The 112,430-nt window shown below is 71.3% G+C and carries 105 protein-coding genes, 6 tRNA genes, 1 other RNA gene and 1 pseudogene (1 of these 113 running past the window's edge); 52 read left to right on the plus strand and 61 right to left on the minus strand.

Annotated elements, in window-relative coordinates; genetic code table 11:
• Positions 1-457: hypothetical protein (locus CWN80_RS15835; protein ID WP_238148163.1), on the plus strand; the 457-nt coding region annotated here is incomplete at its 5' end.
• Positions 458-470: 13 nt separating this feature from the next.
• Positions 471-833, plus strand: a complete 363-nt coding sequence (locus CWN80_RS09085; RefSeq protein ID WP_128277192.1) for a hypothetical protein — start codon at positions 471-473, stop codon at positions 831-833.
• A gap of 22 nt (positions 834-855) precedes the next feature.
• On the opposite strand, the gene CWN80_RS15380 is transcribed toward CWN80_RS09085, so the two are convergent.
• On the minus strand, positions 856-1,026 hold the full coding sequence (locus CWN80_RS15380; RefSeq protein ID WP_157986923.1) for a hypothetical protein: 171 nt from the start codon (positions 1,024-1,026) through the stop codon (positions 856-858).
• A 187-nt stretch (positions 1,027-1,213) separates the two neighbouring features.
• On the opposite strand from CWN80_RS15380, the pseudogene CWN80_RS09090 reads away from it, so the two are divergent.
• The 5 genes and pseudogenes from CWN80_RS09090 to CWN80_RS09110 form a co-directional block, all read left to right on the plus strand.
• Positions 1,214-1,696 (plus strand): annotated as a pseudogene (locus tag CWN80_RS09090) (AMP-binding protein); the annotation flags it as partial.
• Positions 1,697-1,796: 100 nt separating this feature from the next.
• Complete coding sequence (locus CWN80_RS09095; protein ID WP_007930045.1) at positions 1,797-2,222, plus strand: VOC family protein; 426 nt, start codon at positions 1,797-1,799, stop codon at positions 2,220-2,222.
• Between the two features lie 9 nt (positions 2,223-2,231).
• Complete coding sequence (locus CWN80_RS09100; RefSeq protein WP_007929501.1) at positions 2,232-2,867, plus strand: GntR family transcriptional regulator; 636 nt, start codon at positions 2,232-2,234, stop codon at positions 2,865-2,867.
• Positions 2,868-3,065: 198 nt separating this feature from the next.
• Entirely contained in the window at positions 3,066-3,245 is a 180-nt protein-coding gene (locus CWN80_RS16025) for a YchJ family metal-binding protein (protein WP_337590141.1), read from the plus strand.
• Positions 3,242-3,979 carry an enoyl-CoA hydratase-related protein gene (locus tag CWN80_RS09110; protein WP_007929504.1) on the plus strand — a complete coding sequence of 246 codons (738 nt, stop codon included), beginning with the start codon at positions 3,242-3,244 and terminating at the stop codon, positions 3,977-3,979. Before CWN80_RS16025 ends, CWN80_RS09110 begins: the two co-directional genes overlap by 4 nt.
• A gap of 170 nt (positions 3,980-4,149) precedes the next feature.
• Here the strand turns inward: CWN80_RS09110 and CWN80_RS09115 are convergent, their stop codons facing one another.
• The 11 genes from CWN80_RS09115 to CWN80_RS09165 all read right to left on the minus strand — a co-directional run bounded on the left by CWN80_RS09115 (position 4,150) and on the right by CWN80_RS09165 (position 14,546).
• The gene (locus CWN80_RS09115) at positions 4,150-5,358 is read right to left on the minus strand and encodes a pyrophosphate--fructose-6-phosphate 1-phosphotransferase (protein ID WP_007929505.1); all 1,209 of its coding nucleotides are present in this window, start codon (positions 5,356-5,358) and stop codon (positions 4,150-4,152) included.
• Positions 5,355-6,263, minus strand: coding sequence for a LytR C-terminal domain-containing protein (locus tag CWN80_RS09120; protein ID WP_007929506.1), 909 nt, complete (start codon positions 6,261-6,263; stop codon positions 5,355-5,357). The genes CWN80_RS09115 and CWN80_RS09120 overlap by 4 nt, the downstream gene beginning before the upstream one ends.
• A gap of 203 nt (positions 6,264-6,466) precedes the next feature.
• Entirely contained in the window at positions 6,467-7,546 is a 1,080-nt protein-coding gene (locus CWN80_RS09125) for an aspartate-semialdehyde dehydrogenase (RefSeq protein ID WP_007929515.1), read from the minus strand.
• The gene (locus CWN80_RS09130; protein WP_007929517.1) at positions 7,543-8,817 is read right to left on the minus strand and encodes an aspartate kinase; all 1,275 of its coding nucleotides are present in this window, start codon (positions 8,815-8,817) and stop codon (positions 7,543-7,545) included. Before CWN80_RS09130 ends, CWN80_RS09125 begins: the two co-directional genes overlap by 4 nt.
• 115 nt (positions 8,818-8,932) lie before the next feature.
• A complete protein-coding gene (locus tag CWN80_RS09135; protein ID WP_007929520.1) occupies positions 8,933-9,487 on the minus strand; it encodes a DUF5063 domain-containing protein in 555 nt (184 codons plus the stop codon).
• The gene (gene recR / locus CWN80_RS09140) at positions 9,480-10,079 is read right to left on the minus strand and encodes a recombination mediator RecR (RefSeq protein ID WP_007929522.1); all 600 of its coding nucleotides are present in this window, start codon (positions 10,077-10,079) and stop codon (positions 9,480-9,482) included. Before recR ends, CWN80_RS09135 begins: the two co-directional genes overlap by 8 nt.
• Before the next feature lie 56 nt (positions 10,080-10,135).
• The gene (locus tag CWN80_RS09145; protein WP_128277194.1) at positions 10,136-12,334 is read right to left on the minus strand and encodes a DNA polymerase III subunit gamma and tau; all 2,199 of its coding nucleotides are present in this window, start codon (positions 12,332-12,334) and stop codon (positions 10,136-10,138) included.
• 114 nt (positions 12,335-12,448) lie between these two features.
• Positions 12,449-13,018 carry an NADPH-dependent FMN reductase gene (locus tag CWN80_RS09150; RefSeq protein WP_007927683.1) on the minus strand — a complete coding sequence of 190 codons (570 nt, stop codon included), beginning with the start codon at positions 13,016-13,018 and terminating at the stop codon, positions 12,449-12,451.
• 80 nt (positions 13,019-13,098) lie between these two features.
• Entirely contained in the window at positions 13,099-14,136 is a 1,038-nt protein-coding gene (locus tag CWN80_RS09155) for a hypothetical protein (protein WP_007927685.1), read from the minus strand.
• Between the two features lie 124 nt (positions 14,137-14,260).
• Positions 14,261-14,357, minus strand: an RNA gene (gene ffs / locus CWN80_RS09160) — signal recognition particle sRNA small type.
• 101 nt (positions 14,358-14,458) lie between these two features.
• A tRNA-Ser gene (locus CWN80_RS09165) sits at positions 14,459-14,546 on the minus strand.
• A gap of 83 nt (positions 14,547-14,629) precedes the next feature.
• Between CWN80_RS09165 and CWN80_RS09170 the strand changes: the two genes are divergently transcribed.
• On the plus strand, positions 14,630-15,088 hold the full coding sequence (locus CWN80_RS09170) for a DUF3817 domain-containing protein (protein ID WP_007927687.1): 459 nt from the start codon (positions 14,630-14,632) through the stop codon (positions 15,086-15,088).
• A gap of 6 nt (positions 15,089-15,094) precedes the next feature.
• Here CWN80_RS09170 and lhgO read toward each other — a convergent pair whose 3' ends face one another.
• The 4 genes from lhgO to CWN80_RS09190 form a co-directional block, all read right to left on the minus strand.
• Complete coding sequence (gene lhgO, locus CWN80_RS09175; protein ID WP_040881290.1) at positions 15,095-16,300, minus strand: L-2-hydroxyglutarate oxidase; 1,206 nt, start codon at positions 16,298-16,300, stop codon at positions 15,095-15,097.
• Position 16,301: 1 nt separating this feature from the next.
• Positions 16,302-18,140 carry a hypothetical protein gene (locus CWN80_RS09180; protein ID WP_007927690.1) on the minus strand — a complete coding sequence of 613 codons (1,839 nt, stop codon included), beginning with the start codon at positions 18,138-18,140 and terminating at the stop codon, positions 16,302-16,304.
• Between the two features lie 99 nt (positions 18,141-18,239).
• Positions 18,240-20,072: a hypothetical protein gene (locus CWN80_RS09185; RefSeq protein ID WP_128277195.1), complete on the minus strand. Its 1,833-nt coding sequence runs from the start codon at positions 20,070-20,072 to the stop codon at positions 18,240-18,242.
• A 108-nt stretch (positions 20,073-20,180) separates the two neighbouring features.
• Positions 20,181-21,731, minus strand: a complete 1,551-nt coding sequence (locus CWN80_RS09190) for a helicase HerA-like domain-containing protein (RefSeq protein ID WP_007927693.1) — start codon at positions 21,729-21,731, stop codon at positions 20,181-20,183.
• Between the two features lie 51 nt (positions 21,732-21,782).
• Between CWN80_RS09190 and CWN80_RS09195 the strand changes: the two genes are divergently transcribed.
• A complete protein-coding gene (locus CWN80_RS09195; RefSeq protein ID WP_128277196.1) occupies positions 21,783-22,082 on the plus strand; it encodes a type II toxin-antitoxin system VapB family antitoxin in 300 nt (99 codons plus the stop codon).
• A gap of 7 nt (positions 22,083-22,089) precedes the next feature.
• Positions 22,090-22,593, plus strand: a complete 504-nt coding sequence (locus CWN80_RS09200; protein WP_007927695.1) for a LytR C-terminal domain-containing protein — start codon at positions 22,090-22,092, stop codon at positions 22,591-22,593.
• Positions 22,594-22,625: 32 nt separating this feature from the next.
• Here the strand turns inward: CWN80_RS09200 and CWN80_RS09205 are convergent, their stop codons facing one another.
• The 3 genes from CWN80_RS09205 to CWN80_RS09215 form a co-directional block, all read right to left on the minus strand.
• On the minus strand, positions 22,626-22,976 hold the full coding sequence (locus tag CWN80_RS09205) for a hypothetical protein (protein ID WP_007927696.1): 351 nt from the start codon (positions 22,974-22,976) through the stop codon (positions 22,626-22,628).
• Between the two features lie 97 nt (positions 22,977-23,073).
• A tRNA-Ser gene (locus tag CWN80_RS09210) sits at positions 23,074-23,163 on the minus strand.
• A gap of 64 nt (positions 23,164-23,227) precedes the next feature.
• Complete coding sequence (locus tag CWN80_RS09215; RefSeq protein WP_007927697.1) at positions 23,228-23,674, minus strand: nucleoside deaminase; 447 nt, start codon at positions 23,672-23,674, stop codon at positions 23,228-23,230.
• A gap of 81 nt (positions 23,675-23,755) precedes the next feature.
• On the opposite strand from CWN80_RS09215, the gene upp reads away from it, so the two are divergent.
• The 3 genes from upp (at position 23,756) to CWN80_RS15560 (ending at position 25,399) form a co-directional block, all read left to right on the plus strand.
• Positions 23,756-24,394 (plus strand): uracil phosphoribosyltransferase, encoded by a 639-nt coding sequence (gene upp / locus CWN80_RS09220; RefSeq protein WP_007927698.1) that lies wholly within the window; start codon positions 23,756-23,758, stop codon positions 24,392-24,394.
• A gap of 91 nt (positions 24,395-24,485) precedes the next feature.
• The gene (locus CWN80_RS15555) at positions 24,486-24,659 is read left to right on the plus strand and encodes a hypothetical protein (RefSeq protein ID WP_007927699.1); all 174 of its coding nucleotides are present in this window, start codon (positions 24,486-24,488) and stop codon (positions 24,657-24,659) included.
• Between the two features lie 2 nt (positions 24,660-24,661).
• Positions 24,662-25,399, plus strand: a complete 738-nt coding sequence (locus tag CWN80_RS15560) for a PH domain-containing protein (RefSeq protein WP_007927700.1) — start codon at positions 24,662-24,664, stop codon at positions 25,397-25,399.
• Between the two features lie 128 nt (positions 25,400-25,527).
• Here the strand turns inward: CWN80_RS15560 and CWN80_RS09230 are convergent, their stop codons facing one another.
• The 5 genes from CWN80_RS09230 to CWN80_RS15390 form a co-directional block, all read right to left on the minus strand.
• Entirely contained in the window at positions 25,528-26,490 is a 963-nt protein-coding gene (locus tag CWN80_RS09230; protein WP_040881291.1) for a permease prefix domain 1-containing protein, read from the minus strand.
• On the minus strand, positions 26,487-26,822 hold the full coding sequence (locus CWN80_RS09235; protein WP_007927704.1) for a PadR family transcriptional regulator: 336 nt from the start codon (positions 26,820-26,822) through the stop codon (positions 26,487-26,489). The genes CWN80_RS09230 and CWN80_RS09235 overlap by 4 nt, the downstream gene beginning before the upstream one ends.
• 114 nt (positions 26,823-26,936) lie before the next feature.
• Entirely contained in the window at positions 26,937-28,385 is a 1,449-nt protein-coding gene (gene pntB, locus CWN80_RS09240) for a Re/Si-specific NAD(P)(+) transhydrogenase subunit beta (RefSeq protein ID WP_007927705.1), read from the minus strand.
• A gap of 3 nt (positions 28,386-28,388) precedes the next feature.
• Entirely contained in the window at positions 28,389-29,921 is a 1,533-nt protein-coding gene (locus CWN80_RS09245) for a Re/Si-specific NAD(P)(+) transhydrogenase subunit alpha (RefSeq protein WP_007927706.1), read from the minus strand.
• A gap of 140 nt (positions 29,922-30,061) precedes the next feature.
• A complete protein-coding gene (locus CWN80_RS15390; protein WP_156811770.1) occupies positions 30,062-30,199 on the minus strand; it encodes a hypothetical protein in 138 nt (45 codons plus the stop codon).
• 42 nt (positions 30,200-30,241) lie between these two features.
• Here CWN80_RS15390 and CWN80_RS09250 point away from each other — a divergent pair, with 42 nt between their 5' ends.
• Positions 30,242-31,894 carry an acetolactate synthase gene (locus tag CWN80_RS09250; RefSeq protein WP_007927707.1) on the plus strand — a complete coding sequence of 551 codons (1,653 nt, stop codon included), beginning with the start codon at positions 30,242-30,244 and terminating at the stop codon, positions 31,892-31,894.
• Between the two features lie 18 nt (positions 31,895-31,912).
• Here the strand turns inward: CWN80_RS09250 and CWN80_RS09255 are convergent, their stop codons facing one another.
• Entirely contained in the window at positions 31,913-33,343 is a 1,431-nt protein-coding gene (locus CWN80_RS09255) for a pyridoxal phosphate-dependent decarboxylase family protein (protein WP_007927708.1), read from the minus strand.
• Positions 33,340-34,680, minus strand: coding sequence for an MFS transporter (locus tag CWN80_RS09260; RefSeq protein ID WP_040881292.1), 1,341 nt, complete (start codon positions 34,678-34,680; stop codon positions 33,340-33,342). Before CWN80_RS09260 ends, CWN80_RS09255 begins: the two co-directional genes overlap by 4 nt.
• 73 nt (positions 34,681-34,753) lie before the next feature.
• On the opposite strand from CWN80_RS09260, the gene CWN80_RS09265 reads away from it, so the two are divergent.
• From CWN80_RS09265 to CWN80_RS09275, 3 genes are read left to right on the plus strand one after another with little or no spacing between them, the layout of a single operon-like run.
• Entirely contained in the window at positions 34,754-35,971 is a 1,218-nt protein-coding gene (locus tag CWN80_RS09265) for a pyridoxal phosphate-dependent aminotransferase (protein ID WP_007927710.1), read from the plus strand.
• Positions 35,968-36,414, plus strand: a complete 447-nt coding sequence (locus CWN80_RS09270; RefSeq protein WP_051987990.1) for a fluoride efflux transporter FluC — start codon at positions 35,968-35,970, stop codon at positions 36,412-36,414. The genes CWN80_RS09265 and CWN80_RS09270 overlap by 4 nt, the downstream gene beginning before the upstream one ends.
• On the plus strand, positions 36,411-36,767 hold the full coding sequence (locus CWN80_RS09275; protein WP_007927712.1) for a fluoride efflux transporter FluC: 357 nt from the start codon (positions 36,411-36,413) through the stop codon (positions 36,765-36,767). The genes CWN80_RS09270 and CWN80_RS09275 overlap by 4 nt, the downstream gene beginning before the upstream one ends.
• Before the next feature lie 141 nt (positions 36,768-36,908).
• Here CWN80_RS09275 and CWN80_RS09280 read toward each other — a convergent pair whose 3' ends face one another.
• Entirely contained in the window at positions 36,909-37,505 is a 597-nt protein-coding gene (locus tag CWN80_RS09280; protein WP_007927714.1) for a superoxide dismutase, read from the minus strand.
• 114 nt (positions 37,506-37,619) lie between these two features.
• Between CWN80_RS09280 and CWN80_RS09285 the strand changes: the two genes are divergently transcribed.
• The 5 genes from CWN80_RS09285 (at position 37,620) to CWN80_RS09305 (ending at position 43,062) form a co-directional block, all read left to right on the plus strand.
• Positions 37,620-38,117 carry a MarR family winged helix-turn-helix transcriptional regulator gene (locus CWN80_RS09285; protein ID WP_128277197.1) on the plus strand — a complete coding sequence of 166 codons (498 nt, stop codon included), beginning with the start codon at positions 37,620-37,622 and terminating at the stop codon, positions 38,115-38,117.
• Between the two features lie 159 nt (positions 38,118-38,276).
• Positions 38,277-41,528 (plus strand): fused isobutyryl-CoA mutase/GTPase IcmF, encoded by a 3,252-nt coding sequence (gene icmF, locus CWN80_RS09290; RefSeq protein WP_007927718.1) that lies wholly within the window; start codon positions 38,277-38,279, stop codon positions 41,526-41,528.
• Between the two features lie 93 nt (positions 41,529-41,621).
• Positions 41,622-41,990, plus strand: coding sequence for a YidH family protein (locus CWN80_RS09295; RefSeq protein ID WP_007927720.1), 369 nt, complete (start codon positions 41,622-41,624; stop codon positions 41,988-41,990).
• The gene (locus CWN80_RS09300) at positions 41,987-42,307 is read left to right on the plus strand and encodes a DUF202 domain-containing protein (protein ID WP_007927722.1); all 321 of its coding nucleotides are present in this window, start codon (positions 41,987-41,989) and stop codon (positions 42,305-42,307) included. The genes CWN80_RS09295 and CWN80_RS09300 overlap by 4 nt, the downstream gene beginning before the upstream one ends.
• Positions 42,307-43,062: a helical backbone metal receptor gene (locus CWN80_RS09305; protein WP_007927724.1), complete on the plus strand. Its 756-nt coding sequence runs from the start codon at positions 42,307-42,309 to the stop codon at positions 43,060-43,062. Before CWN80_RS09300 ends, CWN80_RS09305 begins: the two co-directional genes overlap by 1 nt.
• 90 nt (positions 43,063-43,152) lie before the next feature.
• On the opposite strand, the gene CWN80_RS09310 is transcribed toward CWN80_RS09305, so the two are convergent.
• From CWN80_RS09310 to CWN80_RS09325, 4 genes are all read right to left on the minus strand, one after another.
• Positions 43,153-44,913, minus strand: coding sequence for a S8 family serine peptidase (locus tag CWN80_RS09310; protein WP_007927726.1), 1,761 nt, complete (start codon positions 44,911-44,913; stop codon positions 43,153-43,155).
• A gap of 97 nt (positions 44,914-45,010) precedes the next feature.
• Positions 45,011-45,808: a ParA family protein gene (locus tag CWN80_RS09315; protein WP_128277198.1), complete on the minus strand. Its 798-nt coding sequence runs from the start codon at positions 45,806-45,808 to the stop codon at positions 45,011-45,013.
• A gap of 177 nt (positions 45,809-45,985) precedes the next feature.
• A complete protein-coding gene (locus CWN80_RS09320; protein ID WP_007927730.1) occupies positions 45,986-47,251 on the minus strand; it encodes an acyl-CoA dehydrogenase family protein in 1,266 nt (421 codons plus the stop codon).
• A gap of 46 nt (positions 47,252-47,297) precedes the next feature.
• Entirely contained in the window at positions 47,298-48,623 is a 1,326-nt protein-coding gene (locus tag CWN80_RS09325; RefSeq protein ID WP_083853718.1) for an acyl-CoA dehydrogenase family protein, read from the minus strand.
• Positions 48,624-48,915: 292 nt separating this feature from the next.
• On the opposite strand from CWN80_RS09325, the gene CWN80_RS09330 reads away from it, so the two are divergent.
• Both CWN80_RS09330 and CWN80_RS09335 read left to right on the plus strand, forming a co-directional pair.
• Positions 48,916-50,754 (plus strand): phosphoenolpyruvate carboxykinase (GTP), encoded by a 1,839-nt coding sequence (locus CWN80_RS09330; RefSeq protein WP_007927734.1) that lies wholly within the window; start codon positions 48,916-48,918, stop codon positions 50,752-50,754.
• 181 nt (positions 50,755-50,935) lie between these two features.
• Positions 50,936-53,959 carry a M36 family metallopeptidase gene (locus CWN80_RS09335; protein ID WP_007927736.1) on the plus strand — a complete coding sequence of 1,008 codons (3,024 nt, stop codon included), beginning with the start codon at positions 50,936-50,938 and terminating at the stop codon, positions 53,957-53,959.
• A gap of 103 nt (positions 53,960-54,062) precedes the next feature.
• Here the strand turns inward: CWN80_RS09335 and CWN80_RS09340 are convergent, their stop codons facing one another.
• From CWN80_RS09340 to CWN80_RS09350, 3 genes are all read right to left on the minus strand, one after another.
• A complete protein-coding gene (locus CWN80_RS09340; RefSeq protein WP_128277199.1) occupies positions 54,063-54,566 on the minus strand; it encodes a winged helix-turn-helix transcriptional regulator in 504 nt (167 codons plus the stop codon).
• Between the two features lie 132 nt (positions 54,567-54,698).
• Positions 54,699-54,771, minus strand: a tRNA-Arg gene (locus CWN80_RS09345).
• A 69-nt stretch (positions 54,772-54,840) separates the two neighbouring features.
• Positions 54,841-55,254: a hypothetical protein gene (locus CWN80_RS09350; protein ID WP_128277200.1), complete on the minus strand. Its 414-nt coding sequence runs from the start codon at positions 55,252-55,254 to the stop codon at positions 54,841-54,843.
• Positions 55,255-55,402: 148 nt separating this feature from the next.
• On the opposite strand from CWN80_RS09350, the gene CWN80_RS09355 reads away from it, so the two are divergent.
• The 5 genes from CWN80_RS09355 (at position 55,403) to CWN80_RS09375 (ending at position 61,844) form a co-directional block, all read left to right on the plus strand.
• Positions 55,403-56,134 carry a response regulator transcription factor gene (locus CWN80_RS09355; protein WP_007927739.1) on the plus strand — a complete coding sequence of 244 codons (732 nt, stop codon included), beginning with the start codon at positions 55,403-55,405 and terminating at the stop codon, positions 56,132-56,134.
• A complete protein-coding gene (locus CWN80_RS09360; protein ID WP_007927740.1) occupies positions 56,131-57,603 on the plus strand; it encodes a sensor histidine kinase in 1,473 nt (490 codons plus the stop codon). Before CWN80_RS09355 ends, CWN80_RS09360 begins: the two co-directional genes overlap by 4 nt.
• Positions 57,604-57,751: 148 nt before the next feature.
• Positions 57,752-59,833 carry an ArnT family glycosyltransferase gene (locus tag CWN80_RS09365; RefSeq protein WP_007927742.1) on the plus strand — a complete coding sequence of 694 codons (2,082 nt, stop codon included), beginning with the start codon at positions 57,752-57,754 and terminating at the stop codon, positions 59,831-59,833.
• Complete coding sequence (locus CWN80_RS09370; RefSeq protein ID WP_007927744.1) at positions 59,826-61,082, plus strand: bifunctional glycosyltransferase family 2/GtrA family protein; 1,257 nt, start codon at positions 59,826-59,828, stop codon at positions 61,080-61,082. The genes CWN80_RS09365 and CWN80_RS09370 overlap by 8 nt, the downstream gene beginning before the upstream one ends.
• 30 nt (positions 61,083-61,112) lie before the next feature.
• Complete coding sequence (locus tag CWN80_RS09375; protein ID WP_007927746.1) at positions 61,113-61,844, plus strand: hypothetical protein; 732 nt, start codon at positions 61,113-61,115, stop codon at positions 61,842-61,844.
• Between the two features lie 40 nt (positions 61,845-61,884).
• Here CWN80_RS09375 and CWN80_RS09380 read toward each other — a convergent pair.
• The 5 genes from CWN80_RS09380 to CWN80_RS09400 form a co-directional block, all read right to left on the minus strand.
• Positions 61,885-61,977: transfer RNA gene (locus tag CWN80_RS09380), tRNA-Ser, on the minus strand.
• A gap of 75 nt (positions 61,978-62,052) precedes the next feature.
• Positions 62,053-63,546 (minus strand): LCP family protein, encoded by a 1,494-nt coding sequence (locus CWN80_RS09385; RefSeq protein ID WP_007927748.1) that lies wholly within the window; start codon positions 63,544-63,546, stop codon positions 62,053-62,055.
• A 175-nt stretch (positions 63,547-63,721) separates the two neighbouring features.
• Positions 63,722-63,925, minus strand: coding sequence for a cold-shock protein (locus CWN80_RS09390; RefSeq protein ID WP_007927749.1), 204 nt, complete (start codon positions 63,923-63,925; stop codon positions 63,722-63,724).
• A 242-nt stretch (positions 63,926-64,167) separates the two neighbouring features.
• Positions 64,168-64,611 (minus strand): type II 3-dehydroquinate dehydratase, encoded by a 444-nt coding sequence (locus CWN80_RS09395; protein WP_040881306.1) that lies wholly within the window; start codon positions 64,609-64,611, stop codon positions 64,168-64,170.
• Position 64,612: 1 nt separating this feature from the next.
• Positions 64,613-64,699: transfer RNA gene (locus tag CWN80_RS09400), tRNA-Ser, on the minus strand.
• 91 nt (positions 64,700-64,790) lie between these two features.
• Here CWN80_RS09400 and CWN80_RS09405 point away from each other — a divergent pair.
• A complete protein-coding gene (locus CWN80_RS09405; RefSeq protein WP_128277201.1) occupies positions 64,791-65,132 on the plus strand; it encodes a protoporphyrinogen oxidase in 342 nt (113 codons plus the stop codon).
• 181 nt (positions 65,133-65,313) lie between these two features.
• Here the strand turns inward: CWN80_RS09405 and cysE are convergent, their stop codons facing one another.
• Together cysE and cysK are read right to left on the minus strand one after the other, a co-directional pair.
• Positions 65,314-65,913 carry a serine O-acetyltransferase gene (gene cysE, locus CWN80_RS09410; RefSeq protein WP_007927752.1) on the minus strand — a complete coding sequence of 200 codons (600 nt, stop codon included), beginning with the start codon at positions 65,911-65,913 and terminating at the stop codon, positions 65,314-65,316.
• A 2-nt stretch (positions 65,914-65,915) separates the two neighbouring features.
• Positions 65,916-66,842 (minus strand): cysteine synthase A, encoded by a 927-nt coding sequence (gene cysK / locus CWN80_RS09415; RefSeq protein ID WP_007927753.1) that lies wholly within the window; start codon positions 66,840-66,842, stop codon positions 65,916-65,918.
• A 251-nt stretch (positions 66,843-67,093) separates the two neighbouring features.
• Here cysK and CWN80_RS16030 point away from each other — a divergent pair, with 251 nt between their 5' ends.
• Positions 67,094-70,900, plus strand: a complete 3,807-nt coding sequence (locus CWN80_RS16030) for a heterodisulfide reductase-related iron-sulfur binding cluster (protein ID WP_128277203.1) — start codon at positions 67,094-67,096, stop codon at positions 70,898-70,900.
• Between the two features lie 139 nt (positions 70,901-71,039).
• On the opposite strand, the gene CWN80_RS09425 is transcribed toward CWN80_RS16030, so the two are convergent.
• From CWN80_RS09425 to CWN80_RS09445, 5 genes are read right to left on the minus strand one after another with little or no spacing between them, the layout of a single operon-like run.
• On the minus strand, positions 71,040-71,984 hold the full coding sequence (locus tag CWN80_RS09425) for an ABC transporter substrate-binding protein (protein ID WP_007927755.1): 945 nt from the start codon (positions 71,982-71,984) through the stop codon (positions 71,040-71,042).
• Positions 71,981-72,718, minus strand: coding sequence for an ABC transporter permease (locus CWN80_RS09430; protein ID WP_007927757.1), 738 nt, complete (start codon positions 72,716-72,718; stop codon positions 71,981-71,983). The genes CWN80_RS09425 and CWN80_RS09430 overlap by 4 nt, the downstream gene beginning before the upstream one ends.
• Positions 72,715-73,365: an ABC transporter permease gene (locus CWN80_RS09435; protein WP_040881293.1), complete on the minus strand. Its 651-nt coding sequence runs from the start codon at positions 73,363-73,365 to the stop codon at positions 72,715-72,717. Before CWN80_RS09435 ends, CWN80_RS09430 begins: the two co-directional genes overlap by 4 nt.
• A gap of 1 nt (position 73,366) precedes the next feature.
• Complete coding sequence (locus CWN80_RS09440) at positions 73,367-74,488, minus strand: ABC transporter ATP-binding protein (RefSeq protein WP_007927762.1); 1,122 nt, start codon at positions 74,486-74,488, stop codon at positions 73,367-73,369.
• Positions 74,489-74,534: 46 nt separating this feature from the next.
• The gene (locus tag CWN80_RS09445; RefSeq protein WP_007927763.1) at positions 74,535-75,566 is read right to left on the minus strand and encodes an enoyl-CoA hydratase/isomerase family protein; all 1,032 of its coding nucleotides are present in this window, start codon (positions 75,564-75,566) and stop codon (positions 74,535-74,537) included.
• A 70-nt stretch (positions 75,567-75,636) separates the two neighbouring features.
• Here CWN80_RS09445 and CWN80_RS09450 point away from each other — a divergent pair, with 70 nt between their 5' ends.
• A complete protein-coding gene (locus CWN80_RS09450; RefSeq protein WP_007927764.1) occupies positions 75,637-76,599 on the plus strand; it encodes an endonuclease/exonuclease/phosphatase family protein in 963 nt (320 codons plus the stop codon).
• On the opposite strand, the gene CWN80_RS09455 is transcribed toward CWN80_RS09450, so the two are convergent.
• The 5 genes from CWN80_RS09455 to CWN80_RS09475 form a co-directional block, all read right to left on the minus strand.
• Complete coding sequence (locus CWN80_RS09455) at positions 76,600-78,075, minus strand: amidase (protein WP_083853722.1); 1,476 nt, start codon at positions 78,073-78,075, stop codon at positions 76,600-76,602.
• A gap of 85 nt (positions 78,076-78,160) precedes the next feature.
• The gene (gene dcd / locus CWN80_RS09460; RefSeq protein WP_007927766.1) at positions 78,161-78,736 is read right to left on the minus strand and encodes a dCTP deaminase; all 576 of its coding nucleotides are present in this window, start codon (positions 78,734-78,736) and stop codon (positions 78,161-78,163) included.
• A gap of 27 nt (positions 78,737-78,763) precedes the next feature.
• A complete protein-coding gene (locus CWN80_RS09465; RefSeq protein ID WP_128277204.1) occupies positions 78,764-79,465 on the minus strand; it encodes a hypothetical protein in 702 nt (233 codons plus the stop codon).
• Positions 79,455-80,009: an RNA polymerase sigma factor gene (locus tag CWN80_RS09470; RefSeq protein ID WP_128277205.1), complete on the minus strand. Its 555-nt coding sequence runs from the start codon at positions 80,007-80,009 to the stop codon at positions 79,455-79,457. The genes CWN80_RS09465 and CWN80_RS09470 overlap by 11 nt, the downstream gene beginning before the upstream one ends.
• A 105-nt stretch (positions 80,010-80,114) precedes the next feature.
• Positions 80,115-80,185 (minus strand) — tRNA-Gly (locus CWN80_RS09475).
• A gap of 394 nt (positions 80,186-80,579) precedes the next feature.
• Here CWN80_RS09475 and CWN80_RS09480 point away from each other — a divergent pair.
• Positions 80,580-82,451: an acyl-CoA dehydrogenase gene (locus CWN80_RS09480; RefSeq protein WP_007924606.1), complete on the plus strand. Its 1,872-nt coding sequence runs from the start codon at positions 80,580-80,582 to the stop codon at positions 82,449-82,451.
• A gap of 64 nt (positions 82,452-82,515) precedes the next feature.
• Here CWN80_RS09480 and CWN80_RS09485 read toward each other — a convergent pair whose 3' ends face one another.
• Genes CWN80_RS09485 through CWN80_RS09495 form a run of 3 tightly spaced genes read right to left on the minus strand, consistent with a single transcriptional unit; the run spans position 82,516 to position 84,991 of the window.
• Entirely contained in the window at positions 82,516-82,719 is a 204-nt protein-coding gene (locus CWN80_RS09485) for a DUF6458 family protein (protein ID WP_007924605.1), read from the minus strand.
• A 22-nt stretch (positions 82,720-82,741) separates the two neighbouring features.
• Positions 82,742-82,942, minus strand: coding sequence for a hypothetical protein (locus CWN80_RS09490; RefSeq protein WP_007924604.1), 201 nt, complete (start codon positions 82,940-82,942; stop codon positions 82,742-82,744).
• Positions 82,943-82,993: 51 nt separating this feature from the next.
• The gene (locus CWN80_RS09495; protein ID WP_238148164.1) at positions 82,994-84,991 is read right to left on the minus strand and encodes a bifunctional copper resistance protein CopD/cytochrome c oxidase assembly protein; all 1,998 of its coding nucleotides are present in this window, start codon (positions 84,989-84,991) and stop codon (positions 82,994-82,996) included.
• Positions 84,992-85,056: 65 nt separating this feature from the next.
• Here CWN80_RS09495 and CWN80_RS09500 point away from each other — a divergent pair, with 65 nt between their 5' ends.
• Together CWN80_RS09500 and CWN80_RS09505 are read left to right on the plus strand one after the other, a co-directional pair.
• Complete coding sequence (locus tag CWN80_RS09500) at positions 85,057-85,500, plus strand: MarR family winged helix-turn-helix transcriptional regulator (RefSeq protein ID WP_007924597.1); 444 nt, start codon at positions 85,057-85,059, stop codon at positions 85,498-85,500.
• Between the two features lie 78 nt (positions 85,501-85,578).
• Positions 85,579-87,549: an FG-GAP-like repeat-containing protein gene (locus CWN80_RS09505; RefSeq protein ID WP_007924595.1), complete on the plus strand. Its 1,971-nt coding sequence runs from the start codon at positions 85,579-85,581 to the stop codon at positions 87,547-87,549.
• Between the two features lie 59 nt (positions 87,550-87,608).
• Here CWN80_RS09505 and CWN80_RS09510 read toward each other — a convergent pair whose 3' ends face one another.
• Genes CWN80_RS09510 through pdhA form a run of 3 tightly spaced genes read right to left on the minus strand, consistent with a single transcriptional unit; the run spans position 87,609 to position 91,220 of the window.
• Positions 87,609-88,979, minus strand: a complete 1,371-nt coding sequence (locus CWN80_RS09510) for a dihydrolipoamide acetyltransferase family protein (RefSeq protein WP_007924593.1) — start codon at positions 88,977-88,979, stop codon at positions 87,609-87,611.
• Positions 88,980-88,992: 13 nt separating this feature from the next.
• A complete protein-coding gene (locus CWN80_RS09515) occupies positions 88,993-89,982 on the minus strand; it encodes an alpha-ketoacid dehydrogenase subunit beta (protein WP_128277207.1) in 990 nt (329 codons plus the stop codon).
• A complete protein-coding gene (gene pdhA, locus CWN80_RS09520; protein WP_007924589.1) occupies positions 89,979-91,220 on the minus strand; it encodes a pyruvate dehydrogenase (acetyl-transferring) E1 component subunit alpha in 1,242 nt (413 codons plus the stop codon). The genes CWN80_RS09515 and pdhA overlap by 4 nt, the downstream gene beginning before the upstream one ends.
• Before the next feature lie 195 nt (positions 91,221-91,415).
• Between pdhA and hisC the strand changes: the two genes are divergently transcribed.
• Positions 91,416-92,489, plus strand: coding sequence for a histidinol-phosphate transaminase (gene hisC, locus CWN80_RS09525; RefSeq protein WP_007924588.1), 1,074 nt, complete (start codon positions 91,416-91,418; stop codon positions 92,487-92,489).
• Positions 92,490-92,664: 175 nt separating this feature from the next.
• On the opposite strand, the gene CWN80_RS09530 is transcribed toward hisC, so the two are convergent.
• Together CWN80_RS09530 and CWN80_RS09535 are read right to left on the minus strand one after the other, a co-directional pair.
• Positions 92,665-93,603, minus strand: a complete 939-nt coding sequence (locus CWN80_RS09530; RefSeq protein WP_007924586.1) for a type IV toxin-antitoxin system AbiEi family antitoxin domain-containing protein — start codon at positions 93,601-93,603, stop codon at positions 92,665-92,667.
• Positions 93,604-93,820: 217 nt separating this feature from the next.
• Positions 93,821-94,219, minus strand: coding sequence for a phage holin family protein (locus CWN80_RS09535; protein ID WP_040880562.1), 399 nt, complete (start codon positions 94,217-94,219; stop codon positions 93,821-93,823).
• A 129-nt stretch (positions 94,220-94,348) separates the two neighbouring features.
• On the opposite strand from CWN80_RS09535, the gene CWN80_RS09540 reads away from it, so the two are divergent.
• From CWN80_RS09540 to CWN80_RS09600, 14 genes are all read left to right on the plus strand, one after another.
• On the plus strand, positions 94,349-96,133 hold the full coding sequence (locus CWN80_RS09540) for a substrate-binding and VWA domain-containing protein (protein ID WP_128277208.1): 1,785 nt from the start codon (positions 94,349-94,351) through the stop codon (positions 96,131-96,133).
• A gap of 120 nt (positions 96,134-96,253) precedes the next feature.
• Complete coding sequence (locus CWN80_RS09545; protein ID WP_007924583.1) at positions 96,254-97,150, plus strand: ABC transporter substrate-binding protein; 897 nt, start codon at positions 96,254-96,256, stop codon at positions 97,148-97,150.
• Complete coding sequence (locus tag CWN80_RS09550; protein ID WP_128277209.1) at positions 97,150-98,166, plus strand: amino acid ABC transporter permease; 1,017 nt, start codon at positions 97,150-97,152, stop codon at positions 98,164-98,166. The genes CWN80_RS09545 and CWN80_RS09550 overlap by 1 nt, the downstream gene beginning before the upstream one ends.
• Positions 98,163-98,981, plus strand: coding sequence for an amino acid ABC transporter ATP-binding protein (locus CWN80_RS09555; RefSeq protein ID WP_007924580.1), 819 nt, complete (start codon positions 98,163-98,165; stop codon positions 98,979-98,981). The genes CWN80_RS09550 and CWN80_RS09555 overlap by 4 nt, the downstream gene beginning before the upstream one ends.
• 261 nt (positions 98,982-99,242) lie before the next feature.
• A complete protein-coding gene (locus tag CWN80_RS09560) occupies positions 99,243-99,653 on the plus strand; it encodes a hypothetical protein (protein WP_128277210.1) in 411 nt (136 codons plus the stop codon).
• Between the two features lie 21 nt (positions 99,654-99,674).
• Positions 99,675-100,946 carry an MFS transporter gene (locus CWN80_RS09565; protein WP_007924579.1) on the plus strand — a complete coding sequence of 424 codons (1,272 nt, stop codon included), beginning with the start codon at positions 99,675-99,677 and terminating at the stop codon, positions 100,944-100,946.
• Between the two features lie 100 nt (positions 100,947-101,046).
• The gene (locus CWN80_RS16035; RefSeq protein ID WP_337590142.1) at positions 101,047-101,841 is read left to right on the plus strand and encodes an alkaline phosphatase D family protein; all 795 of its coding nucleotides are present in this window, start codon (positions 101,047-101,049) and stop codon (positions 101,839-101,841) included.
• The gene (locus CWN80_RS16040; RefSeq protein WP_337590143.1) at positions 101,807-102,628 is read left to right on the plus strand and encodes an alkaline phosphatase D family protein; all 822 of its coding nucleotides are present in this window, start codon (positions 101,807-101,809) and stop codon (positions 102,626-102,628) included. Before CWN80_RS16035 ends, CWN80_RS16040 begins: the two co-directional genes overlap by 35 nt.
• Before the next feature lie 155 nt (positions 102,629-102,783).
• Positions 102,784-104,223 (plus strand): cytochrome ubiquinol oxidase subunit I, encoded by a 1,440-nt coding sequence (locus CWN80_RS09575; RefSeq protein ID WP_007924578.1) that lies wholly within the window; start codon positions 102,784-102,786, stop codon positions 104,221-104,223.
• A gap of 14 nt (positions 104,224-104,237) precedes the next feature.
• Positions 104,238-105,302, plus strand: coding sequence for a cytochrome d ubiquinol oxidase subunit II (gene cydB, locus CWN80_RS09580; protein WP_007924577.1), 1,065 nt, complete (start codon positions 104,238-104,240; stop codon positions 105,300-105,302).
• Between the two features lies 1 nt (position 105,303).
• The gene (gene cydD / locus CWN80_RS09585) at positions 105,304-106,914 is read left to right on the plus strand and encodes a thiol reductant ABC exporter subunit CydD (RefSeq protein ID WP_007924576.1); all 1,611 of its coding nucleotides are present in this window, start codon (positions 105,304-105,306) and stop codon (positions 106,912-106,914) included.
• The gene (cydC, locus tag CWN80_RS09590) at positions 106,911-108,581 is read left to right on the plus strand and encodes a thiol reductant ABC exporter subunit CydC (RefSeq protein WP_007924575.1); all 1,671 of its coding nucleotides are present in this window, start codon (positions 106,911-106,913) and stop codon (positions 108,579-108,581) included. The genes cydD and cydC overlap by 4 nt, the downstream gene beginning before the upstream one ends.
• A complete protein-coding gene (locus CWN80_RS09595; RefSeq protein ID WP_007924574.1) occupies positions 108,556-108,978 on the plus strand; it encodes a BlaI/MecI/CopY family transcriptional regulator in 423 nt (140 codons plus the stop codon). The genes cydC and CWN80_RS09595 overlap by 26 nt, the downstream gene beginning before the upstream one ends.
• Positions 108,975-109,823 carry a M56 family metallopeptidase gene (locus CWN80_RS09600; protein ID WP_007924573.1) on the plus strand — a complete coding sequence of 283 codons (849 nt, stop codon included), beginning with the start codon at positions 108,975-108,977 and terminating at the stop codon, positions 109,821-109,823. The genes CWN80_RS09595 and CWN80_RS09600 overlap by 4 nt, the downstream gene beginning before the upstream one ends.
• Before the next feature lie 7 nt (positions 109,824-109,830).
• Here CWN80_RS09600 and CWN80_RS09605 read toward each other — a convergent pair whose 3' ends face one another.
• Positions 109,831-110,373, minus strand: a complete 543-nt coding sequence (locus CWN80_RS09605; RefSeq protein WP_040880559.1) for a hypothetical protein — start codon at positions 110,371-110,373, stop codon at positions 109,831-109,833.
• Positions 110,374-110,587: 214 nt separating this feature from the next.
• On the opposite strand from CWN80_RS09605, the gene CWN80_RS09610 reads away from it, so the two are divergent.
• The gene (locus tag CWN80_RS09610; RefSeq protein ID WP_007924571.1) at positions 110,588-111,313 is read left to right on the plus strand and encodes an AIM24 family protein; all 726 of its coding nucleotides are present in this window, start codon (positions 110,588-110,590) and stop codon (positions 111,311-111,313) included.
• A complete protein-coding gene (locus CWN80_RS09615; RefSeq protein ID WP_007924570.1) occupies positions 111,306-111,698 on the plus strand; it encodes a hypothetical protein in 393 nt (130 codons plus the stop codon). Before CWN80_RS09610 ends, CWN80_RS09615 begins: the two co-directional genes overlap by 8 nt.
• 33 nt (positions 111,699-111,731) lie before the next feature.
• On the opposite strand, the gene CWN80_RS09620 is transcribed toward CWN80_RS09615, so the two are convergent.
• On the minus strand, positions 111,732-112,430 hold the 3' portion of the coding sequence (locus CWN80_RS09620) for a L,D-transpeptidase family protein (RefSeq protein WP_083853590.1). 108 nt of this gene lie beyond the right edge of the window; 699 of the gene's 807 nt are visible here — the last part of the coding sequence; its start codon lies off the right edge, out of view — the gene reads right to left on this strand; the stop codon is at positions 111,732-111,734.

The raw sequence follows: 112,430 nt of genomic DNA on the forward strand, positions 1-112,430 counted from the left end.
CAGAACCTGGGGCGCTTCACCTCCTCAACGTCCGCTAGGGGATGAGGGGCGCAACCGGCTTCCAGAGATTGAGGTTCAGTTCGATCTGACGGGCTCGGAAGTCGAGGACGTGCTGAAGCGCCTCAACGAGAACGGGGTCACGATAGAAACGACCGTCGAACGCCAGGCCGATGAGCGACGCAGCCAGCGTCGCGGGTACTTGGCGATGGTCGCCGCTGTGGTCGGCTCGACGACTGCTGGGGTGATGGGAACCTGGGCTGAGCGCGGTTCCCTAACCGAGCCAGTCGCTCTCCTCGACTGGGCGATCCCAGTTTCGGGGCTAGTGGCCTTTGCAGTGACCTGGCGCGCCGTTCAGCTCGATGAGCCGACTACGAACACGCCCTCTCGGTCGGCGAAAGCTGCGCGACAAGCGTGGGCAGCGACGGTCGCGTCGAAGCGGGGTGCCAATGATGGCTAAGGGGCCCGCCGACATGGGGTGGACCGAAGGCGCCGACCGGGAGGCTCTGGCCGCACTCACCCGACACGCAGATGCGTTGTATTCCGAGGCTGAGGCGATCGCTACCCGGGCACGCGCTGGCGCAGTCAGCCAGGAGTACGTGGCCCAGGCCGCGCTAACTCTCCACCTTGCAGCCCCCTCGACACAGGTGGCCGACGTCCTCTTCGGAGTGGGCAGCCTGCTGGCCGGTGGCGCGTTGGGTACAGCGCTCAGCCTCGGCGTGCAACCGCAGCCGGACGTGTCGGGATGGCTCATTTTCGCCCTGCCAGCCCTGGGCGTGCCCGGCATCCTGTTCTTCGCGGTCGGAGCCACTTTGAAGTTCACCGCCAGGCGGTAGGCGCAGGTCGGCGAAGCACACATCACCCAAGCCGACGGAGGCTGCGAAGGAGAGCGGCGTCCCGCGAGAGCGCCCGGTTGGGGTCGGACTCCACGGGTGCCAGGGCGCCGGCGTCGACGACTTCGAGGCGCAGCTCCTCCCCCTCGGCCGTGACGACGAGTGCGAGCCAACGCGAGCGAGGGCGGTCACGCACCCACCGCAGCAGCACACCACGTCGCTCTACATGGCCTCCGCCTTGGGCTTCCTAGTCATCGACACACGCCGGCAGTGGGCCGGCAAAGTCGAAGAGGGAGCCCTCCTGCCGACACCGTGGACGAGGTCATCATCCCGGCCGCCTTCCCGAGTCTCTTCAAGGGCCCTGCTTCAACCACCCGCACACACCGCGCCGGGCCGGCTCGATCGGCGTGCCGGTGCGCGATGTCGAGCTGCGCATCGCCGACGAGACCGGCGCCTCGCTGCCCGACGGCGAGGTCGACGAGATCCTCATCAAGGGGCCCAACGTCATGAAGGGCTACTGGGGGCTGCCCGAGGTGACCGCCACGACGATCGTCGACGGGTGGCTGCACACCGGCGACCTGGCCGTGCGCGACGAGGAAGGCGTCTACACGATCGTCGACCGCAAGAAGGACCTCATCATCCGCGGAGGCTTCAATGTCTACCCCCGCGAGATCGAGGAGGTCGTCTACGCCCACCCCGACGTCACCGAGGCCGCCGTCGTGGGGGTCCGCACGACGCCTCGGCGAGGAGGTGGCCGCGTCGGTGACGCTGCGCGCCGGGAGGAGTTGCCCAAGGGCCCGACCGGCAAGATCCTGCGCCGGGAGGTGCGAGCGGGCCACACCACACCCACCGTCGCGGCCGGCTGACCGCCGGCCCGACCCCCCAGCCGGATCCTCCTCGGGATTGCATACAAGCCCACCACTTGTATACATTGAGCGCACCGACGTCCCGAGGAGGACCCTTCCCATGACCGCACGCCCCTGCTTCCATCTGGCCATCCCCGTCGACGACATCACCAAGGCCCGCGAGTTCTACGGCGGCGTCCTCGGCCTCGAGGAGGGTCGCTCCGACACCCTCTGGGTGGACTGGAACTTCTACGGCCACCAGGTCGTCACCCACCAGACCGCCGCCGGCTCCCCCGGACCGGCCGGGCACAACCCCGTCGACGACCACCAGGTCCCCGTGCCCCACTTCGGAGCCGTGCTGTCGTACGATGACTTCCACGACCTGGCCGGCAAGATGAAGGCGGCAGGAGCCACCTTCGTCATCGAGCCCTACCTGCGCTTCGAGGGCCAGTCCGGCGAGCAGTGGACGATGTTCTTCCTCGACCCCGCCGGCAACGCCATGGAGTTCAAGGCCTTCGCGGACGAGTCGCAGATCTTCGCCAAGTAGGGTCCCCGCGTGACCACCACCCCGTCGACCGAGACCAAGGCCGGCCGACTGCTCGCCGCCCTGCGCGACGACATCCTGAGCGGTCGCCTCGCCCCCGGTGACCCCGTCGACGAGGTGGCCACGGCGCAGGGGCACGAGGTCTCCCGCACCCCGGTGCGGGAGGCCCTGCGCGCGCTGACGAGCGAGGGCCTGCTCGTCCCCGGGCCGCGCCGCCAGCTGCGGGTCGTCGACGTCTCGCCCGAGCACCGCCGCGAGGTGACCTCCCTGCGCGTCGCCCTGGAGTGCACCGCCGCCGAGTCGGCCTGCGAGCACCGCACCGACGACGACCTCGACCGGCTCCGCGGGCTCGTGAGCCGCCAACGCCGCGAGGCGAAGGGGGGCGACGTCGCCGCCTTCCTCGAGGCCGACGAGGCCTTCCACCGCGCGCTCGCCGAGGCCGCCGGCATGCCCACCCTGCTGCGCCTGCTCGACCAGCTCGGCGCCTTCGTCCGGCTCGCCCGGCTCGGGCAGCCCACCCCGCAGCGCCACATGGTCGCGCTGGCCCGCGAGCACGACCACCTCGTCGACCTGCTCGAGGCCGGTGACGGCCCGGCCCTCGAGGCGGCCCTCGCCGAGCACATCCGCAGCACCGCGCTGCGCGACTGACTAGCCTGCAGGCATGAGCGCCGACCCCTGCCCCTGCGGCACCGGCTCCCCCTTCGCCTCGTGCTGCGGCCCGCTGCTGGCGAGCGAAGGCCAGGCCGAGACCGCCGAGCAGCTCATGCGCAGCCGCTACACCGCCCACGTCTACGGCAACGCCGAGCACCTTGGCGCACCTGGGACGGCCGGACCCGGCCCCCCGAGGTGCACCTCGACGACACCCGCTGGCTGGGGCTGGAGGTCCGCGAGGTGGTCGCCGGCGGCCCCGACGACTCCACCGGCGTCGTCGACTTCGTCGCCCGGCACGAAGGGGGCCAGCTCGCCGAGCGGAGCGAGTTCACCCGACGTGGCGGCCGATGGTTCTACACGAAGGAGATCCCGTGACCGAGGTCCAGTACGCCGTCGCCGAGCACATCGCGACGATCACGCTCGACGCACCTGACCGGCGCAATGCCCTGTCCGTGGAGATGTCCCGCGAGCTCATCGACGCTGCGCGCACGGCCGAGGCCGACCCCGAGGTCGGCGCGGTCGTCGTCACCGGCGGCCGCCACTTCTGCGCAGGTGCCGTGCGCGAGGTCCTCGCCGACGTCGGCCGCGACCCCGTCGAGGACACCGCCTACCGCAACCTCGAGACCGTCTACGCGGCCTTCACGACGATCGGCACCATCGAGCTGCCGACGATCGCCGCCGTGCGCGGCGCCGCCGTGGGCGCAGGGCTCAACCTCGCCCTGGCCACCGACCTGCGCATCGTCTCGACGAGTGCCCGGCTCCTGCCGGGCTTCGTCCAGATCGGCCTCCACCCCGGCGGCGGCCACCTGTCCCTGCTGCACCGCACCGCCGGCCGCGAGACCGCCGCCGCGATGGGCCTCTTCGGCGAGGAGGTGCGCGGCGAGCGCGCCGTCGAGCTCGGACTCGCGTGGTCCGCCCACGAGGACGACGAGGTCGAGCAGGCCGCTCGCGACACCGCCTCTCGCGTCGCCGCCGACCCCGGGCTCGCCCGCCGCCTCGTCCGCAGCTTCCGCCGCGAGACCGCGCCGGGCGGCGTGCCGTGGGAGGTCGCCGTCGAGCTCGAGCGCTCGCCCCAGATGTGGTCGCTGCGGCGCAAGCACGAGGGCTAGGGGTCGCGTGCAGCGGGTTCCGCGGAGGCAGGGCTGGGGGTGGCCCTAAGGAAAAGTCCGGACTGGTCGGCCTGCGATGTCGCCTTGGCCTGCAGGTCCGGACTTTCCCATGAGTCGGGCCGACCCCCACCCTGCCTCCGCTCTACGGCGCGCCCCGCCGTGGCTCGACCTCAGTCGGCGTGGGGCTGGCCGATGTCGTGCAGCAGGTCGGCGAACCAGGGGGTGGCGGGGTCGAAGGCACCGCCACCGGCGATCCGCTCGAACTCGATGAGGCGCAGCTCGTCGGCGCGCTCCTCGTCCTGGCCGACGACGCCTGATCCACCGTCGAGGGCCGCCCGGACGGCGAGCTCGGCGCTGCGGGCGATGAGGTCACGGTCCTCGGCGTTGGGCGCGGCGGAGCGGGCGAAGTAGCCCGACTTCCACACCTTCGACTTGTCCGCGCCGACCCGGTCGGCCAGGGCGTCCGCGATCCGCTCCCCCGGATCGATCTCGTCGAGGCTGACGTGCCCGAAGGCATCGCGCGGCACGTCGGCGCCATCCGCCTCGAGGGAGGCCACGATCTCGTCGACGCCGGCACCCTCGGCGACGAAGACGTTGGCACAGTCGAGCTCGTCCATGACGGCCCGCAGTCGCCTCCCTTCGGCCTCGAGGTCGAGGTCGAGCTCGGGCACGTACACGGCGTGCACGTCCCACCGGCGGGGGTCGTTGCCGATGCCCGGGACGAACTCACGCGAGGCGAGGTCAGCCCGGTAGCGCCGCGCGGTCTCCGCGGTGAGCCAGCCGCTGTGGCGGCCCATGATCTCGTGGACGACGAGCATGCGCGGGCTGGAGGAGTGCTCTGCGATGACGTGGCGGGCGAAGAGTGCCCCCTGCTCGGCCGCAGTCCAGGCGCCGAGGCTCTGCCGGATCGGCACGATGTCGTTGTCGATCGTCTTGGGCAGACCGATGACCTGCAGCTCGTGGCCCTCGTCGGACACATGCGCCGCGAGGTCTGCGGCCGTCGTGCTCGTGTCGTCGCCACCGATGGTGTGCAGCACGTCGACTCCGTCGGCCACGAGCTGGTCCGCCGCCACCCGAAGGGGGTCGGCCCCCTCCGGCACGAGGCCGCGCCGGGCGGCGTCGGCGGCATTGGTCAGCTTGACCCGGGAGTTGCCGAGCGGGGACCCACCGAAGGCGTGCAGCCGGGTCGCGGCGGCCCGCACCTCGTCGGTGATCTCGACGTGCCGGCCGGTGAGCAGGCCTGCGTACCCGTCGAGGTAGCCGATGATGCGCACGTCGGGCGCGACCCGGGTGTACTCCTCGATGAGTGCCCCCACCGCCGAGGAGAGGCACGGCGCGAGCCCCCCGGAGGTGAGGAGCGCGACGGTCCGGACCGTCACGAGCCCTCGGGCGTGCAGGGCTTCTGGATCGTCTCGGCCGGGCGGACGTAGGGCTTGACCTCCGGGACCTGCGAGGCCGGCTTGAGGTCGTCCCACTTGTTGCCGAGGACGAGGTCGACCTTGTTGGTCGTGCGGTCGTCCTTCTGCAGCTGGACACCCTCGACCTGCTGGGCGAGGCGCTTGGCAGCGCGCTGCCCCTCCGGGCCGAAGCGGATGATCGCGACCTCGTCCTCGAGGAAGCTCATCTTCGGGTCGTTGCCGGTGGCCTTGACCTTGAAGCCGCGGTCCTTGAGATCACCCGCCACCTCGGAGGCCAGGCCCTCCTGCCACGTCGTGTTGTAGACGTTGAGGGTGATCTCGGAGGGCGCGGGCAGCGGCGGCTCCGGCTCGGAGACGAGCTTGTCGAAGCCGTAGCCCAGGACGAGCTGCACGCTGTCACCGGGGCGCGCGTCGTTCCAGACCTTGGAGCCCGGGATCTGCTTCTGGAGGAGCAGCGCGTTGTCGCGGCCCTCGGGGCCGTAGTAGATCGTGGCCGCGCCCTTGACGTAGACCGAGCTGTCCGCATTGCCGACCGAGGTGATCGAGAAGTCGCGCAGGGTCAGCTCTCGGGCGACGTCGGTGCCCAGCCCGTCGGTGTCGTTGCTGTTGAGCAGCTGGATGTCGAAGGAGTCGCGCTCGGGTGCCGGCTCGACGATCGGGGCGCACGTGGGGGTCTCGCTGCCGATGAGACCGGTGCCGTAGGCGGTCGCGACCGTGGCCGTGCCCAGGACGAGGCCGGGCAGGGTGACGAAGAGGAGGAGGCGACGGCGACGCTGGCGACGATAGTGCTCGGCGGCTGCACCCTCGAGCTCGTCGAAACCCACGACCCGGTAGGTGACCGGAGTGTCGTCCGAGTGCTGGTCCACGTGCTGACCCCTGTCCTTCCGTGCTGTCCCCGCCACAAGTGTACGTGGTGCTCACATTCACTCTGACCACACCAGTCACACAAGTCACACGGCGTGATCGTTCCCGGACCGAGACCGATCCGTCATCACCAGTGTTGACGCGCAGGGTGACGCGTCGGTTGCGTGCGGGTCACGACGCGGCGACGCCGCGGCCGCGCGGCGGGTCAGCCGGCGCGGACCTCGTCCGCCACGAGCTCGGCGACGAGCAGCATCGCGCTCGCCCCGCGACGGGTGGTGTCCGCGCTGACGAAGAGGTCGACGTGGTGGCCCGCCCCCTTCGGCTGGCGGATCCGCCCGACGAACCGCGGGTCGATGCCGACGCTGTCCACCGGCGTCGGGACCTCGCCGGTCTGCTCGTCGAGGTGCACGAGAGAGGGAGCCGCGACGCAGGCCTGACGCACCTTGTCGATCGCCACCGGCCGCGCGCAGCGGGCGTGCAGCGCCATGGAGTGCGCGAGGACGACCGGCACCTGGACGAGCGTGGCGACCACCGGGACGCTCTCGTGCAGCCCGAGGACCTTGCGCACCTCCGCACCGACGGACAGCTCGGCGGAGGTGAAGCCCCCTTCGTCGGGCTGGCCGACCCAGGGGATGACGTTGAGCGCCAACGGCGCGGGGAAGGGAGAGCCGACCGGCAGGTCGGAGACCGCCGCACGCACGTCGCCCGGGTGCTGGCCGATCATCGGCTCGGCGGCGACGGTGTGCAGCTCTTCGCGCAGGCGGGCCACGCCGGCGTCGGACTTCGACACCGCCGCGATGAGACCGGTGACGACGAGGTGCTGCAGCTCCCAGCCCTGGTGCAGCACGTGCGCGGCGTCGATGAGCCCCCAGGTCACCGGCCCCGGCAGGGCGATGATGCCCTTGGGCCGCTCGGCGACGAGGTGGGAGTTGATGCCCGGCACGACGAGCGGGACGTCCGGGTCGCCCCGGTGGGCCGCGCTGGCGTCGACGACGACGGCTCCGGCCGCGACGGCTCGGGCCGCCCACTCGGGCGTGATCTCGGGGGCGAGGTTGAAGAGGGCGACGTCGACGCCCTCGAAGGAGTCCTCGCGGAGCACCTCGATCTGCTGCTCCCGACCGCGCACGCCCAGGGTCCGGGTCGTGACGCCCGGTGCGAGCAGGCGGATGGCGCCCCAGCGGTCGTCACGCAGGGCGAGTGCGGAGACGATGGCCTCCGCGAAGCGCCCCGTCGCCCCCACCAGGGCCAGGGTCGGCCCGGTGGACGGCGACGGGGAGGCGGTCACCGACCCGTGCCCGCGTAGACGACGGCCTCGCCCTCGTCGGAGTCCAGGTCGAAGGCCGTGTGGAGCGCCCGCAGGGCGTCGTCGAGCTGGTCGGCGCGGGTCACCACGGAGATCCGGATCTCCGAGGTCGAGATCATCTCGATGTTGATGCCCGCGTCGGCGAGCGCCTTGAAAAAGGTCGCCGAGACGCCGGGGTTGGTGCGCATGCCGGCACCGACGAGGGAGAGCTTGCCGATCTGGTCGTCGTACTGGATCGACTCGAAGCCCACCTCCTCCTTGGTGCGCATGAGGGCCTCGACGGCGACCTGGCCGTCGCTCATCGGCAGGGTGAAGGAGATGTCGGTGCGGCCCGTGTCCGCCTCGGACACGTTTTGCACGATCATGTCGATGTTGACCTGCGCCTCGGCGATGGTCGTGAAGATCTGGCCGGCGCGCCCCGGCTGGTCGGGGACCCCGACGACGGTGATCTTGGCCTCGCTGCTGTCGTGGGCGACACCCGCGATGATCGGTTCTTCCATGTCCTCGGCTCCTTCAGCGTCGGGGGGCAGGACCCACGTGCCCTCCTTCGAGGAGAAGGACGAACGCACGTGGATGGGGATGTTGGAACGGCGCGCGTACTCGACGCACCGCAGATGGAGCACCTTGGCGCCGCTCGCGGCGAGCTCGAGCATCTCGTCGTGGGAGATGCGGTCGATCTTGTGCGCGGTGCTGACGATGCGCGGGTCGGCGGTGAAGATGCCGTCGACATCGGTGTAGATCTCGCAGACGTCCGCCTCGAGCGCTGCGGCGAGGGCCACGGCCGTCGTGTCGGAGCCACCACGACCGAGCGTGGTGATCTCCTTGGTCCCCTGGCTCACGCCCTGGAAGCCGGCGACGATGACGATGTGCTTCTTGCCGAGGGCCTCGGTGATGCGGCCCGGGGTGACGTCGATGATCTTGGCCTTGCCGTGGGCGGTGTCGGTGATGACACCCGCCTGGCTCCCCGTGAAGGAGCGCACGCTGTGCCCCAGGTCGGCGATGGCCATGGCGACGAGAGCCATCGACATCCGCTCACCCGCGGTGAGCAGCATGTCCATCTCGCGCGGCGGCGGGACGGGGCTCACCTGCTCCGCGAGGTCGAGCAGCTCGTCGGTGGTGTCTCCCATGGCCGAGACGACGACGCACACGTCGTGGCCCGCCTTCTTCGTCTCGACGATGCGGTGCGCCACGCGCTTGATGCTCTCGGCATCAGCGAGCGACGAACCGCCGTACTTCTGGACAACCAGGCTCAAGGGACATCTCCGTGATGGTCTCGCGGGTCCGGCCCGGGCACGGGCCGGCACGACCCCTCGAGGATAACGACCCGAGCCTCCCAGACCGACTCACGTCCACGGGACGCGACGAGGCTCACCCGTGGAGGGCGTCGAACTCCGCCTCGCCGACGACCTCCGGGTCGGCGTCGAGACGCAGGTGGGCGAGCAGGGTCTGCAGGACCCGGACGGCCATCGCCGCGCGGTCACCCCAGTCGGCGAGATAGCTGTACTGCCACCACCACAGGGCCTCGACGGTGCGACCGGCGTCGTGGTGCGCCAGACCGTGTGCGAGGGCGGCCGCGACGACTGCGAGGTCGTTGCTCAGCGACCCGCGGGTGGTCTCGACCGAGGTGACGGGGTCGACGACGTCGGCGTACTCGTCGACGCCGTCGAGGAGCCGGGACAGCCCCTCCCGCAGCGGGTCGAGCTCGGTGTCAGGGCCGGGGTCACGCTCGAAGCGCTCGTCGAGGACGACGTCGGCGATCGCCCCGAGCCGGGCCCCGACGAGCTGGATCTGGCTCGTCGTGAGCAGCAGGAGCGGGATGGCGCTCTCCGGCGCGGCACCCGAGGCGATCTCCGCCACGGCCGCCAGCCAGCTGCGGGCCTCGGCGGCGCACTCGTCCGCGAGCAGCGTGGTCTCGTCAGGCATTGAGCAGCTTCCTCCCTTCGAAGGCACGCCCGAGCGTGACCTCGTCGGCGTACTCGAGGTCGCCGCCGACCGGCAGGCCGGAGGCGAGTCGCGTGACCCGGATGTCGAAGGGGGACAGCAGTCGCGCCGTGTAGGAGGCGGTGGCCTCGCCCTCGAGGTTGGGATCGGTCGCGATGATCACCTCGGCGACGGTCCCATCGGACAGGCGCGCCATGAGCTCGGTGAAGCGCAGGTCGTCCGGGCCGACGCCGTCCATGGGGCTGATGGCCCCGCCGAGCACGTGGTAGCGCCCCCGGAACTCGCGGGTGCGCTCGATGGCGACGACGTCCTTGGGCTCCTCGACGACGCAGATGGCACTGGCATCGCGCCGCGGGTCGGCGCAGATCCGGCACTGGGGCCCCTCCGCGACGTTGCCGCAGGTCTCGCAGAAGGCGACCTTGTCCTTGACCTCGCTGAGCGTCTGGACGAGCCGCTGGACGTCCTGCGGGTCCGCCTGCAAGAGGTGGAAGGCGATCCGCTGGGCACTCTTGGGGCCGACCCCGGGCAGCCGCCCGAGCTCGTCGATCAGGTCTTGGACCACACCTTCGTACACGCCTCGACCCTACGCCCCGGCGGCCGCGGTCGGCAGCACCGGCATGCGGGTCGCCGTCACTCCTCGCGGATGACGGTGCCGCCGAGGATGCGCTCGATGACCGCGGGGCCGGCCGCACCCGCGTCGATGATGTCCTCGTCGTCGTCGCTCACCGAGGAGTCGTCGGGCTCCGCCGGCGGGCTCGGCGCCGGGGCGGGCTCGGGAGCGGGTGCCGTCGCCCAGGCCGGCGCCGAGGCTGCGCTCGCCGGCGCACTTCCCCAGTCGGCGCCCGCCGGCCCACCGGCCGGTGCGGGCACCCCCACGTCTGCCACCGGCGCCCCCGTCGGGGCTCCAGCCGAGGTGGCCTCCGGAGGGGGGCCCGCCGACGACGACTGGGGCGCAGCCGGTGCGGCGCTCGCCGGCTGCGAGGTGGCCTGTGCACCGCCTCCTGCCGGTGCCGTCCCCAGGTCGTGGGGCACCCCCTCGACGCGGGCGTCGACCCCGAGGGCGTCGACGAGGGCCTGCCGCACGACCTCGGCGTGGGACCCGTTGCGGAAGGCATTGGCCAGACCGACCGTGGCGATCCCGAGCACGAGTCGCTGCCCGTCGTAGCTGATGACCTGGGCGTGCTCGGACAGGAAGGTCCACGTGGCGCGACGCATCTGGTAGATCCGCCCGAGGACGTCGGGCCAGCTGCGGCGCAGCGCCTCGACGTCGATGCCCCCGGTCGCCGGGGTCGACGCAGCGGGCGCGCTCTCGGCCTCGGGCTGCCCCGCCGCCGGGTCGGGCGTAGTGGCAGCGGGCTCGGGCTCGGCTGCAGCGGGAGGCTCGGCCGGCGCCTGAGGAGCGGACTGCGGGCCAGCGCTCGAGCGGCCGGGAGCGGGCTGCGCCCGCTGGTGCTCGGCCGACAGGGGCGCCTCGTCGGCCTGCGGTCGCGGCTGCGGCTCGCGCTGCTCCCTCTGCTCGGGCTCGGGCGTCGCCGGCTCCGTGGGCGCTGCTGCCGGGGTCGGTGCGGGGGCGCCGGGCGCCGCGACGACGGGGGCCTGCGCGGGCACGGGCGCGACGGGTGCCGCCTGCGGGGGGCGGGGGGCTCCCCCTTCGCTCGTGGGGACGCCACCGACGTCGAGCCGACGCTCGAGCCGGTCGAGGCGCGCGGCGTACCCAGACTCGCCGGCTGCGGCCGGCAGCAGGACGCGCGCGGCGATGATCTCCAGCTGGACCCGCGGCGAGGTCGCACCGGTCATCTCGGTGAGGCCGGCGTTGATGATGTCGGCGGCACGGGAGAGCGACGCCGGCCCGAAGGTGGCCGACTGCTGGCGCATGCGGTCGATCTGGTCGCCCGGCAGCCCGCGCAGGATCGCGGCGGCGCCGTCCGGGGCCGCCGCCACGACGATGAGGTCGCGGAACCGCTCGAGCAGGTCCTCGACGAAGCGCCGGGGGTCGAGGCCGGTCTCGATGACCGAGTCGATGACGCGGAAGACGCCGGCGGCGTCGTCGGCGCCGAAGGCCGTCACCGCTGCGTCGAGCAGCTCGCCGTCGGTGAAACCCAGGAGGGCCGCGGCCCGCTCGTAGGTCAGGCCGGACTCGTCGCTCCCTGCCATGAGCTGGTCGAGGACGGACAGCGAGTCACGCACCGACCCGCCACCGGCCCGCACGACGAAGGAGAGGACACCCGGCTCGACGCGCACTCCCTCGGCGGCGCACAGCTGCTCCATGTACTCCTGCAGCCGCGCTGGCGGGACGAGACGGAAGGGGTAGTGGTGGGTCCGGGAGCGGATCGTGCCGATGACCTTTTCGGGCTCGGTGGTCGCGAAGATGAACTTCACGTGCTCGGGCGGCTCCTCGACGATCTTGAGCAGCGCGTTGAAGCCCTGCGGCGTCACCATGTGCGCCTCGTCGATGATGTAGATCTTGTAGCGGCTCTGCGCGGGGCCGAAGGAGGCCCGCTCGCGCAGGTCACGGGCGTCGTCGACACCGCCGTGGCTCGCGGCGTCGATCTCGATGACGTCGACGGTCCCGGCCCCGCCGCGGGAGAGGGCCGTGCACGAGTCGCACTGCCCGCACGGGGTGGGCGTCGGCCCCTGCTCGCAGTTGAGGCAGCGGGCCAGGATGCGCGCACTCGTCGTCTTGCCGCACCCACGCGGCCCGGAGAAGAGGTAGGCGTGGTTGACCCGGCCCGACCGCAGTGCCTGCATGAGCGGATCGGTCACGTGCTCCTGCCCGATGACGTCGGCGAAGGTCTCGGGGCGGTAGCGGCGGTACAGCGCGGTGCTCACGGGCACGACTCTACGTGCGCACGACGACAGCGAGCTCCCCCGCGACCGCCTGTGGACGACGGCGCCCGACGGCGCGTCTACGGCGGCAGCGGGAGAGGTCGCTGCGGGACTGCGTCAGGAGCGAAGGGAGGCGGTCGCGTCCGTCAGGCGCGTCAGCTGGCGCAGGACGTTGCCCAGCTCCTTGGTGCGTCGCTCGGCCGGCGCGAAGACGTCGCCGTCCTCGCGCTGCTCGACCTCGAGCATCGTCGAGAAGGAGACCTGGCCGCGGACGACGTGCATCTGCGCGTTTGCGAGGATCGTGCGCCAGTGCTCGACCGCACGCACGCCGCCGTCGGCGCCGTAGGAGACGAGAGCGGCACCCTTGTGCACCCACTCGGGGTAGAGGACGTCGAAGGCATTCTTCAGCGCGGCCGGCACACCGTGGTTGTACTCGGGCGTGACGAAGACGTAGCCGTCGAACTCGTCGATCTTCGCGCTCCAGCGCCGGGTGTTGGGGTTGTCGTACTGCCGCTTCGCGGCGCCGGGGACCGTCGGCTCGTCGAGGAGGACGAGGCCGTAGTCGGCGAGGTCGACGAGCTCGTACTCGGCGTCGTCACGACCGGCGGCCTGGGCCATGACCCAGTCGGCGACCTGGGCGCCGAAGCGGCCGGGTCGGGTGCTGCCGAGGATGATGGCGATCTTCACGGAGGGACTCCTTGGGGCGGTGCAGTCGTGGCGCGGGCGGGCCCGCCACCGAGGAGGTGGCGGGCCCGCCGTCGTGGGGCTCAGCTGCGGGGCCGACCGTCGCCGCGCAGGTCCTCGACCTTACCGCGCACCTTGTCGAGGAGGCCGGGCTCGGCGTGGTCCCCGCCCGCCCGCTCCTCGGGGGACAGGTGGTCGGGTCGCTGGCCGCCGGCCGTGGGCTCGACCGTCGGGTCGGCCACGGGTGCTGCCGGCTCGACATCGCGCGCCGGAGCCACGCCGGGGTCGGACCAACCCGACTCACCCGTCCGCGTCGTCTCGTCGGTGAACGCGTCGTCCCGCGGGGCCTCGGTGAAGGCGTCGTCCCGCGTGGCGGCAGCCGTCGTGTCCGCCGGGACCGTGTCGCGACGGGAGGGGTCCGACGACTCCCACCCGGGCGCAGCCTCCGGTGCTGGCTCGACCGGCGGAGCGGGCTCGACGGGGTCATGCCCCGCCTCGGTCCCGTGAGCAGCGGCGCCAGCGCCGACAGCGCCCGCTCCGACAGTGCCCGCGGCAGCGGTGCCGGCACCGGACGGGCGCAGGTCGCTGCGGCGCGTCGTGGACTCGTCGACGTCATCGGCGTACGAGTCCTCGGACTCGATCATCCCGTCACGGTCACCTCGCCTATCGACCTCGGCGTCGCGGCGCACGTCCGCGTCCTCGACGCGGCGTCCTTCGCGGTCCGTCGGCACGTCCGGGTCCTTGACGTCCGCCTCGCGGAGCTTGTCCTCGTAGGAGCGACGGTCCTCGTCGGCGACGGCGCTCTTGGCCCGGGCCTCCTCCTCGAGGCGCTCGGCGTCGATGCGACGCTGCTCGGCCTCGGCCGCCTTGCGCTCGGCCTCGGCGGCCTGACGGTCCGCCTCGGCGGCTGCTGCTCGGGCGTCGGCGTCGGTTGCCGCAGCAGTGGCCTCCGACTCGCGGGTGCGGCGCTCTCGCTCGGCGGCCTCGCGCCGCAGCTGCTCGGCCTCGGCGCGGTCACGCTCGACCCGCTTGGCCTTGGCGCCCTTCGACACTGCCATGACGATGCCGATGATGATGAGCACCAGCACGACAGCGATGATGATCCAGATCCAGGTGTCCATGCTCCCCTCCTCGGGGTTGCTGCGGTCGCCGTTGCGATCGCTTGTTGCCAACCTACGAGGATCACGCCCGGATTTCGATCGGACGGGTGCATCACATCGAGCGGGCCCGTTGGCACGCCGTGAGCAAGAGGACACCCCGCGTACCTGGAAGAGCTCACCTACCCTTGCTGCATTCCTGCCCTGGGGGAGTTCGGCGAGGTACCACCACGCGGGGTGCCGATCGCAGAGTCTACGTCTCCCCCTTCGTCGGCGAAAGTCGGCCCCCGCCGCGGTCGTCCTCCGACAATGACGAAGCCCCGGTCCGCGGACCGGGGCTCATCGCTGGCGGAGGATAGGGGATTCGAACCCCTGAGAGCTTTCACTCAACGCGCTTTCCAAGCGCGCGCACTAGGCCACTATGCGAATCCTCCGCGGGAGAGATTACCTGAGCACCGCGCCACCTCGAAATCGGGCAGATTTCACTCCGCCGACACCTGTCGGCGACGATGGCGGCATGGCTCTCCCGTCCCCTCGCCGGCTCTACACGATCGTCGCCACCGCCGAGGCGGTGACGTGGACGCTGCTGCTCGTCGGCATGTTCCTCAAGTACGTCACCGAGACGACCGAGCTCGGCGTGCGGATCGGCGGCATGCTGCACGGCATCGTCTTCATCGCCTACGTGCTCGTGACGGTCATCGTGTGGATCGACGCGCGATGGAGCACCAAGCACGGCGTCGTCGCCCTGGTCTCGGCCATCCCGCCCCTCGTCACGCTGTGGACCGAGCGGTGGCTCGAGCGCGAGGGGCAGCTCGCCGACACGTGGCGGCTGCGGACGAAGGGAGCCGCTGGCACCCCGCTCGAGCGGCTCGTCTCCGGCGCGCTGCGCCGCCCGGGGCTGGCGGCGCTCGCCCTCGTCGTCGCGGTCGCGGTCCTCACCGGCGTCGCCCTGCTCGTCGGCCCGCCCGTCGGCTGAGCGAGGTCACACCAGCCCGGCGACGACCTCCTCGGCGATCGCCAGGCTGGAGGTCGCAGCCGGCGACGGAGCATTGCGCGCCGCGGTCACCGGCCCCATCCGCTCGATGACGAAGTCGTCGACAAGCGACCCGTCCCGGCCGACCGCCTGGGCCCGCACCCCCGCGCCGCCGGGCACGAGGTCCGCGTCGGCGAGGCTCGGAACGTAGCGGCGGGCCGCATCGGCGAAGCGACGCACCGACAGCGAGCCGGCCACCTCCGCAACCCCCGAGCGCCAGTGGCGCGCCGCGACCCCTGCGGAGCCCGGCCAGGTCACGGTCTCCAGGAGGTCTCGGGCGTCGACGTCCCGCCAGCGGTAGCCCTCCCGGGACGCTGCCGGCACGGCATTGGGCCCGACGTCGACGGTGCCGTCGACCCTCCGGGTCAGGTGGATGCCGAGGAAGGGCAGCCGCGGGTCCGGGACCGGGTAGACGAGTCCGCGCACGAGATCGGACCGCTCGGGCGTCAGTAGGTGGTACTCCCCGCGGAAGGGCACGATCCGCGGGTCGGCGGAGCCGCCGGCCATGCGGGCGAGCCGGTCGACGTGGAGCCCCCCGCAGAGCACCAGCCGGTCGGCGGCGAGCCGGGTCCGCTCCCCCGCGTGGTCGACGAGCACCTCCACCCCCGAGCGAAGGGGGCGCATGCCCACCACCTCGTGACCGGTGAGGACCCTCCCTCCGGCCGAGACCACGTCGACCGCAAGGGCCCGCGCGACGGCAGGGAAGTCGGTGATCGCAGTGGACGGCGAGTGCAGGGCGGCGCGTCCGCGCACGTGCGGCTCCAGGTCGCGCAGCCCGTCCGGCCCGACCATGGCGGTGCCGGGCACGCCGTTGGCGAGCGAGCGCCGGTGCACCTCGGCCAGTCGGGCCTCGTCGGCCCGGTCGACGGCGACGACCACCTTGCCCACCTCGACGAAGGGGATGCCCCGCTCGCTCGTGTAGTCGCGCAGCAGCCCGACCCCGCGCCGGCACAGGCGGGCCTTGAGCGAGCCCGGTGGGTAGTAGACGCCGGCGTGGACGACCCCCGAGTTGTGGCTGCTCTGGTGGGCGGCGACCGTCGGCTCCTTGTCGAGGACGACGACCTCGGCGTCGGGCCGGGTCCGCTGCAGCTGGCACGCGGTGGCCAGCCCGAGGAGCCCGGCGCCGACGACGAGGGTGCGCGACGAAGGGGGCAGGTCAGTCCCCTCCCGTGCCGGTGCTCGTGACGGTGCCGCGGTGACCTCGGGTCGTCCCCGTCACCGCCTGGTAGTCCTGGGCCAGCTGGGTCTGGAACTCGACGGGGCCCTTGCTCGACATCGCCCGGAGGATGTCGTCGTCGGACTGGGCGGCGAGCAGGTCGGTGGACGCCCGGTCGACACCGTCGAGACTGCGGGCCTTGTCGCCGTCACCCTCGACGTACTGGAGGACGTCGTCGGCGCTCCACTTCTGGCTCGTGTCGATGTCGCTGCCCCGGTACCACTCGGGCGACTCGTTGATCTTGGTCGCCGCCTGCTCCGCGGCCTGGTAGCGCATGGCCTGGAGATCGGTCGAGGTGAGCGACATCGCGACATTCTGCCGCTGGGTGGGCTCGGCATCGGAGCCCTGGAAGAAGTTGTACTGCCGGGCCACCTCTGGGTCGACGTCGCGCTCGCGCAGGTAGTAGCTCGAGGCGTCCTGGTCCTTCACGCCGGCGGCGTCGTAGACGGTGGTGCCGCCGATCTGGGTGCGCCCAGAGTCGCCGGACCACTCGACGGTCTGCCGGCCGTCCGCGTGGTGCTTCGTCAGGCCGCCCGCCTCCCAGCTGCTGCCGTCGCTCCCGAAGGTCTTGTCCCCGAGCGTGAGGGAGGACCCCGTGGACCGCGACCCGGAAAATGCCTCGACGTCGGCGATGTCGGTCACGCCGGCGGCGTCGGCCGACGGCACCTTGCCGAGGATGAGGAATCGGGTGTAGGCGTCCTGCCCTTCGGGGGTCGACAGGTCGAAGGTGACGTCCTTGGCCGTCCCCTCGGTGAAGGATGAGTCGGCGGACAGGCCGACATTGGCCTTGTCGACGCCGAGACCCACCGAGCTCTTGGCCTTGTCGAAGTCGGCGTCGCCGACGCGGACGGTCACCTCGTCCCCTTCGCCACGGGAGACCTCGACGTAGCGGTCGATCCCGGACTCCTTGCCCATGCTCGCCATGAGGGCGGAGTACTCGCCGCCGAGCTCGTGCCCGGTGTACCAGGTGCTGCCGAGGCGGATCGAGGACCCCTCCGGCATGCCCAGGGGGTCGAGGGGGTGGATCGACGTGGGGTCGAGGCCGTCCGGGCCGGTGACCGACCAGCTCGTCTCGGTGCCGGCGAAGAGCTTGCCGTCGACACCCACCCGACCGACCTTGGCACTCGCCTCGGCGCTGAGCTCCGCGGTCCCGGCGACGGTGTGGGTCTGCAGGCCTCGCCCCTTGGCGTCGACGCCGGCGTCCGTGGTCGACGCGGTGACGGTGCCCGAGACCTTGACGTGCTTGCCCTTGGACTCCGACTGCGACACCGAGCCGGTGCCCTCCTCGCGACCGCCGGGCCGCCCGTCGATGATGTTGCGCGGCTCGGCGTCCGGTGGCGCGTCGTGCCCGCCACGGGGCTTGTCGAGGGCGGCGAGGAGCGGGTTGTCCATGCCGGACCCGCGACCGTCCCCACTGGTGAGCTTGCTGGTGACGTCCTTGATCTTGTCGATGGCGTCCTGCCGGTCGGGTCGGGTGCTGGTCCCGCCCGACCCGCCGCGGGCGCCGCCGCCGGACCCCTGGGTCTGCTCGTCGGCCTGGTCGCGCAGCTCGTCCGCCCAGGCGATGATCGTCGACCCGATCGACGCGATCGCCGGGCGGACCTGCGCCACGTCGGCGGCGAGGCTCTCGGCGTCCGGGCCGCTCCACGAGGCCTCGAGAGCCTGCGCGGCCGGGCCGAGCCTTTCACCGATCTTTTCGATCTGGGCACCGTTGCCGCGCAAGGCTTCTGCGATCCCGCGCAGTCGCTCGGCATCCGCGCCGTGCGTCACACCGCTCATGACTCCCCTTCGTCCGTGGTGCACCCAGCCTCACCCGCTGGCGGGTCTCCGGCAATGGGGAGTGGTCCCCGCGGCGGCGCTGTCCCGTGCGGGCGCAGGTCAGGCCGAGCGGGCGCTCGTGATGTCGCCGACCGGCCGGACGTAGTTGCCCGTGGCGGTGTGGTAGTCCCCCGCGAGGTCGCGCTGCACGACCAAGGGTCCGTCGCCGAGCATCAACACCCGCAGCATCTCCTGGTCGCTCTGGGCTCCCAGGATCGTCATGGTGGTGTCGCCCGTCGCGATGTCCCGGAGGTCGGTGCCCGCAGTATCCGGATGTTCCTCGAAGTACCGCAGCACGTCCTCGCTGGTCACGTGCCCGTCCGCCGCGGCCGGGAAGTTCGGGAAGTTCTCGGGGTTGGCGTTGACGATGGATGCGTGGGTGGCGGCAGCCTGGTACCTCATGGTGGCCAGGTCGTCATGGGTGAAGTTGATGACGACATTTTGATCGTGCGTCGGGGTGACGTCCTCGCCGAGGTAGTTGCGGTTGTACTCAGCCGCTGTGGTCGGGTCCACCCCCTCCATGCGGATGTAGTAGGTGTTGTCCTCGACCACCATGTTGCCGTCGGCGTCGAAGCTCGCCGTGCCGCCGACCTGCCTGCCCTGGGCCTCGCCGGTCCAGTCGAGGGTCGTCGTCCCGTCGGCGTGCGTGCGCTGCACTCCCCCGGCGCCCCACTCCGCGAGCGTGCCGCCGGCAGAGACGTCGCCCGCCGTCATGCTGAGGTCCACCGACTTCGAGGCGTTGAAGACGGTGAGGTCGGCGACGTCGACGACTCCGGGGGCGTCGGCCGCCGGGGGCTTGCCGATCATCACGTCGTCGAAGGTCGCGCGCCCTCCCGGGGTGGACATGTCGATCGTCACCTCCCGGGCCGTACCACTCGAGGTCTCGCTGGACGCGCCGGCCTTGACGTTGGCGTCCGGTGTCCCGAGGCCCAGCTCCGACGAGGACCGCAGGAACTCCGCGTCACCGACCTGGACGACGACCTGGTCACCGTCGCCCCTGCTGATCTCGACATAGCCCTCGGTGCCGAACTCGTACCCCGCGCCGGCCATGAGGCCGCGGAAGCGGGCCTCCGCGTCGAAGGCGGCGAAGTACTCCTCGCTGAAGCGGACGCTGACGCCGGGCGGCCAGGACATCGGGTCGTTGGGGTCGATGCTCAGCGGGTCCACCCCGACCGGAGCCGTCACCTCGTAGCTGGCCTCCTTGCCTCCACTGGCGCTGAAGCCCCCACCCGTCAGGTCGCCTCCGGCCTCGCCGGCGATGCCGGCCTCGGCCCGCACGCTCACCGTCGTCGTCTGGACGCTGCGCCCCTCGGAGTCGACGAACTCCCTCGACACCGCCACGGTCTCCGTGCCGGTGACCTGGCCCTTGATGACCTTGCCGCCCTCCACGTCATCGCTGTTCGACACGTATCCGGGCTGCTCCACCTCCCCCGGGTCGGTCTGGGGTCCGTCGCCGATCGCATTGGTCATCGCACCAGCCGGCAGGTCGAAGGGGGACCGCCCCTCCCCCGAGGTCATCCCCCCGACCAGGTCGCGGAAGCCCTGCGGCACACCCGTGATGTGCCGGCCACCACGGATGCCCTCGCCGTCACGCGCGCCGGGACGACCGGCGCCGCCCCCTTCGCCGGAGCCACGACGCTGCTCGTCCGCCTGATGACGCAGCTGGTCGGCGAAGGCCACGAGGGTCGACCCGGTGCGGGCCATCTCCGGACGCAGGTGGTCGGTCTGCGCGAGCAGGTACTCCATGTCGGGGCCGCTCCAGGACGCCCGCAGCACGGTCGAGGCGTGCCCCAGCGTCTCGCTCAGCTGGCCGATCTGCTCCGCGTGCCCCCGCATGAGCTCGCTGATCTCGTCGAGCCGATCCGGGTCCGCCCCGCTCGTCACACCGGCCATGCCCCTGCCCTCTCCCTCGCGTCACGTACTCGCGGGCATCCTGTCAGGACGGACCACGGCCCGGCGATGGGGAGTGCTCCCCTCCGCCGGGCCGTCCTGTCTGCTGCGTCAGCGGCGGCGGCGCGAGGTGCCGAAGATCGAGCGGGTGATCTCGCGCCCGATGACCGTGCCGGCCGAGCGCAGCGCCGACCTGAAGGCCGAGCTGCCGACGACCTTCTCGACGACGCCCGGCTCCTCCTTCGGCGGCGTGGGAGCCGTGGGCTGCGGTGGGGCGGCGGGCTCCCCCTTCGCCTCGTCCTGCGCCGGGGCGGCCTCGAGCTTGGCCGCGAGCTTTTCGTACGCGGACTCGCGGTCGAGGGCCTCCGTGTACTTCGGGGCGAGCGCGGAGCCGGCGGCCGTCTGCTCGAGCAGCTCTGGTGCCGACGGCGACATGAGGGACTGCGGCGCGCGCATCATCGTGTGGGCGACCGGGGTCGGTGTCCCCTTCTCGGAGAGCACGGTGACGACCGCCTCGCCGGTGCCCAGCTGGGTGAGCAGCTCCTCGAGGTCGTACTCGGTGTGCGGGTAGGTCTTCACCGCCGCCTTGATCGCCTTGGCGTCCTCCGGGGTGAAGGCCCGCAGCTGGTGCTGCACCCTGTTGCCGAGCTGCGCGAGGACGTCGGCGGGGACGTCCTTGGGGCTCTGCGTCACGAAGAAGACACCGACCCCCTTGGAGCGGATGAGGCGCACCGTCTGCTCGATCGCGTCCTGGAAGGCCTTGCTCGCCTCGTCGAAGAGCAGGTGCGCCTCGTCGAAGAAGAAGACGAGCTTCGGCTTGTCGACGTCGCCGACCTCCGGCAGGTCCTGGAAGAGGTCGGCGAGCAGCCACATGAGGAAGGTCGAGAAGAGCTGAGGCCGCTGCTGCACCGCAGGCAGCTCGAGGCAGGTGACGATGCCCCGGCCGTCGTCGGCGACCCGCAGCAGGTCAGCCGTGTCGAACTCCGGCTCGCCGAAGAAGACGTCGGCGCCCTGGTCCTCGAAGGCGATGAGCTCGCGCAGGATCACCCCGGCCGTCGCGCTCGACAGACCACCCAGCGCCTTGAGCTCCGCCTTGCCCTCGTCGGAGACCAGGTGCTGGACGACCGCTCGCAGGTCCTTGAGGTCGAGCAGCGCCAGACCCTGCTTGTCGGCGAAGTGGAAGACCAGCCCCAGGCTCGACTCCTGCGTCGCGTTGAGCCCGAGGACCTTGCTCAGCAGGGTCGGGCCGAAGCTCGTGATCGTCGTGCGGATCGGGACGCCTGTGCCCTGCCCGCCGAGGGTGAGGAACTCGGTGGGGAAGGCGGTGGCCTGCCAGTCCTGCCCGATGGAGGTCGTGCGCGCGGCGAGCTTGTCGCCCCCTTCGCCGGGGGTGGCGATGCCCGAGAGGTCACCCTTGATGTCCGCGAGGAAGACGGGCACACCTGCCGCGGAGAGCTGCTCGGCCATGAGCTGCAGGCTCTTGGTCTTGCCCGTGCCGGTGGCGCCGGCCACGAGACCGTGCTTCGTCAGGCTCGCCAGCGGCACACGCACCGGCGCATCCGGCTGGGGAGCGCCGTCGAGCACCGCCGCGCCGAGGTCGACGGCGGGCGCCTCGAAGGTGTAGCCCGCGCGGATCTGGTCCAGGTGTGAAGAGTCGGTCACAAGCCCGAGACTAGTGCGGCGTGCGGTGACCGCCCCTCTTATCGTGTCTGCGTGATCTTCCAGTCCGTCGGCGACGACCGGCCCTACCCCGCGCACGGGCGCGTGACCCCCCGCGACTGGGCCGACGTCCCACCGCGGCCCGTACGGCTCGAGCAGCTGACGACGACGAAGAGCTCGCTCAACCTCCACGACCTGCTCGCCGAGGACTCGACCTTCTACGGCGACCTCTTCCCGCACGTCGTCGTCTGGCGTGGCCGGCACTACCTCGAGGACGGTCTCCACCGCGCCCTGCGCGCCGCGCTGCAGCAGCGCTCGACCCTGCACGCCCGCGTCCTCGAGCTCGCCGACTGACACCGTCATGGCCCAGGACGAGTACGACACCCCCGGCGACGAGGGGCGCGCCCGGCGCCGACGGTCCGTCGTGACCTTCGCCGTCGTGCTGCTCCTGCTCTTCTTCGCGGTGTGGTACGCGCTGTCGTACATCCGCGCCGACCGGGCCAGCGGCAGCGCCTCGACGTCGACGAGCACACCGGCACCGACGTGCACGCGCTCTCCGTCGGACGTCGAGGTCAACGTCTACAACGCGACCAACCGCGACGGGCTGGCCGCCCAGGTCGCCCGCCAGCTCAAGGCACGTGGCTTCACCGTCAAGACCGTCGCCAACGACCCCAAGAAGGTGACCGTCGAGGGAGCGGGCCAGCTGCGCTACGGCCGGGCCGGCAAGCCCGACGCCGACTTCGTCGCCGGGCACACCGGCCCCCTGCGCAAGCTGCAGGACTCCCGCACGCGCACCACGGTCGACATCGTCCTCGGCCCGGACTTCGAGCGGCTCGTCCGCTCCAGCGACGTCACTGCCTGCTGACCCGCACCCCCGGCACGGGGCGCTCCTTTCGGTCAGGGGCGGGTCGTCGTCAGCTCGACCTTGTCGTCGCCGACGACGTCGCAGGTGATCGTCGTGTCGACGATCTGGAAGCTGCTGCCCTGGGTGCACGTGCTCTCCACGCCGCCGGCCTGGATGAGCGCCTCGCCACCCTGCTTCGCCGACACCAGCCGGATCCGGTCAGCCGACTTCAGCCCGTGGTCCTTGTCGTACGGCCGCGGGAAGTCGTGGAACTGGTCGCCCTGGATCTTGATCTTGCAGGTGTTGTCGGTGTCGCACTTCGAGCTCCACGTGTCGCAGGCGGCCAGTGGCAGGACCGCCACGACCACGGCGGCGGGGACGAGGGCTCGCATGATCTGACGCATGCCCCCAGACAACCAGACGCGGCGCGGTCCGTCCCGTCACGACCGTGTGACACGACGAAGGTCCCACCCGGCGAGCCGGGTGGGACCTTCGGTCAGCTGGCGGTGGCGGTGGGATTTGAACCCACGGTCGGCGTCAACCGACAAACGCTTTCGAGGCGTTCTCCTTAGGCCGCTCGGACACGCCACCGCGGAGCACAATACAAGGTCGAGGCGGTCTGCCCCCAATCGGGCGAAGGGAGCACCCCCTCCCCTCATCGCTGCGCGGCCCCGCGGTGCTCGGCGAAGAAGTCCAGGAGGAGGCGGGCGCACTCCCCTTCGCGCACCCCGCCGACGACCTCGGCGCGGTGGATAGATCGGCGGTCGCGCACGACGTCCCACACCGACCCGCAGGCGCCGGCCTTGGCGTCCCACGCGCCGAGGACCACCCTCGGGACGCGGGCCGCGACCACCGCACCGGCGCACATGGCGCAGGGCTCGAGGGTGACGACGAGGGTGCACCCCTCGAGGCGCCACTCCCCCTTCGCCTCGGCCGCGGCACGCAGGGCGACGACCTCGGCGTGACCGGTCGGGTCACCGTCCCGCTCACGGGTGTTGCGCCCTTCGCCGATGATCTCGCCGGCCGCGTCGACGACGACGGCACCGACGGGGATGTCGCCGTCGGCGACCGCCGCTGCCGCCAGCTCGAGGGCACGACCCATCCACGTCTCCTCCGCGGGGCGGGACGGGCGGGTGCGGTCGCAACTCACGGGACCAGTGTCGCGCACGGTAGTTTGCGAGGCATGCGCGTCATCGTCGCGGACCACCCGCTCATCGCCCACAAGCTGACCTACCTGCGGCACAAGGGCACCGACAGCCCGACCTTTCGCCGGCTCGCGGACGAGCTCGTCACCCTGCTCGCCTACGAGGCGACCCGTGAGGTCCGCACCGAGCCCTTCGACATCGAGACGCCCGTCGGCCCGACGACCGGGATGCGGCTGTCGACGCCCAAGCCGCTCGTCGTGCCGATCCTGCGTGCCGGCCTCGGCATGCTCGAGGGCATGGTGCGGCTGCTGCCGACCGCTGAGGTCGGCTTCCTCGGCATGCTGCGCAACGAGGAGACGCTCGAGGCGGTGACCTACGCCAACCGGCTGCCCGACGACCTCTCGGGCCGTCAGTGCTATGTCATCGACCCCATGCTGGCGACCGGCGGCACGCTCGCCATGTCGATCCGCTACCTCGTCGAGCGGGGCGCCGACGACATCACCGCCGTCACCCTGCTCGCGGCGCCCGAGGGCATCGAGGCGCTCGAGCGCGAGCTCGCCGACCTCCACGTGCCGATCACCCTCGTGACGGCGGCCGTCGACGAGCGGCTCGACGAGCAGGGCTACATCGTGCCCGGCCTCGGCGACGCCGGTGACCGGCTCTACGGCGTGGTCTGACCGTCACACCTGTCACATCTGCAACACTGGGGCGGATCCACGCCCCCGTGGACCCGCGCAGCGACCGCAGACGACGGAGAAGAACGAGCCCATGAACGCGCCGCCGATCAAGAAGATCGTCCTCTGGCTGCTCACGATCTTCCTCCTCTACGCCATCCTCACCTCGCCGACCGAGGCCGCCAACATCGTCGGCTCCGCCTGGGACGTCGTCGCCAACGGCGTGACCAACATCGGCAGGTTCTTCGACTCGCTCATCGCGAGGTAGCCGTGGCGGCGGAGGTCGGGCACCGGGGCCTGCGCAAGTACCTGCTGCCCGGCGAGACCCCCGTGGCCGAGATCCGCCACCACCGGATCGTCCTGCTCAAGCCCTTCGCGATCACCGTCGCGGCGCTCGCGCTCGTCGTCTGGCTCGACATCTCGGTCAGCGATGCGGGCAGCGCGATCCTCCCCTACCTGTGGTGGGCCTGGCTGGCCGTCGTCGGCTGGGCCGCCTGGCAGTGGATCGAGTGGCGGCACACCCGCGTCGTCGCCACCGACAAGCGGATCGTCCTCTTCGAGGGGTGGATCAACCACAAGGTCTCGATGATGCCACTCAAGAAGGTCACCGACATGGGCTACGAGCGCTCCTTGCTCGGCCGCATCCTCGGCTACGGGACCTTCGTCCTCGAGAGCGCCGGCCAGGACCAGGCGCTCTCGAGCATCGAGTTCGTGCCCGACCCCGACGACAACTACCGGGCCATCTGCTCGGTCGTCTTCGGCATGGGTGTCGTGGACGACGAGGACGAAGGGGGCCCCGCGGACGAGGAGCCTGCGTGGGAGACCTCGGCCGACTTCACCACCCGCCTCGGCGTCGTCGACGGCGTCTACGTCGGCGGGCCGCCGCCGGCGGCCGACGGGTCCGCAGTCGGGCACGGCGCCTCCATCTACCGCAGCCGCGACCTCGTGCGCGAGGACCGCGACGCCGACACCGGCGAGCTGCCGCCCTACGACCCCGACGCCTACTGACGCCCCTCCCCCCTTCGTATTTCCCTACGGAAATCGCACCCCCCGGGCGCATCTCCCTAGGGAGATGCGCCCGGGGGGTGCGATTTCCGTAGGGAAACGTGCAGGGAGGGTAAGCGGGGTCGGGCGGGTCAGGCGGGGTCGGAGTCGCGCATGCGGCGCAGCGCCGTAACCGCCTCCCAGCCGCAGATGACGACGATGCCGACGGCCACGGCCGGCAGCAAGACGCTCCAGTCCTCGCTCCACCCGAAGGTCTCGTGGAACTGCGCCGGCAGGTCGGTCAGCAGCCGGTCGGTGAGCAGCAGCCAGACGAGCGCCACACCCGAGACGACGGCGCTCACCAGGCTCACGGCCGCGAGCGGGGCGGACCAGCCGCCGCGCGCCCACGCCGCCACGGTGACGAGGACGTCGACGGCGAGGAAGCCGATGATCAGCCCCTGCCAGCCCATACCCAGCGCCGGGTCGAGCACCTGGACGGCGTGCTCGCCGACTCCTCCCCACTGCCACACGCACAGGCCGATGACGACGAGGGTCGAGACGACCTCGAGGAGCATCTCCGCCATCCCGGCACGACGCGCGCGGTCGGCTGGGTCCGCGAGCTCGTCCGGGTCCCACGTGCCGACGAGGCCCTGCTGCTCGCCGGGGCTGCCGTAGCGCTCGGCGACCGCGAAGACGAGCGTGGTCCAGAAGACGACGTGCACCGCCACGTGGAAGGCGAGCGCAGCACCCTCACCGACGATCTCGCCGAAGCCCGCGTCGCTGCCGAAGGCGTGCGCGACGACGGTGCCGAGCACCGCGAGCGGGACGAGGATGACGAGCAGCAGCCGGACCAGCCGCACCCACGAGGGGAAGTACACCGGCCCGACGAGGTGGTTGGGCCGACCTCCGTACTCACGGGCCAGGACGTCGGGGTCGCCGAGACCCACGATCGTCTCGCGTTCGGCCGCAGCCGGCGCCTCACCGGCAGCGACCTTCCCTTCGACCGTCTCCTCGATCGTGCCGCGCAGCTCGCGGGCGACGTCCGGCCCGGTCTCCGGCGGGAGCTGTCGGGTCACGGTCCACACATATCGGTCGGTCAGGCTCGTGCCACTCATGACTGGTCTCCGTCCAGTGCCGCGACCGCCGCATCGAGCGATCGCCATTCGGTCATCAGGTGGGCGCGCAGGTCGGCGCCAGCCGGGCTCGTGCGGTAGAACTTCCGCGGCCTGGCCTCGTCGGTGTTCCACTCGCTCGTCAGCAGGCCCTGCTTCTCCAGGCGCCGCAGGAGCGGGTAGAGCGTGTTGCCGTCCACCGCGAAGCCCGCGGTGTCGAGCGTCTCGAGCAGCGCGTAGCCGTAGCGCGGCTCGTCGAGGATCGCCAGGGCGGCGAGCACGACGGTCCCCCGCCTCAGCTCCTGCAGGTGCCCTGCGAGCAGTTCATCGTCCATGCGTCACACTCTAGTGTGTGACGCACAGTATTGTCCATGGCACTTCGTGGAGATGCCGAAGGGCGGCGCCCACCCGACCGGGTGAGCGCCGCCCTTCGCTGCGGTCGGCCTGCCTCAGAGGGCCTTGAGGATCTCGCCCACCTTGTCCTTGGCGTCGCCGAAGAGCATCTGCGTGTTGTCCCGGAAGAAGAGTGGGTTCTGCACGCCGGCGTAGCCGGTGGCCATGGAGCGCTTGAAGACGACGACGTCCTTGGCGTTCCACACCTCGAGCACGGGCATGCCGGCAATCGGGCTGCTCGGGTCCTCCGCCGCGGCCGGGTTGACCGTGTCGTTGGCACCGATGACGAGGACGACGTCGGTCTCGGGGAAGTCGTCGTTGATCTCGTCCATCTCGAGCACGACGTCGTAGGGGACCTTCGCCTCGGCGAGCAGCACGTTCATGTGCCCGGGCAGACGGCCGGCCACCGGGTGGATGCCGAAGCGGACGTCCACCCCCTTCGCCCGCAGCTTGGCGGTGAGGTCGGCGACGGGGTACTGCGCCTGCGCCACGGCCATGCCGTAGCCCGGGGCGATGACGACGGACGAGGCGTCGGAGAGCAGCTCGGCGACCTGCTCGGCCTGGATCTCGCGGTGCTCGCCGTAGTCCTTGTCCTCACCCGTCACCTGACCGTCGGAGCCGAAGCCACCGGCGATGACGGAGACGAAGGAGCGGTTCATCGCCTTGCACATGATGTACGAGAGGAAGGCACCGGAGGACCCGACGAGCGCACCGGTGACGATGAGCAGGTCGTTGGAGAGCATGAAGCCCGCGGCGGCCGCGGCCCAGCCCGAATAGCTGTTGAGCATCGACACGACGACCGGCATGTCGCCGCCGCCGATGGAGGCCACGAGGTGCCAGCCGAAGAGCAGGGCGATGACCGTCATGATCGCGAGCGGGATGATCGACGGGGAGACGACGAACCACACGCACAGCGCGACCGAGACGAGCACGGCGAGCAGGTTGAGCCAGTGGCGGGCCGGGAGCACGAGCGGCGAGGACTTGATCTTCGCGCTGAGCTTGAGGTAGGCGACGATCGAGCCGGTGAAGGTCACGGCACCGATGAAGACACCGATGAAGACCTCACCGTTGTGGATGCCGACCATGTCGATCGCCTCGAGCCGCTTGTGCTCGGCGACCGCCTCCGGGCTGTCACCGTGCGACGCGAAGAAGGTGTTGTAGCCGACGAGCACGGCGGCCAGACCGACGAAGGAGTGCATCATGGCGATGAGCTCCGGCATGCCGGTCATCTCGACCCGACGGGCGATGCGGATGCCGATGAGACCACCCAGGGCCATGGTGACGACGAGGACGCCGAGGCCCCACTTGCCGGCATCGGTGGCCGCACCCTCGCCGTAGACCCCGTCGACGACGAGGGCGATCGTGGCGAGGAGGGCGATGGCCATGCCGGCCATCCCGAACCAGTTGCCGTGCTTGGCCGACTCGTGCTTGCTCAGGCCGGCGAGGGAGAGGATGAAAAGGAGCGCCGCGACGATGTAGGCGGCGGTGACGACGGTGGACAGCACGACTCAGCCCTTCCGGAACATGTTGAGCATCCGGTTCGTCACGGTGAAGCCACCGAAGACGTTGATGCTGGCGAAGAAGATGGCAGCAGCGGCGATGACCTGGATCAGCAGGTTGGTCGACGTCACCTGGAGCAGGGCGCCGACGACGATGATCCCGGAGATCGCATTGGTCACGGACATCAGCGGCGTGTGGAGCGCGTGGTGGACGCTGCCGATGACGTAGAAGCCGATGACGACCGCGAGCGCGAAGACGATGAAGTGCGACAGGAAGGCCATCGGCATGAAGGCGGCCGCCACGAGGAAGAGGACCGCCGCAGCACCGATGAACCAGAACTTGCGGTTGGGGTCGACCGGCTTGGCCGGCTCAGCCTCCGCAGTCGGCGTCGCGGCTGCGGGAGCAGCGGGCGCAGCGGAGACCTGCACGGGCGGCGGTGGCCAGAGCGTCTCCTCGCCCTGCGTGACCGTCATGCCGCGCACGACCGTGTCCTCCATGTCGAGGACGGGCTGGCCGTCCTTGTCGGGGGTCACCAGCTTGAGCAGGTTGACGATGTTGGTGCCGAAGAGCTGGCTGGCCTGCGTGGGCAGGCGACCGGCCAGGTCGGTGTAGCCGATGATCCGCACGCCGTTGTCCGTCACGACGCGCTCGTCGGCGACGGACCCGGCGACATTGCCGCCGGAGCCGGCGGCCATGTCGACGATGACCGAGCCGGGCTTCATCGAGGCGACCATCTCCTCGGTGATCAGCCGCGGCGCGGGCTTGCCGGGGATCAGGGCCGTCGTGATGATGATGTCGACGTCCTTGGCCTGCTCGGCGTAGAGCTCGGCGGCCTTGCGGTTGAAGTCCTCACCGGTCTCCTTGGCGTAGCCGTCGCTCGACACCTCCTGCTCGACGTCGATCTGCAGGAACTCGGCGCCCATCGACTCGACCTGCTCGGCCACCTCGGGCCGCACGTCGAAGGCCCGCACGATCGCACCGAGCGAACCGGCCGCGCCGATCGCCGCCAGACCGGCGACACCGGCGCCGCAGACGAGCACCTTGGCCGGCGGGACCTTGCCCGCGGCCGTGACCTGGCCGGTGAAGAGACCACCGAACTCGTGGGCGGACTCGACGACCGCGCGGTAGCCGGCGATGTTGGCCATCGAGGACAGGACGTCGAGGGACTGGGCGCGCGAGATGCGCGGCACGGCGTCCATCGCGAGCGCGGTGACGCCCTGCGCCCGCAACGCCTCGACCTTGTCGGGGTTGAGCGCTGGCGCGAGCAGCGAGGCGAGGATCGCCCCAGACCGGAGGAGCGGCACCTCCTCGTCGGAGGGTGCGTTGACCTTGGCGACGACGTCGCTGGCCCACACCTGCTCCGCGGGCTCGAGGGTCGCTCCGGCGTCGACGTAGGCCTCGTCGGGGTAGGCGGACGCCTCGCCCGCGCCGGCCTCGACGACGACGTCGTAGCCGAGCTTGATTAGCTGCTCGACCGTTTTGGGGGTCGCCGCGACGCGGGTTTCTCCGCGCTTCGACTCCTTGGGCACGCCAAGTCGCATCGTCACTCCTGGTCAGGGGTGGTGGGTGTGGTCGGTCGGCAACCTACGACAGCCCACGGCCGGGCGGCACTCTTTGTGACGGGGACGATGCTCACACCGCCACGTGGTGAGACGGCGCGTCACGTCGAGAGCGAGGGGCGCTAGGCCCGGGGCGGCTCCCCGTCACCCTCCGCGGCGGTCTCGTCATCGACATCACTGCCGAGGACATCGCCGGCGAGGGCGGCCTCGCGGGCCTCTTCCTCGTCGTCCCAGACGGTGTGCGGGAGATCGGTGCTCACCTGCTCAGGCTAGCCGACCTACCAGCGAGTAACATCGTGCGGGTGGATCACTACGACGAGGTCAGTGGCGGCGCCCGGGCCGTGCGCGCAGCAGCGGCACACGGGGTCGAGACGATGTTCACCCTCTCCGGAGCACACGTCTTCCCGCTCTACGACGGCGCGGTGCAGGCCGATCCCCCGATGCGTCTGCTCGACGTGCGGCACGAGCAGACCGCCGTCTTCGCGGCCGAGACGACCGGCAAGCTGACCCGCACCCCGGGGCTGGCCGTCCTCACCGCCGGGCCCGGTGTGACCAACGGAGTGAGCGCCGTCGCCCAGGCCTGCTTCTCGGGCTCGCCGCTCGTCGTGCTCGGGGGCCGGGCGCCGGCCTACTCGTGGGGCCGGGGCGCGCTCCAGGAGCTGGACCACCCGAGCATCCTCGCGCCGGTGACCAAGCACTCCGGCACGATCGAGTCGGTCGACGAGATCGCCGGAGAGGTCACCGCGGCCTTCCGACTCGCGGCCGCCCCGCACCGCGGCCCGGTCTTCCTCGACGTCCCCCTCGAGGAGCTCTACGCCGACGCCGAGGACGTACCCGTCGTGGCGGACCCCGTCGCGCCCGCTCCGCCCTCCGACGACGACGTCGCGACCATCGCCCGGCTACTGGCCGGCGCTGAGCGCCCGCTCGTCGTCCTCGGCACCGACGTGTGGAGCGACCACGCCGAGACCGCGGCCCACCGCTTCGTCACCGACCTCGGCCTGCCGACGATCACCAACGGCATGGGCCGTGGCATCCTCCCGGGCGGCCACGAGCTCCTCGTCGGACGGGCGCGGCGGACCGCCGTCGGCGAGTGCGACCTGGCGCTCGTCGTGGGCACCCCTCTGGACTTCCGCCTGGGCTACGGGTCCTTCGGCGGGTCGGCCGGCGGGCCCGAGGCTAACGTCGTCCACGTCGCGGACTCCCCCGGCCAGCTGAGCGCCCACGCCTCCCCGACCGCGACCGCCGCCGGGGACCTCACCTCGTTCTTCGACCTGCTGCAGGTCGCGGTCGAGAGGCTCGGCCGGCCGGGCTGGTCCGACTGGTCCACGCGGCTGACCGACGAGGCGCGCGGCCGCGCGGCGCAGGACCTCGAGCTGCTGCGCAGCCCCGTCACCCCGACCCACCCAGCGCGGATCTACGGCGAGCTCGCGCCCCGGCTCGCCGAGGACGCGGTCGTCATCGGTGACGGGGGCGACTTCGTCTCATGGGCCGGCCGCTTCATCGAGCCGCAGCGGCCGGGCTCGTGGCTCGACCCGGGCCCCTTCGGCTGTCTGGGCGCGGGCCTCGGCGCCGCCATCGCGGCCCGCATCGCCCGCCCTTCGTCGCAGGTCGTGCTGCTCCTCGGCGACGGCGCCTCCGGCATGTCGCTCATGGACGTCGACACCCTCGTGCGCCACGACCTGCCGGTGGTCATGGTCATGGGCAACAACGGCGCGTGGGGACTGGAGAAGCAGCCGATGCAGATGCTCTACGGCTACGACGTCGCCGCCGACCTCGCCCCGCAGACCCGCTACGACGAGGTCGTGCGCGCCCTCGGTGGCGCGGGCGAGATGGTGACCGACCCCCGGCAGATCGGGGCGGCGCTCGACCGGGCCTTCGCCTCCGGGGTGCCCTACCTCGTCAACGTCGTCACGGACCCGCAGATCCCCTACCCCCGCGCGACGACCGGGATGTGAGCCGAAGGGGAGGCCGCCTCAGCGCGTGAGCCGGTCGAGCACCGCCGCGAGCAGCGCCTCGCGCAGGGCCGCCGGCACCGCGTCGAGCAGCGCGTTGACCTCGGCCATGCGATCGGGCACCTGCAGCGGCCCGTCGCCTCCCCCGAGACCGGCGATGGCGAGCAGGCCGTCGAGGGTCGCCTCGTCGAGACCTGCGGGGTCGATCTGCCCAACGGCCGCGACGAGGTCCGGGTCGACCACGACCGGGCCGGACTCCCTGGCCGCAGCGACGGACTGCGTCAGGGCGGCGACGAGCTCGTCGGTGTGGGCGGCCGTCGCCGCGCACAGGGTGAGGTGCACAGTGGCCGGGTGCCCGGCGAAGGCCATCTGCGGCTGGACGAGCCACCCGCGCGAGGCCATCTCGTCGGCGACCGTGAAGACGTCGCAGCCCGAGGTCGCCTCGAGGGCGAGCAGCGTCGAGTCGGGGGCGACGACGACCTGCAGCCCGTCGATCGCCTCCACGGCCGCGGCGACGTCCAGCGTCGCCCGCCGGGCCACGCCGGCCAGCTCGCGGTACCGCTCGAGCCCGATGGCGTGGACGACGGCCCAGGCCGCGGCGAGCGGGCCACCCGACTTCGTCGACTGGAGGGTCGTGTTGAGCATCGTGTAGCCCGGCCACGCCGCCGAGGCGTATACGTGCCCGCGCCGCAGGGCGGGGTCGCGGTGCAGCAGCAGCGAGACCCCCTTGGGCGTGTAGGCGTACTTGTGCAGGTCGACGGAGATGCTCGTGACGCCCTCGACGGCGAAGGTCCACGGCGGCGCGTCATCGAGGAAGGGCAGCACCCACCCGCCGATGCACGCGTCGACGTGGCAGCGGATGCCATGCTCCCGGGCGATCGCGGCGACCTCTTCGACGGGGTCGACGACGCCGTGGGCGTAGGAGGGAGCGGAGGCGACGAGGAGCACCGTGTCGTCCGTGACGGCGGCCGCCATCGCCATCGGGTCGGCGCGGAAGGTCGTCGGGTCGACCGGCACGCTCACGACGTCGACGCCGAGGAGGTGCCCCGCCTTGTGCACCGCCGCGTGGACGGTGCTCGGCGCGACGACCTGCGGACGCTCGACGTGGGGCGAGCCGTTGCGCGCGGCGAGCACCGCGAGGACGAGCGACTCGGTGCCGCCCGAGGTGGCGACACCGACGGTGGAGGGCGGGCCGTGGAGCAGACCGGTGGCGAGCGCGACGAGCTCGGACTCCAGCCGGGCCAGTGACGGGAATGCCGTCGGGTCGAGCCCGTTGGTCGCGGCGAAGGCTGCGAGCGCCTCGCGCCCGATGGCGTCGGCCTCCGCGAGGCCGGAGTCGTAGACATAGCTCAGCGTGCGGCCTCCGTGGGTCGGCAGGTCCTGCGCGCGAAGGGAGTCCAGTGCCGCCCGGATGTCGTCAGCCGGTGCGGGGCGAGTCGGGTCGAGGGTCATCGGGCGGCCTCTCCGGCAGCGACGACCGCTGCCTCGTCGATGCGGTAGCCCCGCAGGAGGAGCAGGGAGCCGAGCACGAGCAGCGCCGGCAGGACGGTGAAGCCCAGGGTCATGGCGGTGATCGCCGAGTCCGGTTGGGCCGCAGCTCCGTCCGTCGACGAGACGTACCCGCCGAGCATGAGGACGAGACCGTAGACGCCCGGGCCGAGGGCGAGGCCGAGCGTCTCCGCGGCGGTCCACACCCCGGTGTAGACACCGACGCGGCTCTCACCCGTGCGGTCGGCGTCGACCGCAGCAGCATCCGGGAGCATCGCCATGGGGAACATCTGCGCGCCGGCATAGCCGACCCCGACGAGGGCGAGCGCCAGGGCGACCGGGGCCAGCCCGAGGTCGTGGGTGACCCAGACGAGCACCGCCCCCACGGCGAGGCAGAGCGAGGCGACGACGAAGGCGGGCCGCTTGCCGGTCCTGCGCCCCACCCGCTCCCACAGCGGGGTGACGACGAGCGCGGGCCCGACGAAGGCGACGAAGAGGATCGTCGCGGCACCGGGGTCGCCCAGCACCCAGCGCGCCATGTAGTCGACACCGGCGAGCATGACGCCGGTGGCCAAGGCCTGGACCGCGAAGGTCAGCAGCAGCGCGCGGAAGTCCGGGGCGCCCGCCACGACCCGCAGCTGGTGGGCCAGCGAGCCACCGGCGGCGACGTGCTCGACGGGGGGTACCCCCTTCGTCCCCCACCAGGCGCCGACGGCACCGACGACGATGAGCAGACTGACGAAGACGCCGACCGCGCGGTAGCCCCACTCGGGGCCGAGCGCATCCCGCAGGGCCGGGGACAGCCCGCCGGCGACGAGGATCGTCAGCGCCAGCACGGCGACCCGCCACGTCATCAGGCGCGTCCGCTCCCCGTAGTCGCGGGTCAGCTCGGCCGGCATCGCGACGTAGGGCACCTGGAAGAAGGCGTAGGCGCTGGCGCACGCGAGGAAGAGGACTGCCACCCACCCGGCGGCCAACGCCGACGGTGAGGTCGGCCCCGCGAAGAGCAGCGCGAAGAGCACGGCCAGGGTCAGCCCCGCGCGGACGAGGAAGGGTCGCCGGCGACCGTCGGGGTGGGTGCTGCGGTCCGAGACCCGCCCGGCGATCGGGTTGAGCAGCACGTCCCACGCCTTGGGGAGCAGGACGATGAGGCCTGCCAGACCGGCCGCGATGCCGAGGCGGTCGGTGAGGTAGGGCAGCAGGAGCAGCCCGGGGACGGTGCCGAAGGCCCCCGTCGCGACCGACCCGAGGCCGTAACCTCGCCGCACCCGCCCCGGCAGCACTGCCGTGTCCTCCGCCATGACGGAAGGCTACCCACGGGTCACCGGGCGAGACGGTGCACGCGCCCGTCGCCGGTGCTGAGAGACTGCGGCCATGCGTCAGATCCGCCAGAGCCGCAAGCTGAAGGACGTCCGCTACGACGTGCGGGGGCCGATCCTCGTCGAAGCCCAGCGCCTCGAGGCCGAGGGCCACAAGATCCTCAAGCTCAACATCGGCAACACCGCCCCCTTCGGCTTCGAGGCACCGGAGGCGATCGTCGCCGACATGACGCGGCACCTGCCCGACGCGCAGGGCTATGTCGACAGCAAGGGCATCTACTCGGCGCGCACCGCGGTGGCGCAGTACTACCAGTCCCGCGGGCTCAAGGACACGACCGTCGAGGACGTCTACATCGGCAACGGCGTCTCCGAGCTCATCTCGATGGTGCTGCAGGCCTTCGTCGACGACGGCAACGAGATCCTCGTGCCCGCCCCCGACTACCCGCTGTGGACCGGCGCGGTCTCCCTCGCCGGGGGCACGCCCGTGCACTACCGGTGCGACGAGGGCAACGGGTGGAACCCCGACCTCGCCGACATCGAGGCCAAGATCACCGACGCCACCCAGGCGCTCGTCATCATCAACCCCAACAACCCGACCGGGGCGGTCTACTCGCCCGAGATCGTCCGCGGCCTCATCGACATCGCCCGCCGCCACGACCTCGTCGTCATGGCGGACGAGATCTACGAAAAGATCGTCTTCGACGACGCGGTCCACCACCACGCCGCCGAGTACGCGGGCGACGACGTGCTGTGCCTGACCTTCTCCGGCCTGTCCAAGGCCTACCGGGTGTGCGGCTACCGCGCCGGCTGGGTGATGATCTCCGGACCCAAGCACGAGGCTGCCGACTTCCTCGAGGGCCTGACGCTGCTGGCCAACATGCGCATGTGCGCCAACGTCCCCGCGCAGCACGCGATCCAGACGGCGCTCGGCGGGTACCAGTCGATCAACGAGCTCATCGTCCCCGGCGGCCGCTACCACGACCAGATCAAGCTCGCCTCGCGCCTGCTCAACGAGATCCCCGGCGTCAGCTGCGTCGAGCCGCGCGGCGCGCTCTACTGCTTCCCCCGCCTCGACCCCGAGGTCTACCGGATCGACGACGACGAGGCCTTCGTCATCGAGCTGCTGCGGGCGAAGAAGATCCTCGTCACCCACGGCACGGGCTTCAACTGGCCCGAGACCGACCACTTCCGTCTCGTGACGCTGCCGGACGAGGACGTGCTCACCGAGGCGATCGGCCGCATCGCCGAGTTCCTCGAGACCAAGCGGGCATGAGCGAAGGCGTCGGCCCGAGGCGCGACGCAGGAGACTCTCGGAGGAGGACCCTCGCCGCGGTGGCGGCGGGCGGTGCGATCGGCTCGCTCGGGCGGTGGGCCGCCGCCCTGGCGGCTGGCGGCTCCCACACGGCGACGCTGCTCGTCAACGTCACCGGGGCCTTCACCCTCGGGGTGCTCGTCGTCTGGCTCGGTCGGGGCACCGTCCACCCGCTGGCCCGACCCTTCCTCGCGGTCGGGCTGCTCGGCGGGTGGACGACGTACTCGAGCTTTGCGCTCGACGCGCACGCGCTGGCCGGGGAGGGGCTCGGCGGCCTGCTCGGGTACCTGCTGCTCACGCTGGGGCTGGGCGTCGCCGCCGCGGTCGCCGGCCTCGTCGTGGGCGACCGGGTGTGGGGCGACGACCCGTCTGCCGACGAGGCCGTCGCGGAGGGCGAGCTGTGACCGCGCTGCTCGTCGCGATCGGTGCGGCACTCGGGGCGGTCTGCCGGCACCTCGTCGTCGAGCGCCTCCGCGCCGCGGGCGCCACGGCTGTCGGCGCGGTGCTGGCCGTCAACGCCACCGGGTCCCTGCTCCTCGGCCTCGTCGCCGGCCACGCGTCCGGCGCGGCACCGGGATGGCTGCTCCCCTGCGTCGGCATCGGCTTCTGCGGGGCGTACACGACCTTCGCGACGCACGCGGTCGAGGTGGCGACCGCCCTTCGCTCCGGCCGGACCCGGCACGCCGTCGCCGACCTCGGGCTCAACCTCGCCCTCGGCCTGCTGCTCGTCTCGCTCGGCTGGACGCTCACCGCCTGACGCCCCCCTCCTTGCGCATCTCCCTAGGGAAATACGGCCCTCCTTGCGCATCTCCCTAGGGAAATGTCAGCGGGCACGGCTGTGCCCGGGCCCCCACAGGGACCCGGGCACGGGGCCGGCACAGCCGACCAGCGGAGGCGGTCAGGCCTTCGTGGCGGCCTCGAGGCGCGCGGAGACGTCGTTCCAGTTGACGATGTCCCAGAGCTTCTCGATGTAGTCCGGCTTCACGTTCTTGTACTGCAGGTAGTACGCGTGCTCCCAGGCATCGAAGGCCAGGAGCGGCGTCATACCGGCAGCGACGTTGCCGTGGTGGTCGTAGACCTGCGTGACGAGCAGCCGCTTGCCGATCGGCTCCCACGCGAGGACACCCCAGCCGGAACCCTGCGTCGTCTGCGTCGCGGCGGTCAGCTGCGCGCGGAACTTGTCGAAGGAGCCGAAGTGCTCGTCGATCGCGGTGCCGAGGGCGCCGTCGGGCTTGTCGCCACCGTCCGGGGAGAGGTTCTCCCAGAAGATCGAGTGCAGCACGTGACCGGAGACGTTGAAGGCCAGCGTCTTCTCGAGGCCGACGATGCCGGAGAGGTCACCCTTGTCGCGCGCCTCGGCGATCTTCTCCGTGGTGTCGTTGGCGCCCTTGACGTAGGTCGCGTGGTGCTTGTCGTGGTGCAGCTCGAGGATCTCGCCGCTCATGGCCGGCTCGAGGGCGCCGTAGTCGTAGGGAAGGTCAGGAAGGGTGTACATGGAGCCTCCGATGCGTAACGGATGTGCTTGCCCTGCCTACCCTTCCATGTCGTCTGGAATGAGTCCACGAAAGGGCACCCTCACCCGGCGTGGGCGGGCCTAGGATCGAGCCCCATGACCGACCGCGACCCCATCTCCGCCGCCCACGACCAGTGGGTGGCCCACGGCTGGGGCAACGCCGCCGACGGCATGGCCCTGATGACTTCCGTGGTCCGCGCCCAGCAGCTCGTGCACGAGCGGGTCGAGTCGGTCCTGCGGCCGCACGACCTAACCTTCGCCCGCTTCGAGATCCTGCGGCTGCTCGCCTTCAGCCGGCGTCGCGAGATGCCGATGAGCCGCCTCGGATCGCTGCTCCAGGTCCACGCGACGAGCGTGACGAGCGCCGTCGCCCGCCTCGAGAAGCAGGGCCTGGTCGAGCGACGGCAGAGCCCCGACGACGGTCGCGTCGTCCTCGCCTCCCTGACGACGAAGGGGGCGCAGCTCGTCGAGTCCGCCACCCACGACCTCAACGAGCAGGTCTTCACCTCCCCCGGCCTGACGGAAGCAGAGGTGCGGCAGGCGACGGCGCTGCTGTCCTCCCTTCGCGCCGCGCACGGGGATGACGTGGACTGAGACTCCCTTCGAGACGGCCGCAGGCGGCCTCCTCAGGGAGCGGGGGGCCGGGGCGGCCTCCTCAGGGAGCGGGGGAGAGCGGGAGCGGGCATGGTTTCCCAATAATACTTGGATGTCCTAGCATCTGAGGTGACCCGCACTTCGACGACGAGGTAGGACATGTCCACGCCCGAGCTGCACACCCCGACCCACCCGGTCCGGTTCGTCACCGCCTCCGCCCTCTTCGACGGCCACGACGCCTCGATCAACATCATGCGGCGGATCATGCAGAGCCAGGGCGCCGAGGTGATCCACCTCGGGCACAACCGCTCCGTCCAGGAGGTCGTCGACGCGGCGATCGACGAGGACGTCCAGGGCGTCGCCGTCTCGTCCTACCAGGGCGGGCACGTCGAGTACTTCGAGTACCTCACCCAGCTGCTGCGCGAGCAGGGCGCCGGCCACGTCAAGGTCTTCGGCGGCGGCGGCGGCGTCATCGTCCCGGAGGAGATCGCGCGCCTGCGCGAGGCCGGTGTGACGATCTTTTCCCCCGAGGACGGCCAGCGACTGGGCCTGCCCGGCATGATCAACACGCTCATCGCCGACTGCGACACGGACGTGTGGGAGGGCGGCCCGGTCGCGCTCGAGCCGGTGCTCGCCGGCGAGCGCGCCGCCCTGGCGCGCGCCATCTCCGGCGCCGAGCTCGGTCACCTCGACGAGGCCTTCCTCACCGGCGTCCGCGAAGCGGCCGAGCGCTCCCACGCCCCCGTCCTCGGCCTGACCGGCACCGGCGGCTCGGGCAAGTCCTCGCTCACCGACGAGCTCGTGCGCCGTTTCCGCGTCGACCAGCAGGACAAGCTGCGCATCGCGGTCATCGCCGTCGACCCCACCCGCCGGAAGGGGGGCGGCGCCCTGCTCGGTGACCGCATCCGGATGAACTCCCTCGGCGAGAGCACCTTCGGCTCCTCCCCCGTCTTCTTCCGGTCCCTGGCGACCCGCGGTGACCGCGAGGTCCCCGAGGCCCTCTCGACGGTCATCGACCTGACCAAGGCCGCGGGCTTCGACCTCGTCATCGTCGAGACGCCCGGCATCGGGCAGGGCGATGCCGCCATCGTCCCCTTCGTCGACGTGCCGATGTACGTGATGACGCCTGAGTTCGGCGCCGCCAGCCAGCTGGAAAAGATCGACATGCTCGACTTCGCCGAGGTCGTCGCGATCAACAAGTTCGAGCGCCACGGCGCCGCCGACGCACTGCGCGACGTCGGCCGCCAGCTCGTCCGCAACCGTGAGGCCTTCGGCCAGCGCCCCGAGGACATGCCGGTCTTCGGCACCTCGGCGGCGACCTTCAACGACGACGGTGTCACCGGGCTCTACCAGCACCTGCGCGACCTGCTCGCCGACAAGGGACTGCCCGTCGACGAGGGACAGCTCGCCCCGGTCGACACCAAGCACTCGACCCGCTTCGGCCAGGTCGCCCCCGCGACGCGGGTGCGCTACCTCGCCGAGATCACCGAGACGGTCCGCGGCTACCACGAGCGCACCCGGGCGCTCGCCGCCAGCGCCCGCCGGGTGCAGCGCCTGGCCGCCGTCGACGACGAGCTGACCGCCGCGGGCAAGGACGGCCACGGCGTCGACGAGCTCCTCGACGCCGCGCGCCAGGAGCTGCCCACCGAGGTCGCCGAGCAGATCGAGCGCTGGCCCTCGGTCGTCGAGTCCTACTCCGGCGACGAGCAGGTCGTGACGATCCGCGGCAAGGAGCTGCACACCAAGCTGACCAAGGAGTCGCTGTCGGGCAACAAGATCCCGCGCGTCGCCCTGCCCAAGCACACCGACCACGGTGACCTCGTCACCTTCTGGCGGTCGGAAAACCTGCCCGGCTTCTTCCCGTACACCGCCGGCGTATTCCCCTTCAAGCGGGACAACGAGGACCCGGCACGCATGTTCGCCGGGGAGGGCGACCCCTTCCGCACCAACCGCCGCTTCAAGCTGCTCTCCCAGGGGCAGCCGGCCACCCGCCTGTCGACGGCCTTCGACTCGGTGACGCTCTACGGTCGCGACCCCGGCGAGCGCCCCGACATCTACGGCAAGGTCGGCACCTCCGGCGTGTCCGTCGCGACGCTCGACGACATGAAGGAGCTCTACTCCGGCTTCGACCTCGTCTCCCCCACGACGAGCGTGTCGATGACGATCAACGGGCCTGCTCCGACCGTGCTCGCCTTCTTCCTCAACACCGCCATCGACCAGCAGCTCGACGCCTTCCGCGAGCGGGAGGGGCGCGAGCCCTCCGTCACCGAGGCGGAGGAGCTGCGGGCGCACGCCCTGCACAACGTCCGCGGCACCGTCCAGGCCGACATCCTCAAGGAGGACCAGGGGCAAAACACCTGCCTCTTCTCCACCGAGTTCAGCCTGCGGATGATGGCCGACATCCAGGAGTGGTTCATCGAGCAGGGGGTGCGCAACTTCTACTCGGTGAGCATCTCCGGCTACCACATCGCCGAGGCCGGGGCGAACCCCATCAGCCAGCTCGCCTTCACCCTGGCCAATGGCTTCACCTACGTCGAGGCCTACCTCGCGCGGGGCATGGACATCAACGACTTCGCGCCCAACCTGTCCTTCTTCTTCTCCTCCGGCATGGACCCGGAGTACTCCGTGCTCGGTCGCGTCGCCCGCCGCATCTGGGCCGTCGCCATGAAGGAGAAGTACGGCGCCAACGACCGCAGCCAGAAGCTGAAATACCACATCCAGACGAGCGGCCGGTCGCTGCACGCGCAGGAGATGGACTTCAACGACATCCGCACGACGCTGCAGGCGCTCAACGCCCTCTACGACAACGCCAACAGCCTGCACACCAATGCCTACGACGAGGCAGTGACGACCCCGTCGACAGAGTCGGTGCGCCGGGCCCTGGCGATCCAGCTGATCATCAGCCGCGAGTGGGGCCTGTCGATGAACGAGAACCCGCTCCAGGGCTCCTTCGTCATCGACGAGCTCACCGACCTCGTCGAGGAGGCCGTGCTCACCGAGTTCGACCGGATCAACGACCGCGGCGGGGTCCTCGGCGCGATGGAGACCGGCTACCAGCGCGGCCGGATCCAGGACGAGTCGCTGATCTACGAGCACCGCAAGCACGACGGGTCCCTGCCGATCGTCGGCGTCAACACCTTCCTGCGGGAGGACGGAGCGAAGGGAGAGCCCGACGAGATCGAGCTGGCCCGCGCCACCGAGGACGAGAAGGTCTCCCAGCTGGAGCGCGTGCGTGCCTACCAGGAGACCCACCGCGAGGACGCCGAGGCCGCCATCGCCCGGCTCAAGGAGGCGGCGACGACCGATGCCAACGTCTTCGAGGTGCTCATGGACGCCGCCCGCGTGTGCAGCCTCCAGCAGGTGACTGACGCCTTCTTCGAGGTCGGCGGCCAGTACCGCCGCAATGTCTGAGTCGTGACCACCGGGTGGGCGCATTTCCCTAGGGAGATGCGCCCACCCGGCGTCATCTCCCTAGGGAGATGCGCACGTCGGTACCCTGCGAGCGTGACCTCCGAGCGCTGGCCCGCGTACGTGTACGGCGAAGGGGAGGAGCCGGACTACCGGTTCAGCCTCGCCAACGAGCGCACCCTGCTCGCGTGGCTGCGGACCACCCTCGCGCTGCTCGCAGCGGGGGTCGCCGTCGACGTCGTCGACATCGGGGTCCCCGACCCGATGACCCGCGCCCTCGCCGCCATGCTCCTCACCCTCGGGGCGCTGTGCCCGCTCCTGGCCTTCGCCCGGTGGGCCATGGCCGAGCGGGCGATGCGACGGGGCGAGCCACTCCCTTCGCTCGGGGTGTCGGCCGCGATCGTCACCGGCCTGGTCCTCGTTGCGGCAGCGGCCCTGGCCGTGGTCGTCGGGACCTCGAGGTGAGCGAGCTCGCCGCCGCCGCACCTCGAGGGGCACAACCGGAGCGCACCGCCCTGTCGTGGCAGCGGACCTCGCTCGCGACCGCGACCGGGGCGGCGATCATCGCCCGCCACACCGGGGGCGAGCTCGGCCCGGCTGCCCTGCTCATCATGGTCGCCACGCTCGCGCTGGCGGGGGCGGCCTTCGCCCTCGGCCGGACCCGCTACGCGGCAACCCCCGCGGAGCCCTCCCGGCGGCGCGACGGGCGGGCTCCCTTCGTCCTGGCCGTCGCGATCACGGGCATGGGCCTGACCGAGCTGCTCGCCCTGGCGGTGCGCTGATGTCCCGCGACGACCTCGACGCCGCCGTCGAGCTGCCCCGCCCTCCGGCGCGGGTCGTCTCGCTCGTCCCCAGCCTCACCGAGGCGATCGCGACGAGCTGCCCGCAGCTGCTCGTCGGGGCCACCGACTGGTGCACCCACCCGGCCGACCTCGACGTGGCCCGGGTGCGCGGGACGAAGAACCCCCACCTCGCGGCGATCGCCGATCTCGCCCCCGACCTCGTCGTGGCCAACAAGGAAGAAAACCGCGAGCTCGACGTGCGCCGCCTGCGCCAGCGCGGCACCGCCGTCTGGGTCACCGACATCGAGGACATGCCGTCGGCGCTGACCTCGATGCGCCGGGTGTGGGTCGAGGGCCTGCAGCAGCCGGTCCCTGACTGGCTCGAGCGGGCCGAGCAGCTCTGGGGCACACCGGCGCCGGCGACGCGCGGCACTGTGGTCGTGCCCATCTGGCGCGACCCGTGGATGGCCGTCGGCCCGCGCACCTACACGACCGACCTGCTGGCCCGGCTCGGCTGGACCAATGCCCTCGCCGGCCCAGACGCCGACCCGAGCGACCGATACCCGCACGTCGACCTCGCCGACCTCGACCACCCCGGCACCGACCTCGTCCTCCTACCCGATGAGCCCTATGTCTTCACCGCCGATGACGGACCCGAGGCCTTCACCCGCGTGCCGACCCGGCTCGTCAGCGGTCGCTTGCTCACCTGGTACGGCCCGGCGATGGTCGAGGCCCACGAGGTCCTCGCGCCATGACGAAGGGGGGCCGGTCACCTCGGGGTGACCGGCCCCCCTTCGAGGCTCCTGCGTCGCACCTCAGGACGACGCCTTCGTGCCGCGGTGGCGTCAGGGCTTCTTCTTGGCCACCGCGGCCTGGGCGTCGATGATGCCCTCGCCGTAGAAGCCGTTGAAGCGCTCGCTCCCCACGCACTCGGCGTCGTAGTCCGAGGGCAGACCCGGGTAGGTCTGCGTCCGCGGCTCGGGGCAGGCCTTGTCACGGGCCGACCGCAGCAGGACCGACCGCGTGGTGTCGGCGTCGAGACCGAAGCCCGAGCGCCCCTGCTTCGTGCCGTACCGGCTGACGATCAGGGCCGAGACACCGGCCGCGTGCGGCGACGCCATCGAGGTGCCCTGGTAGTACTCGTAGTAGCCGCAGACCTGCTTGCCCTTGACCTTGCCGCAGTCCTTGAAGACCGAGCCCTCGGCCTCGGGCACGACGTTGCCGTCCTCGTCGACCGAGCCCTCGGACTTGACGACGTTTTCCGGGACCGACGAGAGGATGAGGTTGGCCGGGCTGCGGTAGTCGGGGGTGCCGTGGTACTCGCGCGAGTCACCGCCGGGGGCGCTCACCTCGATCTCGTCCGACTGCAGGTCCTTGGTGTAGTTGGAGAAGTACGACTTGCGCTCGGTCGGGCCCACGGAGGAGACCCCGATCACCTCGGGCCCCTCGACCGGCAGGTCACGGCACCGGGCGTTGTCGATGGTGCGCTCGTGCTCGTTGCCCTCGGGGAAGTTGGGGCTGCTCGAGTCGGTGCCGGGGTTCGACAGGTCCGTCGAGGCGTTGCCGAGAGCACCCACGAGGGTGACGTCCTTGCTGTGCGCGTAGCGCAGCGCACGGGACATCGACTCGATGGTCATGTCCTGCTCGGCCGCCTCCTCCGGGCTGTCCTCGGGGGCGCCGCCCTGGCAGTAGTACGCCCACGGGTCGACGTAGAAGCTCATGTTGACCACGTCGAGGCCGGCGTCGGCCGAGTAGGTCAGGGCGTTGACCGTCGGGCCGACGAAGAAGTAGCCCGAGTCCTGGCCGGCGCGCACGTTGACGATCGAGACGTCCGGAGCGACGCCGGAGACGCCGATGCCGTTCTTGGACGCCGCGATGGTGCCCGCGACGTGCGTACCGTGGCCGCCGTTGTCGACGTCCGCCGGGTCGACACAGGACTCGACCTCGCAGGGCCCGTCGATCGCCGGGATGTCGTAGGTGAAGTTGCGCGAGAGCTTGCGGTCGAAGTTGGGGGCGATGTCCGGGTGGCTCGCGTCGACACCGGTGTCGATGACGCCGACCTTGACCCGCTTGTCGCCCGACTCGACCTGGTGCGCGGCAGCCGTGTTGATCATGTCCAGGCCCCACAGCTTGTCGTCGAGCGGGTCGGCTCCCTTCGCGCCCTGGCCCTTGCCCTTGCCCACAGAGGCTGCCTTGGCCTGGCTCGCCGCCGGCGTCGGGGGACGCTCGATGCGCTTGTTCTTGTCGAGCTTGCCCTGGGACAACCGCTGTGGGGAGCGGCCGACGATGCCCTCCTCCGCGGCGCCGTAGACGCCGTCCATCGTGCGCGTCTTCGCGGCGAAGCCGGTGTCGGTGGAGGTGACCGTCACCATGCCGATCTTGTCGTTGACGGAGACGATCTTGGCCCCCTTCGCCTTGAGGCGGTCGGCGAGATCGGACGCGCTGCCTCCGCGGTCGGCCAGGACGACGTAGCTCGTCTCCGGCCCGGTGGTCGAGGTCGTCGACGCGCTCGTCCCTGCGTCGGCGGTCGGTGCTGCAGTGGCGGTGAGCCCGGTTGCCCCGAGCGCGAACGCTCCGAGGACCGCGGCCATGCGCTGGTGTCGCATGAGTTTCCTCCCGGTGGATGTCGGCGGCGGTCAGCCGCCCTCCGTCAACCTATGACCGGGCTCACGTGGGCTGTTCGAACACAACGTCAGGACATCGTCAGGTTTGCCAACGTCGCCGCGTGGCGCGCAGCGCGTGGGCGAGGAGGCCGTCGAAGAGCCCCGCGACCTCCCGCGCACCGGGGTTGCGCAGGTCGTGGATCGGCACGAAGGCCCCCTGGGCGCGCTGCACCGAAGTGCGCTCGGGGATCCGCTGGGTGAGCACGAGCGGCCCGAAGAGGGAGGCGAGCTCCTCGACCCGGTACCGGTGCTCGCCGATGTTGGCCCGCAGCCGGTTGACGACGATGCCGAGCGGCTGCAGCCGGGGGTTGAGCGAGCTGCGCACCTCGTGGACCGCCTTCAGGGCACGGTCGGCCGCAGCGATCGCGAAGACCCCGGGCTCGGTGACGACGAGCGCTCGATGGGCCGCGGCGAGGCCGATCCGGGTGAGCCCGCCGAGGGAGGGCGGGCAGTCGACGACGACGAGGTCGTAGGCGCCGTCGACCTTGTCGAGCACCGTGCGAAGGGAGGTGAGCGCTCGGGTGGACAGGTCGGTGCGGTCGAGCCGGGCGAGCTCTGCGCCGCCGACGACGACGTCGACCGGGGCGGCACTCCCTTCGCTCCAGTGGCTGCGCAGGGTCGCCGCCCGCAGGTGGCGACGACGCGGGTCGTCGATGATGGTGGCGCTCGTCGACGTCACGTCACCGTCCACGTCGAGCCCGGCGGTCGAGTCGCCCTGGGGGTCGAGGTCGACGACGAGCGTGCGCAGTCCCGCCTGTCGCGCGGCGGAGACCAGACCCAGGGTCACGGAGGTCTTGCCCACGCCCCCCTTGAGGCTGCACACCGCGATGACGACCACGCACCGATGATATGCGTCGCGCCCCCTCCGTCCGATGGACGAAGGGGGCGCGAGACCGCCGGTCGGGGCGCTCCGGGGCATCCGCCCCGCCGCATCTCCCTAGGGAAATCCCCACCCGACGGCGCATTTCCCTGGGGAGATGCGCACGTTTGGTGTCATCTGCCTAGGTAGATGCGATTACTTGAGCTCCTTGCTCGAGTAGCCGAGGATGCGGCGGGCGACGACGAGCAGCTGGATCTGCTGCGTGCCCTCGAAGATGTCGAGGATTTTGGAGTCGCGGGCCCACTTCTCGAGCAGGTGGGTCTCGGCGTAGCCGGTGGCGCCGGCGAGCTCGACGCAGGCGAGCGAGACGTTGACACAGGTGCGCCCGGCCTTCGCCTTGGCCATCGAGGCCTCCATCGAGTTGGGCTTGCCGTTGTCGGCCATCCACGCCGCCCGCAGGGTGAGCAGGTAGGCGCTCTGGTAGTCGGCCTCCATCTCGATGAGCTTGGCGGCGGCCGCGGACTGCACGTTGGCCGGCCGGTCCCAGTCGACCTCGATGCCGGCCTCCTTGAGCAGCTCCGTGGTCTTGTCGAGCGACGCACGGGTCAGGCCGAGGGCCATCGACGCGACGAGCGGACGCGTGTTGTCGAAGGTCTGCATGGCCCCACCGAAGCCACCCTCGATCTTGATCTCCGGGTCGCCCAGGAGGTCCTCGGCGGGCACGCGGCAGTTGTCGAGGACGAAGGCCGCGGTGTCCGACGCGCGGATACCGAGCTTGTGCTCCAGGCGCACCAGCTGCAGTCCGGGGTTGTCACGACGGACGACGAAGGACTTGATGGCCGTCTTGCCGAGGCTGCGGTCGAGGGTCGCCCAGACGACGACGAGCTCGGCACGCTCACCCGAGGTGACGAAGATCTTTTCGCCGTTGAGGACGTACTCGTCCCCGTCCTTGACCGCCGTCGTGCGGATGGCGCCGGAGTCGGAGCCGACGTCGGGCTCGGTGATGGCCATGGCGGCCCACTTGCCGGCGTAGCGCGCCTTCTGCTCGTCGTTGGCGACGGCGGCGATCGCCGCATTGCCCAGGCCCTGGCGCGGGATGGACAGGGTCAGGCCGACGTCACCACGGCAGGTCTCGAGGATCGAGAGCACCGAGGAGAGGTTGGAGCCGTTCTTGTTCTCCTTCGCGCCCTTCTTCGAGCTGCGGCCGGAGCCGACGGCCGCGACGTCACCCTCCTCCGCGCCGTCGTCCTTGGCGCGGGTCGAGGAGGACGCGCCCGCGCCCTGGCCGGCACCACCGTCGGACATGCCGTCGATGACGGCGGAGACGAGGTCCAGCTCGGCGGGGTACTCGTGCTCGGCGACGTCGTACTTGCGCGAGATGGGCCAGAAGACCTCCTCGGCCATGCCACGCGCCTGGGAGATGAGGGGTCGGAACTTCTTCGGAACCTCGAGGTCGATCATGATCGTGTCCTTCGTGTCAGGTCTGTGTGAGGGAAGGGGGCCGCGCTCAGACGAGCAGCGTGCCCTCGAGGACTCCGGCGCCCCGCAGGTCGCGGTACCAGCGCTCGTTGTCGAACTCCTTGACGAAGCCGTGGCCGCCGAGCAGCTGCACACCGCTCGAGCCGATCCAGGTCGCGTGCCGGCTCACGAGGCTGCGGGCCTGGGCGATCTCGGCGGAGGCGTCCTCACCACGGTCGAGGCGGGCGGCGGCCTTCCACACGACGAGCCGCAGACCGGCGAGCTCGATGGCGATGTCGGAGACGGTGAAGGCGACGGCCTGGCGGTAGCCGATCGGCTCGCCGAAGGCCTTGCGCTCCTTGACGTACTCGCTCACGTGGTCGAGCACGGCCTGCGAGGTGCCGACGGCGGCAGCCGCCCAGGCGAGGCGGGCGCGACGCACGGCGTCGGCGTGGTCCTCGGCGGTGCCGAGCAGGTCGCCCTTGGCCACGCGGACGCCCTCGAGGTGCAGGCGGGCGGTCTTGGCCGCGCGCAGACCCATGGCCGGGTCGTCCTCGACCTTGAGCCCCTCGGTGCCGGGCTTGACGATGACGAGCCGGGCCACGCCGTCGACGGCCGCCGACACGACGAAGAGGTCGGCGCTCTCGGCGCCGGGGACGATCGCCTTGACACCGTCGAGCACGATCTCGTCGCCCTCGACCTTGCCCGTGGTCCGCAGAGCGAAGGGGTCGAAGAGCGGCTGCGGCTCGTGCAGCGCCAGGGCGGCGACGGGAGGCTTCTCCCCGGTGAACTCCGGGAGGTAGGTGGCCTGCTGGTCGGCGTCGCCGTAGGCGGCGATCGCGGTGGCCACGGCGGCGGGGGCCATGATCGAGGTCGCGATGCCCAGGTCACCACGGGCGAGCTCCTCGAGGACGATGGCGGCCGTCACCGCGGAGCGCTCCTCGGCGATGCCCTCGAGCTCGGCTGGCACGCCGACGAGGTGCAGACCCATGTCGGCGGCCGCGCTGCGGACCTCGTCGGGCACGGCGCGCTCGGCGTCGGCGGGTGCGGCCGCGGGGCGGATGACCTCGTCGGCGAGCTCGCGCGCGACGCCCTGGATCATCTGCTGGTCCTCGGAGGGCGTGAGGTCGAAGAGCTGCTTCGGCTTGGCCGTCGCGGCGCGGGTCGGGTCGCCCGAGCCCTTCTTCTTGGCGAAGGCGCGACCGGCTGCGGTCTGCGCCTTGAAGCCGGTCACGGCCCCCTTGTAGAGGTACCGCTCGACCTTGGAGCGCACCTCCTTGTCCTTCAGGCCGGGCAGCCCGCCCGCCTTGGCGATGAGCCGCAGGCCAAGTCGCTGGCCCTTGTCGGCCAAGGACATCGATTCGCTGGAAGCCATGTGGGACTACCCCTTCGCGACGTTGCTGAATGGAACGGAAAGTGTTCGATACCGACAGTACCTGCTACACCGCGTATCGGTAAACCGGTGAGTCACTTCGGGGCCCGGTGACCTGCCGCACAGCCGGCCCGGCGGCCGCCGAGCGGCCCCGCCGTCCGGCGCGTGCGTCAGATCACGCCTGCCCCGGACCTGCCGCCATGTCATCCCCCGCAACGGGGCGGTAACCTGCCCGCAACCGGGAGAACCTGCGAGGGACCGCCCGCACACCCAGCACGTGAGAGGGAAACACAGCATGGTCGACGTCGACGCCGCACTTGACGCGTCAGGTCTCACCAACGAGGCCGTCCGCGAGTACGTGAAGCACTGGGCCGAGATCACCCAGCCCGACCGGATTGAGGTGGTGGGCGCTCAGGACGACGACCGTCTCATCGCAGAGGCCCTCGAGGCCGGCGAGCTGCAGCCCGCGGGCGAGGGCCGCTACTACTCGCGCTCGTACTCCAAGGACACCGCGCGCTCCGAGGAGCGCACGATCGTCGCGACGAACGACGAGAAGGACAAGGGTGTCTACAACAACTGGCGTCCCGCTGCGGAGATGAAGGAGAAGCTGACCGAGCTCATGCGCGGTCAGTCCCAGGGCAAGACGATGTACGTCCTGCCCTACCTGATGTCGCCCAAGGGCAACGAGCTGGCCCAGTGGGCCACCGGCGTCGAGCTCACCGACTCGCGCCCCGTCGTGCTGCACATGATCCGCATGTCCCGGGTCGGCGTCGAGCACGTCAACGACCTGCCGGTCCAGGACGACTTCGTCCGCGCCGTCCACGTCACGGGTGACCTCGAGAACCTCGGCCAGGGCACGCCGGACGACAAGCGCTACTTCGTCACCGTCGCCGACGAGCGGATGATCCTGCACTTCGGCTCGTCCTACGGCGGCAACGCGCTGCTCGGCAAGATCGCCCACGGCCTGCGCCAGGGCGCCTACGACGGCTGGGCCACGAAGAAGTTCCTCGCCGAGCAGTACATGCTCATCGGCATCACCGACAAGGAGACCGGCAGGCGATACCACATCACCGGTGGCTTCCCGAGCGCCTCGGGCAAGACCAACCTCGCGATGATGCTGCCGCCGGACGCCCTCGGCGACCGCTACCAGGTCGACTTCTACGGCGACGACATCGCGTGGCTGTGGGTCGACGAGTCCACCGGCAAGCTCATGGGCATGAACCCGGAGTACGGCGTCTTCGGCGTCGCCAAGGACACCAACGAGACGACCAACCCGACCGCGCTGCACTCCGTGGACCCGGGCACCAAGGTCATCTTCACCAACATCGCCTACAACCCGAAGACCGAAGAGGTCTGGTGGGAGGGCCGCACGCCCGAGCCGCCGGCCGACGTCGACGGCTGGCTCGACTGGAAGGGCGAGGCGATCGCCGACCGCGAGCCGGGCGACACCTCCCCGTGGGCGCACCCCAACAGCCGCTTCACGACCACCCTGGCCAATGTCCCCAACGCGGCCGAGGACTTCGACGAGGCTGCGGGTGTCGAGATCGACGCGATCATCTTCGGTGGTCGCACCCGTGACCGCGAGCCGCTGATCCGCGCGATCACCGCCCTGCCGGAGGGCGTCTACGACGGCCTGACGCTGGGCGCCGAGGCCACCGCCGCGGCCGAGGGCGTCGAGGGCCAGCTGCGCTACGACCCGATGTCCAACCGGCCCTTCATGGCCTACGGCGAGGGTGACTACGCGCGCCACTACCTCGACATCATCGGGGCCGCCAAGGACAAGCCGCTCTTCGCGCACGTCAACTGGTTCCAGAAGGACCCGGAGGACGGTCACTACCTGTGGCCCGGCTACCGCGAGAACCTCCGTCCGCTGCTGTGGCTCATGCAGCTCAAGGCGGGCGAGGTCACCGGTCGCCAGACCCCGGTCGGCATCATCCCGACGCAGGAGGAGCTCGAGCTCACCGGCCTCGACCTGCCCCAGGAGGACCTGGACCGCATCCTCGACATCGACGTCCCGCGCTGGCAGCAGGAGATGAGCTTCCGCGAGGCACACCTCAAGGCCTTCGACCGTCTGCCCGAGGAGATCTGGGAGGCCCACCGCCGCGTGGCCGCCGACCTCGACGCGCAGGCCTGAGCCGGCGGGTACGACCCGACTGACGACGAAGAGCGTTGCCCCCCAACGGGGGTGGCGCTCTTCGTCGTTTTCGACATGCGGGGCCCCGCGGTCGCCGATATGGTCCGGACACCGCCACCCCCTGTGACTCCAGTCACACGCGTAAGCGCCCCACCCGGGCGCGTCTTCGAGAGGACCACGCATGTCCAGAGCTCGCCACCGCCACACCAGAACGATCGCCGCAGCCGCGGCCGCCACCCTGTCCGTCGCCCTCGTCGGGCAGGGCGTGGTGACCGCCACCGCGGCGCCCACCACGTCGGGCGCCGCCACCGCCGAGGGCTCGCCGGCCGCCGGTGACCCGCACGACCATCTTCCCGACCTCGACACCCGCGCCACCCGCAGCGCCGCCCCGTCGAGCACCCAGCGCTCGGCGGCCGCCGACGACGGCCGCTCCCCCAGCGCCCGCAGCGCGACGGGCCGCGGCACGATCACCTGGAACCGCTTCGGGTCGGTCGAGACGATGACCCCGACGAGCGCGAAGGGGGACCTCTCCGCCGGCTTGGGCAAGGACCCGGAGGCCGCCGCCCGCGCCTTCCTCGACAAGGAGCGCTCCACCTTCGGCCTGACGAGCGCCGACATCGCCGACATGGAGCACGTCGCGACCAACCGCATCGGCTCGAGCGACGTCGTCATGCTCCGGCAGCAGATCGACGGCCTGGCCGCCGGGCTAGACGGCCTCGTCGTCGTCGCGGTCGACGGCGGCACCGCCCGCTACGTCAACTCCTCGCTCGCCCCGACGTCGTCCACGGCCCGGCGGGCACCGGCCGCAGCCGGGATGACCCCCGAGAAGGCCCTCGGCCACGCCGCGAAGAACATCGGCCACCCGGCGACCGGCATCGCGAAGGTCTCGTCCCGGTCGGCCTCCGCCAGCTCGTCGTGGACGACCCTCACGGCCACCGGTCTCCAGGGCCAGCAGCAGGTGAAGAAGGTCGCGGTCCCCGTACCCGGCGGCGCCGCCCGCACGGCCTACCACGTCGTCACCCGCGTGGGTGCCGACGAGGGCTACTCGGTCTACGTCGACGCCGCCGACGGCTCGATCATCGCCCGGGAGAGCCTCGTCGACTTCGACAGCGACAACCCGTCGTGGTCGGTCTTCACCGGCACCCCCGACGCGGAGACCAGCGACACCCGCTCGATCTGGTGCTTCACCGCCGCGGCGGGCTGCGACGAGGCGGTCGGCAACGCCGCCTCCGCCTTCGGCTGGGACGTCGACCCCGCGACCAAGCTGTCGACGGGCACGACGAACGGCAACAACGCCTACACCGGCGAGCGCTGGCGCTCCGGTGGACCCGTGACGCCGGCGACCTCGAAGCCCGAGCGCGACTACGTCTTCCCCTTCACCGCACAGTGGACGAAGAAGGCCTGCGACCCGGCCAACTACACCAGCCCTGAGCGCAACGACATCGACGCCGCGACGACCAACCTCTTCGCGATGCACAACCGCATGCACGACTGGTCGTACAACCTCGGCTTCACCGAGACCGCGTGGAACATGCAGCGCGACAACGGGACGAAGGGGGGCAAGGCCGGCGACCCCGAGCTCGGCTACTCCCAGTCCGGTGCGCAGTCCGGCTCCCGCAACAACGCCAACCAGGGCACTCCCCCGGACGGCATCAGCGGCTACAGCAACATGTACCTCTGGCAGCCCCTCGCCGGGAGCTTCTACGCCCCCTGCGTCGACGGTGACTACGACATGTCGGTCATCGGCCACGAGTACGGGCACGCCATCAGCAACCGGATGGCGGGCGGCCCCGACGCGGGCCTGTCCGGGCTCCAGGCCGGCGCGATGGGCGAGTCGTGGTCCGACCTCATGGCGACGGAGTACCTGCAGGAGTGGGGCTACACCCCGGTGAGCAAACAGGCGACCCCGATGGGCGGCTACGTCACCGGGAACCCCGACCGCGGCATCCGCAACTACAACTTCAGCGACAGCCCGCTCAACTACTCCAACGTCGGCTACGACCTCACCGGCCCGCAGGTCCCCGCGGACGGCGAGATCTGGTCGGCGACGCAGTCCGACATCCGGGCCTCCTTCATGGATCGCTACGGGTCGGGCGACGCGGCGACCCAGGCCGCCTGCGCCAGCGGGGCGAAGGCGGTGGACACCTGCCCGGGCAACCGGCGCTGGATGCAACTCGTCTTCGACGCGTGGCTGCTCATGCCACGCGGCACGGTGAGCATGGTCGACGCCCGCAATGCGATGCTCGCGGCCGACCTGCTGCGTTTCGGCGGGGCCAACCAGGACCTGCTGTGGAACGGCTTCGCCGACCGCGGCCTCGGTCGGGACGCGGCGTCTGCCAGCTCGTCGACGACCGCGCCGACGCCCTCCTTCGCGTCGGCGTACGCGAAGAACGCGACCCTGCGGCTCTCCCCCACCGACGAGGACGGCCGCCCGGTGGCGGGCGCGAAGGTGTACGTCGGCGAGTACACCGCCCGCTCCCGGCCGGTGGCCGACACCGACGCGGCGAGCGACCTGGGCGAGAGCTTCGAGGTCGTGCCCGGCGAGCGGACCTACACGGTGACCGCACCGGGCAAGGCGCAGACGGTCGTCACCCTCACCGCGAAGGACAACCAGCGGCGCGACCTGCCGGTCAAGATGCGCGACAACCTCGCCAGCACTGCTGCAGGCGCGACCATCTCCGGCGACGGTGACGGCGTCGACAACCTCGTCGACGGCGACGAGGACACGACGGGCGCGACCCCGGCGAACCCCACGTCGGAGCAGAAGCGGTACACCGTGGACCTCGCCGGCGGCCGGCAGAAGATCCGTCGGGTCCAGGTGAGCGCACTCGGCGCGCCCTCGTCCGGCGTCTCACGCAACAGGTTCCAGAACCTGCGCCAGTTCAAGGTGCTGACCTGCGACGCGAAGGGCAAGGTCACCTGCGAGGAGGACGCCGACTACCGCGTCACGTACACCTCGCCGAAGGACGCCTTCCCCGGGGACGTCCCCCGGCCGGTCGCCCCGGAGCTGAAGATGCGCTCCTTCGACATCCCGCAGACCTCCGCGACGCACGTGCGCCTCGAGGTCGTCGCCAACCAGTGCCAGGGTGGTGAGCAGTTTGCGGGTGAGCAGGACGGGGACCCGGACAACGACACCGACTGCACGACGGCCTACGCGGGCAGCAGCGTCATCGCCACCACCGAGTTTCAGGTGATGCGCCGCTGAGCGTGCCCAGCAGGTCGTGCTGGTGCATCCCGTGGCGCCCCTTCCCGCCGCCAGATGCACCAGCACGACCACGTGTGCACACCGATGCGAAGGAGACGGAAGATCAGCGTGCGGTCCGCAGCTCGCCGGCAGCGACGAGACGGTCGCGGCGGCCGTGCCAGGGCTTGTCCCACGACATCTGCTCGGGGACGAGGGCCTCGCCGCAGTGGCTGCACGTCTCGCCCCGCGTCGTCTTCCGGCCGCAGCCCTCGTGGATCAGCGCCATGTGACCACCACCGGAGGGCGTGGGCGTGTGCCGCTCTCCCCAGATGGCCAGTTGCTGGAGGACGGGTAGCAGCTCGGCGGCGGCCTCGGTGGCCGCATAGCCCTGCCGGGTCCGGCCGCCGTCGTCGTAGTCCACCCGCTCGAGCAGCCCCGCCTCGACCATGGCCCGCAGCCGGCGGCTGAGGACGGCCTCCGAGATGCCGAGGTTGTCGCGCAGGGTGTCGAATCGACCCCGGCCGTGCAGGACGTCACGGATGATGAGCAGGACCCACCCGTCACCGAGGACGTCGAGCGAACGACGGATCGGGCACAGCTCGTCGGACCAGTCGGAGCGAAACGGCATGGGCGGACCTCTCACGGGTGGACTGCTGCCGGCAGCCTAACTTCCCTGACGAAAGTCGTGAGGGTCGCTCAACGAGTCAGGCCCTGCCGCGTTACCGCTGGCAGGGCCTGTTCCGTCTGTCTCAACACAGAGCGCGCCCGTAGGGATTCGAACCCCAAACCTTCTGATCCGTAGTCAGATGCTCTATCCGTTGAGCTACGGGCGCTCGCCGCCGGTCTCCGGCGACAAGTGAAGAGAGTACCTGCTCCCGGCCGCGCGGCGAAATCGACGGACGTCAGGAGGTCTGGGCGCTCTGCGGGTCGCTCGGCTGGTCGTTCGGCAGGGTGCCCTGCTGGCCCATCTGGCCGGGAGCCTGCTGCTGACCCCGCTGACCGGGGACCTGCTGCTGGTTCTGCCCGCCCTGCTGTCCGTGCTGTCCCTGCTGCTGGCCGCCGGGGAAGCCCTGACCACCGCCGGGGCCACCCCCTTCGCGCCCCGTGCTGCCCTGCTCGACGGTCGCGGCCGCGGCGACGGCACCGGCCGAGCTCAGGCCGATCGCGAGGGCCGCAGCGACGGCGGTCTTGCGGCCCCGCCAACGCGGCGGGTTGATGGCCGGCGCGGTCTTGGGCAGCGGCGCGGTCGCCTCGGGGTCGGGCTGGGTCGGGTACTGCTGGGTCATCGGTGCTCCTGGGTCGTGGGAGGTGCTCATGGCTCCACGCTCGGACCGCTCCCTGTGGTGGCGCTGTGGCCGAGCCGTCACCCACCTACGCACCACGAGGACCGTCCGCCGATCCTTCACAGGTGACACACAGCCGACGCATGGGTTCGAAGGGGGACGAGGGGAGTTGACTGTCCTCATGGCCCAGCGCACCACGCTCTCCCCACTGACCCGAGCGGACGGCTCGCCCGTCCGCGTGCTCGTCGTCGACGACGAGCCCAACCTCACCGAGCTCGTCGCCATGGCGCTGCGCTACGAGGGGTGGGACGTGCGGACGGCCGCGACCGGCACCGAGGCCGTCCGCACGGCGCGGGAGTTCTCCCCCGACGCGGTGGTGCTCGACATGATGCTCCCCGACATCGGCGGGCTCGAGATCCTGCGCCGGATGCGTGCGGACGAGCCCGAGGTCCCGGTGCTCTTCCTCACCGCCCGCGACGCGGTCGAGGACCGGGTCGCGGGCCTCACGGCCGGCGGCGACGACTACGTCACCAAGCCCTTCAGCCTCGAGGAGGTCGTCGCCCGGGTGCGGGCGCTGCTGCGACGCACCGCCGTCGTCGCGACCGAGTCCACCTCGCTCCTCGTCGTCGGCGACCTCACCCTCGACGAGGACAGCCACGAGGTCATCCGCGGGGGCGACGAGATCTCGCTGACCGCCACGGAGTTCGAGCTGCTGCGCTACCTCATGCGCAACCCCAAGCGGGTGCTGTCCAAGGCGCAGATCCTCGACCGGGTGTGGAACTACGACTTCGGCGGGCAGGCCAACGTCGTCGAGCTCTACGTCTCCTACCTCCGCAAGAAGATCGACGCCGGGCGCGACCCGATGATCCACACGATGCGCGGCGCCGGCTACGTCCTCAAGCCGGCGAAGTGACCTCCCTCCGCCGTCCGTCGACCTGGACGCTGCGGGCCAAGCTCGTGGCGTCGGTCGTCCTGCTCTTCCTCGCCGTCACCGTCGTCATGGGAACCCTGACGAGCCTCGCCGCGCGGCAGTACCTCACCCAGCAGGTCGACGACGACCTGATGAGCGCCTCCGAGCGGTTCGTCGGCGCGATCGACGGGACCCAGCCGCCCGGGCCCGGCTCCGGGCTGCGCGGCGGGCCTCCCGCCGGCAGCGGCAACGCCGTGCTCCACCTCGTGCTGCGCGACGGCGAGGTCGCCGTCGACGAGCGCGGCAACGACCTCAACTACGCGGTCAACACCGCGGGCCGCAACGACACCCTCGACGAGGCGCAGGTCGCCGAGCTCAACGCCGCCGGCCTGAGCAGCCGTCCGCGGACCGTCGACCTCGGCGACGACATCGGCACCTACCGGCTCGTCTCCGTGCGCACGGCCGACGGGTGGACCGCGATCACCGGGGTCCCCGTCGACCCCATCGGTCGCACCGTCGGCGCCATCGTCCTCATCGTCGCCGGCTCGAGCCTCGTCGGGCTGGTCGGCGTCTGGGCCGGCGGGACCTACCTCGTGCGGCGCAACCTCCAACCCCTCGAGCGCGTCGCCGGCACCGCCCGCCGCGTCTCCGAGCTCGAGCTCGCCTCCGGCGACGTCTCCCTCGCCGAGCGCGTCCCCGACGTCGACCCGGCCACCGAGGTCGGACAGGTGGGGCTGGCCCTCAACAGCATGCTCGACAAGGTCGACGGCGCGCTGCGCGCCCGGCAGGAGTCCGAGACCCGCGTGCGGCAGTTCGTCGCCGACGCCAGCCACGAGCTGCGCACCCCCCTCGCCTCGATCCGCGGCTACGCCGAGCTGACCCGCCGCGAGACCGAGCCGGTGCCCGCCGGCGTCACCCACGCCCTGACCCGGGTCGAGTCCGAGGCGCTGCGCATGCAGGACCTCGTCGAGGACCTGCTGCTCCTCGCGCGCCTCGACACCGGGCGCCCCCTCGAGCGCGAACCCGTCGACCTCACGATGCTCGCCATCGACGTCACCGGCGACGCGCGCGCCGCCTCCCCCCACCACCGGTGGGAGCTCGACCTGCCCCCCGAGCCCGTCGAGGTCATCGGCGACCGCGCGCGACTGCACCAGGTCCTCGCCAACCTGCTCGCCAACGCACGCAACCACACCCCGCTCGGGACGACGGTACGGACCTCCCTTCGCCTGGACGAAGGGAGTGGACGCGCCCTCCTGCAGGTCCAGGACAACGGGCCCGGCATCCCAGACGCCTTGCTGCCCAACGTCTTCGAGCGCTTCACCCGAGGTGACGGGTCGCGCCAGCGCGCCTCCGGCAGCACCGGCCTCGGCCTGTCGATCGTCTCCGCCGTCACCCGCGCGCACGGCGGCGAGGTGACGGTCGAGTCGGTGCCCGGGCGGACCGTCTTCAGCCTCGCCCTGCCTGTGGGGTGAGGGGGCTCAGATTCGGTGGTTGAGGAGCGACGAAGCAGCCTCGACCCCATCCGCCACCTGGGTCTCGAGGCTCCTCGCTGGCGCTGCTCACACCTCGACCAACGGGTGACCACAGCGTGGGCACAGGCAGCAGCCCGAGCGTGGAGGCATGGACACCATGACCCTCTCACCGCCCCCCTCCACGGCGGCCGCCACACCACGCAGCCTGCCTTCACCCCCTTCGCGTCTTGCTCGGCTGTGGCGCGGCCTGGAGGCCGACCCGCGATGGGCCCGCCCCGCGCTCCTCGCCCTCCTCCTCGTCACGGCCGCCGCCTACTTCTGGAACCTCACGGCGAGCGGCTGGGCCAATGCCTTCTACTCCGCCGCCGTGCAGGCGGGCTCACAGAGTTGGAGTGCCTTCTTCTACGGCGCGTCGGACGCGGCCGGGTCGATCACCGTCGACAAGCCGCCGGCGTCCCTGTGGGTCATGGCCCTGTCCGTGCGCCTGTTCGGGCTCAACTCCTTCGCGATCCTCGCGCCCCAGGTGCTCATGGGTGTGGCGAGCGTCGGCTTCGTCCACGCGAGCGTCAAGCGCTACTGGGGCGCCGGCGCCGGCCTGCTCGCCGGCGCGGTCCTCGCGCTCACCCCGGTCGCGGTCCTGATGTTTCGCTTCAACAACCCCGACGCGCTCCTCGTGCTGCTCATGACGGCCGCCGCTTGGGCGACGATGCGCGCGATCGAGCGCGGCTCGATCCGCTGGTTCGCCCTCGTGGGTGCGCTCATCGGCTTCGGTTTCCTCACCAAGACCCTCCAGGTCCTGCTCGTCGTGCCCTTCCTCGGCATCGCCTTCCTCGTCGCCGCGGACACCACGCTGCGTCGACGGATCATCGGCTCCCTCGTCGGCATCGGCACGATGCTCGTCGGTGCCGGCTGGTGGGTGGCCATCGTCGAGCTCGTCCCGGCGAGCATGCGGCCCTACATCGGCGGCAGCCAGACCGACTCCTTCCTCGAGCTGACCTTCGGATACAACGGTCTCGGCCGGATCAACGGCAACGAGACCGGGTCCGTCGGCGGCGGCAACGGCTGGGGTGAGACCGGCATCTTCCGGATGTTCGGCAGCGGCTCCGGCGGCCAGATCTCGTGGCTCATCCCGACCGCGCTCGTCCTGCTCGCCGTCGGGCTGTGGCTGCGCGGCCGCGCCCCGCGCACCGACCAGCGACGCGCCGCCTACCTCGTCTGGGGCGGCTGGGTCGTCGTCACGATGCTCACCTTCTCCTTCATGGCCGGCATCTTCCACGACTACTACACCGTCGCCCTCGCCCCGGCTGTGGCGGTCCTCGTCGGCGCCGGTGCCGCCGAGGCCTGGGAGCGAAGGGAGGAGTCCATCGGCTCCGTGACCCTCGCCGTGGCGACCGCGACCGCGGCCGTGTGGAGCTTCGTCCTGCTCAGCCGCACCACCGAGTACGGCTGGTTGCGGGTCGCGGTCCTCGCCGTCGGCCTCGCGGCCGCTCTCCTGCTGCTCGTCATCGCCCGGGTCCACCGCCGGGCCGTCGCCGTCATCGCCGCCGCTGCGGTCCTCGCCGGCCTCGCCGGGCCTGCGGCCTACAGCGCCACCACCCTCGCGCAGGGCCACTCCGGCTCGATCGTCACCGCCGGTCCCTCGACCGGTGGCCCCGGCGGCGGCATGGGTGGTGGACGCGGTGGCACTCCTCCCCAGGCTGGCGGCGGAACGACCACCGGTCAGGGCGGCACCGGTAACGGCTCCCCCCAGGGGCCCGGCGGGACGGGGACCCGGGGCGGCACCGGGACCCAGGGCGGCACCGGAGGCGGCGGCATGGGTGGCCTGCTCGACGCGAGCACTCCCAGCACCGAGGTCGTCGCCGCCCTGTCCGCGGACGCCGACTCCTACACCTGGGTCGCCGCGGCCATCGGCTCGCAGAATGCCGCAGGCCTCCAGCTCGGCACCGAGCTGCCGGTCATGGCGATCGGGGGGTTCAACGGCTCCGACCCCTCCCCCACGCTCGCGGAGTTCCAGCAGTACGTCGAAGACGGGCGCATCCACTACTTCGTCGCCGGCGGCGGCATGGGTGGTGGCGGCATGGGTGGCTCCGGCTCCAGCTCCGAGATCTCGACCTGGGTGCAGGACAACTTCACCGAGGTGACGATCGACGGGAGCACCTTCTACGACCTCACCCAGCCGGTCTCGTCCTCGACCACCTCGACGTCGACGAACGGTGCGACGGATGTCTGAGCCGACCACCAGCCCCGTCCTCGACGTCGTCGTGCCGGTCTACAACGAGGAGCACACCCTCGGGCCGTGCGTCCGACGACTCCACGCGCACCTCGTCGCGACCTTCCCCTACCCCTTCCGGATCACGGTGGCGGACAACGCGAGCACGGACTCGACCCCCCAGGTCGCCGCCGAGCTCATCCGGGAGCTGCCGGGCGTCGCGCTGGTGCGGATGGAGGCCAAGGGCCGCGGCCGTGCGCTCAAGCAGGTGTGGCTCGCCTCCGACGCACCGGTCCTGGCCTACATGGACGTTGACCTGTCGACCGACCTGGACGCGCTGTGGCCGCTCGTCGCACCGCTGATGTCCGGCCACTCTGACCTCGCGATCGGGACACGACTGCACCCGGACAGCCGCGTCGTGCGCGGCGTGAAGCGGGAGTTCATCTCCCGGGCGTACAACCTCGTCCTGCACGCCGCGCTCGGGGCCCGCTTCTCCGACGCGCAGTGCGGCTTCAAGGCCGTGCGCGGCGACGTCGCCCGCGAGCTGCTGCCGCTCGTCGAGGACCCCACGTGGTTCTTCGACACCGAGCTGCTCGTCATCGCCGAGCGCTCCGGGCTGCGGATCCACGAGGTACCCGTCGACTGGTGGGACGACCCCGACAGTCGAGTCGACGTCGTCGGGACCGCGTCCGACGATCTGCGGGGCGTCTGGCGCATGCAGCGCACCTTCGCCGCGGGGCTGTTGCCCGTCGAGGACATCCGGCAGCGCATGGGGCGGATCCCCCCTTCGTCGGGGGTCGGGGCGCACGTCGTGCGCTTCGGCGTCGTGGGCGTGGCCTCGACCCTGCTCCACCTCGGCCTCTTCGCCGCGCTCGTCACGGCGACCGGCCTCGGCTCGCAGACGGCCAACGTCGCCGCGCTGCTCGTCGCGACCGTCGCCAACACCTGGGCCAACCGTCGATGGACCTTCGGCATCCGCGGGAGCGCAGGCAGCCTGCGTCACCAGCTGCAGGGGCTGCTCGTCTTCGGCGCGACGTGGGCGATGACCTCGGGTGCGCTCGGGCTGCTCCACGCTGCCTGGCCGGCCACTCCCGTCACGGTCGAGACGGTCGTCATCGGGGTCGCCAACATCGCGGCGACCGTCGTCAAGTTCGTCGCGATGCGCTCGTGGATCTTCGCCGACCGGGGCGAGCCCGACCTGCCGGCGGGCTCCGTCGACGCCGCGGCCGACGAGTCGAGCGCGGAGCGCGAGGTGGAGGCCGTCCACTGAGCCCGCGGTGGCCGCGGCCATGATGGAGGCATGGCCCACGACCCGTACCGGCGCCTCGCGCCGCGCACCGCCGAGGACCTGCGAGCGGTGGAGGACCGGCCCCCGAGATGGTGGCCCGAGGCCCGTCGGGCCGCGGGCTACGGGGCCGGGGCCTTCGCCTTCTTCTCCGGTGTTTTCCTCTTGTCCCTCACCGGGTGGTTGCGCTACAGCCCGGCGTCGAGCGACACCATCGAGGCCGACGTCGGGTGGGTGGCGATCCTCGCCGTCGGGTGCGGCTTCATGTGGCCCTTCCTGCTCCTGTCCACGGAGCGCGACGACCACGGCTACCCGCGGCGCAACCTCACGAGCATCCTCCTGCCTGCGCTGCTCGTGGTCAGCGCCATCGGTACCGCCGCGGTGACGGGATGGTCCCTGCTCATGGACGGGCGTGCTCCGACGGACTCGGTCCTGATGACGATCACTTCGGACCCGATCTCGCTGCTCACCGTCGTCGCAGCGCTCGTCGCGACGCACGCGTGGTGCACCACCTGCGTGCTCGGCTTCGTGCGTCCCGGCTGCCTGCGGCTGGGCCTCGGCCTGCCGACGTGGTTCGTCGTCGCGGGGCTGTGCTTCTGGCGTGCGGTGGTGTCCTTCGAGGAGCCGCCATCCGCGGCCCGGGCACTCGTCTGGGCCGTCGTCGCGGGTCTCGGCCTCGCTGCGCTCGCGCTCCTGGCCCTGGTCGACGAGACCTGGGGCGAGCCGTCAACCCGGGCGTGGAGATGACGAGACCCCGGCCGCACGTGGCGACCGGGGTCTCGTCCGCTGGCGGAGGCGGAGGGATTTGAACCCTCGATGGGCGGTTAGCCCAAACCGCATTAGCAGTGCGGCGCCATAGACCGGACTAGGCGACGCCTCCAGACAACCCGGACAGAGTATCTGCCGGGTGCGCAGCGCTCCAACTCGGGTGGGCGACAGGTCGCCCACCCGACCGTCAGCCGCAGATGTCCTGGTCGGCCGTGCGGCTCTTGACCGCCGTCGGCGCCGGCGGTGCCGTCACCGAGTGCGACGGCAGGGGGTCTGTGCCCTCCCGGTTGGGGACCTCACGGGCGGGGTCGGCCCCGGCGCCGATGACGAGACGGGTGGCCCCCTTCGTCAGCTGGGGGTCGACCTTGAGCTTGGCGCCCGGGTAGGCGGCGGCCACGGTCCGCGCGGAGGCGGTGTCACCGCGCGCGTGGTGGACGACGACGCCCGTCACCGAGGAGGTCGGGGCGACGTCGGCGATCTGGACGCCGAAGCCCTGCACCTCGAGAGCAGCCGCCTCCTGCGCCGCCAGCCCGGTCACGCCGGTGTCGTTGACGACGCTGACGGTGATCTCCGACGGTGCGACCGTGGGCTTCGGCGCGGCCTTGGTCTCGCGCTTGGCCCCGGGCAGCGCCGTGTCGTTGCGGACGGCGGCCCACAGCTCGTCGGAGGCCTCGGTGCGCCACTGCACCCGGTTGGTGTCGGCGGGGTAGGGCTCGGTCGGCACGGTGACGAAGACGAGCTCTCCCGTCCCCAGGTCCCTGAGGCTCGAGGCGATCGAGGTGAGCCGGGTCAGGCTGAGGTCCTCGTCTGCCGTCATGGACTTCGTGGCCGCGTCGAGGAATCGGTACAGCCGGTCCGGGCGCAGGAGCAGGGAGGTCTTCGTCGCCTCCTGGGCCATCGACGACATGAAGGCCTGCTGGCGCTCGATGCGCTGCAGGTCCGAGCCGTCCCCCAGGGTCTTGCGCATGCGCACGTACCCGAGAGCGTCCTTGCCGTCGAGGCGCTGGCGACCGGCCGGCAGGTCGATCTGGGCGTCCGCGTCGGACACCGGCTTGGGCAGGCACACGTCGACGCCCCCCAGGCCGTCGACCATCGACTGGAACCCGCTGAAGTCGACGACTGCGACGTGGTCGATGTAGATCCCCGTCAGCCCCTCGAGCGTCTTGACCGTGCAGGCCGGACCGCCCTGGTTGAAGTTGTCGTTCCACCGACGCACCTCGCCGTTGGCGACGGTGGACTTGGGATCGGCGCAGTCCGTCGGTGCCTGCGTCATCGAGTCCCGCGGGATCGAGATGACATAGGCGGACTCACGGTCCGCGGAGATGTGCACGAGCAGGTTGGTGTCGGATCGCGCCCCGCCCTCGGCGGTCCCCGTGCCGTACTCGGTCGTGCCGAGCCCCTCGCGGGTGTCGGACCCGATGACCAGGATGTTGAGTGCGCCGTCGACGTCGTCGGGACGTTCGGCCGACCCGTGCGCGATGTCGACGCGCGAGACGTTGTTGCCGAGGTGCATCGTGACACCGAGCCCGGCGGCGACGACGAGCGCCGCCCCCGCACCCGTCACCTTCAGAGCCCGGCGTCGCAGCCGCGCGCGCCGGGCGAGGCGGTGCTCGCGGCGGGCCGCTCGAGTGGTGCCGCCGGTGTGGTGCTCGGCCCGGGTGGCACCCACGGAGGTGGTCACCCGGTCGCGCCGGCGGGGCCGTCTCCTCGGAGCCCCGCGCCGGTTGGCGGGGGGCTGGTGCTGGGCGCCGTCATCCATCGGGGGACACACTAGCCGCACATGCCGAAGGCCCCCACCATCTGGTGGGGGCCTTCGAGGGTGCGCGGTGAGATCACCGCATCACTGGTGCGTCGTCTCAGACGGGACGGACGCGCTCAGCCTGCGGGCCCTTCGGGCCCTGGGTGATCTCGAACTCGACGCGCTGCGCCTCGTCGAGCGACCGGTAGCCGGTCGTGTCGATCGCGGAGTAGTGAACGAACACGTCGGGGCCGCCGCCGTCCTGGGCGATGAAGCCAAAGCCCTTCTCAGCGTTGAACCACTTAACGGTGCCCTGTGCCATGGGGTGAATCTTCTTTCCTGTTGAACAATCCGGGCCCGCAGGTCGCGGTCCCTTGTGCAAGCTGCAAAGCTCCCCTCGGCAGGGGTACACGCCCCTGGTAACACTGTGAGCCCGGCGTGGCGGCCGACCCCATTCGCATCATGCGAGAAGTTCTGTACTGCAACTACGAGAGCGACGCTACCAGCAAACCTCTGCGGGAGCATGGTCACGCACGCGGGAAGGTGCGGACGGCCGCCTGGCCGTCACCCCGCGAGCCGGTGCACCTCGTCGATCGCATCGACGTAGCCGCGCACCCCACGCCCGACGACCTCTGCGCTCGCCACGTCGGCGAGGTAGGAGAAGGCACGGAAGGGCTCACGCGCTCGGATGTCCGAGATGTGCACCTCGATGACCGGTCCGGCGACCGCGGCCAGTGCGTCCCGGATCGCCACGGAGGTGTGCGTCCAGCCGCCGGCGTTGACGACGAGCCCGATGGCGCTGCGGCGCACCTCGTGGATCGCGTCGATCATGACGCCCTCGTGGTTGGTCTGGCGGAAGTCGAGATGCCACCCCAGCGCGTCGGTGCGCGCCCGGCACAGGGCCTCGACGTCGGCGAGCGTCTCGTGGCCGTAGACCTCGGGCTCACGCTCGCCGAGCAGATTGAGGTTGGGTCCGTTGAGCACCACGAGGGCGGGCCGGGATGTCATGCGGAGGGCGTGGGATTCGAACCCACGATGACGTTGCCGCCATAGCGGTTTTCAAGACCGCCGCACTAGGCCACTATGCGAGCCCTCCTCGCCTGCCGCGCGGCAGGCGAGTCCACGGTAGGCCATGATGAGTGTGGGTAGTGTCGGGGTGAGCCGACCACCAGATCGAAAGGACTCCCATGTCGAAGATCTCCTTCCTCCTCGGTGCCGCCGCCGGGTACGTGCTCGGGGCCAGGGCTGGCCGTCAGCGCTACGAGCAGATCCGCTCCGGCGCCGCCAAGGCCTGGCAGTCGCAGCCGGTGCAGCAGCAGGTCGCGACCGCGAAGCACGCCGCCAAGACGAAGGCCGCCCCTGCCGCGCTCGATGCCGTGAGCAGCGCAGCCTCCGTCGCCGGCGACAAGATGCGCGAGGGCGCCAGCAAGATCACGGGCGACCCGTCGCGCGACGTCCCGAGCGGCGTCGCGGCGGACACGCAGGGCCCGTCGACCTACCCGCTCGGCGACGGCCCGACGCCCGCCTGACCCTTCGAGACGGTCGCTGCGCGACCTCCGGGTCCTGAGGAGGGAGTCCGCGCAGCGGGCGAGCGTCTCGAAGGGCAGGGCCCGTGGCGACACGACGAAGGGAGGGTACCCACCGGTCATCGGTGGGTCCCCTCCCTTCGAGGCTCGCTGGCGCTCGCACCTCAGGGCCCGGCGAGCGGACTCAGATGAAGAGCGCCGGGTCCGCGTAGAGCAGCTCCTGCGGCGAGCGGCCCGTGGTGTCCTCGAGCGCCGGGAACCGGTACTGCGCCGGGATGCCCGTGGCGACGGCGCCGGTCGGCACGTCCTTGACGACGACCGAGTTGGCCCCGACCTTGACATTGCTGCCGACGTGCACGTCGCCGAGGATCTTGGCCCCGGCGCCGACCATGACCTTGTCCCCCAGCGTCGGGTGACGCTTGACCCGCTTGCCGGAGGTGCCGCCGAGCGTCACGCCGTGGAAGAGCATGACGTCGTCTCCAACAACCGCCGTCTCGCCGATGACCACACCCATGCCGTGGTCGATGAAGAAGCGGCGCCCGATGTGCGCACCCGGGTGGATCTCGATCCCCGTGAAGGAGCGCGAGAGGTAGGCGAGCACACGCGCGGGCCACTTGCCGCCGGGACGCACCCACCAGCGGTGGGCGATGCGGTGCAGCCAGATGGCGTGCAGCCCGGCAGAGGTCAGGAGCACGACCCACCGCGAGGTCGCGGCGGGGTCGCGCTCCATGGCCGCGGCGAGATCCTCACGGATCGTGGCGCGGATCGGCAGGTGGGCGGCCACGGTCAGTCGAGGAGCCCTTCGAAGAGCGGGGTGGAGAGGTATCGCTCGCCGAAGCTCGGGATGATGACGACGATCGTCTTGCCGGCATTCTCCGGCCTGCGGGCCACCTGGTCAGCCGCCGCAAAGGCGGCGCCGGAGGAGATGCCGACGAGCAGACCCTCGTCGGTGGCCGATCGACGCGCCCAGTCCATAGCCGTCGGGGCGTCGATGTCGATGACCTCGTCGTAGATCTCGGTGTCGAGGATGTCGGGCACGAAGTTGGCGCCCAGTCCCTGGATCTTGTGCGGGCCGGGGGCACCCCCGTTGAGGATCGGGGACTCGGCCGGCTCGACCGCGATGATCTGGACGTCCGACTTCTGCGAGCGCAGGTAGCGTCCGGCGCCGGTGATGGTGCCGCCGGTGCCGATGCCGGAGATGAGGATGTCGACCTTGCCGTCGGTGTCCTCCCAGATCTCCGGACCCGTGGTCTTCTCGTGGATCGCCGGGTTGGCGGCGTTGGCGAACTGCTTGGCCTGGACGGCGCCGCGCTCGGCGGCGATCTCCTCGGCCTTCTCGACCGCACCCTTCATGCCCTTGGCGCCCTCGGTGAGGACGAGCTCAGCACCGTAGGCGCGCAGGAGCGCACGGCGCTCCTTGGACATCGTCTCCGGCATGGCCAGGACGACGTTGTAACCGCGGGCCGCGCCGACCATGGCCAGAGCGATGCCCGTATTGCCGGAGGTCGCCTCGACGATCGTGCCGCCCGGCTTGAGGTCACCGGAGGCCTCGGCCGCGTCGATGATCGCGGCGCCGATGCGGTCCTTGACCGAGTTGGCCGGGTTGTAGAACTCGAGCTTCGCGGCGACGGTCGCCTCGGACTCGATGATCCGGTTGATCCGCACGAGCGGGGTGCGGCCGACGAGCTTGGTGGCGTCTTCGTAGATGGGCAACGCGGGTCCTTCCCTCGGGAGTCGAGTGCCGCGATGAGTGCGGCGGGCACGTCCGCGACAACGAACGCGACGTTATGGATATTCCAACACCGCGTTATCTGTCGGTGCAAGCGGGTCTCACCGCCGACGGGCGAAGGGGGCACACCCCCTTCGTCCGAGGCCGCGACGGGGCGGTGAGGCTACCCTCAGGTGACGAGTGACGCACCTCTGCGGTGCTGTCGACACAGGGGTCGAGTCCTAGACTCGGACCCATGTCTGCCCTCCAGATCGTCGCGATCATCCTCGGGGTCGGGATCACCATCGTCGGATGGGGCCTGCTCGCTCGAGCCGTCAAGCACTTCGTCACCGTCTTCAAGCTCGGAGCGTCGACGCCGGCCAAGGAGCGCACGGGCCAGCCCGGCGCGCGCACGGCGACGCTGCTGCGGGAGTTCCTCGGCCACACCCGGATGTCGCGACTGCCCATCGTGGCGATCGCCCACTGGGTCACGATGATCTCCTTCGGGGTCCTCTTCCTGACCCTGGTGCAGGCGACCTTCCAGCTCTTCGACCCGCACTTCGTGCTGCCGCTCATCGGCCACTTCTTCGTCTACGAGTGGATCACCGAGCTCTTCGCGATGACGGGCATCGTCACGATCGTCATGCTCATGGTCATCCGGCAGCGGAGCCACCCGCGCTCGGCCGCCGGTGACGAGGGCCGCAAGTCCCGCTTCTTCGGCTCGACCTTCTGGCAGGCCTACTACGTCGAGCTGACCATCCTCGGCGTCGGCATCTGCATCGCCCTGCTGCGCGGCCTGGAGCGGGCGCTCCTGCTCAACACCGGTGAGACCGACCACGCATCGCTGCTGCACTTCCCGCTGACCGGCTGGCTCGGCTCGCTCTTCTCGGGCATGTCCGTCGGGGCGCTCGAGGCGGGCATCGTCGTCGTCGCGCTGATCAAGCTGCTCATCTCGTACGCCTGGATGATCACCATCTCGATCAACCCGACGATGGGTGTCGCGTGGCACCGCTTCCTCGCCTTCTTCAACATCTACTTCAAGCGTCACGCCGACGGCCGTACCTCCCTGGGTGAGCTGCAGCCGATGCTCGTCGACGGCAAGCCCTTCTCCATGGAGGTCATGGAGGAGATGGAGGAGGACTCGACCCTCGGCGTCGGCAAGGTCGAGGACTTCACGTGGAAGGGCCTGCTCGACTTCTCCACGTGCACCGAGTGCGGCCGCTGCCAGAGCCAGTGCCCCGCCTGGAACACCGAGAAGCCCCTCTCCCCCAAGCTGCTCATGATGACGCTGCGCGACCACGCGCACGCCAAGGCGCCCTACCTCGCTGCGGCACAGGGCGTCTCGGGCGTCTACACCCCGGCGAGCGCAGCGAAGGGCCAGACCGCCGACGGTGCCGTCGCCTTCGGTGGCGCCGAGGCCGTCCAGGCCGAGGGCGCCGTCGCGACGGCCGAGCCGGACGCGATCAACTGGGGCGAGATGTCGCTCGTCGGCCAGACCGGGTACGACATCGACCACCCGCTGTCGGCCTACAACCCGCACGGCCCCGATGCGGTCATCGACGAGGACGTCCTGTGGTCGTGCACCACCTGTGGCGCCTGCGTCGAGCAGTGCCCCGTCGACATCGAGCACGTCGACCACATCGTCGACATGCGGCGCTACCAGAACCTCATCGAGTCGGCCTTCCCGAGCGAGCTCGGCGGCCTCTTCAAGAAGCTCGAGTCCAAGGGCAACCCGTGGGGCATGGGCGCCAAGGCGCGCATGGACTGGGCGAAGGACCTCCCCTTCACCGTCAAGGTGCTCGGCGAGGACGTCGAGTCGGCCGACGACGTCGACTACCTCTTCTGGGTCGGCTGCGCCGGCGCCTACGAGGACCGCGCCAAGAAGACGACGCGCGCCGTGGCCGAGCTCTTCGACCACGCCGGCGTGGACTTCGCGGTCCTCGGCAACGGCGAGACCTGCACCGGTGACTCCGCCCGCCGCGCGGGCAACGAGGTGCTCTTCCAGATGCTCGCGGAGCAAAACGTCGAGACGCTCAACGAGCTCGGCGCGACGAAGATCGTCGTCACGTGCGCGCACTGCTTCAACACGATCAAGAACGAGTACCCGCAGCTCGGCGGCAAGTACGAGGTGCTGCACCACACGCAGCTGCTCAACCGCCTCGTCCGCGAGAAGAAGATCGTCCCGGTCAACCGCCCCGAGGGCCCGCGCAAGTCGAGCCTGAAGGACGTCGCGTCGTCCGCGCCGTCGGTGACCTACCACGACCCGTGCTACCTGGGTCGTCACAACAACGTCTACGCCCCGCCGCGTGAGCTCATCTCGGCCCTGCCGGGTGTCGAGCTCAAGGAGATGGAGCGGACCAAGGAGAAGTCCTTCTGCTGCGGCGCCGGTGGTGCCCGCATGTGGATGGAGGAGCAGCTCGGCTCGCGGATCAACCTCAACCGCACCGAGGAGGCCATCGCGACCGGCGCCGACCGGATCGCCGTGGGCTGCCCCTTCTGCCGCGTCATGCTCAGCGACGGCCTGACGGCCAAGCAGTCCGAGGGTGCGTCCGAGGACATCGAGGTCGTCGACGTGGCCCAGATGCTGCTCGCGTCGGTCAAGGAGGCGGTCGTCCCCGCGAAGGGCGGCACCACCGAGGCGCAGGAGCAGGCCGAGGCCGAGCCCAAGACCGCCGTCCCCGCGCCCACCGAGGGTGAGGGAGCGAAGGGGGCGACCCCCGCCGCTCCGAGCGAGGCCGAGACCGCGCAGACCGCTGCCGCGGTCGAGGAGGCCGGCGAGGACCCGCAGGCCGTCGCCGGTCGCGAGACCGCTGCGGACAAGAACGCCGCTCCCTCGTGGGAGACCGGCGCTGCCGTGGGTGCTGGTGGGGCCGCAGCCGGTGCTGGTGCGGCCGCCACCGACTCGTCCCCTGCGGACAAGAACGCCGCTCCGTCGTGGGAGACCGGCTCGGCTGCCGAGAAGAACGCCGCCCCCTCCTGGGAGACCGGTTCGGCCGCGGAGAAGAACGCCGCCCCGTCCTGGGAGACCGGTGCCACCGCCCCGGCCACCGAGGCACCCAAGGCCGAGGAGCCGAAGGCGGACGCCACCGCCGCCGAGAAGAACGCCGCCCCCTCGTGGGAGACCGGTTCGGCCGCGGAGAAGAACGCCGCCCCGTCCTGGGAGACCGGTGCCACCGCCCCGGCCACCGAGGCACCCAAGGCCGAGGAGCCGAAGGCGGACGCCACCGCCGCCGAGAAGAACGCCGCTCCCTCCTGGGAGACCGGCGCTGCTGCCCCGGCGGCTGAGGCGCCCAAGGCCGAGACCGACACCGCGACGGCTCCGGCCGCTGACGACTCGGTCGCGGCGAAGAACGCCGCTCCCTCCTGGGAGACCGGCGCTGCCGCCCCGGCGCCCGCTGCCGAGGCCCCGGCCACCACCGAGGCTCCGGCCGAGGCGGAGGACGAGGCGACCCCGGTCGAGGAGTCCGCTCCCCAGGCCGAGGCCGAGCAGGCTGCACCGGCGGCGGCCACCCCGGCAGCCACGGCCACGGGTGACAGCGACCTCGCGGCCAAGAACGCGGCGCCGTCCTGGGAGACCGGCGCTGCCGCCCCGGCCGCCGCTCCCGCTGCTGCCGCTCCCGCTGAGGAGGCCGCCGCCGCGGCTCCGGCCGAGGCGGAGGACGAGGCGACCCCGGCCGAGGAGTCCGCTCCCCAGGCCGAGGCCGAGCAGGCTGCACCGGCAGCTGCGCCCACGGGTGACAGCGACCTCGCGGCCAGGAACGCGGCGCCGTCCTGGGAGACCGGTGCTGCCGCCCCGGCACCCGCCGCCGAGGCCCCGACCACCACCGAGGCTCCGGCCGAGGCGGAGGACGAGGCCCCTGCCGCCGAGGCCACCCCGGCCAAGGAAGCCGCTCCCCAGCCCGAGGTCGAGGAGGCACCTGCGGCCGAGGCCCCGGTCACCGAGGCTGCGGCCGAGGTGGAGGACGAGGCACCTGCCGCCTCCACCGAGGCCCCTGCGGCCTCGGCCGACGACAGCAACCTGTCGGAGCTGGCGAAGAAGAACGCCAACCCCTCCTGGGAGTGACCTCCCGCTGACGACGAGAGGGCCGCCCACCGATCCGGTGGGCGGCCCTTTCGTCTGTGACCAGCGGGTACGACGAGACGCCCGCCGCCCGCTCGTGTCGGGAGTCGGCGGACGCCTCAGCGTCCGGCGCCAGCGAGCCTCAGTCGAGGCCCTCCTCCTTGAGGAAGTCCGCGGCCACCTGGTCCGGGTCCTCCTTGTCGATGTCAGTGCGCTTGAGCAGCTCCGCGAGCTTGTCGGTCGTCAGCTTCGCCGACACCTCGTCGAGCGAGGACTGGACCTCCTCCTGGACGTCCGAGCGGACGAGGGGCACGACGTTCTGACTGCCGAAGAGCTTCTTGGTGTCCTCGAGCACGACGAAGTCGTTCGCCGCGATCGACGGGTCGGTGCTGAAGATGTTGGCCGCGTCGATCTGACCGTTCTTGAGCGCGCCACTCGTCGCCTGCCCCGCCTTGAGGGGGCGGAAGGTCTTGAACTCGATGCCGTAGGACTCCTTGAGCCCGGGGATGCCCTGGGAGCGGGTCTTGAACTCTGACGGCGCCCCGAGGGTGAGCTCCCCCGCGACCTCGGACAGGTCGTCCATGGTCTTCAGGGACTTGCCTTCAGCGGTCTCGCGGGTGACGACGATCGAGTCCTTGTCCTCTGCCGCCGACTTCTCGAGGACGGCCGTGCCCTCGGGCAGCAGGTCCTCGAGGGCCTCGTACGTCTTGTCCGGGTCGGTCTCGGCGAAGTCCTTGTCGTAGTAGAGCGCCAGTCCGCCGGTGTACTCCGGCATGACGTCGACCGAGCCCTCGTCGAGCGCCTTGAGATAGACCTCCCGAGACCCGATCCCGGTCTTGGTCGAGGCATTGATGCCGTCGGCCTTGAGCGCACCGGCGTAGATGTGGGCGAGCAGGATCGACTCGGAGAAGTCGGCCGACCCGACGACGATCTCGCCCGAGCCGCCGGCGTCATCGGCGCTGCTCGACGAGCTGGCGAGCGGGTCGCCACCGCCGCCGCAGGCGGTTAGGCCGAGGGCGCCGGCCGTGGCGAGCACGACCGCTGCGGTGCGGACACGTCGGCGGGATGCGGGGACGGTGGGTGTCATGGGGTTCCTCCAGCGGTCGCGGTGCGGTTGTGATCGGTTGTGGGTCGAAGGGAGCGGCTGCGTCCGGTGAGACCGGGCGAGACGACGAGACGCCCCAGCAGGGCGAAGGGGGCGTCGAGGGCGAGCGCGAGCAGTGCCACGAGGAGGGCACCACCCGCCGTGCTCGCGTAGTCCTGCGTGGCCAGCCCGTCGATGAGGAATCGGCCGAGCCCGCCGAGACCGACATAGGCGGCGACGGTGGCGGTGGCGACGACCTGGAGGACGGCGGCCCGCAGCCCGGAGATGAGTAGAGGCAGGGCGATGGGCACCTCGACGCGCCACAGCACCTGGCTGCCGGTCATGCCGATGCCGCGGGCGGCATTGCGTGCGGCAAGCGGCACGGACTCGACGCCTGCGTAGGTGCCGGAGAGGATCGACGGGATCGCGAGCAGGACGAGCACGATGACGCTCGGCACGAGGAAGGCGGCGTCACCGGGCAGCCGCGGGAGCAGCACGAGGGTCAGCGCGAAGAGCAGCCCGAGCGTCGGGACCGCCCGCAGGGCGTTGGCCGCAGTGACGAGCCAGCGCCCGCGCCCGGAGTGACCTATCCACAGCCCGACGGGGACGGCGACGAGCGCGGCGATGACGAGGACGACCAGGGTGTAGCCGATGTGCTCGAGCAGGCGCGCGCCGATGCCGTCGGCGCCGGCCCAGCTGGCGCCCGAGGTGAGCCACCGGATGATCTCGCCGATCATGCCGACCCCTCCTGCCCGGCGCGGCGCCAGGGGGTGAGCAGCCGCTCGACGAGCCGGATGGCGAGGTCGAGGACGACCGCGAGGAGGACGCACCCGAGGATCCCGGCCGCGAGCTCGCCGCTGATGGCCCGGTTGTACCCGTCGACGAGCAGGTCGCCGAGCTGGCTGACCCCGATGAGCGAGGCGATCGAGACGATCGAGACGTTGCTGACGGCGGCCACCCGCAGTCCCGCGGCGATGACCGGGACGGCCAGCGGCAGGTCGACCCCGACGAAGCGGCGCACGGGCGTGTACCCCATGGCGACGGCGGACCGGGTGACCTCGTCGGGCACCGAGCCGAGCCCGTCGACGACCGAGCGGACGAGGAGCGCCACGGTGTAGATCGTCATGGCGACGACGACGTTGACCGGGTCGAGGATGCCGGTGCCGAGGACGAGGGGCATGAGGACGAAGAGCGCCAGCGAGGGGACCGTGTAGAGCAAACCCGCGGAGACGACGACGATCCCCCGCAGGCGCGGCTGGCGGTGGGCCAGCCAACCGAGCGGGAGGGAGACGAGCAGCCCGACGACGAGAGGCAGGCCCGCGAGCCACGAGTGCTGCAGGGTCAGGGACCCGATGTCGTCGAGGTGCTCGAGCATCCAGTCCATGTCAGGCCGATCGGGTGGCGGCGGGGTCGCGCGGGCGCTCCTGCGACTCGATGACCGCGAGCACCTCGGTGGCGCGGCACGTGCCGACGAGGCGCCCGTCGCCGTCGACGACGACACCGCGTCGGCTCGGGGAGGACAGCGCTGCGTCGAGCGCGGCCCGCAGCGGCCCGTCGACCCGCGCCAGGGTGCCCCCGAGCGCCAGCGCCGAGGTGTCGACGGGCTCCTCCTTGGCCAGGTCAGCCGGGCGGACCCAGCCGAGTGGCCGCCGCTCGTCGTCGACGACGAGCGCCCACCCGTCGCCTGCGGTGCCGCCGGCCTCCCTCGGCTGGCTGCCGAGGGAGAGCGTCGACTCGTCGTGCAGAGGGATGCGCGCGTGCTCGAAGCCGAGGGCCCGGTAGCCGCGGTCGCGGCCGAGGAAGTCGGCGACGAACTCGTCTGCGGGGTGGGCGAGCAGCTCTGCCGGCCGGGCCACCTGGGCCATGCGTCCACCGACCCGGAGCACGGCCACGTGGTCGCCGAGCTTGATCGCCTCGTCGATGTCGTGGGTGACCATGACGATCGTCTTGCCGAGCTCGCCCTGCAAGCGCAGGAACTCGTCCTGCAGCTGCTCGCGCACGACCGGGTCGACGGCCGAGAAGGGCTCGTCCATGAGCATGACCGGCGGGTCCGCTGCGAGCGCGCGGGCGACCCCGACGCGCTGCTGCTGGCCCCCGGACAGCTGGCTGGGGTAGCGGCGGCCGAGTGCCGGGTCGAGGCCGACGAGCTCGAGCAGCTCGCGCGCCCGGGCGATCGCCTCGCGTCGCGACGTGCCGAGCAGCAGGGGGACGGTCGCGACGTTGCGCTCGACCGTGTGGTGGGGGAAGAGCCCGCCGTGCTGGATGACGTAGCCGATGCCGCGACGCAGCTCCGCCGCGTCCATGCCGAGCACGTCCCGGCCGTCGATGGTCACCGACCCGGAGGTGGGCTCGATCATCCTGTTGATCATCCGCAGCGTCGTCGTCTTGCCGCAGCCCGAGGGCCCGACGAGCACGGTGATGGCTCGGTCCGGTGCGGTGAGGCTGAGGTCGTCGACGGCTACCGTGCCGTCCGGGTACTGCTTGGTGACGCCGTCGAGACGGATCATGCACGTCCCCTCTGTCCGGGAGATGGCCTCCTCGTGGTCTTCCAACCTATCCCGAGAAGACGGCGAGCACCTCTGCCCGCGTGACGTCGGACACGCTCTCGTGCTGCCACCGGGGCGAGCGGTCCTTGTCGACGAGCTGAGCGCGCACACCTTCGGCGAAGTCCGCCCGCTGCAGCAGGCCCCGCGCCACGACCGTGTCCGTCTCGAGCACCTCGCGCACCGACCCGGCCGTCGCGGCCCGTCGCAGTGCCTCGAGGGTGACGGCCACCGACAACGGCGAGCGAAGGGAGATCTTCTCGGCTGCCGCACGGGCCTCGGGTGCGTCGTGGGCGCGCAGCCGCTCGACGATCGCCGCGGCGTCGTCGCCGGCGTAGCACTCGTCGATCCAGCCACGGGCGGAGGTGAGGGTGTCCGCCTTCGTCGTGGCGTCCTCGGGCACGGGCTCCACCGGGTTACCCGCCGCGATGCCGGCGAGCAGATCGGGCAGGCGCGCGGAGTCGACCACGGCGTCGGCGAGACCCAGGGCGACGGCGTCGGCTCCCGTGATGGTCGTCCCGGTGAGGGCGACGTGGGTGCCGGTCTCGCCCGGGGCCCGGGAGAGCAGGTAGGTCGCGGCGACGTCGGGGAAGAAGCCGATGATCGTCTCGGGCATGGCGATCCGCGAGCGCTCGGTGGCCCAGCGGGCGGTGGCAAACATCGAGATGCCCAGCCCACCGCCCATGACGATGCCGTCCATCACGGCGACGACGGGCTTGGGGTACTCCGCGATCTGCGCGTCGAGCACGTACTCGTCGGCCCAGAAGTCCACCCCTCCGGAGGTGCCCGCCAGGTGGGCCTCGCGCACCGCGCGGACGTCGCCACCGGCGCACAGACCCCGCTCCCCGGCGCCCTCGATCGAGACGGTCTGCACCTGCGGGTCCTCGGCCCACGCCTCCAGCTGGGCACGCATCGCGACGACCATGTCGCGGGTCAGCGAGTTGATCGCGCGAGGTCGGTTGAGCAGGACCCGACCGAGGGATCCGTCGACCGCGAAGAGCACCTCGTCGGTGCCGGTGGGGCCCGGAGTGAAGTCAGCCATGTCGTCACCTTGGCACACCCGCGCCGGCGGGTGTCTGCGCGCCGGGCCGTGCTGGCAGACTGATCCCGCGATGAGTGGTCGGGCGGGGGCGCGTCGGGGGACGCCGGAGGCGTGGTTCACCTTCGTCGTGCTCGCGCTGTGCGTCGTCGCCGTCGTCACCATGTACGCGCGCGGTGGCCGCACGAGCGTCGGCGTCGTCGTCGCTGCCGGCCTGCCCTTCGTCCTGCTCGTCGCGATCGCTGCCGCCCTGCTGCCGTGCTGGCACCACCCGCGGTGGCGACTCGCCCTCGTCGGTGCCCTGCTGCTCAGCCAGGCACCGCTGCTCGACCACGTCGTGCCTGACCGCGCCCCTGCCCCGACGGGGAGCCAGACGATCCGGGTGGCGACGCTCAACACCCTGCACTCGCGCCCCACCGACGCCGCGCTCGTCGAGCTCGCCCAGGATGTCGACGTCCTGGCCCTCCAGGAGTGGAGTGCCTCGCGCACCCGTGGGCTCACCGCAGCGCTCGGCCCGGACTGGCAGCTCGTCGCGAGCGACAACGACGACTACATCGCGGCCCAGGTCGCGGTGTGGGTGCGACGCTCCTGGACCGTGCTCGAGGCCCCGCACCTCCCCGGCCGCCAACCGGGGCGAGCCGTGCGGCTCGAGCGCGACGGCACAGAGGTGACGGTCATCGGCACCCGGTTGCAGAACCCGGCCTTCTTCGCGGCCGACCTGTGGGGGGCGGGGCTGGACTCCCTTCGGCTGGCGACGGCCGGCAGCACCGGCCACGTCATCGTCATGGGTGATCTCAACGCGCCACCGAGTGCGGTGGCCTTCCGTCGTTTCGCGCGGCAGTCGGGGCTGCGGGACTGCACCGCGCAGCTGGGCATGGGCTTCCCCGGCACGTGGGGACGCACCCCTGGGTCCGCGGTGGCGCCGGTGCCGATCGACCACGTCATGACGCGTGGCGCGGTGTGCACGGACCTCGTGATCACCCGGCGGCCCGGCAGCGACCACGCCGCGCTCGTCGCGACGGTCGCCTTGCCCTGATCAGCCGGCGAGGCTGGCGAAGGGAGCCGCGGCCTCCAGCTCGAAGGCGAGCTCGAGCAGCAGCCGCTCCTGCCCGCTGCGCGCCGACAGCATGACGCCGATGGGGCGGCCGTCGTCGGTCCGCCCGAGCGGCAGGGAGATCGCCGGCTGACCGCTCGCATTGTGCAGCGGCGTGAAGCCGACGTAGTCGAGCAACCGGGCGAAGTGGGTGTCGAAGTCCAGGTCGCCCGAGAGGTGACCGATGCGCGGCGTGGTGTGGCTCAGCGTCGGCGTGAGCACGAGGTCTGCCTCGGCCGGGAAGAGTCGGTCGGCGGCGAACCCGGTCGCCCGCAGGCGGGCGAGGTACAGCGGGGCCCGGTGCAGGCGGCGCAGCGCGCGGTCGGCGAGACCGCGGGTGAAGGGGTCGAGCTTGTCGGGGTCGAAGTCGGGCCCGTAGAGCTGCTTGCCCTGCCGGGAGGAGGCCATCGCGAGCAGGCTCCAGTAGTCCTCGAAGTCGGTCTTGAAGAACTTCGGCACCGGCACCTGCAGCGTGTCGTCGACCGTGTGGCCGAGCCCGTCGAGCAGGCGGGCGGCGGCCTCGACTGCTTCCCGGGTCTGCGGGTCGGTGGCCCGGGCGAGCGGCGAGTCGACCATCATGCCGATGCGCAGCCGACGTGCGCCGGGGCCCTCGACGAGACCGACCGGCGGGAGCTTGCGGGCCGGCTGGTGCTGCTCGGCGGCGGCGAGGAAGGTCGCGGTGTCGCGCACGGTGCGGGTGAGCACGCCGTTGACGACGAGCTGGACCGGGAGCTTGTCGGTGCTCGGGTCACCGAGCAGCCGGCCCCGGGTGACCTTGAGCCCCACGAGACCGCAGGCCGCCGCGGGGATGCGGATCGAGCCACCGCCGTCGTTGCCGTGGGCGATGGGCAGCGCTCCGGAGGCGACGAGCGCGGCCGTGCCGCCGGAGGACCCGCCCGAGGAGTAGCCCGTGGCCCAGGGGTTGCGGGTGATGCGCCCGCCGGGGCGCTCGGTCGTCGCCGTCCAGCCGAAGGGCGGGCAGGTCGTCGTCGCGATGGGCACGACACCGGTGGACAGGTACTGCCGGACGAAGGGGCCGTCCGCACAGCCGGGCCGGTCCGGCAGCGCGTCCGATCCCATGCGCATGGGCAGGCCCTCGACAGTGACGTTGTCCTTGAAGGCGGTCGGCACCCCGGCGAAGGGGGCGGGCGTCCCCTGCGGCACGTGCGCCGCCCGGCGGCGAGCACGGTCGTGGTCGTCCACGGTCGTCGCGCCGAGCACCGGGTCGACCTGGGCGACCCGGGCGATGGCGGCCTCGACCGCCTCGCCCGCACTGATCTCACCCGCTCGGATCGCCGCGGCCACCCCGGTCGCGTCGAGCGTGCCGAGCGCGTCGTCGGTGAAGGCACTGACCCGGCGGGACTCGTGGCTCTCGCGGATCTCCTCGTGGGCGGGCGTGGGGTGGGTCTCCGTCGTCATCTCCACGATGTTACTCGCAGGTCACGACCGGGGGTGGTGTCCCCATTCGCTCCCTGAGGAGGCCGCCCGCGGCCGTCTCGAAGGGTCAGACGTCCGACCGGTGGAAGTTGGCGAAGGACCGGCTGGCCGTCGGACCGCGCTGCCCCTGGTAGTGCGAGCCGTAGGCCGCGGAGCCGTACGGGTGCTCCGCCGGCGAGGAGAGCCGGAAGAAGCACAGCTGTCCGATCTTCATGCCCGGCCACAGGCGGATCGGCAGGGTCGCGACATTGCTGAGCTCGAGCGTCACGTGGCCGGAGAAGCCCGGGTCGACGAAGCCGGCCGTGGCGTGCGTCAGCAGGCCGAGCCGGCCGAGCGACGACTTGCCCTCGACGCGTGCTGCCAGGTCGTCCGCCAGCGAGACCGTCTCGAGCGTCGAACCCAGGACGAACTCCCCCGGGTGGAGCACGAAGCCCTCGTCCGACTCGACCTCGATGAGCCGGGTGAGATCGGGCTGGTCGGCCGCCGGGTCGATGACCGGGTACTTGTGGTTGTCGAAGAGCCGGAAGAACTTGTCGAGCCGGACGTCGACACTGCTGGGCTGGACCATCGTCGGGTCCCACGGGTCGAGCACGACCCGCCCCGCGTCGATCTCGGCCCGGATGTCCCTGTCGGAGAGCAGCATGGCCCCGAGACTAGAGCGCGCCGGGCCTCACTGGGTGAAGGTGATGTCGACCGGCTCGGTCGGGACGTGGTCGATGACGACGGCCGTGACCGGCGAGCCGGCCCCGCCGGACCGCTCGAAGGTGATGCCGTCCATGGGGTAGGCCGGCAGCCCCTCCTGGCTCATGTCGATGCCGTCCTCGGGGTCGATGGCGACCCGAGGTCCGGTCTCCCAGGCGTTGGGCTCACCCTCAACCGCCCAGAAGCGGACGGGGACGCCCTCGGCATAGGTCGCCTTGGTCATCGCCTCCCAGTCCATCTGACCGGGGATCTCGATGCGCACCCCGCCCTTGGGTGTCAGCACGACGCCCTCGCGGTAGGCGTCGACGATCTGGCGCTCGCGCCCGGCCGAGGGCTCCCACACGCTGCCGGTGGCGAAGGGGGTCGGGTTGGGGTTGGTCGGCGTCGCCGCGCTCTGGTCCGAGCTGCTCGCCGGGGGCGTGGGGTGGTCGGCGCCCACCGAGAGGGCGATGCCGCCGGCGACGACCCCCGCGGCCACCGCGGCCGCGCCGGCCAGGAGCCAGGCGCGGCCGCCCCTCTTCCCCGGGGTCCCGGCCTGGGAGCGGGCCCCCTGCACCCGCTCCCAGGCAGCCTGCCGCTGCGCGTCCGTCGGCCCGGGCACGTCGGCCCGCAGCTCACGCAGCGCGTCCATCTCCGGCCCGTCGAGCAGGCCGATCTCGTCAGTGGTCATCGTGGGTCCCCCTGGTGTCGTCGAGTGCGACCCGCACGATGCGGCGGGCGCGGTTGAGCCGGGAGCGCACCGTCCCGACCGGCAGATCGAGGGCCAGGGCGACCTCGGCGTAGGTGAGCTCGGCGTGGGCGGCGGCGAGCGCCGGCTGCCGGGACTGCGAGTCGACGCGGTCGATGTCGCGATCGGTCTCGTCCGCACCGGTGACGTGCGGGTCGGCCCCGGTCCGGGCCCAGGCCAGGTAGGCCCGCACCTCGTCGCGGTGGTGCCGTGAGAGCAGGTTGCTCGCGATGCCGAAGATCCATCCCCGCAGCACTCCCCGCTCCGGGTCGAAGGTGTACGCGCGGGTCACGGCCTGGACGAAGGTCTCGCTCGCGAGATCGTCCGCGATGTCGGCGGGCACCCGTCGGGCGAGGTAGCGGTAGACGTCGGCGTGGTGCCGGTCGAAGACCTCCGCGGCCGGCACTCCCCCGATGTTCGGCGGCTGCCGCAGCGCCGTGACCTGCCCCATCGGCGGCCTCATCGTCTCCGTCTTCAGTGTGCTCACACCTCTACTTGCCCGCAGGGCGAAGGGGGGTTCACGCCCCCTCTTCGGCGGGCCGGGACGCACGAAGGGCCGCACCCCACCGGGTGCGGCCCTCCAGTCATGCGGAGCCGGTGACGGGAATCGAACCCGCGTGTCCAGCTTGGGAAGCTGGCGCTCTACCATTGAGCTACACCGGCGAGCACGCTCCTGAGCGTGCAGCGCGGACATCGTAACCCACGCCGACGCCCCCTTCGCGGGGCCCTCGTCCCTCCGGCCGCCGCCGGAATCTTCTCCCTTCGAGACGGCGCTGGCGCGCCTCCTCAGGGAGCGGGCAGGGCGTGGACCTGGCGCGCCTCCTCAGGGAGCGGGCAGGGCGTGGACCTGGCGCGCCTCCTCAGGGAGCGGGCAGGGCGTGGACCTGGCGCGCCTCCTCGGGGAACGGGCGGCACGTGTGGGTCGCGTCACCTCATCCCGCGCTTGCTCCCGCAAGCAGCCGAGGGTGATGATGGTCCAAACATCAGTAAGCGCTTGCTTACAACGCTGGAGCCGGTCCCCGCCGGCGTCACCCCCTTCGACCAGGAGAGACATCCCATGGGTCACTACAAGAGCAACCTGCGCGACATCGAGTTCAACCTCTTCGAGGTCTTCGGTCGCGACGAGGTCCTGGGCCAGGGCCCCTACGAGGCCGTCGACGCCGACACCGCGCGCGAGATGCTCAAGGAGTACGCGCGCCTCGCGGAGAACGAGCTGGCCGAGTCCTTCGCCGACGCCGACCGCAACCCCCCGGTCTTCGACCCGGAGACCTCCTCGGTGCAGATGCCCGAGGCCTTCAAGAAGTCGTACAAGGCCTTCCAGGACGCCGGCTTCTGGTCCCTCGACCTGCCCGCCGAGCTCGACGGCACCGTCGCCCCGCCGTCCCTGCGCTGGGCGATGAACGAGCTCGTCCTCGGCGCCAACCCGGCCATCGGCATGTTCGGCGCGAGCTACTCCTTCGCCAAGCTGCTCTTCCTGCTCGGTACGCCGGAGCAGAAGAAGCTCGCCAAGTGGATCGCCGAGAAGGGCTGGCACTGCACCATGGTGCTCACCGAGCCCGACGCCGGCTCGGACGTCGGCGCCGGCCGGACCAAGGCCACGGACAACGGTGACGGCACCTGGAACATCGAGGGCGTCAAGCGCTTCATCACCTCGGCCGAGTCGGACATGACCGACAACATCGTCCACTTCGTCCTCGCCCGCCCCGAGGGCGCCGGCCCGGGCACCAAGGGCCTGAGCCTCTTCATCCTCACCAAGTACGCCGTCGACCTCGAGACCGGCGAGCTGGGCGAGCGCAACGGCGTCTACGTCACCAACGTCGAGAAGAAGATGGGCCTGAAGGTCTCGACGACCTGCGAGGTGACCTTCGGTGAGAAGCACGCCGCCGTCGGCACCCTCTTCGGCGACGTCCACGACGGCATCGCCCAGATGTTCCGCGTCATCGAGAACGCCCGGATGATGGTCGGCACCAAGGCCATCGCCACCCTCTCCACCGGCTACCTCAACGCGCTCGAGTACGCCAAGGAGCGCGTCCAGGGCGCCGACCTGACGACGCCCGCCAAGGACGCGCCGCGTGTGACGATCACCCACCACCCGGACGTGCGCCGCAGCCTCATGCTGCAGAAGGCCTACGCCGAGGGTCTGCGGGCGCTCGTCACGCTCACGTCGAGCCAGCAGGACACCGTCGACATCGAGCAGCTCGCCACGGGCGTCGAGGAGATCGCCGACGACTCCCCCGCCGCGATGGCCAACCGGGTCAACGACCTGCTGCTGCCGATCGTCAAGGGCCTGGGCTCCGAGCGGGCTTGGACCCTCCTCGGCACCGAGTCGCTGCAGACCTTCGGTGGCTCCGGCTTCCTGCAGGAGTACCCGATCGAGCAGTACGTCCGCGACGCGAAGATCGACACCCTCTACGAGGGCACCACGGCCATCCAGGGTCAGGACTTCTTCTTCCGCAAGATCGTGCGTGACAACGGCCAGGCGCTGGGTCACATCGCGATGCAGATCCAGGAGTTCGCCCAGGACGTCGACGCGCAGGGCGGTGCGCTCAAGCACGAGCGCGAGCTGCTCGGCCAGGGCCTGGAAAACGTCCAGGGCATCCTCGGCGCGATGTTCCAGGCGCTCATGGCCTCCGACCCCAAGCAGGAGGGCTCGGACATCACCAACATCTACAAGGTGGGCCAGAACACCTCGCGTCTGCTGCTCGGCGCCGGTGACCTCGTCGTCGGCTGGCTGCTGCTGCGCCAGGCCGCCGTCGCCACCGAGGCCCTCGAGGCCGGCGCGGAGGGCAAGGACAAGGACTTCTACACGGGCAAGATCGCCGCGGCGAGCTTCTTCGCCAAGAACGTCCTCCCGCTCCTGGCCGGCGAGCGCGCCATCGCCGAGGCCACGGACAACACCCTCATGGACGTGCCGGAGTCGGCCTTCTGATCGAGGTCGCCCCATGACGAAGGGGGAGGTCCNNGGACCTCCCCCTTCGTCATGCTCGCGCTGGTCAGTAGCGACGCTCGTCCCGGACCACCGTCTCGCGACGACGGTTGGTGAGCAGGAAGCTCAAGATGATCGCGAGGACGCCCAGAGCGATGGCGATCCACCCCAGGGCGCCGACGTCGAGACCCGCGATCGACATGTCGCCGTTGTAGGCGAAGACGATGACGAGTCCCACGAGCAGCAGGAAGATCCCGACTCCGATGTACATGTGGTACTCCTGTCCTCCGGGCTCACAGCCGGTTGGTGGTATCGGTGGGGTCGACACGATCGGCCGGCAGGTGCCGGCCGCGCGGGTCATGGGTGTCGGTGCGGACGGCGTGCCGCGTCGCGACGCGCGTGGACTTGCGCGGGCGGTCGACGAGGAAGAAGCCCACGAGCATGAGCAGGCTGAAGACCACGATGAAGATCCAGAACAGCGCTTCGCCCCCCATGGGCCACTCCTTCGATCGACGGTGCGTCCACAGTAGCGCGGCACGTCCGGGTCAGTCGTCGCGGCTGAGCTCGGCGAGGTGCCGGTTGTAGGCCTCGAGCTCGGCGTCACCGTCGCGGTCGGCGCGTCGGTCACGGCGGGTCGACTCCCGGGCGTCGCTGCGCATCCACTGCCAGGCGACGCCGATGGCCAGCACGAGAGTCGGCGCCTCACCGACGCCCCAGGCGATGGCGCCCCCGGTGCGCTGGTCGGCGAGCGGGTCGGTCATCCACGGCAGGTTGAGCCGACCGAAGTAGTCCGGCGCGAGCAGCTCGGTCGACTGCGTGAGGATCACGCCGAAGAAGGCGTGGAAGCTGATCGTCGCGAGCAGCACGACGAAGAGCGCGATCGGGGGCCACCGCTTCGGCCCGGGGTCGATGCCGATGAGCACCCAGACGAAGAGGTACCCCGACATGACGAAGTGGGCCATCATCAGCACGTGCCCGGTGTGGGTGCTCATCGCCAGCTCGAAGAGCGGGCTGTAGTAGAAGATCGCCAGGCTGAAGAAGAAGAGCGAGGCCGCCACCGCCGGGTTGGCCAGCACCCGCAGGTAGGGCGAGTGGACCGACGCGAGGATGAGCTCGCGGGGCCCGAGCGTCTTGTCCCGGCGCGCCGGCAGTGCTCGCAGGGCGAGGGTGATCGGCGCCCCCGGCACCATGAGGAGCGGCGCGATCATCGCCACACCCATGTGCTCGACCATGTGCCAGCTGAAGAGCACCTTGCCGTAGACCCCCGGCCCGGCCGAGGTGAAGTAGAAGAAGACCGCCCAGCCGAGCACCCAGCTGACCGTGCGGAGCACGGGCCACTCGTCACCGCGGGCGCGCAGCCGCAGCACCCAGCGGACGTAGACGAGGACCGCGATGACCGAGACGGTGAGCCACAGCCAGTCCACCTGCCACGACGTGAGCCAGCTCGTCGACGACGGCGGCCCCGGGTCGGGGTAGCCCGAGAGGTCGTAGACGATGGCATTGGCCGGCGCCTCCTGCGCCGTCTCCGGCGTCGGGGTGCGCCCGACGGCGACACCCAGGCCCATGGCTGCAGCCATGACGACGACCTCACCGGTCGCCAGCCGGACGAAGGGGGCGACCCCTTCGGCGCCGGCCTCGAGTGCCGCGATGGTGCGGGAGCGGTGCCACCACCCGATGACCCCGAGGATGATCGCGGCGACGGCCTTGAGGATGAGCAGCACGCCGTAGCGCGAGTCGAGCCCCCCGAGACCGCCGATGTTGATCCACGTCGCGAGCAGACCGGAGCCGACGAGCAGGGCGAAGCACCAGGCCGCGATGCTCGAGTAGCGCTGCGTGGTGACCGCCAGGTGCGACCTTACCGCTCCCTGAGGAGGCCGAAGGGAGGGACGCACCACGAGCAGCGCGACGAGCCCACCGATCCACACCGTCGCCGAGACGAGGTGGAAGGCGAGCGCGTTGACCCCGCTCATGTGGTCGAGGCTGGCCGCGGAGTGCCCGGAGAGGGCGAGCGGCAGCAGCGCGAGGACGGAGCCGGCGCAGGCCCAGGCCAGCGCCCCCTTCGTCCGGGCCAGCGGAGCAGCGACAGCGACGACGGCGACGATCGCGGAGGAGATGACCGCTGTGCGGGTGCTGTCGAGCTCCCAGACGAAGGCGGTCAGCTGGGAGAGGTAGGTGCCGTCGGTGAGCGGGATGCCGGCGAGCGAGGCGAAGTCCGTGAGCATCCGCCCGACGCCGGCGAGGAACCAGACGATCGCCGCCCCACCCGCGACCTGGGCGAGCGTCTCGCGGCGCGAGGTCCGGGTCGTCTCCGGGACGAGGAAGGCCCCGACGACGAGGGCGCCGACGGTCACCGCGGCCGCGGCGTCGTGCACGACCCGCAGCACCGGCAGGGACCACCGGACGAAGGCGCCCGGGTCACCGAGCTCGAGCGGCGCGGCGCCACCACCGAAGGCGGTGGCTGCGACGACGGCGACGATCGAGACGACCCCGAGGATCCCGAGCGGTGACGGCGTGGTGCGAGCGGTGCCCGGGGAGGAAGACATGCCCTCTAATCTAGGCAACTGGCCCCACCCGCCCGGCACCGCCCACCACGACGAAGGGAGCGATCGTGCCCGCCTCATCCGACGAGCTCAGCACGAGCGTCATCCGCATGCTGCGCATGCTGCACGCGACCCGTGCCCGGGCCCCACGGGTCCACCCGAGCGTCGAGCCCAGTCACCACTCTGTGCTCGTCGCCGTGCGTGAGCACCCGAGCCGCGTCGGCGACATCGCCGAGCGCAACCTCACGGATGCCTCGACCGTGAGCCGGCAGGTCAGCCACCTCACCGGCCTCGGGCTCCTCGCCAAGGTCCCGGACCCCGCGGACGGCCGGGCCCAGCTCGTCGCGCTCACCGACGAGGGGGCCGCCCTCCTCGACGAGCTCGTCGCCCGCCGCGAGGCGTGGTTCGCCGACCTGCTCGGCGACTGGAGCGAGGGCGACATCAGCGCCTTCATCGCCTACGTCGACCGCTTCTGCGATGCCGTGGCGGCCGACGAGCGTCACCGGCCCTGACCTGAGGCAACCCGGCACTCCGTCCGGGCGTCTGCAAGGATGACCAGCGTCCTACGCCACGCTCTGGGGGAACCCGCAATGTCGCACCGTCGCACCGCACTCACGGCACTCGTCCTCACCACGACCGCCGCTCTCGCGGCCACCCCGGCCCTCGCCGCGCCGGCCCAGCCGTCCGCACCCACCGAGATCGACGTCATCTGCGATGGCATCGGCGCCGACACGGTGACGGTCACCGGCGACCTGTCCCGCGGAGGGACCGCCGAGATCACCGACGGGCCGCTGACGGTCGTCGGCCGCCCCGGCTTCACCGGCCAGGACGCATCCGGCCACCAGGTGAGGATCGAGCCGAGTGGCACCGGCGCGACGTGCACGGCGACCACCGACTCCGTCTCCACGGACATCACCAAGCTGCTGCCCGCCACCCAGGCCCTCAAGGCCCAGACGACCGGCAAGGTCACTGGCCGGCTCACCTTCACCGTCGAGGTGGACGACACCCCGCCGCCCGCCGCGCAGCGCTCCGCCGAGCCCTACGCGGCCGCCGCCAGCCTCCCCTTCGAGTCGGAGCTGCGCAGCTACCTCAACTCCCGCCCCGGCGCCGTCGGGGTCGCCGTGCGCGTCCCCGGCTCGGGTCGCTCGTGGACCTACACCAAGACCTCCTCGCGCAATGTCACGGCGAGCATCGTCAAGGTGCACATCATGTCCGCCGTGATGATGAAGGCGCAGGACGCCGGTCGCGGCCTCACCTCCTGGGAGAAGTCCCAGATCGTGCCGATGATCCGCAACAGCGACAACAACGCGACCACGGCGCTCTTCAACCACATCGGCGGCCGCAGCGGGCTCGACCGGGCCGCCGACCGTCTCGGTCTCGACCAGACCTACGCCGACCCCTACAACCACTGGGGCCTGACGAGCACGACGGCCGCCGACCAGGCCGAGCTCATGGAGCACTACGCCCGCCCCTCCAAGGCGCTCAGCTACACCAACCGGATGTACGGCCTCACCCAGATGCGCAACATCAACTCCTCTCAGGACTGGGGCGTCACGGCCGGTGCGCCCTCCGGCTCGGTGGCCCTGAAGAACGGCTGGCTCCCGCGCACCGACGGCTGGCACGTCAACAGCATCGGTTGGGCCAAGGTCAGCTCGACCGACTACACGATCGCGGTCCTCACCCACGACAACCCGGGCGCCATGAGCACCGAGATCTCCACCATCGAGGGCGTGTCGCGGATCGTCTACAAGAACCGCGCCCAGCTCAAGGCCCCCACCCCCCCGCAGCCCGACCCGCGCGGCCGCTCCGGTGACTTCACCGGCGACGGCAAGGTCGACCTCATGGGGCGCAACCAGAGCGGACGCGTCTACGTCCACAACGGCGACGGCAACGGCGACTTCGCGGCCCGCCGCTCGGTCGGCACCGGCTTCGCCGACGCCGACTGGTTCGGCCACGCCGGCGACGTCAACCGCGACGGCAGGTCCGACGTCCTCGTCCGTCGCGGCGACGGCCGCCTCCAGCTGCTGCTCACGACCGCCTCCGGCCAGCTCGGCACCCCCAAGACGATCGCGACCGGCTGGGACGCCTACACCGACCTCGCCTCGGGCGGGGACGTCGACGGCAACGGCCGACTCGACGTCATCAACCGTCGCGCCAGCGGCTCCACCGACCAGTACGAGCTCTCCGACTCCGGCACGCTGCGCTTCGTGCGCCGCTACGGTGTCCCGGCGAAGTGGTACCAGAACATCGAGCTCGTCCCCGACGTCAACGGCGACGGCCGCGACGACCTGCGCGGCGTCTCCTCCGGTGGCCGGATGCGCACGTGGACCTCGACCGGCACCGGCTGGACGATGACGACGAAGACGTCGACCGGCTGGGACCGCTACCGGTCCGTCGCCGTGCCGGGTGACGCCGGCGGCGCCGACAACAAGCAGGGCGACATCGTCGCGGTCCGCCCGGACGGCGACTCCCTGCTCTACTTCGCCGGCAAGGGCGGTAGCCACACCAACTACCCGCGCGACATCACGCCCAGCATGGACGTACTGCCCATCGTCTTCTGACGGACGGCTCGACGAAGGGGGCGCACCGGGTGCGCCCCCTTCGTCGTGCCCGGCAGCGGTCAGGCCCAGAGGAAGGCCGTCCCCGGGTCGTGGAGCAGTGCGGCCACGTCGGCGAGCAGCTTGGAGCCCAGCTCGCCGTCGACGAGGCGGTGGTCGAAGGAGAGCGCCAGCTGGGTCACCCAGCGGGGCTCGATCGACTCGCTGCCGTCGGCGGCCGTGACGACCCACGGCGTGCGGCGCACCGCGCCGAAGGCGAGGATCACCGCTTCGCCCGGGTTGAGGATCGGAGTGCCCGTGTCGACGCCGAAGACGCCGACATTGGTGATCGTCGCCGTGCCGCCGGCCAGGTCGGCCGGCTGGGTGCGGCCCTCGCGGGCGGTGCCGACGAGGTCGCCGAGGGCGGCAGCCAGGTCGTGCAGGGAGAGCTGGTCGGCGCCCTTGATGTTGGGCACGAGGAGCCCGCGCGGGGTCGCCGCGGCGATGCCGAGGTTGACCGAGCCGTGCAGCACGATCTCCTGCGCGGCCTCGTCCCAGCTGGCATTGGCCTCGGGGTGACGGCGCAGGGCCAGGGAGAGCGCCTTGGCGACGACGAGCAGCGGCGTCACCTTGACGTCGGCGAAGGCCCGGTCGCGCTTGAGCCGGTCGACGAGGTCCATCATCGCCGTGACGTCCACGGTGATGAACTCCGTGACGTGCGGGGCGGTGAAGGCGGACGCGACCATCGCCCCGGCCGTCGCCTTGCGCACCCCCTTGATGGGGATGCGCATGTCCTCGCCCGGCGTCCCTTCGAGATTCCCACCGGTCCCTGAGGAGGGCGCCCGGCGCCCGTCTCGAAGGGCCGAGGCAGCGCCCTCGACGTCCGCCCGGGTGACGATCCCACCGTCACCCGACGGCGCGACCGCCTGCAGGTCGACGCCGAGGTCCTTGGCGAGCTTGCGCACCGGCGGCTTGGCCAGGGCACGCGGGGGTCGAGCGTCTCGAAGGGCAGGGACCGGAGGTGGGCCTCCCGCAGCCGGTGCCGGTGCCGCCGATCCCTGAGGGGCGAGGCCGTCCGCGGCCGAGTCGACTCGACGGGACGTGCGGGCGCGACGTCGCGTGCTGCCGGCTTTGGCGCCGTAGCCGACGAGGTTCGGGCCAGCAGCCTCCTCCGCCTCGCCGGACACGGGGGCAGCCGGCTCCGGGTCGGCGCCGCCGACCTCGACGGCGATGATCGGGGCACCGACGTCGACGGTGTCGCCCTCGGCGGCGAGCAGCTCGACGACCGTCCCCGCGAAGGGGATCGGCAGCTCGACGAGCGACTTGGCGGTCTCGACCTCGATGACGATGTCGTTGACGGCGACCTCGTCGCCGACCTTGACCTTCCAGGTGGTCACCTCGGCCTCGGTGAGGCCCTCACCGGGGTCGGGCAGGTTGAAGTTCTTGACGGCCACAGTGGTCTCCTGGTCAGTGCTCGAACGAACGGTCGACGGCGTCGAGGACACGGTCGAGAGTCGGGAGGAACTCCTCCTCGAAGCGGCTCGGCGGGTAGGGGATGTTGTACCCACCGACCCGCAGCACCGGCGCCTCGAGGTGGTAGAAGCACTCCTCCTGGACCCGGGCGGCGATCTCGGCACCGAGACCCACGAAGGTCTGGGCCTCGTGGACGATGACGGCGCGGCCGGTCTTGCGCACCGACGCGGTGATCGTCGGCAGGTCGAGCGGGCTGAGCGAGCGCAGGTCGATCACCTCGAGGCTGCGGCCCTCCTCCTCGGCGGCGGCTGCCGCCTGCAGGCAGGTCTTGACCATCGGGCCGTAGCAGAGCAGCGTGAGGTCGCTGCCCTCCTTGGCCACGCGGGCGTCGTAGAGACCGAGGTCCGGGGCACCCCCTTCGTCGATCTCGGTCTCGCCGCGCTCGTGGTAGCGGCGCTTGGGCTCGAAGAAGATCACGGGGTCGTCGGTCTCGATCGCCTGCTGGATCATCCAGTAGGCATCGGCCGCGTTGCTGCACGAGACGACCCGCAGACCGGCGGTGTGCGCGAAGTAGGCCTCGTTTGACTCGCTGTGGTGCTCGACCGCACCGATGCCGCCACCGCAGGGGATGCGGATGACCATCGGCACCTTGAGGTGGCCGAGGGAGCGGGCGTGCATCTTGGCGACCTGGCTGACGATCTGGTCGAAGGCCGGGTAGACGAAGCCGTCGAACTGGATCTCGACGACCGGGCGGTAGCCGCGCAGGGCGAGCCCGACCGCCGTGCCGACGATGCCGGATTCGGCGAGCGGGGTGTCGAGCACGCGGTGCTCGCCGAAGTCCTTCTGCAAGCCTTCGGTGATGCGGAAGACGCCGCCGAGCTTGCCGACGTCCTCACCCATGAGGACGACCTTGGGGTCGCGCTCCAAGGCGCGACGCAGGCCGGCGTTGAGGCCCTTGGCGAGGGAGAGGCGCTGGCCGCTCATCGGGCGTCTCCTTCCTCGGCGAAGCCGGCGTGGTAAGCGAGGAACTCCTCGCGCTCGGCGTCCACGACGGGGTGGGGCTCGGTGTACTGGTGGTCGAACATCGTCGGTAGCTCCGGGTCGGGCATCTCCTGGCAGGCCTTGCGCACCCGCGCCGCGATCTCATCGGCCTCGGCGTCGACGGCGCCGAAGAACTCCGCCTCGGCGTGCCCGCGCTCCTCCATGAAGCCGCGCATGCGCTTGATCGGGTCCTTGTGCTTCCAGATCTCGACCTCGGCGTCGCTGCGGTACTTCGTCGGGTCGTCGGAGGTCGTGTGCGCGCCCATCCGGTAGGTGTAGGCCTCGATGAGCGTCGGCCCCTGGCCGCTGCGCGCCTTGTCGAGCGCGTCCTTGGCCACGGCGTAGGTGGCGAGGGGGTCGTTGCCGTCGACGAGGACGCCGGGGAAGCCGAAGCCTCGGGCGCGCTGGTACGGCGGGATGATGAACTGCTTGTCGTTGGGCTCCGAGATCGCCCACTGGTTGTTTTGCACGAAGAAGACGACCGGCGCATTGGTCACGGCCGCGAAGACGAGCGCCTCGTTGAAGTCGCCCTGGCTCGTGCCGCCGTCACCGGTGAAGGCCATGACCGCTGCGTCCCGCTCGGGGTCGCCGGTGCCCATGGCCCCGTCGGCCGTGATGCCCATGGCGTAGCCGACCGCGTGGAGCATCTGGTTGCCGATGACGATCGTGTAGAGGTGGAAGTTGTTTTCGTTGGAGTCCCACCCGCCGTGGTTGACGCCGCGAAACATGCCGAAGAGGCTCACCGGGTCGACGCCGCGGCACCACGCGACGCCGTGCTCGCGGTAGCCGGGGAAGGCGTAGTCGTGGGGGCGCAGGGCGCGACCGGCGCCGACCTGGGCGGCCTCCTGCCCGAAGAGGCTCGGCCACAGACCGAGCTCGCCCTGACGCTGGAGGGCGAAGCCCTCGGCGTCGATGCGGCGCACGAGGACGAGGTCGCGGTAGATCGTGCGCGCGTCCTCGCTCGTCATGCCCTCGACGATCTGCGCGTAGGGCGCATTGGTCGCATTGGTCTCCAGGCGGTTGCCGTCAGCGTCGACGAACTGGACCATCTCCGGGTTGTCGTCGGAGAAGTGCCCGGTGATCTGGGAGGGGGGCGTCGGCCCCATCTCCGGCGAGGGCTCGAAGGCCCCTGCCACGTGTCCTCGGGTCCCGGCGTGGCCGGCGACGTCGCTGTCGCTCACTGCTGCTCCCTTCGGCCCGGCTCGAGGGGTCACCTCGCCGCGGCCACGTGAGGACGTCGTCGTCGACGCCTCGATCGGCTGCGGCGGGCGTGTGACCCGAGCCACAGTTCATTGGCGTGGGCCAACCTAGCGTCTCAGCAGGTGGACACCCAAACCGGGTCCGGGCCACCGGGCGGAGAGGGCTAGGGTGCGCGCATGGACACCCCGCGGCTGCGCTCCGCCCTCGACCAGGTCCCTGCCTACGTGGCCGGCAAGCCGCCCGCCGCACGCGAGGGGCTGACGGTCTACAAGGTCTCCTCGAACGAGAACCCGAACCCTCCGCTCCCTTCGGTCGTCGACGTCATCGCGGCCGCGGCGACCGAGGTCAACCGCTACCCCGACTTGGGGGTCACCGCGCTCACCGACGCCCTCGCCGCGCACCTCGAGGTGCCGCGCGAGCAGATCGCGACCGGCACCGGGTCGGTGGGCGTGCTCGCGCAGATCATCCAGTCGACGTGCGACCCGGGCGACGAGGTCGTCTACGCGTGGCGCTCCTTCGAGGCCTACCCGATCGTCGTGGCGATCGCCGGCGCCGTGTCGGTCCAGGTGCCGCTCACCGCCGACCAGCGCCACGACCTCGACGCCATGGCCGCGGCGATCACCGACCGCACCCGCGTCGTCCTCGTGTGCACGCCCAACAACCCGACCGGCCCGTCGGTGACCCACGCGGAGCTGGAGGCCTTCATCGCCAAGGTCCCCCGTGACCTCCTCGTCGTCGTCGACGAGGCCTACCTCGAGTTCGTCGAGGGCGAAGGGGAGGTCGACGGCCTCGCGCTGCGGCGCGAGCACGACAACGTCATGCTGCTGCGCACCTTTTCCAAGGCCTACGGGCTGGCCGGCCTGCGCGTCGGGTACGCGGTCGCGCCGGAGCCGGTGGCCGAGGCGCTGCGCAAGACGGCGACCCCCTTCGGCGTCAACCTGCTCGCCCAGGCCGCCGCGATCGCCTCGCTCGAGGCCAAGGACGAGCTCGACGTGCGGGTCAAGGGCATCGTCGCCGAGCGCGAGCGGGTGCTCGCCGCGCTGCGTGAGGCGGCCTGGCAGATGACCGACAGCCAGGCCAACTTCGTGTGGTTCCCGCTCGGCGAGCGCACGGGTGCCTTCGTCGCGGCGTGCACGGAGGCGGGCCTGTCGGTGCGCCCCTACGGCACCGAGGGCGTGCGGGTGAGCATCGGCGAGACCGAGGCCAACGACCGGCTCATCGAGGTGGCCCGGGCCTTCGGACCCGCCTGACGCATCTCCCTGGGCACATCACCAAACCCCTCCACATTTCCCTAGGGAAATACCCACCCACTCCACATTTCCCTAGGCAAATCACCACCCCTTCCACATTTCCCTAGGCAAATACCCGACCCCCTGGGTATTTGCCTAGGGAAATTCGTCAGGCCAGGGCATGGACGAGCGGGCGTCAGGTGAGGCCGCGGGCTCGCGCGGTCGCCTTGTCGTCGACCTCCCGCTGGATCTGGCGCTCGTCCTCGAAGTCGTCCCAGACGACCCGGACGAAGTCCCACCCGATGGAGCGCAGATCCTCCTCACGGGCCAGCTCGTCCTCCTTGACCTCCGGCGAGACGTACTTGACCTGCCCGTCGAACTCCACGGCCAGCATGAGCTCCTCGTTGGCGAAGTCCATCCGGTAGCTGCGGCCGGCCACGGTCTGCCAGACCTGTGGCTCGAAGTCCCAACGGCTGCCGCGCAGCACGGCCGCGGTGAGCGTCTCCCCCGGCGACTCGTGCTTCGGCTCGAGGTGCACCAGGGCCTCTCTGGCCTGCCCCACGCCCGTGGCCCCTCGGGCCGCATCGAGAGCCGCGGCGATCTCGCCCCGGGTGCACAGCCCATGACGAAGGGCGTGATCGCCGGCCGCGAGCGCGGCCAGCGGGTTGCTGCTCGTGGCCGTACCGACGACGGCCCAGGCGGGCGAAGCGCTGCGGAGGGTGCCGAGGCCCGGCACCTGCACCTCGACGCAGGCCAGCTGGTCGAGGTCGACCCCGGTGACCCGCACCCCCTTCGTCGTCCGGCCGTGAGCACCACCTGCCGTGCCGATCTCGACTCGACCGAGATCAGTCCGCACCAACGGCAGACCGAGGACGACGGCCGCGGTGTGGCGGATGGCGACCGCACCCTCGGCCTGCGACCTGAGGACGGCGGCCGCGCGGATCAGGTGCCGCTCGTCGATCTGCGCATCCGTGCGACTCGAGTACCACCCGCGGGCCGGCTGCCAGAAGAGGCCGCGGCGGACGAAGACGGCCAGATCGCGACGGGAGATGCCTCTCCCTTCGGCCTCTGCAGTGGTGAAGAGCGGCATGTCGCCGAGCTCGGACGGGGCGACGCGAAGTGGTGACGCTGACATGCGCCCACCCTGCCCAGCCGGCCACCGCCACCCTTCCAGTTATCCACAAGAGGCCGCATCTCCCTAGGGAAATGCGGCCTCTGGACCACCCAGGCTGTCATTTGCCTAGGGAGATGCGGTCTGGGGTGGCCATTTCCCTAGGGAAATGTGGCCTGGGGTGGGTATTTGCCTAGGGAAATGTGGTCGGGGGTGGGTATTTGCCTAGGGAGATGCGGGGTCAGTCGTCGAGGTCTTCCTTCTCCGGCAGGACCCAGTTGAGGATCATCGAGACGATCGTGATGACGAGGGCGCCGATGACCGCGTCCCACCAGAACTCGGTGATCTCGAAGTCGAGGCCCAGCGGCGAGGAGATCCACTCGGTGAGTTGGAGTAGGAAGGCGTTGACCACGAAGGTGAACAGCCCCAGCGTCAGGACGATGAAGGGGAAGGTCAGCACCTTGGCGATCGGCTTCACGACCGCGTTGACGACACCGAAGATCAGCGCGACGAGCACGATGGTCGCGAACTTGGAGGCGAAGGTCGCGTCACCGTCGGCCAGGTGGATCCCGTCGATGAGCCACGCGGCGACCCACAGCGCCACGGCGTTGACGCCGGTCCGAATGAGGAAGTTGGTCATGGGGCCAGCATGGCAGGCCGCGGTGATCATCGGCACAGCCCAGCGCGATCGCCGCCCACCTGTGGTCACCTAGTGGGTCATACTTGACCGGCCGGTAACGAGGGTGTGCCGGCGACGAAGGAGAGCACGATGAGTGGCGACGGCCGCCCCACCCGGCGACACGACCTGTGGGACGACGACGAGACCGGCCCGGAGTCGACCCCGGCGCGGGACGACTCGACCTCTCCGGAGCCCGCCCCGGCGGCTGCCGGAGAGCCCAGCACCCCGGCCGACGAGCAGCCCCGCCGCAGCCACCGCAGCGAGGACGACCGCGCGACGCGACGCCCTGCATGGCTGCTGCCGGTCGCCGTCCTGCTCGTGCTCGCGCTGTGCGGCGGCGGCGCCTTCGCCGCCCTGCGCGGCGGTGGCGACGACTCCGCCTGCGGCGGCCGCAAGCTCACGGTCGCCGCGACCCCCGAGATCGCCGAGCCCCTCGAGGACGCGCTGGCCAAGGTCAAGGAGAGCGACGCGTGCGCCGACTTCGACGTCACCTCGGCCTCCGCCGCCGACACGGCCCGCAACATCAACGAGGGCCAGGCCCCCGACGTGTGGATCCCCGACAGCTCGACGTGGATCGACGCCGTCGACGCGAGCAAGACCACCGGACAGTGGCTCGAGGGGCAGTCGATCGCCTCCTCCCCCGTCGTCCTCGCGTCGGGCGACGATCAGAAGGCCAAGGTCACGAAGTTTTCGTCGTGGGGGTCGCTGCTCAACAACGAGGGCGGGCTGCGGATGGCCAACCCCGACACCGACACCTCGAGCCGGCTGGCCTTCCACGCCAGCCGCATCGGCCAGCCCGAGCGGATCGGCCTGCAGACCGGTGAGCGGCTGATCTTCATGTCGCGCTTCGCCGCGCCCTCGCTCAACAAGCTCTTCGCCGACTACACCTCCGACCAGAAGGGGACCCAGCCCTTCCCCGCGTCGGAGCAGCAGATCGCGACGTACAACGAGGACAACCCCGACGTCACCCCCCTTCGCGCCGTCGTGCCGGAGAAGGGGACGCTCTCGCTCGACTACCCGTGGATCATGAACCCCGAGCTGAGCGGCGAGCTGCTCCAGCACGCCGACTCCGCCCGGACCGAGCTCGGCACGCTCGACATGCGCGAGGCGCTCACCGAGGCCGGCTTCCGCGACCCCAATGGTGCCGGCGGCCCGGAGGTGGCCGGCAGCGCCGCCCCCGACGTCACGACCCTCGAGCCCCTCGATCGCAACGAGCGGGTCGCCGCCGTCGAGACGTGGGACCGCATGCGCACCGACATGCGGATGCTCGCGGTCATCGACGTCTCCGGCTCGATGGAGTGGGACAGCCCCACTGCCGGGATGACCCGCTGGGACGTCACGAAGGGGTCGCTCACCAAGGGTGTCGGCATCCTGCCCGCCGGCAGCCAGGTCGGCGGCTGGGTCTTCAGCAGCGACCTGTCCAAGGGCAAGGACCACCGCGTGCTCGCGCCGATCAAGCGCCTCGACAGCACGAAGGGGGGCACCACCCACCGCGAGTCGCTCCGCAAGCTCATCGACGGCGGCGACAAGTACATCGGTGGCGACACGGCGCTCTACGACTCGATCTGGGCGGCCTACCAGAAGATGGTCAAGGAGTACGACCCCGACTACGTCAACTCGCTCGTCGTCTTCACCGACGGTGAGAACGACGACCCCAACGGCGGCCTGTCGCTCAACCAGCTGCTGTCGCGGCTCGACGACTCCTACGACGCCAAGCGCCCGGTCCGGGTCATCACCATCGGCATGGGCGAGGCCAGCCCGACGGCCCTGCAGAAGATCTCCGACGAGACCGGCGGCACGAGCTACATCGCCGAGACGCCGGACGACATCGAGCGGGTCTTCGTCCAGGCCCTCCTGGCCCGCAGCGGACGCTGAGCGGCGCACGAGTCACGACTGGGTCAAGGTCGCGGCGGGGTGCTCCCCGCCGCGACCGGCTCGGTGGCACGATGACCGGCACCGGGCACGCATCCAGTGCCCCTTCTGCACACCTGGAGGATGACCATGCGCCGTGCCCACGTCGCTCTCTTCGCCACGCTCGCGCTCGGCGCGAGCGCCCTGACCGCCTGCGGGTCCGACAGCCTCGAGGGCACCGACGCCGGTGGCGGCGAGTCCTCGGCCGCCCAGGAGGTCACCGTGGACGACGAGGTGGCCAAGCTCGTCCCGGAAGACATCAAGAGCGCGGGCACGCTCAACATCGGCTCGGACGCCTCTTACGCGCCCAACGAGTTCCTCGGTGACGACGGCAAGACCGTCGAGGGCATGGACGTCGACCTCTTCAACGCGGCCGCCGCCAAGATGGGCCTGGAGACGAAGTGGAGCAATGCCTCCTTCGACTCGCTGATCCTCGGCGTGACCTCCGAGAAGTACGACGTCGCGGTCAGCTCCTTCACGATCAACGACGAGCGCAAGAAGCAGGTCAACATGATCAGCTACTTCGACGCCGGCACCCAGTGGGTCACGACGAAGGGCAACCCCGGCAAGGTCGACCCCAAGGACCCGTGCGGCGCCACCGTCGGCGTGCAGAAGGGCACCGTCCAGTTCGACGAGCTGACCGAGCTCAACAAGAAGTGCGACGAGAAGATCAAGATCGTCGTCGAGCAGGAGCAGTCCAAGGTCACCGCGAGCCTCGTCTCCGGCAAGACCGAGGCCATGGCCGCCGACTCCCCGATCAGCCTCTACGCCGTCAAGCAGCAGGGCGAGGAGCTCGAGGCCCTCGGCGACATCTACGACTCCGCCCCCTACGGCATCGTCATCCCGAAGGACCAGGAGGAGTTCGGCGAGGCCATCGCCGCTGCCTTCACGAGCATGAAGGAGGACGGCTCGTACGAGGCCATCCTCAAGAACTGGGGCAACGAGTCCGGCGGCATCGACGAGTTCGCCGTCAACCCCTGATGTCCAGCACGAACGACGCGGCGGTCCCCCCTTCGGCAGGCGAAGGGGGGACCGCCCCCGTGTCCGAGGACGCCGGCCCCATCGACGCCGTCCCGGTCCGCCACCCGGGGCGCTGGGTCGCCCTGGTCGTCATCGCGATCGTCTTCGCGATGATCATCTCCAGCTTCGTCACCAACCCGCGGTGGGACTGGCCCTTCGCCTTCCAGGTGATGAACTACAGCCCGGTGCTCGAGGGGCTCGTCAAGGGCACGATCCTCGCGACGATCGGGTCCATGCTCATCGGCGTGACGCTCGGCATCGTCATCGGCGTCATGCGCCTGTCGGACAACCCGGTGCTGAAGTTCGTCGGCTTCCTCTACACGTGGTTCTTCCGCGGCATCCCGCGCCTGGTGCTCGTCGTCCTCTTCGGCACCGGCATCGGCTACCTCTACCCGAGGTTCGACATCGGGCCCTTCCCCTTCAGCCAGCAGCTCGCCGGCTGGCTCGGGATGAGCAGCGACCTGACGCTCTTCACCTTCAACGTCAACCAGATCAGCAGCACCCTCATCTGGGGCATCATCGCGATGGGCCTGTCCGAGGCCGCCTACATGGCCGAGATCGCCCGCGCCGGCATCATGTCGGTCGACGAGGGGCAGCGTGAGGCCGCGGCCGCGCTCGGCATGAAGCCGAGCCTGTCGATGCGGCGCGTCATCCTGCCGCAGGCGATGCGCGTCATCATCCCGCCGACGGGCAACGAGACCATCGCGATGCTCAAGGACACCTCGCTGCTCATGGCGCTACCGCTGAGCACCGAGCTCTTCTTCCAGGCCCAGGCCATCGGCAACCGGACGCTGAAGATCATGCCGACGCTCATGGCCGCGTGCCTCTGGTACCTCGTCATCACGTCGGTCCTCATGATCGGGCAGTACTTCCTCGAGCGGCACTTCGGCCGCGGCTACGGCAACACGTCGAAGCAGGCGAAGACCGACACCAACCGGACCCGCCTCATGGGTCTGACGATCGGAGGCGGCAAGTGAGCCGGCCAGTCGTGCGCGCGGTCCAGGTGCGCAAGTCCTACGGCAGCAACGAGGTGCTCAAGGGCATCGACATGGAGGTCTCCCCCGGCGAGGTCGTCTGCCTCCTCGGGCCCTCGGGCTCGGGCAAGACGACCTTCCTGCGGTGCATCAACCAGCTCGAGGACATCCAGGCCGGACGGATCTTCGTCGACGACGAGCTCATGGGCTACCGGGAGAAGCAGGCGAAGGGGGGCCGCAAGCTCTTTCGCCTGAAGGACAAGGAGATCGCCGCCCAGCGCCGGGAGATCGGCATGGTCTTCCAGCGGTTCAACCTCTTCCCGCACATGACGGCACTCGAGAACGTCATGGAGGCGCCCGTCCGGGTGCAGGGACGGTCGAAGGCCGAGGTGCGCGCCGAGGCCCTCGAGCTGCTCGACAAGGTGGGCCTGGGTGACAAGTCGAGCGCCTACCCGGGGCAGCTCTCCGGCGGCCAGCAGCAGCGGGTGGCCATCGCCCGGGCCCTGGCGATGCAGCCCAAGCTCATGCTCTTCGACGAGCCGACGTCGGCGCTCGACCCCGAGCTCGTCGGCGAGGTCCTCGAGGTCATGCGCGACCTCGCCGCCCAGGGCATGACGATGATCGTCGTCACCCACGAGATGGCCTTCGCCCGTGACGTCGCCGACCGGGTCGTCTTCATGGACGGCGGGGTCGTCGTCGAGCAGGGCGCGCCCAGGGAGGTCATCAACAACCCGCATCACGCGCGGACCAAGGACTTCCTCAAGCGGCTGCGGGCCGAGCACGAGAAGGTCGCCGAGGCGGTCGCCGAGCTCGGCTGACAGGGTCAAACCCGTGTAACCCATGACAGAATCAGTTGGCGAGCAGCATGGTTTTCACATGACGCTGGGAACAATGGACGCCGCGGGCCTTCGGCGCAAAAACACCATGATTTTCAGGTCGCCCCTGTCGGCAATGGTCGCGATTGGAATCACCCTGTTCGGGGCCGGCGCCGCCGATGCACTTCGACCCGACTTTCTTACAATAATGAAAACACGACGGGTAACAACGGTTTTCCCGGCATCGACTCACTGCCCAAAACAATGAGCGCCTCCGGTAGAATTCTCGACGCGACCGGGCTTCATTGGCGCCCTGCCGAGAGGGATGGCTCCTTCATTGTTGATGTTCCGGTGGAGGAGGCCACTTCCCCACAGAGCGTTTCGCTCGAACTTCCAGAAGGGTTCGTCGAGGAATGGATCGACCAAGTGATGTGCGATCCTCTCAACGGCTTGGGTCGCCGCTCCCGGTCAGTTGAGAAGGAAGTGATCTGGTTGATTGGCGATCTATTGCACGAGGCCTTGGCTGCCGGAATCAGTCCACCTCAAAGTGTCCGATTGCGGCGCCTGAAGAACGGCAAGCTATCCCTGCTGCGCAATGAACGTCCCCAAGCTGCCCCACTTCCAAGCGACGACACCTTCGCTTGGCATACGGAAGCGCCCGGCGAGCCTGGCTAACACCTGGCGTAGGGTGACGCGGTGCGTCGCCTCCGGGGCCTGCTGGCCGACACCCGCCCCCTGCAGGTCCCGGCATACCGACGGCTCTTCACCGCGCAGATCGTCACGGTCATCGGGGCGCAGCTGACGGTCGTCACGGTGCCCGCGCAGATCTACTCGATGACCGGGTCGAGCGCCTACGTCGGGCTCACCGGCGTCTTCGGGCTCGTGCCGCTCGTCGTCTTCGGGCTCTACGGCGGCTCGCTCGCCGACCACTTCGACCGGCGGCGGATCCTCACGGTGACGACGTGGGGCCTGATCATCACGTCGGCCCTCTTCTTCGTGCAGGCGGCCCTCGGCAACACCAACGTCTGGCTGCTGCTCACGATCTTCGCCCTGCAGCAGGCCTTCTTCGCGGTCAACCAGCCGACCCGATCGGCCGTCTACCCGCGCATCCTGCCGCCCGAGCTGCTGCCCGCCGCCAACACGCTCGGGATGACGGTCTTCACCGGGGGTGCCATCGCCGGGCCCCTCGTCGGTGGTGCGCTCATCCCGCTGCTCGGGTTTTCGTGGCTCTACCTCGTCGACACGATCTGCCTCTTCGCGACCCTGTGGGCGGTCATCTCGCTGCCGCCGCTGCCCGTGGAGCAAGCGGCCGGGTCCACCCCCGGTCTGCGGTCGGTGGTCGACGGCTTCGTCTATCTGGCGACCCAGCCGGTGCTCCTCATGTCCTTCGTCGTCGACCTCATCGCGATGGTCTTCGGCATGCCGCGTGCGCTGATCCCCGAGATGGCGCACCTCGACTTCGGTGGCCCGGCCGAAGGGGGCGTGGCCTTCGCCCTGCTCTTCGCGGCCATGCCGGCCGGAGCCTTCCTCGGTGGGGTGATGTCGGGGTGGGTCTCGCGGGTGGAGCGTCAGGGCCTGGCCGTCATCGTCGCGATCCTCGTGTGGGGTGGCGCGATCGCCGGCTTCGGCATCGCCGTCGCCCTCGCCGACGGGAGCGCCGGGCTGTGGCTCGCGGTCGCCGTGATCTTCTTCGCCGCGGGCGGTGCGGCGGATGTCGCCTCGGCGGCCTTCCGCTCGTCGATGCTGCAGACGGCCGCGACCGACGCGATGCGCGGTCGGCTCCAGGGAGTCTTCATCGTCGTCGTCGCCGGCGGTCCGCGCGTCGCAGACGTGCTCCACGGCCTGGCCGCCGGCCAGCTCGGTGCGGCCGCGACGACCATCGCCGGCGGCGTGCTCGTCATCGTGCTGACCCTGCTCGCCTCCGCCGCCGTCCCCGCCTTCGCGCGGTACCGGGTCTCCCGGGCCTGACCATCCGCTGACCTGCTCTTCACGCCCGGATCATGTGCGGGGGCAGCCGGGTTCACACCGACGGACCAGCGAGTTCACGCGGGCACGAGAGCGTCGGCCCATGACCCTCTCGCGTCGCCACGTCCTCGCCGGCGGTCTCGCCGCCGGCACCATCGCCACCACCTCCGCGGTCGCCACCGCGGCCCCCTCCCCGCTCCTCGTCGCCACCGGCCCGGTGCGGGTCTCCCCCTTCGAGCTCGGCATCGCCTCCGGCGACCCGACCCCCACGGGCGTCGTCCTGTGGACCCGCCTGGCCATCGAGCCGCTCGCCGCCGACGGGCGGGGCGGCATGCCGCGACGCGACGTCCAGGTGCAGTGGCAGGTCGCCGACAACCCGCAGATGCGTCGCCCCGTCGACCGCGGCACCGTCCGGGCCCGCGCCGCCGACGCCCACGCCGTCCACGTCGAGGTCGACGGGCTGCGGCCCGGGCGGGAGTACTGGTACCGCTTCAAGGTCGACGGGCACCTCAGCCCGGTCGGTCGCACCCGCACGGCCCCGGCTCAGGGCGAGATGCCGTCCGCGCTCGCGATGTCCTTCGCCAGCTGCGCCCACTACGAGGCCGGCTACTTCACCGCCTACCGCTACCTCGCCGACGACGAGCCCGACATCGTGCTGCACCTCGGCGACTACCAGTACGAGGGCAAGCCCAACCCGACCGCCACCCGCACCCACGCCGGCGAGGAGACCGTCACCCTCGAGGGCTACCGGCTGCGGCACGCCCAGTACAAGACCGACCCCGACCTGCAGAGCGCCCACGCGATCGCCCCCTGGCTCGTCGTCTGGGACGACCACGAGGTCGACAACAACTGGGGCCGGCGGCATCCCGCAGGACACCAAGGCCCCGGAGTGGAATGACACCCCCGAGCGCTTCCTCGCCCGGCGGGCCAATGCCTTCAGGGCCTACTACGAAAACATGCCGCTGCGCCGCTCCTCGATCCCGAGCGGCCCGGACATGCGGATCTTCCGGCGCCTGTCGTGGGGGCGCCTGGCCAACTTCCACATGCTCGACACCCGGCAGTACCGCGACGACCAGGCCTGCGACGACGGCTGGGACTCCAACTGCGCCGAGGCCAACGACCCGTCGCGCACCCTCACCGGCGACCGGCAGGAGGCCTGGCTGCGAGACGGCTTCTCCCGCAGCCGTGCTCGCTGGGACTTCCTCGGCCAGCAGGTCTTCTTCGCCACCCGCGACGGCAAGGAGGCGACCGACGACCACAACGTCAGCATGGACTCGTGGGACGGCTACGCCGGCTCCCGCGACCGCGTCACCGCCGCCTGGCAGGACGCCGGCGTGCGCAACCCTGTCGTCCTCACCGGCGACGTCCACAAGCACTGGGCCGCGGACATCAAGGCCGACTTCACCGACCCCGACAGCGAGGTCATCGGCACCGAGCTCGTCACCACGTCGATCACGTCGGGTGGCGACGGCGACGGCGCCTGGTCGGACCCGATCATGGCGTGGAACCCGCACCTGCGCTTCTCCGGCAACCAGCGCGGGTACGTGCGCACCCTCGTCACCAAGGACTCGCTGCGCGCCGACTTCCGCTCGCTCGACAGGGTGACGACCCGCGGCTCCCGGGCCTACACGCAGGCGAGCTTCGAGATCGTCGACCGCGAGCGGGGACTGCACCGCGTGCGCTGAGTCGCCTCCACCGGGACCCCGGCCCTTCGAGACGCTTGCAGAGCAAGCTCCTCAGGGACCGGGGTCTTGGCATGCGGCGGCCACTCAGGGACCGGGGACGGGTGTAGCATCTACTACGTCATGTCGTATTCATCGACGTAGTAGAAGGAACTTGGATGGACGTCCTCGACCTCGCACGGTGGCAGTTCGCGATCACCACCGTCTACCACTTCTTCTTCGTGCCGATCACGATCGGGCTCTCCGCGATCGTCGCCTGGTACCACTCCCGATGGATCCGCACGCGGGACGAGGGCCACCTGCGGATGGCGAAGTTCCTCGGCAAGCTCTTCACGATCAACTTCGCCCTCGGCCTGGTCACCGGCATCGTGCAGGAGTTCCAGTTCGGGATGAACTGGTCGACCTACAGCCGCTTCGTCGGCGACATCTTCGGCGCTCCGCTGGCCCTGGAGGCCCTGCTCGCCTTCTTCCTCGAGTCGACCTTCCTCGGCCTGTGGATCTTCGGCTGGGGCCGCATCCCCGAGCGACTCCATGCGGCCTGCATGTGGATCGTGCACGTCGGCACCCTGCTGTCGGCGTACTTCATCCTCGCCGCCAACTCCTTCATGCAGCACCCCGTCGGCTACCGGATCAACGAGGAGACCGGCCGCGCCGAGATGGCCGACTTCGTCGCGATCCTCACCAACCCGGTGCAGCTCGTCGCCTTCCCCCACGTCATCACCGCCTGCTACCTCGTCGGCGGCGCCATGGTCATGTCCGTCGGCCTCTTCCAGCTGCGCCGGCACACGACGAAGGGAGGCGACGCCACCAACCGCAGGATGTACCGGCACGCGACGCGCCTGGGTGCCGTCGTCGTCCTGGTCGCCGGCCTCGGCGTCGCCATCAGCGGCGACCTGCAGGGCAAGGTCATGACCGAGGTCCAGCCGATGAAGATGGCCGCGGCCGAGGCCCTCTACGACACCCCGCCGAAGGGCGAGTGCGCCCCCTTCTCCGTGCTGACCGTCGCCGGCCTCGGCGGCGAGGACCCCACGCACGTCATCGAGATCCCGTGCCTGCTCTCCTTCCTCGGCACCGGCTCGTGGGACGGCGAGGTCCGCGGCATCGTCGACCTGGAGAACGAGTACCGCGCCACCTTCGCCGACGGCGAGCTCACCCAGGCCGACACCTACGTCCCGCCGATCGCGATGACCTACTGGAACTTCCGCCTGATGATGGCCACCGGCTTCTTCGCCATGGCCGTCGGCGCCTGGGTCCTGTGGGCCACCCGCAAGGACCGCGTCCCGATGCAGCGGTGGGTGGCGGCGCCCATCGTCCTCACCCCCATCGCCACCGTCCTCGGCCACAGCTTCGGGTGGATCTTCACCGAGGTCGGCCGCCAGCCCTGGGTCGTCTTCGGCGAGATGGCCACGCACACGGCCGTCTCCCCTTCGGTCGGGACCGCCGACGTGTGGACGTCGATGATCGTCTTCACCCTCCTCTACGGCGGCCTGGCCGTCGTCGAGGTCCGGCTCCTGCTCGCCACCATCCGCAAGGGCGCCGAGCCCTTCGAGCAGCCCCGCATCGTCGAGGACGACGCGCCGCTCGAGTTCGCCTACTGACCGGGAGCACTGACATGGATCTCATCACCATCTGGTTCGTCCTGCTGGCCGTGCTGTGGGCCGGCTACCTCATCACCGAGGGCTTCGACTTCGGTGTCGGCATGCTCCTGCCCGTGCTCGACCGCGCCCCGGGGGACGAGGGCCCTGAGCGGGAGAGACGGCGGCGCACGATGCTCACGACGATCGGCCCGCACTGGGACGGCAACGAGGTGTGGCTGCTCACCGCGGGTGGCGCGACCTTCGCGGCCTTCCCGCACTGGTACGCCACGATGTTTTCCGGCATGTACCTGGCGCTGCTGCTGCTGCTCGTCACGCTCATCCTGCGCAACATGGGGCTGGAGTACCGGCACAAGCGGCACGACCGCGAGTGGGTGCGCCGCTGGGACCTGGCCATCGTCGGCGGGTCCTACCTCGCCCCCTTCGTCGTCGGCGTCGCCCTGACCAACCTCGTCGCGGGCCTGCCGATGACCGAGCACACGATGGGCAGCACCGTCTACACGGAGTTCGACGGCAACCTGCTCAGTCTCTTCACGCCGGTGGCGGTCCTCGGTGGCCTCACACTCACCGCGGCCTGCCTGACGCACGGCGCGCACTTCCTTGCGCTGAAGACCACCGGCGACGTCCGCACCCGAGCCCGCTCCGTCGCCACCCGCAGCGGCCTCGTGACCGCGGTGCTCGCGGTGGTCCTCTTCGGCTGGCTCGGCGCGCAGCGCGGCACGACCGCCGCGTGGGTGACGATGGCGCTGGCCGCCGTCGCGCTCCTCGCCTCGATCGCCGCCAATGCGAAGGGGGCGGAGGGCTGGGCCTTCGTCGGGACCACCACGACGATCGGCCTGACCGTCGTCAGCTACTTCCTCATGCTGACGCCCAACGCCATCAACGGTCGCGGCGACAGCCCCGACCTGACGCTCGAGGCCGCGGCCAGCTCACCGATGACCCTGGAGATCATGACCTGGGCGGCGGTCGTCTTCACGCCGATCATGCTCGCGTACACGGCGTGGACCTACTGGGTCTTCCGGCGCCGCCTCTCGGTCGAGCACCTGCCGGCACGGCCGGCCGTGGACGCCGGGGCCCGCTGACGTGCGCCCCTTCGACCCGCGCATCCTGCGGGTGGCGCCGGCCACCCGCAGGCCGGTCGCGACGCTCGCGGTCGTCGGCGTCGCGCAGGGCGTCGCGACGATCGCGACGGCCTTCGCCCTCGCCGCGCTCGTCGTGGCGGTCGTGCGCGGGTCCGACCTCGTGGGGCCGGCGCTGTGGACCGGCGCGCTCTTCGCCGCCCGGGCCCTGCTCGGCGCGGTCTCCGAGACGGTGGCGGCACGGGCCGGCGCGCTCGTCGCGACGCAGCTGCGCGAGCAGCTGATCGGGGTCTGGTCACGGCGACCGGCGGACGGGCGCCGCCACGGCGGGGAGGGGGACGCCCCCTTCGCCGCGACGGCACTGACGCTGGCCACCCAGGGCACGAGCGCCGTCGAGCCCTATGTCGCGCGGTACCTGCCCGCCCTGGTCTCGGCGGCCGTCGTGCCGCCGCTCGCCATCGCCTGCCTGCTCGTCGTCGACTGGCCGAGCGCGGTCATCGTCGTGCTGACGGTGCCGCTGCTGCCCCTGTTTGCCGCCCTCATCGGCGCGACGACGCAGGAGGACACCGAGCGCCGCTGGGGTGCGCTCCGTGACCTGTCGGGGCACTTCCTCGACGTGGTGCGCGGGCTGCCCACCCTCGTCGCCTACGGCCGGGCCGAGCGACAGGTCACGACGATCGGCGAGGTGAGCCAGCGTCACCGCCGGGCGACGATGCGCACGCTGCGGCTGGCCTTCATGTCCGCCGCGGCCCTCGAGCTGCTCGCGACGATCTCGGTCGCGATCGTCGCCGTCGCGGTCGGCCTGCGCCTCACGCACGGGTCGATCGACCTGCTCGTCGGGCTCACCGCGATCCTGCTCGCGCCGGAGGCCTACTGGCCGATCCGCCGGGTGGGCACGGAGTACCACTCCGCCGCCGACGGCGCGGCCGCCCTCGACGACATCCTCGCCGAGCTCGACGAGCCGCATCTCCCCAGGGACATGCGGACTGGCGGCGGCGGGGCCGGCCAAGTCGTCACCCTCGCCGGCGTCACCTACACCCACCCCGGGGCGAAGGGAGCGACGCTCACCGACGTCGACCTCACCGCCGGTCCGGGCCTGACCGTGGTCACCGGGGCCTCGGGCTGCGGCAAGACGACCCTGCTCGAGCTCGTCGCCGGCATCCGCCGACCCGACCGGGGCGAGGTCCGCGCCGGTGACGTGCACCTGGTGACCCAGCGACCCTTCCTCGGCGCGGGCACCCTGCGCGCCAACCTGACGATCGGGGGGCCGCAGGAGTCGGTGGACGTGTGGCGGGCGCTGCACGAGGTCGGTCTCGACGAGCTCGTCGCCGCGCTGCCCGAGGGCCTCGAGACGCGCATCGGCGACGACGGCTTCGGCCTGTCGGCGGGTCAGCGGGCCCGCCTCGTCCTCGCCCGCGCCCTCCTCTCCAACGCTCCGGTCGTGCTCCTCGACGAGGTCACCGCGCACGTCGACCCGGGCTCCGTCGACGCCATCGGCGCGGTGATCGAGCAGCTCGCCGCCACACGCACCGTCATCGCCGTCACCCACCAGCCCGACCTCGTGGCCCGGGCCGACGAGCACCTCGCGCTGACGCAGCCGGAGGTCGTCCGATGAGGCCGCTGCACCTGAGCCGCGGGCTCGTCGTCGCCGGGCTGCTCGGCGGGGTGGCCACCGCGGCCGGCATCGCCCTCACGACGACGTCGGGCTGGCTCATCGTCCGCGCCGACCAGCGGCCGCAGATCATGCTGCTGCTCACCGCGATCGTCGCCGTGCGCACCTTCGGCCTGGCCCGACCGGTCTTTCGTTACTGGGAGCGCCTGCGCAGCCACGACACCGCCCTGGCCGACCTCGCCGACGCCCGCACGGACACCTACCGCCGACTCATCCCGCTCACCCCCGCGCGGCTGGGGCGGCGCGGCCGCACCGACGTGCTCACCGGCGTCGTCGACGACCTCACCGACGTCGTCGAGGCCTCGGTCCGCGTCACCGTGCCGGCCCTGTCCGCCCTCACCGCCGGCGTGCTCACCGCGGCACTCACCGCCCTCGTCGACCCGCAGGTCGGCCTCGTCATCGCCGGCATGCTCCTGGCGGTCGCGGGCGTGGCCGTCGTCGCCGACCGGCTCGAGTCGCGCGCCCAGGGTGCCGTGCTCGACGCCCGGGGCGAGGTCGCCCGGGTCGCGCAGCTCGTCACCGCCCAGGCCGACGAGCTGCGCGCCGTCGGCGGCACCGGCACCGCAGCCGGCTGGCTGCGCTCCGCGCACGAGCAGCTGCGGGCCGCCACGCGTCGGCAGGCCCGCGGCCGGTCCCTCTCTGCCGCAGCGGTGCTCGTCATCACCGGGGTCGCGACACTCACCGCTGCCGCGCTGTCCGCGACGTCGGATGCGAGCGCGCCCGTGCGTGCCCTGCTCGTCCTCGCCCCGGTCGCCACCGGCGAAGCGCTCGGAGTGCTCACGGAGGCGACCCGGGCGCTGGCTCGTGCCCGCGCCAGCGCCGACCGCCTCGACGACCTGCTCGAGCAGCAGCCGGTGGTGACCCTTCGAGACGGTCGAGGGGCGACCGCCCACGCGGCACGTGGGACACACTCCGGGACCGGGGGGCGCGGCGCCCCGCGGCTCGAGCTGCGCGGCCTGACGGCCGGCTGGCTACCCGGCCGCACCGACGTGGGTCCGGTCGACCTGACGGTCGAGCCGGGCGAGCACCTCGCCCTCACCGGCCCCAACGGCGCCGGCAAGTCCACCCTCCTGGCCGTGCTCGCCCGCCACCTCGACCCGAGCTCGGGGACGTACACCGTCGACGGCACCGACGTGACGGCCCTGCCGCTCGACGAGGTGCGCGACCTCGTCGCGGTCGTCGACGACGAGCCGCACGTCTTCGCCGGCACCCTGCGTGCCAACCTGACCCTCGCGGCATCCGAGGCCGACGACGCGGCGCTCGTCGACTCCCTTCGTCGAGCGGGGCTCGGAGGCTGGCACGCCGCGCTCCCCGACGGCCTCGACACCCGGCTCGGCACCGGCGGACGCGGCATCTCCGGCGGCGAGCGCGCTCGCCTGTCCATCGCCCGCGCCATCACCAGCGGGCGGCCGGTCATCCTGCTCGACGAACCCGTCGCCCACCTCGACCACGCGACGGCCGAAGCCGTCATCGCCGACCTGCTGCAGCACGCCGGTGACCGGTCGGTGATCATGGTGACCCACCACGGCACCGGCCTCGACCGGATGCACCGGACCGTGACCATCACCGAGGGAGGAGCCCACCATGGCCAAGCACGCATCGCTCGGTGATCTCGAGCAGGCGGTCATGGACGTCCTGTGGTCCACCGACAGCGGCCTCACCGTCCGCGAGGTGCTGGCCGGGCTCACCGGTCGCGACCTCGCCTACACCACCGTCATGACGGTCCTCTCCCGTCTCGAGGCGAAGGGAGTGACCACCCGCGAGCGCGACGGCCGAGCCTGGCGATACCGCCCGGCGGCGAGTCGCGAGTCGCTCACCGCGGAGGCGATGCGCAGCCCGCTGCACGACCTGAGCAGCCAGGAGCGGCAGGCGGCGATCCTGCACTTCCTGTCGGAGGCGAGTGCCGACGACCTCGCCGCGGTCCGCGAGGCCATGGCCGAGGTCGAGGCCCAGGGCGACCGGCCCCGCCGTCGTCGAGGACGGGGTCAGGCAGACTCTCGAGGGTGATCGCCGCCCTGCTGCTGCTCTGCGCAGCGGCACTCCTCACCGCGCCGCGCCTGCTCGTGCGCATCGAGAGGCTGCGCCGCAGCCCGCGGGCGGCGCTCTTCGTCTGGCAGTCGCTCTCCCTCTCGGCCGTCCTGTGCCTGCTCACCGCGGCACCCCTGGCCCTTGTGCACCCGCGGCCGCAGTCGACCCCCGTCGAGGTTGCCGTGCTCGTCGTGGCCGGCATCGCCTCGATCGGCGTGCTCGTGCGGCTGCTGCTCAACGGGCACGACGTCGGCACCCGCATCCGGACGGCTCGGGCCGAGCACCGCCAGCTCGTCGACCTCGTCGGTCGCCACGAGGGCGACCACACCCGGGTCCTCCCCTCGGAGCGGCTCTCCGCCTACTGCGTCCCCGGCGCCGGGTCCCGACTCGTCATCACCGAGGCGGCCCTGATCGCCCTGCCCGACGACGAGCTCGCCGCGGTCGTGGCCCACGAGGAGGCCCACCTGCGCGAGCGGCACGACCTCGTGCTCGAGTTCTTCACCGTCCTGCACACCGCGACCCCGAGGCTGCTGCGGACCGACGCCGCACTGCGCGAGGTCGCCCTGCTCGTCGAGGCGCTCGCCGACCGGGCCGCTCGCGAGGAGGTCGGCGAGGTCGCCCTCGGGCGGGCCCTGGTCTCCCTCGCCGAGGCGGCGCAGGCCGAGCTGACACCCGGCGTCTCGGCCGGCGCGGGGGCGGCTGCCGCACGCCTCCGGTTGCTCGTCGCCGACGACCCGGCCCCGTGGCAGACGCTCGTGCTCTACGGCATCTGCGTGGCGGCCTTCGTCACCCCACCGGTGCTCGCGGTCATGGTCGCGATCTGAGGCGGGCTCACTCCTCGTCGCGTCGGACCGGCCGCCAACGGGTGGGGCCGCCGTTGTCCTGCTGGGGCGGGCCCCACGTGCCGCCGATGCTCGGCGGGTCCTGCGGCCCGGGCTCGTACTCGCCGTAGGACTGCTCGAAACCTTGGGCAGGGGCGCCGGGCGGAGGCTGCGGACTCACTTCGACCCGCTGCTGGGTGAGGAAGTCGCCGTGGCGCCCGGCCCGCTCGGGAGGCGGCTGCGGGATGCCGTCGGACCCGCCCGGCCGGTCCGACTGGTCGGGCATGCCGGCCGGCGGACGGCCGGTGGTCGCCAGCCCGAAGTCGCGGATCGCGCCGCGCTCCTCGTAGGCGCGCAGGACGGCGACGAGGTGCTGCTGGGTCGCGGTGTCGACCGGGCGGCCGGTCGACGCGAGATAGGTGAGCAGCCCGAGATCGCGGTAATGCTGGTCGATCTCGGACTGGCCGCGGCTCGCGGTGGCCGCGTCGAGGGCCTGGTCGGCCCGGCCCGCGAGGCTGTCGTAGCCGGCCCGCGCCCTGTCGAAGAAGCCCACGGTCATCCCTTCGCTCGGGGCGGGCCCGATCGGCCCGACGGACTCCTCACCCTAGGGGCGCCGGGCCCGGCGCGTCATGCTGCAGCCCCGTGGCCGGAGGGCGATCTGACGGGGAGACCTCCCCGTCGGCGGCACTGTCGGGTCGGGCACCGATCGCTCTAGAGTGACGGTCACGTGACGCCCGCAGGGGGCGGCCGAGCTGAAAGGTCCACGCATGCCCATTCACGGTTCCCTCTTCCAGGACTTCAAGGAGGAGCAGAGCTCCGACCAGTTCTCGCTGCAGAACAAGAAGCTGCTCAAGATCCAGATGGGCCACGGCCCGGTCATGGCGCGCACCGGGTCGATGGTCGCCTACCAGGGCGATGTCCGCTTCGAGAACAAGGGCTCCGGCGGCGTCGGCAAGTTCCTCAAGCAGGCCGCGACCGGCGAGGGCGTCAAGATGCTGACCTGCACCGGTCAGGGCGAGCTCTTCGTCGCCAACGAGGCGCAGGAGATCCAGGTCATGTACCTCGAAAACGACATGATCTCCGTGAACGGCAACAACGTGCTCGCCTTCAGCGCCTCGATCGACTGGGACATCCAGCGCATCCAGGCCCGCGGCGCCGCGATGACCGGCGGCCTCTACAACGTCACCCTCCGCGGCAGCGGCTACGTCGCCATCACGACGAAGGGGGAGCCCGTCGCCCTCGACGTCGCGAGCGCCCCGACCTTCGGTGACGCGCAGGCCGTCGTCATGTGGACCGGCGGCGTCCGGATGGACATCAAGGTCGACACCGGCGGGATGAAGTCGATGCTGCGCGGTGGCACCGGCGAGACCTTCCAGATGGCCTTCGGAGGTCAGGGCTACGTCCTCGTCCAGCCGGCCGAGTCGGTGACCGACGGCGGCCACCAGAGCTCCGGTGGCAGCAGCGGCGGGCTGAGCGACCTGCTCGGTGGCTGACCCGCGACCGCGGTGGCCGGTGGCGCTCGTGGGTCTCGCCACGGGCGCCACCGCTGTCCTCGCACTGGCCGGAGCCGTCGGCATAGCCGAGTCCCACCTTGTCGGCGGGCGGACGCAGCAGTGGTGCGAGGAGCTCACCGACGACCCGACGGTGACCGTACGGGAGCGCTGTGCGCGCGAGCGGGTCAACACCAATGTCGTCGCGCCCGACCAGCACGTCGTGGAGTTCTACTACGCCGACTCCGGCGGTATCCGTTACGAGCCGCACCCGTGGCCGCTGGACGGTGAGGTCGAGGTGGACTTCGGCGACGGCGAGGTGACCCTGCGCAACGACGCCGGCATGTCGGCGACCTACCCGGACGAGGTCTACCGCGACGCGAGGTGAGGCTGGCTCCCTCCGGCCTCTGGGTGGGGCGACTCAGCGCACGACGACGGTCGAGCCGACCGGCATGAGGTCCTCGTCCCAGATCATGTCCATGGCCGCATTGCTCACGCGCGCGCAGCCGTGCGAGGCGGGGTAGGCGGGGATCGAGCCGGACCCGTGGACGGCGTAGCCGCCGTAGAAGTAGCGCGGGCTGTAGAGGGTGCCGAGCGGCGCGACCTCCGACCCGCGGAAGGTGCGACCGACGGTGAAGGTGCCCGTGGGGGTGACCGCGACCGCGGGCTGCCCGCGGGAGATGTAGGTCTCGCCCGATGCGGTGCTCGTGTTGATGACGTACTTCAGCTCGCCCCCGCGCACGACCATGAGCACCTGCCGCTCCAGGTCGATCTCGACGCGGTTGGTCGGACCGCTCGGCAGGGGGGGGAGGACCCCCTTCGCCAGGGCGTCCAGGGTCTTGCGGCCGGCGATGCCGTCACGGTCCAGCCCGGCCGACTTCTGCAGGGCCATGACCGCCTGCGAGGTCAGGTGACCGTAGGTCCCGTCGGGGGTGCCGAGCCAGTAGCCGGCGGCATTGAGGTCCTGCTGCAACCGCCGCACCCGGGCGCCCTCGTCACCGGGACGAAGGGGGCGGCTCGAGGTCGCCTGCGAGGTCGGCGAGCTCGTCGGGCCGGCCGAGGTGGACGAGCTGGACGACGTGGCGCTCGGCGACCGGGTCGGCGAGCTCGTGGTCGCCTC

The sequence above is a fragment of the Janibacter hoylei PVAS-1 genome (assembly GCF_004025845.1).
Taxonomy (GTDB): Bacteria; Actinomycetota; Actinomycetes; order Actinomycetales; family Dermatophilaceae; genus Janibacter; species Janibacter hoylei.

What these genes read in the sequence shown, in the direction of transcription:
- CWN80_RS09390 (WP_007927749.1), bottom strand. Translation starts at nt 63,925, where the DNA reads ATGGCACAGGGCACCGTTAAGTGGTTCAACGCTGAGAAGGGCTTTGGC.
- CWN80_RS09255 (WP_007927708.1), bottom strand. Translation starts at nt 33,343, where the DNA reads ATGACCCTCGACCCGACTCGCCCCGCACCGGCTGACGACATCCGGGCG.
- CWN80_RS09215 (WP_007927697.1), bottom strand. Translation starts at nt 23,674, where the DNA reads ATGGGTCGTGCCCTCGAGCTGGCGGCAGCGGCGGTCGCCGACGGCGAC.
- CWN80_RS09200 (WP_007927695.1), top strand. Translation starts at nt 22,090, where the DNA reads ATGGCCCAGGACGAGTACGACACCCCCGGCGACGAGGGGCGCGCCCGG.
- CWN80_RS09245 (WP_007927706.1), bottom strand. Translation starts at nt 29,921, where the DNA reads ATGCGACTTGGCGTGCCCAAGGAGTCGAAGCGCGGAGAAACCCGCGTC.
- CWN80_RS09455 (WP_083853722.1), bottom strand. Translation starts at nt 78,075, where the DNA reads ATGACGACGGAGACCCACCCCACGCCCGCCCACGAGGAGATCCGCGAG.
- CWN80_RS09450 (WP_007927764.1), top strand. Translation starts at nt 75,637, where the DNA reads ATGAGTGGTCGGGCGGGGGCGCGTCGGGGGACGCCGGAGGCGTGGTTC.
- CWN80_RS09180 (WP_007927690.1), bottom strand. Translation starts at nt 18,140, where the DNA reads ATGAGCGGTGTGACGCACGGCGCGGATGCCGAGCGACTGCGCGGGATC.
- CWN80_RS09575 (WP_007924578.1), top strand. Translation starts at nt 102,784, where the DNA reads ATGGACGTCCTCGACCTCGCACGGTGGCAGTTCGCGATCACCACCGTC.
- CWN80_RS09485 (WP_007924605.1), bottom strand. Translation starts at nt 82,719, where the DNA reads ATGTACATCGGAGTCGGGATCTTCCTGCTGCTCGTGGGACTCGTCATC.
- CWN80_RS09560 (WP_128277210.1), top strand. Translation starts at nt 99,243, where the DNA reads ATGAGCGCCTCCGGTAGAATTCTCGACGCGACCGGGCTTCATTGGCGC.
- CWN80_RS09350 (WP_128277200.1), bottom strand. Translation starts at nt 55,254, where the DNA reads ATGAGCACCTCCCACGACCCAGGAGCACCGATGACCCAGCAGTACCCG.
- CWN80_RS09185 (WP_128277195.1), bottom strand. Translation starts at nt 20,072, where the DNA reads ATGGCCGGTGTGACGAGCGGGGCGGACCCGGATCGGCTCGACGAGATC.
- CWN80_RS09265 (WP_007927710.1), top strand. Translation starts at nt 34,754, where the DNA reads ATGCGTCAGATCCGCCAGAGCCGCAAGCTGAAGGACGTCCGCTACGAC.
- CWN80_RS09535 (WP_040880562.1), bottom strand. Translation starts at nt 94,219, where the DNA reads ATGACCAACTTCCTCATTCGGACCGGCGTCAACGCCGTGGCGCTGTGG.
- CWN80_RS09095 (WP_007930045.1), top strand. Translation starts at nt 1,797, where the DNA reads ATGACCGCACGCCCCTGCTTCCATCTGGCCATCCCCGTCGACGACATC.
- CWN80_RS09230 (WP_040881291.1), bottom strand. Translation starts at nt 26,490, where the DNA reads ATGAGTGGCACGAGCCTGACCGACCGATATGTGTGGACCGTGACCCGA.
- CWN80_RS09270 (WP_051987990.1), top strand. Translation starts at nt 35,968, where the DNA reads ATGAGCGAAGGCGTCGGCCCGAGGCGCGACGCAGGAGACTCTCGGAGG.
- CWN80_RS09310 (WP_007927726.1), bottom strand. Translation starts at nt 44,913, where the DNA reads ATGCGACACCAGCGCATGGCCGCGGTCCTCGGAGCGTTCGCGCTCGGG.
- CWN80_RS15555 (WP_007927699.1), top strand. Translation starts at nt 24,486, where the DNA reads ATGAACGCGCCGCCGATCAAGAAGATCGTCCTCTGGCTGCTCACGATC.
- CWN80_RS09285 (WP_128277197.1), top strand. Translation starts at nt 37,620, where the DNA reads ATGACCGACCGCGACCCCATCTCCGCCGCCCACGACCAGTGGGTGGCC.
- CWN80_RS09515 (WP_128277207.1), bottom strand. Translation starts at nt 89,982, where the DNA reads ATGAGCGGCCAGCGCCTCTCCCTCGCCAAGGGCCTCAACGCCGGCCTG.
- CWN80_RS09260 (WP_040881292.1), bottom strand. Translation starts at nt 34,680, where the DNA reads ATGGCGGAGGACACGGCAGTGCTGCCGGGGCGGGTGCGGCGAGGTTAC.
- CWN80_RS09425 (WP_007927755.1), bottom strand. Translation starts at nt 71,984, where the DNA reads ATGACACCCACCGTCCCCGCATCCCGCCGACGTGTCCGCACCGCAGCG.
- CWN80_RS09320 (WP_007927730.1), bottom strand. Translation starts at nt 47,251, where the DNA reads ATGATCGACCTCGAGGTTCCGAAGAAGTTCCGACCCCTCATCTCCCAG.
- dcd (WP_007927766.1), bottom strand. Translation starts at nt 78,736, where the DNA reads ATGCTGCTCTCCGACAGGGACATCCGGGCCGAGATCGACGCGGGGCGG.
- CWN80_RS16030 (WP_128277203.1), top strand. Translation starts at nt 67,094, where the DNA reads ATGTCTGCCCTCCAGATCGTCGCGATCATCCTCGGGGTCGGGATCACC.
- CWN80_RS09505 (WP_007924595.1), top strand. Translation starts at nt 85,579, where the DNA reads ATGTCGCACCGTCGCACCGCACTCACGGCACTCGTCCTCACCACGACC.
- CWN80_RS09610 (WP_007924571.1), top strand. Translation starts at nt 110,588, where the DNA reads ATGCCCATTCACGGTTCCCTCTTCCAGGACTTCAAGGAGGAGCAGAGC.
- CWN80_RS09530 (WP_007924586.1), bottom strand. Translation starts at nt 93,603, where the DNA reads ATGTCAGCGTCACCACTTCGCGTCGCCCCGTCCGAGCTCGGCGACATG.
- CWN80_RS09340 (WP_128277199.1), bottom strand. Translation starts at nt 54,566, where the DNA reads ATGCCGTTTCGCTCCGACTGGTCCGACGAGCTGTGCCCGATCCGTCGT.
- CWN80_RS09205 (WP_007927696.1), bottom strand. Translation starts at nt 22,976, where the DNA reads ATGCGTCAGATCATGCGAGCCCTCGTCCCCGCCGCCGTGGTCGTGGCG.
- cydC (WP_007924575.1), top strand. Translation starts at nt 106,911, where the DNA reads ATGAGGCCGCTGCACCTGAGCCGCGGGCTCGTCGTCGCCGGGCTGCTC.
- CWN80_RS09465 (WP_128277204.1), bottom strand. Translation starts at nt 79,465, where the DNA reads ATGACCACTGACGAGATCGGCCTGCTCGACGGGCCGGAGATGGACGCG.
- CWN80_RS09135 (WP_007929520.1), bottom strand. Translation starts at nt 9,487, where the DNA reads ATGCCTGACGAGACCACGCTGCTCGCGGACGAGTGCGCCGCCGAGGCC.
- CWN80_RS09280 (WP_007927714.1), bottom strand. Translation starts at nt 37,505, where the DNA reads ATGTACACCCTTCCTGACCTTCCCTACGACTACGGCGCCCTCGAGCCG.
- CWN80_RS09335 (WP_007927736.1), top strand. Translation starts at nt 50,936, where the DNA reads ATGTCCAGAGCTCGCCACCGCCACACCAGAACGATCGCCGCAGCCGCG.
- CWN80_RS09430 (WP_007927757.1), bottom strand. Translation starts at nt 72,718, where the DNA reads ATGATCGGCGAGATCATCCGGTGGCTCACCTCGGGCGCCAGCTGGGCC.
- CWN80_RS09405 (WP_128277201.1), top strand. Translation starts at nt 64,791, where the DNA reads ATGTCGAAGATCTCCTTCCTCCTCGGTGCCGCCGCCGGGTACGTGCTC.
- CWN80_RS16035 (WP_337590142.1), top strand. Translation starts at nt 101,047, where the DNA reads ATGACCCTCTCGCGTCGCCACGTCCTCGCCGGCGGTCTCGCCGCCGGC.
- CWN80_RS09440 (WP_007927762.1), bottom strand. Translation starts at nt 74,488, where the DNA reads ATGATCCGTCTCGACGGCGTCACCAAGCAGTACCCGGACGGCACGGTA.
- CWN80_RS09395 (WP_040881306.1), bottom strand. Translation starts at nt 64,611, where the DNA reads ATGACATCCCGGCCCGCCCTCGTGGTGCTCAACGGACCCAACCTCAAT.
- CWN80_RS09085 (WP_128277192.1), top strand. Translation starts at nt 471, where the DNA reads ATGGGGTGGACCGAAGGCGCCGACCGGGAGGCTCTGGCCGCACTCACC.
- CWN80_RS09550 (WP_128277209.1), top strand. Translation starts at nt 97,150, where the DNA reads ATGTCCAGCACGAACGACGCGGCGGTCCCCCCTTCGGCAGGCGAAGGG.
- CWN80_RS09375 (WP_007927746.1), top strand. Translation starts at nt 61,113, where the DNA reads ATGGCCCACGACCCGTACCGGCGCCTCGCGCCGCGCACCGCCGAGGAC.
- CWN80_RS09235 (WP_007927704.1), bottom strand. Translation starts at nt 26,822, where the DNA reads ATGGACGATGAACTGCTCGCAGGGCACCTGCAGGAGCTGAGGCGGGGG.
- CWN80_RS09490 (WP_007924604.1), bottom strand. Translation starts at nt 82,942, where the DNA reads ATGGGGGGCGAAGCGCTGTTCTGGATCTTCATCGTGGTCTTCAGCCTG.
- CWN80_RS09155 (WP_007927685.1), bottom strand. Translation starts at nt 14,136, where the DNA reads ATGGACACCTGGATCTGGATCATCATCGCTGTCGTGCTGGTGCTCATC.
- CWN80_RS09495 (WP_238148164.1), bottom strand. Translation starts at nt 84,991, where the DNA reads ATGTCTTCCTCCCCGGGCACCGCTCGCACCACGCCGTCACCGCTCGGG.
- upp (WP_007927698.1), top strand. Translation starts at nt 23,756, where the DNA reads ATGCGCGTCATCGTCGCGGACCACCCGCTCATCGCCCACAAGCTGACC.
- hisC (WP_007924588.1), top strand. Translation starts at nt 91,416, where the DNA reads ATGGACACCCCGCGGCTGCGCTCCGCCCTCGACCAGGTCCCTGCCTAC.
- CWN80_RS09325 (WP_083853718.1), bottom strand. Translation starts at nt 48,623, where the DNA reads ATGGCTTCCAGCGAATCGATGTCCTTGGCCGACAAGGGCCAGCGACTT.
- CWN80_RS09305 (WP_007927724.1), top strand. Translation starts at nt 42,307, where the DNA reads ATGTCCCGCGACGACCTCGACGCCGCCGTCGAGCTGCCCCGCCCTCCG.
- CWN80_RS09435 (WP_040881293.1), bottom strand. Translation starts at nt 73,365, where the DNA reads ATGGACTGGATGCTCGAGCACCTCGACGACATCGGGTCCCTGACCCTG.
- CWN80_RS09480 (WP_007924606.1), top strand. Translation starts at nt 80,580, where the DNA reads ATGGGTCACTACAAGAGCAACCTGCGCGACATCGAGTTCAACCTCTTC.
- CWN80_RS09370 (WP_007927744.1), top strand. Translation starts at nt 59,826, where the DNA reads ATGTCTGAGCCGACCACCAGCCCCGTCCTCGACGTCGTCGTGCCGGTC.
- CWN80_RS09355 (WP_007927739.1), top strand. Translation starts at nt 55,403, where the DNA reads ATGGCCCAGCGCACCACGCTCTCCCCACTGACCCGAGCGGACGGCTCG.
- CWN80_RS09170 (WP_007927687.1), top strand. Translation starts at nt 14,630, where the DNA reads ATGGCTCTCCCGTCCCCTCGCCGGCTCTACACGATCGTCGCCACCGCC.
- CWN80_RS09545 (WP_007924583.1), top strand. Translation starts at nt 96,254, where the DNA reads ATGACCATGCGCCGTGCCCACGTCGCTCTCTTCGCCACGCTCGCGCTC.
- CWN80_RS09595 (WP_007924574.1), top strand. Translation starts at nt 108,556, where the DNA reads ATGGCCAAGCACGCATCGCTCGGTGATCTCGAGCAGGCGGTCATGGAC.
- CWN80_RS09540 (WP_128277208.1), top strand. Translation starts at nt 94,349, where the DNA reads ATGAGTGGCGACGGCCGCCCCACCCGGCGACACGACCTGTGGGACGAC.
- icmF (WP_007927718.1), top strand. Translation starts at nt 38,277, where the DNA reads ATGTCCACGCCCGAGCTGCACACCCCGACCCACCCGGTCCGGTTCGTC.
- CWN80_RS09445 (WP_007927763.1), bottom strand. Translation starts at nt 75,566, where the DNA reads ATGGCTGACTTCACTCCGGGCCCCACCGGCACCGACGAGGTGCTCTTC.
- CWN80_RS09365 (WP_007927742.1), top strand. Translation starts at nt 57,752, where the DNA reads ATGGACACCATGACCCTCTCACCGCCCCCCTCCACGGCGGCCGCCACA.
- CWN80_RS09330 (WP_007927734.1), top strand. Translation starts at nt 48,916, where the DNA reads ATGGTCGACGTCGACGCCGCACTTGACGCGTCAGGTCTCACCAACGAG.
- cydB (WP_007924577.1), top strand. Translation starts at nt 104,238, where the DNA reads ATGGATCTCATCACCATCTGGTTCGTCCTGCTGGCCGTGCTGTGGGCC.